Origin of the sequence: Enterobacter dykesii (assembly GCF_008364625.2) — a bacterium.
GTDB classification, from domain to species: domain Bacteria; phylum Pseudomonadota; class Gammaproteobacteria; order Enterobacterales; family Enterobacteriaceae; genus Enterobacter; species Enterobacter dykesii.
In genome coordinates, this window is sequence record NZ_CP126604.1 from 3,034,648 (window position 1) to 3,149,990 (window position 115,343).

General features: G+C 56.8%; 94 protein-coding genes, 1 tRNA gene and 1 pseudogene (2 of these 96 only partly in view). 40 read left to right on the forward strand and 56 right to left on the reverse strand.

Features of this window, described 5'->3' with window-relative positions; translation table 11 throughout:
* Positions 1 to 446: the 5' end (the start) of a glycine betaine ABC transporter substrate-binding protein OsmF gene (gene osmF, locus F0320_RS14505; RefSeq protein ID WP_126330762.1), read on the reverse strand. 472 nt of this gene lie to the left of the window's left edge; 446 of the gene's 918 nt are visible here — the first part of the coding sequence; it begins with the start codon at positions 444 to 446; the stop codon falls past the left edge of the window.
* A 145-nt stretch (positions 447 to 591) separates the two neighbouring features.
* Complete coding sequence (gene bglX, locus F0320_RS14510; protein ID WP_126330764.1) at positions 592 to 2,889, reverse strand: beta-glucosidase BglX; 2,298 nt, start codon at positions 2,887 to 2,889, stop codon at positions 592 to 594.
* A 189-nt stretch (positions 2,890 to 3,078) separates the two neighbouring features.
* On the opposite strand from bglX, the gene dld reads away from it, so the two are divergent.
* Both dld and F0320_RS14520 read left to right on the forward strand, forming a co-directional pair.
* Complete coding sequence (gene dld, locus F0320_RS14515) at positions 3,079 to 4,827, forward strand: D-lactate dehydrogenase (RefSeq protein ID WP_126330766.1); 1,749 nt, start codon at positions 3,079 to 3,081, stop codon at positions 4,825 to 4,827.
* Between the two features lie 112 nt (positions 4,828 to 4,939).
* A complete protein-coding gene (locus tag F0320_RS14520; RefSeq protein WP_126330768.1) occupies positions 4,940 to 5,494 on the forward strand; it encodes a GNAT family N-acetyltransferase in 555 nt (184 codons plus the stop codon).
* 93 nt (positions 5,495 to 5,587) lie between these two features.
* On the opposite strand, the gene pbpG is transcribed toward F0320_RS14520, so the two are convergent.
* The gene (gene pbpG, locus F0320_RS14525; RefSeq protein WP_126330770.1) at positions 5,588 to 6,511 is read right to left on the reverse strand and encodes a D-alanyl-D-alanine endopeptidase; all 924 of its coding nucleotides are present in this window, start codon (positions 6,509 to 6,511) and stop codon (positions 5,588 to 5,590) included.
* A gap of 167 nt (positions 6,512 to 6,678) precedes the next feature.
* Positions 6,679 to 7,266: a Yip1 family protein gene (locus tag F0320_RS14530; protein ID WP_033146018.1), complete on the reverse strand. Its 588-nt coding sequence runs from the start codon at positions 7,264 to 7,266 to the stop codon at positions 6,679 to 6,681.
* Between the two features lie 157 nt (positions 7,267 to 7,423).
* Here F0320_RS14530 and F0320_RS14535 point away from each other — a divergent pair, with 157 nt between their 5' ends.
* The gene (locus F0320_RS14535; protein ID WP_126330772.1) at positions 7,424 to 7,996 is read left to right on the forward strand and encodes a DedA family protein; all 573 of its coding nucleotides are present in this window, start codon (positions 7,424 to 7,426) and stop codon (positions 7,994 to 7,996) included.
* A gap of 60 nt (positions 7,997 to 8,056) precedes the next feature.
* Here the strand turns inward: F0320_RS14535 and F0320_RS14540 are convergent, their stop codons facing one another.
* From F0320_RS14540 to dusC, 7 genes and pseudogenes are all read right to left on the reverse strand, one after another.
* Positions 8,057 to 8,821: an SDR family oxidoreductase gene (locus tag F0320_RS14540; protein ID WP_081957720.1), complete on the reverse strand. Its 765-nt coding sequence runs from the start codon at positions 8,819 to 8,821 to the stop codon at positions 8,057 to 8,059.
* Between the two features lie 50 nt (positions 8,822 to 8,871).
* Positions 8,872 to 10,290 (reverse strand): multidrug resistance outer membrane protein MdtQ, encoded by a 1,419-nt coding sequence (gene mdtQ, locus F0320_RS14545; RefSeq protein ID WP_126330774.1) that lies wholly within the window; start codon positions 10,288 to 10,290, stop codon positions 8,872 to 8,874.
* 326 nt (positions 10,291 to 10,616) lie between these two features.
* On the reverse strand, positions 10,617 to 12,011 hold the full coding sequence (locus F0320_RS14550) for a glycoside hydrolase family 1 protein (RefSeq protein WP_126330776.1): 1,395 nt from the start codon (positions 12,009 to 12,011) through the stop codon (positions 10,617 to 10,619).
* A gap of 12 nt (positions 12,012 to 12,023) precedes the next feature.
* Positions 12,024 to 13,990 (reverse strand): annotated as a pseudogene (gene bglF, locus F0320_RS14555) (PTS beta-glucoside transporter subunit IIABC).
* Between the two features lie 23 nt (positions 13,991 to 14,013).
* Positions 14,014 to 14,847, reverse strand: coding sequence for a BglG family transcription antiterminator LicT (gene licT / locus F0320_RS14560; protein WP_023616723.1), 834 nt, complete (start codon positions 14,845 to 14,847; stop codon positions 14,014 to 14,016).
* A 155-nt stretch (positions 14,848 to 15,002) separates the two neighbouring features.
* Positions 15,003 to 16,292: a carbohydrate porin gene (locus F0320_RS14565; protein ID WP_407043999.1), complete on the reverse strand. Its 1,290-nt coding sequence runs from the start codon at positions 16,290 to 16,292 to the stop codon at positions 15,003 to 15,005.
* 358 nt (positions 16,293 to 16,650) lie between these two features.
* The gene (gene dusC, locus F0320_RS14570) at positions 16,651 to 17,583 is read right to left on the reverse strand and encodes a tRNA dihydrouridine(16) synthase DusC (protein ID WP_126330782.1); all 933 of its coding nucleotides are present in this window, start codon (positions 17,581 to 17,583) and stop codon (positions 16,651 to 16,653) included.
* Positions 17,584 to 17,750: 167 nt separating this feature from the next.
* On the opposite strand from dusC, the gene F0320_RS14575 reads away from it, so the two are divergent.
* The 5 genes from F0320_RS14575 (at position 17,751) to F0320_RS14595 (ending at position 22,208) form a co-directional block, all read left to right on the forward strand.
* On the forward strand, positions 17,751 to 18,146 hold the full coding sequence (locus F0320_RS14575; protein WP_126330784.1) for a CidA/LrgA family protein: 396 nt from the start codon (positions 17,751 to 17,753) through the stop codon (positions 18,144 to 18,146).
* A complete protein-coding gene (locus F0320_RS14580) occupies positions 18,143 to 18,838 on the forward strand; it encodes a CidB/LrgB family autolysis modulator (RefSeq protein WP_126330786.1) in 696 nt (231 codons plus the stop codon). Before F0320_RS14575 ends, F0320_RS14580 begins: the two co-directional genes overlap by 4 nt.
* A gap of 129 nt (positions 18,839 to 18,967) precedes the next feature.
* The gene (cdd, locus tag F0320_RS14585) at positions 18,968 to 19,852 is read left to right on the forward strand and encodes a cytidine deaminase (RefSeq protein ID WP_126330788.1); all 885 of its coding nucleotides are present in this window, start codon (positions 18,968 to 18,970) and stop codon (positions 19,850 to 19,852) included.
* A gap of 126 nt (positions 19,853 to 19,978) precedes the next feature.
* Positions 19,979 to 20,695: an outer membrane permeability protein SanA gene (gene sanA / locus F0320_RS14590; protein WP_008500918.1), complete on the forward strand. Its 717-nt coding sequence runs from the start codon at positions 19,979 to 19,981 to the stop codon at positions 20,693 to 20,695.
* Between the two features lie 124 nt (positions 20,696 to 20,819).
* Positions 20,820 to 22,208 (forward strand): glutamine synthetase family protein, encoded by a 1,389-nt coding sequence (locus tag F0320_RS14595; RefSeq protein WP_126330828.1) that lies wholly within the window; start codon positions 20,820 to 20,822, stop codon positions 22,206 to 22,208.
* A 50-nt stretch (positions 22,209 to 22,258) separates the two neighbouring features.
* Here F0320_RS14595 and mglC read toward each other — a convergent pair whose 3' ends face one another.
* From mglC to F0320_RS14630, 7 genes are all read right to left on the reverse strand, one after another.
* Positions 22,259 to 23,269, reverse strand: coding sequence for a galactose/methyl galactoside ABC transporter permease MglC (mglC, locus tag F0320_RS14600; RefSeq protein ID WP_013097952.1), 1,011 nt, complete (start codon positions 23,267 to 23,269; stop codon positions 22,259 to 22,261).
* 15 nt (positions 23,270 to 23,284) lie between these two features.
* Positions 23,285 to 24,805 carry a galactose/methyl galactoside ABC transporter ATP-binding protein MglA gene (gene mglA / locus F0320_RS14605; protein WP_023312467.1) on the reverse strand — a complete coding sequence of 507 codons (1,521 nt, stop codon included), beginning with the start codon at positions 24,803 to 24,805 and terminating at the stop codon, positions 23,285 to 23,287.
* A gap of 79 nt (positions 24,806 to 24,884) precedes the next feature.
* Positions 24,885 to 25,883, reverse strand: a complete 999-nt coding sequence (mglB, locus tag F0320_RS14610; protein WP_024908164.1) for a galactose/glucose ABC transporter substrate-binding protein MglB — start codon at positions 25,881 to 25,883, stop codon at positions 24,885 to 24,887.
* A gap of 295 nt (positions 25,884 to 26,178) precedes the next feature.
* A complete protein-coding gene (galS, locus tag F0320_RS14615; RefSeq protein ID WP_126330790.1) occupies positions 26,179 to 27,201 on the reverse strand; it encodes an HTH-type transcriptional regulator GalS in 1,023 nt (340 codons plus the stop codon).
* 155 nt (positions 27,202 to 27,356) lie between these two features.
* Positions 27,357 to 28,514, reverse strand: coding sequence for a DUF418 domain-containing protein YeiB (yeiB, locus tag F0320_RS14620; protein ID WP_126330792.1), 1,158 nt, complete (start codon positions 28,512 to 28,514; stop codon positions 27,357 to 27,359).
* A 19-nt stretch (positions 28,515 to 28,533) separates the two neighbouring features.
* Positions 28,534 to 29,202, reverse strand: a complete 669-nt coding sequence (gene folE / locus F0320_RS14625) for a GTP cyclohydrolase I FolE (RefSeq protein ID WP_047652518.1) — start codon at positions 29,200 to 29,202, stop codon at positions 28,534 to 28,536.
* 102 nt (positions 29,203 to 29,304) lie between these two features.
* Entirely contained in the window at positions 29,305 to 30,453 is a 1,149-nt protein-coding gene (locus tag F0320_RS14630; RefSeq protein WP_126330794.1) for a YbfB/YjiJ family MFS transporter, read from the reverse strand.
* A 138-nt stretch (positions 30,454 to 30,591) separates the two neighbouring features.
* Here F0320_RS14630 and fghA point away from each other — a divergent pair, with 138 nt between their 5' ends.
* Complete coding sequence (gene fghA / locus F0320_RS14635) at positions 30,592 to 31,419, forward strand: S-formylglutathione hydrolase (RefSeq protein WP_033146032.1); 828 nt, start codon at positions 30,592 to 30,594, stop codon at positions 31,417 to 31,419.
* Positions 31,420 to 31,528: 109 nt separating this feature from the next.
* Here the strand turns inward: fghA and cirA are convergent, their stop codons facing one another.
* The 3 genes from cirA to yieE form a co-directional block, all read right to left on the reverse strand.
* Positions 31,529 to 33,499 (reverse strand): catecholate siderophore receptor CirA, encoded by a 1,971-nt coding sequence (gene cirA, locus F0320_RS14640; RefSeq protein WP_126330796.1) that lies wholly within the window; start codon positions 33,497 to 33,499, stop codon positions 31,529 to 31,531.
* A 224-nt stretch (positions 33,500 to 33,723) separates the two neighbouring features.
* Complete coding sequence (locus F0320_RS14645) at positions 33,724 to 35,193, reverse strand: amino acid permease (RefSeq protein ID WP_047652522.1); 1,470 nt, start codon at positions 35,191 to 35,193, stop codon at positions 33,724 to 33,726.
* 169 nt (positions 35,194 to 35,362) lie between these two features.
* Positions 35,363 to 36,229 carry a DNA-binding transcriptional regulator YeiE gene (gene yieE / locus F0320_RS14650; RefSeq protein WP_024908171.1) on the reverse strand — a complete coding sequence of 289 codons (867 nt, stop codon included), beginning with the start codon at positions 36,227 to 36,229 and terminating at the stop codon, positions 35,363 to 35,365.
* A gap of 97 nt (positions 36,230 to 36,326) precedes the next feature.
* Between yieE and F0320_RS14655 the strand changes: the two genes are divergently transcribed.
* Together F0320_RS14655 and nfo are read left to right on the forward strand one after the other, a co-directional pair.
* Complete coding sequence (locus tag F0320_RS14655; protein ID WP_033146035.1) at positions 36,327 to 37,373, forward strand: YeiH family protein; 1,047 nt, start codon at positions 36,327 to 36,329, stop codon at positions 37,371 to 37,373.
* Between the two features lie 64 nt (positions 37,374 to 37,437).
* On the forward strand, positions 37,438 to 38,295 hold the full coding sequence (gene nfo, locus F0320_RS14660; protein WP_126330798.1) for a deoxyribonuclease IV: 858 nt from the start codon (positions 37,438 to 37,440) through the stop codon (positions 38,293 to 38,295).
* Positions 38,296 to 38,342: 47 nt separating this feature from the next.
* Here nfo and fruA read toward each other — a convergent pair whose 3' ends face one another.
* Genes fruA through fruB form a run of 3 tightly spaced genes read right to left on the reverse strand, consistent with a single transcriptional unit; the run spans position 38,343 to position 42,113 of the window.
* A complete protein-coding gene (fruA, locus tag F0320_RS14665; protein WP_126330799.1) occupies positions 38,343 to 40,028 on the reverse strand; it encodes a PTS fructose transporter subunit IIBC in 1,686 nt (561 codons plus the stop codon).
* A 16-nt stretch (positions 40,029 to 40,044) separates the two neighbouring features.
* Positions 40,045 to 40,983, reverse strand: a complete 939-nt coding sequence (gene fruK / locus F0320_RS14670) for a 1-phosphofructokinase (protein WP_008500936.1) — start codon at positions 40,981 to 40,983, stop codon at positions 40,045 to 40,047.
* Positions 40,983 to 42,113, reverse strand: coding sequence for a fused PTS fructose transporter subunit IIA/HPr protein (gene fruB, locus F0320_RS14675; protein ID WP_126330801.1), 1,131 nt, complete (start codon positions 42,111 to 42,113; stop codon positions 40,983 to 40,985). Before fruB ends, fruK begins: the two co-directional genes overlap by 1 nt.
* A 360-nt stretch (positions 42,114 to 42,473) precedes the next feature.
* Between fruB and setB the strand changes: the two genes are divergently transcribed.
* Positions 42,474 to 43,655, forward strand: coding sequence for a sugar efflux transporter SetB (setB, locus tag F0320_RS14680; RefSeq protein ID WP_047652528.1), 1,182 nt, complete (start codon positions 42,474 to 42,476; stop codon positions 43,653 to 43,655).
* Here the strand turns inward: setB and F0320_RS14685 are convergent.
* Complete coding sequence (locus F0320_RS14685) at positions 43,652 to 43,906, reverse strand: zinc/iron-chelating domain-containing protein (RefSeq protein ID WP_047652737.1); 255 nt, start codon at positions 43,904 to 43,906, stop codon at positions 43,652 to 43,654. The two genes, setB and F0320_RS14685, sit on opposite strands and share 4 nt — an antisense overlap.
* A gap of 164 nt (positions 43,907 to 44,070) precedes the next feature.
* On the opposite strand from F0320_RS14685, the gene yeiP reads away from it, so the two are divergent.
* Positions 44,071 to 44,643, forward strand: coding sequence for an elongation factor P-like protein YeiP (gene yeiP, locus F0320_RS14690; RefSeq protein ID WP_008500940.1), 573 nt, complete (start codon positions 44,071 to 44,073; stop codon positions 44,641 to 44,643).
* A 34-nt stretch (positions 44,644 to 44,677) separates the two neighbouring features.
* Here the strand turns inward: yeiP and uxuA are convergent, their stop codons facing one another.
* Positions 44,678 to 45,868 (reverse strand): mannonate dehydratase, encoded by a 1,191-nt coding sequence (gene uxuA / locus F0320_RS14695; RefSeq protein ID WP_126330803.1) that lies wholly within the window; start codon positions 45,866 to 45,868, stop codon positions 44,678 to 44,680.
* A 205-nt stretch (positions 45,869 to 46,073) separates the two neighbouring features.
* On the opposite strand from uxuA, the gene F0320_RS14700 reads away from it, so the two are divergent.
* From F0320_RS14700 to yejF, 9 genes are all read left to right on the forward strand, one after another.
* Positions 46,074 to 47,540 carry a mannitol dehydrogenase family protein gene (locus F0320_RS14700; protein ID WP_126330805.1) on the forward strand — a complete coding sequence of 489 codons (1,467 nt, stop codon included), beginning with the start codon at positions 46,074 to 46,076 and terminating at the stop codon, positions 47,538 to 47,540.
* Between the two features lie 124 nt (positions 47,541 to 47,664).
* The gene (locus F0320_RS14705; protein ID WP_126330807.1) at positions 47,665 to 48,651 is read left to right on the forward strand and encodes a CobW family GTP-binding protein; all 987 of its coding nucleotides are present in this window, start codon (positions 47,665 to 47,667) and stop codon (positions 48,649 to 48,651) included.
* Positions 48,652 to 48,684: 33 nt separating this feature from the next.
* Positions 48,685 to 49,398: a phosphatase PAP2 family protein gene (locus tag F0320_RS14710; RefSeq protein WP_185807268.1), complete on the forward strand. Its 714-nt coding sequence runs from the start codon at positions 48,685 to 48,687 to the stop codon at positions 49,396 to 49,398.
* Between the two features lie 415 nt (positions 49,399 to 49,813).
* A complete protein-coding gene (mepS, locus tag F0320_RS14715) occupies positions 49,814 to 50,383 on the forward strand; it encodes a bifunctional murein DD-endopeptidase/murein LD-carboxypeptidase (protein ID WP_008500946.1) in 570 nt (189 codons plus the stop codon).
* A gap of 127 nt (positions 50,384 to 50,510) precedes the next feature.
* Entirely contained in the window at positions 50,511 to 52,067 is a 1,557-nt protein-coding gene (locus F0320_RS14720) for a cyclic di-GMP phosphodiesterase (RefSeq protein ID WP_047652532.1), read from the forward strand.
* Between the two features lie 74 nt (positions 52,068 to 52,141).
* Positions 52,142 to 53,947, forward strand: a complete 1,806-nt coding sequence (locus tag F0320_RS14725; RefSeq protein WP_126330811.1) for an extracellular solute-binding protein — start codon at positions 52,142 to 52,144, stop codon at positions 53,945 to 53,947.
* A gap of 9 nt (positions 53,948 to 53,956) precedes the next feature.
* Positions 53,957 to 55,051, forward strand: a complete 1,095-nt coding sequence (locus F0320_RS14730) for a microcin C ABC transporter permease YejB (RefSeq protein ID WP_045402802.1) — start codon at positions 53,957 to 53,959, stop codon at positions 55,049 to 55,051.
* Positions 55,051 to 56,076, forward strand: coding sequence for an ABC transporter permease (locus F0320_RS14735; RefSeq protein WP_023312492.1), 1,026 nt, complete (start codon positions 55,051 to 55,053; stop codon positions 56,074 to 56,076). Before F0320_RS14730 ends, F0320_RS14735 begins: the two co-directional genes overlap by 1 nt.
* A 1-nt stretch (position 56,077) precedes the next feature.
* Positions 56,078 to 57,667 (forward strand): microcin C ABC transporter ATP-binding protein YejF, encoded by a 1,590-nt coding sequence (gene yejF / locus F0320_RS14740; protein WP_126330813.1) that lies wholly within the window; start codon positions 56,078 to 56,080, stop codon positions 57,665 to 57,667.
* Between the two features lie 3 nt (positions 57,668 to 57,670).
* On the opposite strand, the gene F0320_RS14745 is transcribed toward yejF, so the two are convergent.
* The 3 genes from F0320_RS14745 to rsuA form a co-directional block, all read right to left on the reverse strand.
* Complete coding sequence (locus F0320_RS14745) at positions 57,671 to 58,015, reverse strand: YejG family protein (RefSeq protein WP_045334337.1); 345 nt, start codon at positions 58,013 to 58,015, stop codon at positions 57,671 to 57,673.
* A 279-nt stretch (positions 58,016 to 58,294) separates the two neighbouring features.
* A complete protein-coding gene (locus F0320_RS14750; RefSeq protein WP_126330814.1) occupies positions 58,295 to 59,491 on the reverse strand; it encodes a Bcr/CflA family multidrug efflux MFS transporter in 1,197 nt (398 codons plus the stop codon).
* Positions 59,492 to 59,506: 15 nt separating this feature from the next.
* A complete protein-coding gene (rsuA, locus tag F0320_RS14755; RefSeq protein ID WP_126330816.1) occupies positions 59,507 to 60,214 on the reverse strand; it encodes a 16S rRNA pseudouridine(516) synthase RsuA in 708 nt (235 codons plus the stop codon).
* Positions 60,215 to 60,366: 152 nt separating this feature from the next.
* On the opposite strand from rsuA, the gene F0320_RS14760 reads away from it, so the two are divergent.
* Together F0320_RS14760 and rplY are read left to right on the forward strand one after the other, a co-directional pair.
* Complete coding sequence (locus tag F0320_RS14760) at positions 60,367 to 62,127, forward strand: DEAD/DEAH box helicase (RefSeq protein WP_126330818.1); 1,761 nt, start codon at positions 60,367 to 60,369, stop codon at positions 62,125 to 62,127.
* Positions 62,128 to 62,252: 125 nt separating this feature from the next.
* Positions 62,253 to 62,537 (forward strand): 50S ribosomal protein L25, encoded by a 285-nt coding sequence (rplY, locus tag F0320_RS14765; protein WP_023312497.1) that lies wholly within the window; start codon positions 62,253 to 62,255, stop codon positions 62,535 to 62,537.
* 52 nt (positions 62,538 to 62,589) lie between these two features.
* On the opposite strand, the gene yejK is transcribed toward rplY, so the two are convergent.
* On the reverse strand, positions 62,590 to 63,597 hold the full coding sequence (gene yejK / locus F0320_RS14770; protein WP_008500957.1) for a nucleoid-associated protein YejK: 1,008 nt from the start codon (positions 63,595 to 63,597) through the stop codon (positions 62,590 to 62,592).
* A 134-nt stretch (positions 63,598 to 63,731) separates the two neighbouring features.
* On the opposite strand from yejK, the gene F0320_RS14775 reads away from it, so the two are divergent.
* From F0320_RS14775 to F0320_RS14785, 3 genes are all read left to right on the forward strand, one after another.
* Positions 63,732 to 63,959 carry a YejL family protein gene (locus F0320_RS14775; protein ID WP_008500958.1) on the forward strand — a complete coding sequence of 76 codons (228 nt, stop codon included), beginning with the start codon at positions 63,732 to 63,734 and terminating at the stop codon, positions 63,957 to 63,959.
* Between the two features lie 19 nt (positions 63,960 to 63,978).
* A complete protein-coding gene (yejM, locus tag F0320_RS14780) occupies positions 63,979 to 65,739 on the forward strand; it encodes an LPS biosynthesis-modulating metalloenzyme YejM (RefSeq protein ID WP_126330820.1) in 1,761 nt (586 codons plus the stop codon).
* A gap of 72 nt (positions 65,740 to 65,811) precedes the next feature.
* Positions 65,812 to 65,888: transfer RNA gene (locus F0320_RS14785), tRNA-Pro, on the forward strand.
* Positions 65,889 to 65,923: 35 nt separating this feature from the next.
* Here F0320_RS14785 and F0320_RS14790 read toward each other — a convergent pair.
* Together F0320_RS14790 and F0320_RS14795 are read right to left on the reverse strand one after the other, a co-directional pair.
* Positions 65,924 to 66,154 (reverse strand): hypothetical protein, encoded by a 231-nt coding sequence (locus F0320_RS14790; protein WP_233443250.1) that lies wholly within the window; start codon positions 66,152 to 66,154, stop codon positions 65,924 to 65,926.
* Between the two features lie 52 nt (positions 66,155 to 66,206).
* A complete protein-coding gene (locus F0320_RS14795; RefSeq protein ID WP_063143759.1) occupies positions 66,207 to 66,467 on the reverse strand; it encodes a DUF2534 family protein in 261 nt (86 codons plus the stop codon).
* A gap of 209 nt (positions 66,468 to 66,676) precedes the next feature.
* Between F0320_RS14795 and eco the strand changes: the two genes are divergently transcribed.
* Positions 66,677 to 67,180: a serine protease inhibitor ecotin gene (gene eco, locus F0320_RS14800; protein ID WP_126330822.1), complete on the forward strand. Its 504-nt coding sequence runs from the start codon at positions 66,677 to 66,679 to the stop codon at positions 67,178 to 67,180.
* 135 nt (positions 67,181 to 67,315) lie between these two features.
* Here the strand turns inward: eco and mqo are convergent, their stop codons facing one another.
* Positions 67,316 to 68,965, reverse strand: coding sequence for a malate dehydrogenase (quinone) (mqo, locus tag F0320_RS14805; RefSeq protein WP_023344564.1), 1,650 nt, complete (start codon positions 68,963 to 68,965; stop codon positions 67,316 to 67,318).
* Between the two features lie 187 nt (positions 68,966 to 69,152).
* Here mqo and F0320_RS14810 point away from each other — a divergent pair, with 187 nt between their 5' ends.
* Entirely contained in the window at positions 69,153 to 70,442 is a 1,290-nt protein-coding gene (locus F0320_RS14810) for a SulP family inorganic anion transporter (protein WP_126330824.1), read from the forward strand.
* Here F0320_RS14810 and mgtE read toward each other — a convergent pair.
* From mgtE to F0320_RS14840, 6 genes are all read right to left on the reverse strand, one after another.
* Positions 70,405 to 71,841: a magnesium transporter gene (mgtE, locus tag F0320_RS14815; protein WP_126330826.1), complete on the reverse strand. Its 1,437-nt coding sequence runs from the start codon at positions 71,839 to 71,841 to the stop codon at positions 70,405 to 70,407. The genes F0320_RS14810 and mgtE overlap by 38 nt on opposite strands.
* Positions 71,842 to 71,989: 148 nt before the next feature.
* Positions 71,990 to 73,633 carry a multidrug ABC transporter permease/ATP-binding protein gene (locus tag F0320_RS14820; protein WP_047652739.1) on the reverse strand — a complete coding sequence of 548 codons (1,644 nt, stop codon included), beginning with the start codon at positions 73,631 to 73,633 and terminating at the stop codon, positions 71,990 to 71,992.
* A gap of 69 nt (positions 73,634 to 73,702) precedes the next feature.
* Positions 73,703 to 74,359, reverse strand: coding sequence for a DNA oxidative demethylase AlkB (gene alkB / locus F0320_RS14825; protein ID WP_126329762.1), 657 nt, complete (start codon positions 74,357 to 74,359; stop codon positions 73,703 to 73,705).
* Positions 74,359 to 75,417 (reverse strand): bifunctional DNA-binding transcriptional regulator/O6-methylguanine-DNA methyltransferase Ada, encoded by a 1,059-nt coding sequence (gene ada / locus F0320_RS14830; protein WP_126329764.1) that lies wholly within the window; start codon positions 75,415 to 75,417, stop codon positions 74,359 to 74,361. Before ada ends, alkB begins: the two co-directional genes overlap by 1 nt.
* 72 nt (positions 75,418 to 75,489) lie before the next feature.
* Entirely contained in the window at positions 75,490 to 76,545 is a 1,056-nt protein-coding gene (gene apbE, locus F0320_RS14835; RefSeq protein WP_126329766.1) for an FAD:protein FMN transferase ApbE, read from the reverse strand.
* Between the two features lie 114 nt (positions 76,546 to 76,659).
* A complete protein-coding gene (locus F0320_RS14840; RefSeq protein WP_047652546.1) occupies positions 76,660 to 77,772 on the reverse strand; it encodes a porin OmpC in 1,113 nt (370 codons plus the stop codon).
* A 743-nt stretch (positions 77,773 to 78,515) separates the two neighbouring features.
* Here F0320_RS14840 and rcsD point away from each other — a divergent pair.
* Together rcsD and rcsB are read left to right on the forward strand one after the other, a co-directional pair.
* Positions 78,516 to 81,188, forward strand: a complete 2,673-nt coding sequence (rcsD, locus tag F0320_RS14845; protein ID WP_058841535.1) for a phosphotransferase RcsD — start codon at positions 78,516 to 78,518, stop codon at positions 81,186 to 81,188.
* Between the two features lie 16 nt (positions 81,189 to 81,204).
* Positions 81,205 to 81,855: a response regulator transcription factor RcsB gene (rcsB, locus tag F0320_RS14850; protein WP_006176468.1), complete on the forward strand. Its 651-nt coding sequence runs from the start codon at positions 81,205 to 81,207 to the stop codon at positions 81,853 to 81,855.
* Positions 81,856 to 81,945: 90 nt separating this feature from the next.
* On the opposite strand, the gene rcsC is transcribed toward rcsB, so the two are convergent.
* Together rcsC and gyrA are read right to left on the reverse strand one after the other, a co-directional pair.
* The gene (rcsC, locus tag F0320_RS14855) at positions 81,946 to 84,792 is read right to left on the reverse strand and encodes a two-component system sensor histidine kinase RcsC (RefSeq protein WP_047652548.1); all 2,847 of its coding nucleotides are present in this window, start codon (positions 84,790 to 84,792) and stop codon (positions 81,946 to 81,948) included.
* 135 nt (positions 84,793 to 84,927) lie between these two features.
* Positions 84,928 to 87,564: a DNA topoisomerase (ATP-hydrolyzing) subunit A gene (gyrA, locus tag F0320_RS14860; protein WP_039263204.1), complete on the reverse strand. Its 2,637-nt coding sequence runs from the start codon at positions 87,562 to 87,564 to the stop codon at positions 84,928 to 84,930.
* Positions 87,565 to 87,710: 146 nt separating this feature from the next.
* Between gyrA and ubiG the strand changes: the two genes are divergently transcribed.
* The 4 genes from ubiG (at position 87,711) to yfaE (ending at position 92,506) form a co-directional block, all read left to right on the forward strand.
* Positions 87,711 to 88,439, forward strand: coding sequence for a bifunctional 2-polyprenyl-6-hydroxyphenol methylase/3-demethylubiquinol 3-O-methyltransferase UbiG (gene ubiG, locus F0320_RS14865; RefSeq protein ID WP_126329768.1), 729 nt, complete (start codon positions 87,711 to 87,713; stop codon positions 88,437 to 88,439).
* A 347-nt stretch (positions 88,440 to 88,786) separates the two neighbouring features.
* Positions 88,787 to 91,072, forward strand: a complete 2,286-nt coding sequence (gene nrdA, locus F0320_RS14870) for a class 1a ribonucleoside-diphosphate reductase subunit alpha (RefSeq protein ID WP_045402753.1) — start codon at positions 88,787 to 88,789, stop codon at positions 91,070 to 91,072.
* A gap of 49 nt (positions 91,073 to 91,121) precedes the next feature.
* Entirely contained in the window at positions 91,122 to 92,252 is a 1,131-nt protein-coding gene (gene nrdB, locus F0320_RS14875) for a class Ia ribonucleoside-diphosphate reductase subunit beta (RefSeq protein ID WP_045888629.1), read from the forward strand.
* The gene (gene yfaE / locus F0320_RS14880; RefSeq protein WP_023294104.1) at positions 92,252 to 92,506 is read left to right on the forward strand and encodes a class I ribonucleotide reductase maintenance protein YfaE; all 255 of its coding nucleotides are present in this window, start codon (positions 92,252 to 92,254) and stop codon (positions 92,504 to 92,506) included. Before nrdB ends, yfaE begins: the two co-directional genes overlap by 1 nt.
* A 23-nt stretch (positions 92,507 to 92,529) precedes the next feature.
* Here yfaE and glpQ read toward each other — a convergent pair whose 3' ends face one another.
* A complete protein-coding gene (glpQ, locus tag F0320_RS14885; RefSeq protein WP_126329770.1) occupies positions 92,530 to 93,582 on the reverse strand; it encodes a glycerophosphodiester phosphodiesterase in 1,053 nt (350 codons plus the stop codon).
* Positions 93,583 to 93,593: 11 nt separating this feature from the next.
* Positions 93,594 to 94,946 (reverse strand): glycerol-3-phosphate transporter, encoded by a 1,353-nt coding sequence (glpT, locus tag F0320_RS14890; RefSeq protein ID WP_047652552.1) that lies wholly within the window; start codon positions 94,944 to 94,946, stop codon positions 93,594 to 93,596.
* A 252-nt stretch (positions 94,947 to 95,198) separates the two neighbouring features.
* Here glpT and glpA point away from each other — a divergent pair, with 252 nt between their 5' ends.
* The 3 genes from glpA to glpC are packed head-to-tail and all read left to right on the forward strand — an operon-like array spanning position 95,199 to position 99,221.
* On the forward strand, positions 95,199 to 96,827 hold the full coding sequence (glpA, locus tag F0320_RS14895) for an anaerobic glycerol-3-phosphate dehydrogenase subunit A (protein WP_126329772.1): 1,629 nt from the start codon (positions 95,199 to 95,201) through the stop codon (positions 96,825 to 96,827).
* Positions 96,817 to 98,034 (forward strand): glycerol-3-phosphate dehydrogenase subunit GlpB, encoded by a 1,218-nt coding sequence (glpB, locus tag F0320_RS14900; protein ID WP_149323828.1) that lies wholly within the window; start codon positions 96,817 to 96,819, stop codon positions 98,032 to 98,034. The genes glpA and glpB overlap by 11 nt, the downstream gene beginning before the upstream one ends.
* Positions 98,031 to 99,221, forward strand: coding sequence for an anaerobic glycerol-3-phosphate dehydrogenase subunit GlpC (gene glpC / locus F0320_RS14905; RefSeq protein WP_126329776.1), 1,191 nt, complete (start codon positions 98,031 to 98,033; stop codon positions 99,219 to 99,221). Before glpB ends, glpC begins: the two co-directional genes overlap by 4 nt.
* Positions 99,222 to 99,254: 33 nt before the next feature.
* Here the strand turns inward: glpC and F0320_RS14910 are convergent, their stop codons facing one another.
* From F0320_RS14910 to F0320_RS14955, 10 genes are all read right to left on the reverse strand, one after another.
* Positions 99,255 to 100,454, reverse strand: a complete 1,200-nt coding sequence (locus F0320_RS14910; protein ID WP_126329778.1) for a nicotinamide mononucleotide deamidase-related protein YfaY — start codon at positions 100,452 to 100,454, stop codon at positions 99,255 to 99,257.
* A gap of 93 nt (positions 100,455 to 100,547) precedes the next feature.
* Positions 100,548 to 101,087, reverse strand: coding sequence for a YfaZ family outer membrane protein (locus tag F0320_RS14915; RefSeq protein WP_045354282.1), 540 nt, complete (start codon positions 101,085 to 101,087; stop codon positions 100,548 to 100,550).
* Between the two features lie 124 nt (positions 101,088 to 101,211).
* Positions 101,212 to 102,573: an o-succinylbenzoate--CoA ligase gene (menE, locus tag F0320_RS14920; RefSeq protein WP_126329780.1), complete on the reverse strand. Its 1,362-nt coding sequence runs from the start codon at positions 102,571 to 102,573 to the stop codon at positions 101,212 to 101,214.
* A complete protein-coding gene (gene menC / locus F0320_RS14925; protein WP_126329782.1) occupies positions 102,570 to 103,535 on the reverse strand; it encodes an o-succinylbenzoate synthase in 966 nt (321 codons plus the stop codon). The genes menE and menC overlap by 4 nt, the downstream gene beginning before the upstream one ends.
* A complete protein-coding gene (gene menB, locus F0320_RS14930) occupies positions 103,535 to 104,392 on the reverse strand; it encodes a 1,4-dihydroxy-2-naphthoyl-CoA synthase (RefSeq protein WP_023312524.1) in 858 nt (285 codons plus the stop codon). Before menB ends, menC begins: the two co-directional genes overlap by 1 nt.
* Complete coding sequence (menH, locus tag F0320_RS14935) at positions 104,389 to 105,165, reverse strand: 2-succinyl-6-hydroxy-2,4-cyclohexadiene-1-carboxylate synthase (protein ID WP_126329784.1); 777 nt, start codon at positions 105,163 to 105,165, stop codon at positions 104,389 to 104,391. Before menH ends, menB begins: the two co-directional genes overlap by 4 nt.
* Complete coding sequence (menD, locus tag F0320_RS14940; RefSeq protein WP_126329786.1) at positions 105,162 to 106,832, reverse strand: 2-succinyl-5-enolpyruvyl-6-hydroxy-3-cyclohexene-1-carboxylic-acid synthase; 1,671 nt, start codon at positions 106,830 to 106,832, stop codon at positions 105,162 to 105,164. Before menD ends, menH begins: the two co-directional genes overlap by 4 nt.
* 88 nt (positions 106,833 to 106,920) lie before the next feature.
* Positions 106,921 to 108,216, reverse strand: a complete 1,296-nt coding sequence (gene menF, locus F0320_RS14945) for an isochorismate synthase MenF (RefSeq protein ID WP_126329788.1) — start codon at positions 108,214 to 108,216, stop codon at positions 106,921 to 106,923.
* 86 nt (positions 108,217 to 108,302) lie between these two features.
* On the reverse strand, positions 108,303 to 108,608 hold the full coding sequence (gene elaB, locus F0320_RS14950; protein WP_008500219.1) for a stress response protein ElaB: 306 nt from the start codon (positions 108,606 to 108,608) through the stop codon (positions 108,303 to 108,305).
* A 53-nt stretch (positions 108,609 to 108,661) separates the two neighbouring features.
* The gene (locus F0320_RS14955; RefSeq protein ID WP_126329790.1) at positions 108,662 to 109,123 is read right to left on the reverse strand and encodes a GNAT family N-acetyltransferase; all 462 of its coding nucleotides are present in this window, start codon (positions 109,121 to 109,123) and stop codon (positions 108,662 to 108,664) included.
* A 71-nt stretch (positions 109,124 to 109,194) separates the two neighbouring features.
* On the opposite strand from F0320_RS14955, the gene rbn reads away from it, so the two are divergent.
* Positions 109,195 to 110,112: a ribonuclease BN gene (gene rbn, locus F0320_RS14960; protein ID WP_126329792.1), complete on the forward strand. Its 918-nt coding sequence runs from the start codon at positions 109,195 to 109,197 to the stop codon at positions 110,110 to 110,112.
* 64 nt (positions 110,113 to 110,176) lie between these two features.
* Complete coding sequence (locus F0320_RS14965; RefSeq protein ID WP_033146077.1) at positions 110,177 to 111,181, forward strand: chemotaxis protein; 1,005 nt, start codon at positions 110,177 to 110,179, stop codon at positions 111,179 to 111,181.
* 85 nt (positions 111,182 to 111,266) lie between these two features.
* On the opposite strand, the gene nuoN is transcribed toward F0320_RS14965, so the two are convergent.
* From nuoN to nuoL, 3 genes are all read right to left on the reverse strand, one after another.
* Positions 111,267 to 112,724, reverse strand: coding sequence for an NADH-quinone oxidoreductase subunit NuoN (gene nuoN / locus F0320_RS14970; RefSeq protein ID WP_029740937.1), 1,458 nt, complete (start codon positions 112,722 to 112,724; stop codon positions 111,267 to 111,269).
* A 6-nt stretch (positions 112,725 to 112,730) separates the two neighbouring features.
* Complete coding sequence (nuoM, locus tag F0320_RS14975; protein WP_023312532.1) at positions 112,731 to 114,260, reverse strand: NADH-quinone oxidoreductase subunit M; 1,530 nt, start codon at positions 114,258 to 114,260, stop codon at positions 112,731 to 112,733.
* 76 nt (positions 114,261 to 114,336) lie between these two features.
* A protein-coding gene (nuoL, locus tag F0320_RS14980; protein ID WP_014884634.1) for an NADH-quinone oxidoreductase subunit L crosses the window boundary here: on the reverse strand, positions 114,337 to 115,343 show its 3' portion. 835 nt of this gene lie beyond the right edge of the window; only the last 1,007 of its 1,842 coding nucleotides appear in the window; its start codon lies beyond the right edge, outside the window; the stop codon is at positions 114,337 to 114,339.

Below are 115,343 nucleotides of genomic sequence, written 5' to 3' on the forward strand. Positions count from 1 at the left end.
TCCGCCAGAGACGTCAGCTTACCTTTCTCCGCCACGTCCTTGCGCACGGCGATAGTCCAGGTATTGTTGGCCGGGGCCGGCGTCAGCCAGACAAGCTTGTTCTGTTCCGCGTCGAGTTTTTTGACTTTCTCATACCCGGCTTTGGCGTTTTTCCATGCCGGATCGTTTTCATCTTTGAAGAAGAATGCCCCGTTGCCGGTGTATTCCGGATAGATATCCAGCTCGCCGGAGGTGATCGCCCCGCGCACGACGGGCGTGGTGCCCAGCTGAACTTTATTGACGGTTTTCACGCCGTGGCTTTCAAGCACCTGCAAAATAATATTGCCGAGCAGGGCGCCTTCGGTATCGATCTTTGAGCCCACTTTTACCGGCTCCGCCGCCTGTAGCGGCAGGCTTAGCGCTGCGAGTAGCGCCGCAGAAGCTACCATCCCCGTTTTAATCGTCATTCCGCTGTCCTCATTTTTTTATCGCCTTTTTCAGAGGCTTGAGAGAAAAGCGTAGCTTAAAACGGCGGATTTACCCGGCAAAATGCCTTTTTAGCATAAGGTAAGACGCATCCCCCGGAAACCGGGGGATGCAAAGGAAGGAAGGTTACAGCAGCTCGAACTCGCCTTTATTCACGCGGGCGGAGTCCACGCCGATAAAGACGTTAAACTTGCCTGGCTCCGCATCGTATTTCATCTGCTGGTTCCAGAACTTCAGCGCGTCCACGTCAATCGGGAAGCTGATGGTTTGGGTTTCGCCAGGCTTCAGATTGACCTTCTCGAAGCCGCGCAGCTGCTTAACAGGACGGCTCATCGAGGCGGTGACATCCTGCACGTACATCTGAATCACCGTTGCCCCTTCGCGCTTGCCGGTGTTGGTCACCTCGACGCTGGCGGTAACTTTGCCGTCACGCTTCAGGGTCGGCGCCGACATTTTCACGTCAGAAACCTTGAAGGTGGTGTAGCTCAGACCGTAACCAAACGGATACAGCGGGCCATTAGCTTCGTCGAAGTAACGGGATGTGTACTTGTTCGGCTTGTCGGCGTTGTACGGGCGACCGGTGTTCAGGTGGCTGTAGTACACCGGGATCTGCCCGACGGAGCGCGGGAAGGACATCGGCAGCTTGCCCGACGGGTTGTAATCACCAAACAGCACGTCGGCGATGGCGTTACCGCCTTCGGTACCGGCAAACCAGGTTTCCAGAATGGCGTCAGCCTGCTGGTCCTCTTTCACCAGCGCCAGCGGACGCCCGTTCATCAGCACCAGCACAAGCGGCTTGCCGGTGGCTTTCAGGGCAGCGATCAGATCGCGCTGGCTCTGTGGGATGGTGATGTCGGTACGGCTGGAGGCCTCGTGCGCCATACCCTGCGCTTCGCCCACGACCGCGACAACCACATCAGACTGTTTCGCGGTATTCACCGCCTCGTCGATCATCTCCTTCGGCGTGCGCGGATCGACCTTCACCGCCTCCTCGTACTGGTTGAGGAAGGTGACGATGTCTTTATCGTTGGTGACGTTCGCCCCTTTGGCGTACACCACTTTCGCGTTATCACCCACGGCACTCTTAATCCCGGTCAGCACGGTCACGGACTGATCGGCCACGCCTGCGGCAGACCAGCTGCCCATCACGTCGCGCTTGCTGTCGGCCAGCGGGCCCACTACGGCAATGGTGCCGGATTTTTTCAGCGGCAGCGTGTCGAGGCGGTTTTTCAGCAGCACCAGGCTTTCGCGCGCCACGTCACGCGCTTCTTTGCGGTGCAGGCGGCTTTCGGCGTTGGTGTCTGCCGGGTCAGAGTCTTTCGGACCCAGGTGGCTGTACGGATCGTTAAACAGACCCATGTCATATTTCACGTTCAGCACGTGGCGCGCGGCATCGTCCAGCTCCGCCATCGTGACCTTGCCGCTCTTCACCAGACCCGGCAGGTATTTGCTGTAGTACTCGTCGCTCATGCTCATGTTGATGCCAGACTTGAGCGCCACGCGCACGGCGTCTTCCGGGTCGGACGCCGTGCCGTGTTTGATCAGCTCTTTAATCGCACCGTGGTCGGAAACGGTGATGCCCTTAAAGCCCCACTGGTCGCGCAGGACGTCTTTCAGCAGCCAGGAGTCGGACGTTGCAGGCGTGCCGTTCAGCGAGTTCAGCGCCACCATCACCGCGCCGCTGCCCGCGTCCAGACCAGCCTTGTACGGCGGCATGTAGTCGTTGAACAGGCGCTGCGGGCTCATGTCCACGGTGTTGTACTCTTTCCCGCCTTCAACCGCGCCGTAGGCCGCGAAGTGTTTGACGCTGGTCATCACCGAGTAGCGGTCCGCCGGGCTTTTGCCCTGCATCGCTTCCACCATGGTTTTACCCATCGTGGAGGTTAAATACGTATCCTCACCAAAGCCTTCCGAACCGCGGCCCCAGCGCGGGTCGCGCGAGACGTCCACCATTGGCGCCCAGGTCATGTTCAGGCCGTCGTCCGCCGCTTCATAAGCCGACACGCGCCCGACGGTTTTCACCGCGTCGAGGTTAAAGGAAGAGGCTAAGCCGAGGCTAATCGGGAAGACGGTACGCTGCCCGTGCACTACGTCATAGGCGAAGAACAGCGGAATTTTCAGGCGGCTGAGATCCATCACCTGATCCTGCATCTTGCGGATATCCTGGCGGGTGACGGTATTAAAGATGGCCCCTACCTGCCCGTCTTTGATCATCTCGCGGATGGCCTCTTTCGGGTTATCCGGGCCGACGCTGATAAGGCGCAGCTGGCCGATTTTCTCATCGACCGTCATTTTCTTGAGCAATTCCGTGACAAACGCGTCCCGCGCTTCAGGCGTGAGCGGGTGATTACCAAACAAATCCTCTGCCAGCGCAGGTTGCAGCGCCAGGCTGACGGCGACACCTACAGAACATAGCCATTTCATGTCGTTTTACTCTCTCATCAATAACCGCCGGACGATCTCGGCCATACCGTGCGAAAAGCGCAGTGTGCCACAAACCCTCTGAACGTTGCAGGGTTATTCTCTGATTTTTCTCGTGAATACTCGACCGCTTAACAGTTAATCGCGCTATGCTTTACAGCGAGAAATTTGCCCCACCACAAGGAGTGGAAGATGTCTTCTGTTCGAACAAACGATAACACGGCTTTTATTAACGAACTGTCGCGCCTGGTTGGCTCCTCTCACCTGCTTACCGACCCGGCCAAAACCGCCCGCTACCGCAAAGGTTTCCGCTCCGGTCAGGGCGAGGCGCTGGCGGTGGTCTTCCCCGGCACGCTGCTTGAGCTGTGGCGCGTGCTGAGCGCCTGCGTCGCCGCCGACAAGATTATTTTAATGCAGGCGGCCAACACCGGCCTGACCGAAGGCTCCACGCCAAACGGCAACGATTACGATCGCGACATCGTGATTATCAGCACCCTGCGCCTCGACAAGCTGCACCTGCTGGACAAAGGCGAGCAGGTGCTCGCGTTCCCCGGCACGACGCTCTATTCCCTCGAAAAAGCGCTTAAGCCGCTGGGCCGTGAGCCGCACTCGGTGATTGGCTCCTCCTGCATTGGCGCCTCGGTGGTTGGCGGAATTTGCAACAACTCCGGCGGCTCGCTGGTGCAGCGCGGCCCGGCCTACACCGAGATGTCGCTGTTTGCCCGTATTGACGAAAACGGCAAGCTGACGCTGGTGAACCACCTGGGTATCGATCTCGGCGTAACGCCGGAACAGATCCTCAGCAAGCTCGACGACGATCGCGTGAAGGACGAAGACGTGCAGCACGACGGTCGTCATGCGCACGATCACGACTACGTGACCCGCGTGCGGGATATCGACGCCGACACCCCGGCGCGCTACAACGCCGACCCGGACCGCCTGTTTGAATCCTCGGGCTGCGCCGGGAAGCTGGCCGTTTTTGCCGTGCGTCTGGATACCTTCCCGGCAGAGAAAAAGCAGCAGGTGTTTTACATTGGTACCAATCAGCCTGAGGTTCTGACCGAAATTCGTCGTCATATTCTGGGCGAATTTACCCATCTGCCGGTGGCGGGCGAGTACATGCACCGGGACATTTACGACATCGCCGAGCGCTACGGCAAAGATACGTTCCTGATGATCGACAAGCTCGGCACCGACAAAATGCCGTTCTTCTTCACCATGAAGGGACGCACCGACGCGATGCTGGAGAAAGTGTCGCTGTTCAAACCCCACTTCACCGACCGCTTTATGCAGAAGCTGGGCAACGTTTTCCCGTCGCATCTGCCGGAGCGAATGAAAACCTGGCGCGATAAGTACGAACATCACCTGCTGCTGAAAATGGCCGGGGACGGAATTGCCGAAGCGCAGACCTGGCTGACCGAGTTCTTCAAAACCGCCGAAGGGGATTTCTTTGCCTGTACGCCTGAAGAGGGCAGCAAAGCGTTCCTGCACCGTTTTGCCGCTGCGGGCGCCGCCATTCGTTACCAGGCGGTGCATTCCGAAGAGGTGGAAGATATTCTGGCGCTCGATATCGCCCTGCGCCGTAACGACACCGAGTGGTTTGAGCACCTCCCGCCGGAAATCGACGGCAAGCTGGTGCATAAGCTCTATTACGGCCACTTTATGTGTTATGTCTTCCATCAGGATTACATCGTCAAAAAAGGGGTCGATGCACACGAACTGAAGGAGCAGATGCTCGCCCTTCTGCGTGAACGCGGCGCACAATATCCTGCGGAACATAACGTTGGACATCTTTATAAAGCCCCTGACGCACTTAAGCAGTTTTATCGCGAGAATGACCCTACAAACAGCATGAATCCCGGCATTGGTAAAACAACGCGGAAGAAATACTGGAAAGAAGAGGCAGACGCGGAGCAGCGCATAACGCAAGCGTCTGATTAATTCCTACAGCCAAATTTGAGAGATTGTTTAGCGCGCCTTAATCGTAATAGAGTATCTTTCTGATGCCGGAGAAACGTTTCTCCGGCTTTCTATAACGAGGAGCGGGCACATCATGTCGGCTATTGATGTTTTATCCGAGACCGAACTGGAAGTGCGCGATGCCCTTCCCGATGATGTGCATGCCATCGCCGCGATCTATGCCTGGCATGTGCTGCACGGGCGCGCGTCATTTGAAGAAGTCCCCCCCACCATCGACGAAATGCGTCAGCGTATGAAAAGCGTGGCTGAGAGCGGTTTACCGTGGCTTATCGCGCTGTATCGCGGCATCGTGGTGGGCTACTGCTACGCCACGCCTTACCGCCCGCGACACGCCTACCGCTATACCCTGGAAGAGTCGATTTACGTGGATGCCAGCATCACCGGGCGCGGTTTTGGTTCGGCACTGATGGATGCGCTAATTGAACGATGCGAGCAAGGGCCGTGGCGGCAGATGATTGCCGTGGTGGGAGATGGCAACAATAATGCAGGCTCATTGCGGCTGCATAAAAAGCATGGCTTCGTGATTGTCGGTCAGCTGCGTAGCGTGGGCTATAAGAAAGGCGACTGGCGGGATACGGTGATTATGCAGCGCTCGCTCAACGACGGGGACTGGACGCTGCCGGAATAAACGCAAAACGGTAACTGGGTTACCGTTTTTTGTGTTTTCTCCCTCTCCCTGTGGGAGAGGGTCGGGGTGAGGGCATCAGCGCGCACAAACGACTCAATCGTTCTGCGCCGTCGCCATCTGTTCCGCTTTCTGCTTTTTATACGTCAATGCTGCGGCCGGAACGGGCTGGACTTTCCCGGTTTCAATCCAGGTACGCAGGCGGCTCGCGTCCGCGAAGTGGGTATATTTGCCGAAGGCATCCATCACCACCAGCGCCACTGGCTTACCGTTAAACACGGTGCGCATCACCAGACAGTGTCCTGCCGCGTTGGTAAAGCCGGTTTTCGTTAGCTGAATGTTCCAGTTATCGCGGTATACCAGATGGTTAGTGTTGCGGAACGGCAGCGTATAGGACGGGTTAGAGAACGTCGCCATATCCTCACGCGTGGTGCTGAGCTGACCAATCAGCGGATACTGTTTGCTGGCAATCAGCAGTTTCGTCAGATCGCGGGCCGTGGAGACGTTGTTGATCGACAGACCCGTCGGTTCAACGTAGTGCGTATTGGTCATCCCCAGCGCTTTGGCTTTCGCGTTCATCGCGCGGATAAAGGCGTCATAGCCGCCCGGATAGTGGTGCGCCAGGCTCGCCGCCGCGCGGTTTTCAGACGACATCAGCGCCAGCAGCAGCATATTCTTACGGCTGATCTCACTGTTCAGGCGCACGCGGGAGTAGATACCCTTCATCTCCGGCGTGTGGCTGATATCCACTTTCAATTTTTCGTCCAGCGGCAGATGGGCATCAAGCACCACCATCGCGGTCATTAATTTGGTAATTGAGGCGATCGGGCGCACCAGGTCCGGATGGCTGGCGTAGATCACCTTATTGGTGTTGAGATCGACAATCATCGCGCTGCCGGACGCAATTTGCGGCTGAGCAGCAGCGGCGGTCACCGCGGGCGTTTTAGCGACGGCCGGCACGGCAGCGGACGCGCCCAGCAACAGCGCCAGGCTAAGTAAAGAGACTCGGAATTTCAGCATGGTGAGACTTCTGATAATTATTCACGCACGTCATGACGTACACCGCCTGTATCAACGGATAAACACAGGCTGGCTTCGGCATCATAGCGGTCACCGGGCGTTGTCGCCAGCGGATAATCGTGAACAGATGCTGCATTGCTGGCATTTACGCCAGCAATGCAGTGAACTCAGAAGAGACGGTATCCGTAACCCCAAAGAATAACCGTCAGCGCCAGTAGCGCCTCCAGCACCAGCACCCCAATGGCGAGCGTTGAACTGGAAAAACTCAGGCCTTCTTCTTTATTGATATTCAGGAAGGTTGGAACCCCCAGATACAGCAGATACCCGGTGTAAAAGAGGGCAATAGTACCGATCAGCGCGCAGAGCCAGACCAGTGGATAGAGCGCAACAATACCGCTTAAGAACAGCGGGGTCGCGACATATCCGGCAAAGACCATACAGTGCGCCAGCGATGGACGTTGCGGGTAGTTACGCGCCATCCAGTGAATGACACGCCCCATTATCGCCACACCCGCCAGCATCAGGCCATAAAAAACGATGGCCAGATAGAGCCCGGTAAACCAGGAAAGCTGAACCACGGTGCCATCACCGAAGTTCCAGCCGATTTGTGTTGTTCCGATAAAAGCGCATATTACCGGCACCGCCGCCATCAGCAGCACGTGGTGCGTGTAATGATGCGAGACCGTTTCGTTCTCACTTTTAATGACATGCATCTCACGATCGGGATGGGAGAAAAGTCCCCAGACATGGTTCATAGCGCCCCCTTGTTGTCGGCCCGTCAGCGATACCTTAAGTATAATGCAGGCTTTAGATTATTTTATGTACAGTGGGAAATTTCCGTTGATTTCCCCGCTGTTGATTCATGGGGTATATGATTAAACGAGGTACGCTGAGGGAGATAACATTTACGTAATGGATATTAACGCACTCATTGAACAATATGGATATGCCGCGCTGGTCGTCGGTAGCGTGGCGGAAGGTGAAACCATCACGCTGTTAGGCGGCGTCGCCGCGCATCAGGGCTTACTGAAATTCCCGCTGGTCGTCGCCGCGGTCGCGCTCGGCGGAATGATTGGCGATCAGCTGCTCTACTTTCTCGGGCTGCGCTTCGGGCCCACGCTGCTTAAGCGTTTCGCAAAGCATCAGAAGAAAATCCGCCGCGCTCAACGGCTCATTCAACGTCATCCCTATCTGTTCGTCATCGGCACGCGCTTTATGTATGGCTTTCGCATTATCGGGCCGATACTGATTGGCGCCAGCCATCTGCCGCCAAAAATTTTCCTGCCGCTCAATGTTCTTGGTGCGATAGCCTGGGCGCTGATCTTTACGACGCTCGGCTACGTCGGGGGCGAAGTGATTGGCCCGTGGCTGCATAATCTCGACCAGCACCTGAAACACTGGGCGTGGTTGATTCTGGTGGTGGTGGCGGTGATTGGGGTCAGGCTGTGGCTGAAGCACCGGGATAAGACGCGGGATGAGGAGTAGCCGGGCGCGGCCTGATGCCCGCACCCTAACCCTCTCCCACAGGGAGAGGGAGAAAGTAACCTACCCCTCCGGCTTAAACTGCGGGTTCGCCAGCATAAAGCCCCCGTCGACAATAAACGATTGCCCCGTCGTGTAGCTGGCGTCGCTGTCGCACAGCCACGCCACCAGGCTGGCAATCTCTTTGGTGTGGCCCGGCCGCGCCAGCGGGATCTCAGGCATTGAGCCTTCCTTCACTTCGCTGTCGTCCATGTCGTTCATCGGTGTGGCAATGGCGCCCGGCGCGACGGCGTTCACCAGAATGTTGTGCTTAACCAGTTCCATCGCCATGGATTTGGTTAACCCGCCGAGCGCGTGTTTTGCCGCCGTGTAGGCGCTGGCCTCCGGCAGCGGCGTGTGCTCATGCACCGAGGTAATGTTCACAATCCGCCCACCTTTCCCCTGCTTCACCATCTGCCGGGCGGCAATTTGTGAGCAGAGAAACGCGCCGTCCACGTCGACGGTGAAAATGTTCCGCCAGTCGTCAAACGGCATCTCAAGGAACGGCGCTTTGGTCATCGCTCCGGCATTGTTAACCAGCACGTCCAGCCGACCAAAACGCGCAATCAGCGTTTCAATAGCCTTTGCGCCTTCCGGCAGCGTGCTTAAATCAAGATGGATAGCCTCTGCGCGCTGCCCCTGCGCCTCAACTTCGCGGCAGGTTTCCAGCGCCCCTTTTTCATCCGAGTGCCAGGTGACGCCAATATCAAAACCGCGCTCTGCGAGCATCAGCGCCGTGGTTTTACCAATCCCGGAATCCGATGCGGTCACTATCGCTACTCTGGTCATACTCACCTCCTGAAAAACTGCAAAGAGGTAAGTATAGATAATGACCATTTTTAGCCATGATGATAGCCGCCGCCCAGCGCCGACGTGAGCTGCAGCGTGGCGTCGATATACTGGCCTTTCAGCAACAGTCCGGCGAGGTCTTCCCTGAGGGCCGGTATTCTGGCTTCACTGACCCGCGAGCCCGCAACGATCCCCGCGCTGAAACGCGCCTGCGCCAGCGCCACAACTCGCGCCGCATCTTTCTCGACCTGCTGCTGATGGCGGTTCTTCGCCGTCAGGGTTTCGACTTCACTGGCCGTGCGCGCCACCTGATTGACCGCTTCGACCACCGCTTTGTTGTAGTTCGCGACCGAGAGATTGTTCTGCGCCTGGGCGATATCCAGGCTGGCGTTCAGCCTGCCGCTGTCGAAAATCGGCAGCGTAAGCCCGGCTGTCACGCCCATCTGCTGCGCTGAAGCGCGAAACAGATCGCTCAGATGGAGGGCATCCTGCTGTAAGAACGCCATCAGGTTCACGTCAGGATAGAAAGCCGCTCTGGCGGCCTCCACCTCGCTCATGGAGGCTTCGATATACCAGTGCGCCTCCTGAAGATCCGGACGGCGTGCCAACAGTTCATAACCGAGCGTCGGCGGTAACGAGGCCTCTACCGTCGGCAGCGCATGCCGCGTAAGCGTCACGGAGGAAGAATTCGTCAGCGCGACCAGACGCGCCTCAACGGCTTTCATCTTCCCGTTGACTTCTGCCAGCTGTTCTTCGGTTTTGTTGGCGTTGATATCGGTTTCCACCCCTTCCACGGAGGAGGTGATCCCGTGCTGATACAGCTCGCGGTCGGCGCCGATAATATTGTCCTGCTCATGTTTGATCTGCGCGAGAACCTCCCCCACGGCGGCCTGAGTTTGCCACTCCCAGTAGAGCCGCGCCACGCTGCTGGCCAGTAGCTGGCGGGTTTGCTCCAGTTCCGCTTTTTGCGCATTCACTTTGCCAATCCGGGCCTCGACCCGGGCGCGATTTTTTCCCCACAGATCGAGCTCCCAGCCAGCGGTCAGGCCGAAGGTGCCGTTGGTGTACCACGGCCCGGTGGTGCCTGCAGCCGGGTCGGTAAGGGCAAAAGGCCCCATCAGCCCTTCGGCGGACATTTTCTGGCGTTCCGCATCGGCGGAAAAATCAATCTGCGGACCGTCAGCGGCCATTGCGGCTTTGGCCTGGGCTTCGGCAAGCGTTATGCGCTGGCGGGCAATCTGCATATCCGGCGCATCGCTCAACGATTTTGCAATCAGCCCGTTAAGCTGGGGATCGTTATACGCTTTCCACCACTCATTCTTCGGCCAGTCCTGATGATTCAGAACCGTATTCACCGACGCCGCAGCGGTTTGCGTTTTAAGGGGAGATACCGTGGCATGTTCAGGCGCACAGGCTGCCAGAATAAAAGCGAAGGGAGCACTCAGAGATAAAATAAGAGAACGTTTCATGACGCCATACACTCAAAAAATAAAGGCGCACGTTACGCTCGATGTCGCTCATTTTTTTAGTAACGCGTGGCAATCCGCAAATTGTCATACATTTTAATACCCGGAAATTTATTCCCGAAGAGAATGATTAAATTCAATGCATTCACGCCAAATATAAATACGCTGCTACACTTATTCAGGACATACATGAGCGGGAGAAAGGAATGAAAATATTACTGTGGGTTATTTTAATTATATTTCTGATAGGGCTCTTAGTGGTTACCGGCGTATTCAAGATGATTTTCTGATTCATTTGCCCGGCTCTGAGCCGGGCAACGGCTTTAATATCAGTCTTTCAGCGAAGCGCCTTTTGTGGCAATAACCTCTTTATACCAGTAGAAACTTTTCTTACGGCTGCGCGCCAGCGTGCCGTTACCGCTGTCATCGCGATCGACGTAAATAAAGCCGTAGCGCTTGGAGAGTTCAGCTTTAGACGCGCTCACCAGGTCGATTGGCCCCCAGCTGGTATACCCCATCACCTCAACGCCGTCGTCAATGGCTTCACGCACCTGCACCAGGTGGTCGTTAAGGTAGCTGATGCGATAGTCATCCTGCACCACGCCGTTCGCATCCGGTTTATCCTTCGCTCCGAGGCCATTTTCCACAATAAACAATGGCTTCTGATAGCGATCCCAGAGGACGTTCAACAGGGTACGCAGGCCGATGGGGTCAATCTGCCAGCCCCATTCGGAACTGGCCAGATGCGGGTTTGGCACCATGCTCAGGATGTTGCCGCGCGCCTGCTGGTTGAGGGCCTCATCCGCGGTGACGCAGCCCGTCATGTAGTAGCTGAAGGAGATAAAATCAACGGTCGATTTCAGCGCCTCGCGGTCGTCATCCGTTACCTCAAGCTGAATACCGCTGTCGCGGAAGAAGCGCTGCATATAGCCCGGATAGGCGCCACGGCACTGCACGTCGCCAAAGAATTGCCACGCGCGGTTTTCCTGCAGCGTCTCCAGAACATCTTCCGGCTTGCAGGTCAGCGGGTACATCAGGCCGCCCAGCAGCATGTTGCCGATTCTGGCACCCGGGATAATCTCGTGGCAGGCCTTCACGGCCAGCGCGCTGGCCACCAGCTGATGATGGATCGCCTGGTACACCTCCCCTTTGCTGCTGGTTTCCGGCAGGCCCACGCCGGTCATCGGCGCGTGCAGGGACATGTTGATCTCGTTGAAGGTCAGCCAGAGCTTCACCTTCTCCTTGTAGCGCGCAAACACGGTACGGGCGTAGCGCTCGAAGAACCCAATGGTCTGGCGGCTGCCCCACCCGCCGTACTGCTTCACCAGCCCCCACGGCATTTCGTAATGCGACAGCGTCACCAGCGGGGTGATATTGTGCGCGGCCAGCTCGTCAAACAGCCGGTCGTAAAACGCCAGCCCCGCTTCGTTAGGCTGCTGCTCGTCGCCGTTCGGAAAAATGCGGGTCCAGGCAATGGAGACGCGCAGGCAGCTAAAGCCCATCTCAGCGAACAGTTTGATGTCTTCCGGGTAGCGGTGATAGAAGTCGATAGCGACGTCCTTGATGCCGCTGTCGCCCGCCACGCGCTCAACCACCGGGCCGAAGACGCCCTGCGGCTGAACGTCTGAGGTGGACAGCCCTTTCCCCTCCTCCAGATACGCGCCTTCTACCTGATTCGCGGCAACCGCGCCGCCCCATAAAAAATCGTCCGGGAAAGTTTTCATCACGTTCTCCTGTTATTGATGACTTACGCTGAGTAACGGCGCACCGGCATTGACGGACGTTGCCGCCACGGTCACCACGTCACGATACTCATCGCTGTTACTGATAATGATCGGCGTCGCCAGGTCATATCCGGCATCGATAATCGCCTGACGATCAAACTCCAGCAGCAGGTCGCCCGGCTGCACCCTGTCGCCCACCTTCACGTGGGCGGTAAACGGTTTTCCGTCGAGCTTCACGGTGTCGATCCCCACGTGAATCAACACTTCAATCCCGCTGTTGCTGAGCAGGCCGATGGCGTGTTTGGTCTGAAACAGCGAGGCCACCACGCCGGCAAACGGGGCCACCACTTTGTTATCGGAGGGAATAATCGCGGCACCGCTGCCCAGCAGGCCGCTGGCAAAGGTGGTATCCGACACCTGGTCGAGCGCCAGAACGGTGCCGGTCATCGGTGCCAGCACATCGTTTTCACCCGCTGGCGCAACCGCCTCGGGCGCTGAGCGTCCCGGCATGCCCGCCACCAGCGTCAGGCTGCAGCTCAGCACCAGCGCTACCCCGGTGCCGATCACGCCGCCCCACAGCGTGGCGTTTACCCCACCCGGCGGAATCATCTGGGCGATGGTAAAGATATTGGCGAAGCCGAAGGAGTAAACGTGGGTGTCGCTGAAGCCGACAATCGCCCCGCCGATTGCCCCCGCCACGCAGCCAAAAATAAACGGGCGGCGCAGCGGCAGGTTTACGCCATAAACGGCCGGTTCGGTAATACCAAATATCCCAGCCGTCACCGATGAACCCGCCAGCATCTTCTGACGGGCATCGCGGGTGCGCAGGAAGATCCCCAGCGCCGCCCCTACCTGACCAAACACCGCAGGCAACAGCATCGGCAGCATGGAGTCATGCCCCAGCACCGCCAGGTTGTTAATCATCAGCGGCACCAGCCCCCAGTGCAGGCCAAAAATAACGCAGACCTGCCACAGCGCACCCATCGCCGCGCCCGCCAGCCACGGTGCCAGAACGTAGATGCTCTGATAGCCGTTCGCCAGCATCTGGCTCAGCCAGGTCGCCAGCGGCCCGATCGCGAGGAAAGTCAGTGGCACGGTTAATCCTAAGCAGATCAGCGGCGCGAAGAAGTTTTTCATCGAGGACGGCAGCAGCCTGGTGCTCTGTTTTTCCAGCCAGCAGCTGACCCACGAGGCGAGAATAATCGGGATCACCGACGAGCTGTAGTTAAACCAGGTGACGGGAACGCCCAAAAAGGCGTCCGATACCGCGCCCGGCTGCTGGCTGGCGTTAAACGCCGCAATCATCATCGGATGGGTGAGCGCCCCGCCGATCACCATGGTAATAAACGGGTTGCCGCCGAATTTTTTCCCGGCGGTATAGCCCAGCACCAGCGGGAAGAAGAAGAACAGCGCGTCGCTGGCGGCGAACCAGATTTTATAGGTACCGCTTTCGGTGGTGAGCCAGCCGCACACAACGGCCAGCGCCAGCAGCCCTTTCAGAATACCGGACGCGGCCAGAATGCCGATAAACGGGGTGAAGATCCCGGAGACGATGTCAATCAGGCGGCCCAGCAGATTCCCTTTTTCGCCCTTCTCTTCCACGACGGGAGCGTCATCGGTAAGGCCTGCCTCATTGCGCACCGCCTGCCAGACGTCGTGGACGTGGTTGCCAATCACTACCTGAAACTGGCCGCCGCTTTCGACCACCATGATGACGCCCGGGTTTTTCTTCAGCCCTTCCGCATCCGCCCGTTGATTCTCTTTCAGTTTGAAGCGAAGCCGGGTCGCGCAGTGTACAAGACTGACGATGTTCTCTTTTCCGCCAACGTGGCCGAGAATATCCTTCGCTAAAGCCTGGTATTCCATCTCGATTTCCTTACATCCGATGCCCGCAGGCACCTGTTGACTGAGTACAAAAAATAAAAAAACCCGAGAACGACCTTCTGACGAAGGCCGCGCTCAGGTTTTGCCTGCGTGATGCAGTAACAATCCTGTTTGAGGCTTAACGCCCCTCTTTTCTCACCCGCTCGATATGAATGGCGAGGAACATAATTTCTTCGGTTGTCAGCTCACGCTGATAGCTTTTGTTCAGGTGCTGGGCGATTTTCTCGGCGCATTTCCACGCTTTCGCATAGTTGTCTTTTACTGCCGTATGCAGCGAGACATCGTCATCTTCCACCACGGTGCGGGTGAGCATCCGCTGGGCAAAAAACTTCAGGTGGGTGACAAAACGCTGATAGCTGAGCGACTCTTCATCGTACTCAAGCTGCAGCTGATACTTCACCAGCTGCAGGATCTCCTGCATCACCCTCGTCACGTGCATCACTTCCGGCATTTCGCTGTTCAGCTGCGCGGTGACCAGATGCAGCGCGATAAACCCGGCCTCATCCTCCTCCAGCTCGACGTTAAGTCGTCTGGCTATAATGGCCCTCGCCTCCTGCCCTAGTTCGAACTCCTTCGGATACAGCCGTTTAATATCCCACAGCAGCACGTTTTTGATGGCCAGCCCGTTCTTCTGCCGCTCAATCGCAAAGTAGCAGTGATCGGTGAGGGTGATATACAAACTCTCCTGCAGCTTGCCCAGCCGCTGCGCCGCCAGCCCGATGATGCGGTCGCAGGTGGTCATCACCTCCAGCGGAATTTGACTCAGCAACTCCCCGAGTCGACGCACCAGTTCATCGCTTTGCAGCGCAAACACCTTTTCAACCAACGCGGTATCCAGCGCTTCGCCGACGCGCTTCTGAAAGGCCAGCCCACGGCCCATCACCACCTGTTCGCGCCCGCGCTCATCCTGAACAACCACCACGTTATTATTGAGTATCTTGGCGATTTTCATCTGAACCCCAGAAACAAAAAAACCTGACCTCCGGCAGATGCCAGAAAATCAGGTTTTGCCTGCCTAAGCAGTAACAATCCAGTTATGGCACTCTATCAGTTTCATTCATAGCCTCAATGCATCACGCATCAGAAACGTGACGCGGATCGACATTGCTAGAACGTCACGACAGTTTTCAGCTCCGTCACCCAGGCATCCTGCGTCCGGGATACCCCGCCGGGATGGTGCCAGTACTGAATGCCCGGCTGCAGTTCAAGCCACGGCACGGGACGAAAACGGTAGTAAAACTCGCCGTTCAGGGAATGGCCCGGCACCGGATGATACGCCGGATTGGTGTAATCGCTAACGCCGCTCAGGCTGTTCAGGTAACGCTGATTGCGGGCGTACTGGCTGCTCATATCAATCCAGGTCAAGCCAAAGCCAATCCAGTCTTCCGGTCGCGCGTCAAACAGCCCGCGGTAGCGCAGCGAGGCGGCGTAAACCTGGTGCATGTAGTTGGTGCGCTGATCCGCAAGGCTCATGCTGAACGAGGTGCTCAACCCGCGATTCGGATCGTCCTGATGCTGCGTAAGCTGCTGGTTCAGCCCGGCGTACATGAACCAGGTCCGGCTGTGCGTATCGAATCCGTCCGGGTCCGTCGCGCCCGCCCCACCGGATTTGCCGCGATAGAGATCGGTTTGCGGCGCGTTGGTAAACACCACGCCCAGGTTGTACGCCCCCGGCAGGCCGTTAATCAGCGGACGCGCTTCGATTTCAACCGGCAGTAAAACCCCTTTGCTGCCCTTCGTCGACCAGCTCCACGCGTGGCTGCGGCTGGAGGCCTCCGGATTTTGCTCCATCACGCCGCCCTTCAGGGTTAGCGTCGGCGTTAATTTATACGCAAGCGTGGTGCCCCAGGTGTGAACGTTCCAGTTGTTCCACGTCAGCGAGTTGGCTGACTTCCCGCCGCACTGCGACAGCAGCTGGAAATCACAGGGGATGATTTGATCGAAGGTCTGCACCTTGTTCATCATCCCGATGCGCCAGGTCAGACGCCGGTCGTCAAAGCTGCGGGCAAAGGTCAGCCAGCCCAGACGGGTAATCGACTGCCCTCCCCAGCTCTCCTGGGTCAGGTCGTTAAAGTTAACGCGAGGGTCCTGCACGCGCTTGGTGGTGAGGTCGTCATTGTGGTTGCGGTTGACGATGTTCCCCTCGATACGCGCATCCGGGATACCGGTCCAGCGCTCCAGGTCCTGGTTGAAGGTCAGCGCGAACTGGTCAATATAGGCCACGTGGGAGTCGTGGTTATATCCGCCACCGCCGTTCCAGCCAATTTCATTCAGGTATCCGAGGTTATAGGTAAAACCGTTATCGTTAAGGATTTTACGTATGCCGAGCATTTCTCCCAGAACAGGCTCCGGGGGAGCTTCAAACCCTAATACCGTTCCGTTCCAGTCTTGCGCCATCGACAGCGGGGATATCGCCAATATGGCGAACGCAAAGAGTTTATTTTTATATGCCATGATAACAACCTGTGCTTGAGTATTTTGTGCGTAACCGGCCGCAGGAAATTTTCTATTCCCTGTCGAGATTTCATTTTTTTAAAATCAGTAAAAAGCGCTAAGCCAAATTTCTCTCCTGCGTAAACGAGAGGCAAAAAAAAACCTAAGCGCTCCACAGCGAAAATGCTGTGAAACGCTTAGGTTTTGCCTGTTAACCAGTAACAATCCTGCGTTGAAAACAGTGGCACCTTAACACCGTCGCGCCACGTTGAAAACCAGAACGGTTTTCTGATTTAAAAAAGTGTGAGCAATTTAACGCTTATTATTTTGACTGAATCACCCGGGCAATATCAGACGAAGTCTGCAATGTACGAATTTCCTGAAATAATCCCAGCGCTTCATCGTACTCTTTACGTAAATAACTCAGCCACTGCTTAATTCGCGCGACGTGATACAAACCGGTATCGCCCTGCTTTTCCAGTCGGCTGTATTTTTGCAGCAACGTGACGACGTCTGCCCACGGCATTCGCGGCTCGTTATATTTCACCACCCGGCTGAGGTTCGGCACATTCAGGGCGCCGCGACCGATCATTACCGCATCGCAGCCGGTGTCCTTCAGACAGGCCTGCGCGCTCTCGTAATCCCAGATTTCGCCGTTGGCGATGACCGGAATGGTGAGGCGCTTGCGGATCTCACCGATCGCCTGCCAGTTTATGCGCTCGGCTTTATAGCCATCCTCTTTGGTGCGGCCATGCACCACCAGCTCGGTGGCCCCGGCCTGCTGCACCGCATCGGCGATCTCGAACTGCCGCGCTTCGCTGTCCCAGCCCAGGCGCACCTTCACCGTCACCGGCAAATGCGAAGGCACGGCCTCACGCATCGCTTTCGCACCGCGGTAAATCAGCTCAGGATCTTTCAGCAAGGTCGCCCCGCCGCCGCTGCCGTTAACCAGCTTCGACGGACAACCGCAGTTGAGATCCACCCCGTAAGAGCCCAGCTCAACCGCGCGGGCGGCGTTTTCCGCCAGCCATTCGGGGTACTGGCCGAGCAGCTGAATACGCACCAGCGTGCCGGAAGAGGTCCGGCTCTGGTTGTGCAGCTCGGGGCACAGGCGGAAGAAGGATTTTACCGGCAACAGCATATCGACCACGCGCAGAAATTCCGTCACGCAGAGATCGTAATCGTTCACCTCGGTCAGAAGCTCGCGCACGAGGGAGTCGAGCACGCCTTCCATTGGGGCCAGTAAAACACGCATAGCAGTACCTGTGAAAAAAGACGCGCTATAGTATCTGCTCTGTATGTATGTGGAAAGCGCGACTTTCCATTCTGGAATGTCTGGTATGCTCAAATTTCATGATGTGATCCGTGGCACATTTTTGAGTTTAATTGTATGATGAATGCGTTTCAGCAAGGACTATCACCATGAGCAAATCATTGAACATTATCTGGCAATATCTGCGCGCATTCGTCCTGATTTACGCCTGCCTGTATGCCGGGATTTTCATCGCGTCGCTGCTGCCCATCGTCATTCCCGGCAGCATTATCGGCATGCTGATCCTCTTCGTTTTGCTGGCGCTGCAAATCCTGCCCGCAAAATGGGTCAATCCCGGCTGCTTCGTCCTTATTCGCTATATGGCGCTGCTTTTCGTGCCTATCGGCGTCGGGGTCATGCAGTATTTTGATTTGCTCAAGGCCCAGTTCGGCCCGATTGTGGTCTCCTGCGCGGTCAGTACGCTGGTGGTTTTCCTGGTGGTGAGCTGGAGTTCGCATATGGTGCATGGCGAACGTAACGTGGTCGGGGAGAAAACAAAAAAATGATGGCCAATATCTGGTGGTCGCTGCCGTTAACCCTGGTGGTATTCTTCGCCGCGCGCAAGCTTGCCGCACGTTTCAAAATGCCGTTGCTGAACCCGCTGCTGGTGGCAATGGTGGTGATTATTCCGTTCCTTCTGCTCACCGGCATTCCCTACGATCGCTACTTTGCCGGCAGCAAAATCTTAAACGACCTGCTGCAGCCTGCCGTTGTGGCGCTCGCCTTTCCTTTATATGAACAGCTGCACCAGATCCGCGCCCGCTGGAAATCCATCATTACCATCTGTTTTGTGGGCAGCCTCGTGGCGATGATCACCGGAACGTCGGTGGCGCTGTTGATGGGGGCCTCGCCGCAGATTGCCGCCTCTATCCTGCCTAAATCGGTGACCACGCCTATCGCGATGGCGGTTGGCGGCAGCCTCGGCGGTATTCCGGCCATCAGCGCGATGTGCGTCATTTTCGTCGGTATTCTCGGTGCGGTGTTTGGCCACACCCTGCTAAACGGGATGCGTATTCACACTAAAGCTGCCCGGGGACTGTCGATGGGGACAGCTTCCCACGCCCTGGGCACCGCCCGCTGCGCGGAGCTGGATTATCAGGAAGGGGCGTTTAGCTCGCTGGCGCTAGTGATCTGCGGGATTATCACCTCCCTGCTGGCCCCGTTCATTTTCCCGCTGATTCTGGCGGTGATGGGCTAAAATTTGCGATGCGTCGCGCAAATTTCATTTTGATTTCATAAGTTGCATACATAATGAGAAGTGGATCACATATAAAGCCCTAACGGCTCCGTAAACTACCGATCCATTAACCTTTATGAGGCAAACGCCATGCACCCACGTTTTCAAGCTGCTTTCGCCCAGCTTGCAGAGAATTTGCAGTCAGCCCTGGCTCCCGTTCTGGCAGATGCACACTTCCCCGCCCTGCTGACCGTGGAGCAGGTCACGATGCTGAAACAGGCAACGGGACTGGACGAAGACGCGCTGGCTTTCGCACTGCTTCCTCTGGCTGCCGCCTGCGCGCGGGCCGATCTCTCCCACTTTAACGTCGGGGCCATTGCGCGCGGCGTCAGCGGCACCTGGTACTTCGGCGGCAATATGGAGTTCCTGGGCGCAACCATGCAGCAAACCGTGCACGCCGAGCAGAGCGCCATCAGCCACGCCTGGCTGCGCGGTGAAAAAGCCCTGAGCGCGATTACCGTGAACTACACCCCCTGCGGGCACTGCCGTCAGTTTATGAACGAGCTGAACAGCGGGCTGCAGCTGCGCATCAATCTGCCAGGCCGCGCGCCGCACACGCTGGGCGATTACCTGCCTGACGCGTTTGGCCCGAAAGATCTGGAGATCAAAACGCTGCTGATGGACGATCAGGACCACGGTTACGCCCTGTCCGGCGATGACCTGAGCCAGGCAGCGATTCGCGCGACGAATAAAAGCCACACGCCATACAGCAAGTCCCCTAGCGGCGTGGCGCTGCAGTGCCGTGATGGCCGAATCTTCACCGGCAGCTATGCGGAAAACGCCGCGTTTAACCCAACGCTGCCGCCGCTGCAGGGCGCGCTTAACCTGCTGAGCCTGAACGGCTATGACTATCCGGACATTCAGCGCGCCATTCTGGCAGAAAAAGCCGATGCGCCGCTGATCCAGTGGGATGCCACCGCCGCGACGCTCAAAGCGTTAGGCTGCACGACGATTGACCGCGTACTGCTGGCGTAATCCTTCCGGCGGGCAGAAATGCCCGCCAGTTTGCTGAAAAACCCCTCAGTTGAGTCGCTGTTTCTTGCGCTAACCAGGCGGGTAAAGTAGCCTGAGTTAAATTTCATCCACGAACGAGCCATCTCCATGTTAAAGCGCGTTTTTTACAGCCTGTCTGTCCTGGTCGGCATACTGCTGTTGATCGTGCTCGGTCTCGACCGCTGGATGAGCTGGAAAACCGCCCCCTACATCTTTGATGACCTGCAGGACCTGCCCTATCGTCAGGTTGGCGTGGTGCTCGGCACCGCCAAGTATTACCGCACCGGGGTGATCAACCAATATTACCGTTACCGCATTCAGGGCGCGCTGAACGCCTACAACAGCGGCAAGGTGAACTACCTGCTGCTGAGCGGCGATAACGCGCTGCAAAGCTACAATGAACCGGTGACGATGCGGAAGGACCTGATTGCTGCGGGCGTGGATCCTGCCGATATCGTGCTCGATTACGCCGGGTTCCGCACCCTGGACTCGATCGTGCGCACGCGCAAAGTCTTCGACACCAACGACTTCATCATCATCACCCAGCGCTTCCACTGCGAGCGCGCGCTGTTTATCGCCCTGCATATGGGCATCCAGGCGCAGTGCTACGCGGTGCCGTCGCCGAAAGATATGCTGAGCGTGCGCGTCCGCGAGTTCGGCGCCCGCTTTGGTGCCCTGGCCGATCTGTATATCTTCAAACGCGAACCGCGCTTTTTAGGCCCGCTGGTGCCGATCCCGGCGATGCACGAAGTGCCGGAAGACGCGCAGGGTTACCCGGCCGTCACGCCCGAGCAGCTGCTGGATATGCAGAAAAAAGAGAAATAACAGGGCCGCCTTTATACTTTCTTTACGCCGGGCCTGACGCTTTTTACCTCCCCTTTACGTCGGCTCTTTTAAGCTGAGTTCACTGCCGCTACGGCTTCATTGAAGAATGACTATGAACTCAATAATGAATGCGTTTTTCCTCAAAAGTCTCCGTCCGTATTTTAACTTTCCCGGTTTATCACTTCCTGGCGCACTCAATTCCGGTCTCTGGCTTGATGAAAAAATTGACGCCCTGCAGCACAACATTGCAGTGGAAGTGGCAGATTATCTGGAACGTTACCCGCAGACGAAACATGTAGACGTTTACCTGAACGATATCAACGGCACGATGCGCGGCAAGCGTCTGTCGGTGGAGAGCATGCTGAGCCTGGAAAAAGGCTGTTATTTTCCCCTTTCGGTCTACTCGATGGATCAGAAAGGAAAAATCGCCGCCCCGCTTCACGATGAACCGGACCGACTCTGCGTTCCTGTCGCCGGCTCCCTGCGCCCCTGCCCGCAAGATCCGCAGCATAACGCGCAGATCCTGCTGACGATGAAAGACAGCGACGACACCCCCTGCCCGCTTGAGCCGCGCGTGATACTGCAGAGCGTGCTGGCCCGCTTCCACCAGCACGGCCTCTTCCCGGTGATTGCCCCGGAAATCGAGTTCTATCTGACGGGGCATGACGATCGGGATCCGCAAAATCAGGGCTGTTTTCACATGGATACCTCAACTGCCCATGCGGCCCTGTTTGACGAGCTGGAAAAGCTGGCGCACCTGCAGCGCATCCCGCTGTCCGGGATCGTGGCGGAAGCCGAGTCCGGTCAGTACGAATTAAACCTGAAGCACAGCCATCGCGTGGTTGAGGTCTGCGATAACGTGCTGGCGCTTCGTCGCCTGACCCGTTACGTTGCCGAAAAGCACGGCCTGCAGGCCAACTTTATGGCTAAACCTTTCAGCCAGCTGGCCGGCAGCGGTTTGCACTTCCATTTCAGCCTGAACAATCGTCACGGCGAAAACGTCTTTGCTTCCCCGGTGAATGCGCTTAACAGCATGATGCGTTTGTGCATTGCGGGGCAGCTGGCGCTGATGCCCGCCTCAGTCGCCATTCTTGCGCCGGGCGTCAACGCGTTTCGTCGCCTGCGTAAAAACCTGACGGAGCCCGTCTTTAACTCCTGGGGCTATAACACCCGCTCCGCCGCCCTGCGTATTCCCTGCTCGGATGATCACAACCGTCGTATCGAGTACCGGCTGGCCGGGGCGGACGCCAATCCGTATCTGGTGGCAGCCACGATCCTGACCGGCATGCTGTACGGGCTGGAAAACACCGACGAGCAGGATTTACCCGAACCGCAGCACGATCAACCCGAGCTGCCGCTGTTTCAGCAGGAGGCGATTGAGACCTTTGCCCGCTGTCAGTATCTCACCGACAGCCTGGGCGACGCCTTTTCCGAACAGTGGGTCGCCTGCAAGCTCTCTGAACTCGACTGGTTTGAGCGCATTGTGACCCGAGAGGAGTCGCATCTGGCGTAGGGCATAAAAAAAGCCCGCTCGATGAGCGGGCTGGGTATAGCGAGAGACGATTATTTCTTACGCGCGTACTTAAGTGAATCCAGCGCGACCGCGAAGATAATGATGGCGCCTTTGATGATGTACTGCCAGTACGGGTTCACGCCGATATAGGTCAAGCCGTAGTTGATGACGGTGAAGATGATCACACCGGTCACCACGCCCAGTACCGTACCCACGCCGCCGCTGAAGGAGACGCCGCCCACCACGCAGGCTGCGATCGCATCCAGCTCGTACATGAAGCCAAGGTTGTTGGTGGCAGAGCCGATACGGCCCGCTTCCAGCATCCCGCCGAAGGCGTAGAACACACCGGACAGCGCATAAATCATCAGCAGGTTCAGAGCAACGTTTACGCCGGAGACTTTCGCCGCTTCCGGGTTACCGCCGATGGCGAAGATGTTTTTACCAAAGCGCGTTTTGTTCCACAGGATCCAGACGAAGGCCACCGCAATCAGCGCATAGAAGGTGATATACGACAGGCGGAAGCTGCCCAGCGCGATGAACCCTTGCGTAAAGGTAGAGAAGCCACTGTCAAAACCCGAGATTGGGGAAGCACCGACAAAGTCGTAGTACAGGGAGTTGATACCGTAAACGATGATCATCGTACCCAGGGTGGTGATAAACGGCGTCACGTTCAGGTAGGCGATAATGATACCGTTGATCAGACCAATCACCGCACCGATGGCGCAGACAATCAGGATCACCACGAAAATCGGCATGGTGGCCATTTCCGGGAAGACCTTGTTGGCGTTTTCCATCGACTGCAGCAGGGTTGCCGCGATAACCGCCGCCAGCCCCACCTGACGACCGGCAGAAAGGTCCGTCCCCTGAGTCACGATCAGGCCCGCCACGCCCAGCGCAATGATAATACGCACGGAGGACTGGGTCAGAATGTTACTCAGGTTCAGCAGGCTTAAGAACGTAGGGTCCTGGAAAATGATGATAGCCAGCAGTACTAAAAGAACAACGTAAATACCGCCTTCTTTCAGGTAAGTGAGAAAACTTTTTTTATTTAACGCACTCATGAGGAGCCCCTGATCTTAAAGGTGCAAAGACGCAAGACGCAAAATTTCGTTTTGCGTTGTCGTTTTGGTGTCAACAATACCGGCAACGAGACCATTGCTCATAACCAGAATACGATCCGTGATCCCTAACAATTCCGGCATTTCGGAAGAAATAATAATGATCCCTTTATTCTTTTTCGCCAGCTCGGCAATCAGCTGATAAATTTCAAACTTCGCGCCGACGTCAATACCGCGGGTCGGTTCATCCAGCATCAGAATTTCTGGCTGGGTTAATAACCAGCGTCCGATAATGACTTTCTGCTGGTTACCGCCTGACAGCGAACCAATTTGGGTGCGGTGTCCTGGCGTTTTCACGCGCATGGAGTCAATAACCCATTGGGTATCGCTCTTCATGCGGGAGTTATCCAGCAGTCCGACTTTGTTTTTGTAATTGCGAATGTTAGAAATTAACGAGTTAAAGTTAATATCCAGATAGGCATAAATACCGGTCGAACGACGCTCTTCCGTCACCAGCGCAAAACCATTATTAATGGCTTCGTTGGCGTTGTGGTTGTTAATTTTCTTACCGTGCAGCGTAATAGTGCCTTCGGCTTTCTCACGGATACCGAACAGGGTTTCCACGATATCGGTACGTTTTGCGCCGACCAGACCGGCAATCCCCAGGATTTCGCCCTTATGCAGGTCGAAGGAGACATCGCGAATAGACGGCTGACGTAACGAGGTCAGATTGCGCACTTCCAGGATCACTTCGCCCGGCTTGTTTTCTTTGTCCGGGAAGCGCTGGTTCAGGGAACGACCCACCATCATGGCGATGATCTTGTCCATGTCCAGCCCTTCCAGCGGCTGCGTGGCAATCCACTGACCGTCGCGCAGAATGGTAATCTCATCGCACAGCTGGAAGATCTCTTCCATTTTGTGGGAAATATATACGATACCGCAGCCGCGATCTTTCAGCTTACGAATAATGGTAAAAAGGTGATTAACCTCTTTTTCCGTTAATGACGATGTCGGTTCGTCCATGATGACAATTTTCGCATCGTAGGAGAACGCTTTGGCGATTTCGATCATCTGCATCTGGGAGACGGATAATGTTCCCACGCGGGCGCGCGGATCGATATCAATATCCAGCTCGTCAAAAATCGCTTTGGTGTCGCGATACATTTTGTCCTGATCGACAAAGACACCCTTGGTTGGATAACGCCCCAACCACATGTTATCCATGACTGAACGCTGCAGCACCAGGTTTAATTCCTGGTGAACCATCGAGATACCGTTTTCCAGTGCTTCTTTCGCTGAATGGAAATCGATCTCTTTCCCCTGAAAAAGAATGCTGCCAGAATCTTTTTGATAGATCCCAAAAAGACATTTTAATAATGTTGATTTACCCGCACCGTTCTCCCCCATCAGGGCATGAATAGAGTGAGGACGAACTTTTAAATTAACATTATCGAGTGCCTTAACGCCGGGAAATGACTTGTTGATACCGCTCATTTCCAACAGGTATTCACCGGATGACTGAGTATTTGTGCTGACCATAATTATACCTTGTTGGCCTCGCATATCGCGTTATAAAAGGGCGCAACGAATTGCGCCCAGTGGAGACAGTACCGCTAACTTATTTGCCGATAAACTCAGCCAGGTTGGACTGGTCTACGCCCACGTAAGGTACGCGAACGATTTTGTTTTCAATTTTCCAGTTGGTGCCATCAGCCGCGCCTTTGCCATCGGCCAGGTTTTTCGCCAGATCGAAGGTCGCTTTCGCCTGGTTGTTGGCATCGTTCAGAACGGTACCGGCCATCGCACCGGATTTAACCAGCGCCAGCGCTTCTGGCAGTGCATCTACGCCGAACACAGGAATGGAGGATTTGTTGTGTGCTTTCAGCGCTTCTACCGCACCCATTGCCATCGCATCGTTGTTCGCGATAACCACTTCGATTTTGTTGGCGTTAGGGCCGGACAGCCACGCGTCCATCTTATCTTTCGCCTGAGCGGTATCCCACATCGCGGTATCTAACGCCAGCTGTTGGGTTTTCAGACCCTTATCGTTCAGCTCTTTGATAACGTAGGTGGTACGGGCTTCAGCATCCGGATGGCCTGGTTCGCCTTTCAGCAGCACGAACTGAATCTGACCGTCTTTGTTCAGATCCCAGTTCGGGTTCGCCGCCCAGTGTTTGGCGATCAGATCGCCCTGAATAATACCGGACTCTTTGGAGTCGGTACCGACGTAATACGCTTTGTCATAGCTATCCAGCGCCTTACGGGAAGGTTCTTTGTTGAAGAAGACGATTGGCACGTTCTGGCCGCGCGCTTTTTCAATAACCGTGCCTGCTGCAGCCGGGTCAACCAGGTTGATGGCCAGGGCTTTCACGCCTTTCGCCAGCAGAACGTCGATCTGGTCGTTCTGTTTGGACTGGTCGTTCTGGGAGTCGTTCATCAGCAGCTGAACGTCTGGCGCTGCTTTCGCATCTTTCTCAATCGCTTTACGCACAACAGACATGAAGTTGTCGTCGTATTTATAGATGGTCACACCAATACGGGTATCCGCAGCGTGCGCTGCTGCACCAAAAAGCATGCTTGCCATTACGGCAGACAGGGTCAACACCTTCTTATTCATGGTATCTCCGGTTTTTTTTATGCAGGGTAGTTCTTGTGAATAACGATCGGCGGGCAGGTGTTAATAAAACGTTACTGACAGCCGAAGTTCACTTATAAAATTTCTATCTTCCGTGTTCGGTAACGCTCCAGAAATGCGTTTTATTCGTTGTTTGCAGCACGTTGGCTATAGTGAAAGTGAATAATCACCGTTACATAGCGTTTCAGCTCCTAAAACGCTGACATCATAGTCAGCGCCTTGTTAAGATACTGTGAATTTACTCACAGATTGAAAACGGTTACATCAGCTCATGTAATCAGTTAGTGATCGGAACCACAATTTGCCGGGCCGCTACGGAGTGCCGACGCACTAAAGTCGGCATGAAACAGTGCGTTGCGCCCGGATCCAGTAGCCCTGCCGCCCCCTGTAACGCCAGCTCAGTCGCCAGTTTTGCCATAGAGGCAATGGGGTAGCGCACCGTTGTCAGCTGCGGGTCGGTGTAACGGGCAATCGGGATATCATCAAAACCAATGAGTGATAAATGCTGTGGCACCGCAATGCCGTTATCTTTCAGCGCCGTCAGGGCCCCTGCCGCCATGCTGTCGTTATAGGCAAACACCGCAGTAAGCTGCAGGTTGCGCCCCAGCAGCTCCACCATTGCCGCCTCGCCGCCCTGCATGTCCGGCGTGCCGGTGCCTGTCCAGCTTTCTGAGGGCGTAATGCCGTGATCTTTCAGGGCGTTTTGCCACCCCTCGCGCCGCAGGTCATCATCTTCAATATGATGGCTGGAGGCCAGATAACCGATCCGCTGATGCCCGTTGTTGATGAGCATTTTCGTCGCCATCATGGCGCCGCTGACGTTATCCAGGCCGACGCAGCGATGGGCATAGCCGGGGACAATGCGGTTGATCAGCACCATGCCCGGGATCTGATCCATAAAGCCGGTTAGCTCTTCATCGCTCAAGGCTTTTGAATGGACAATCAAGGCGTTACAGCGCTGGCGGATCAGCACTTCAATGGCATGGCGCTCCTTTTCCGCCTCATGATAGCTGTTGCCGATCAGGACATATTTCTGATGCTGCTGGGCGACCACGTCGACCGCTTTCACCAGCGCGCCGAAAAAGGCATCCGATACATCCATCACCACCACCCCGATGGTGTCGCTGACCTGCGTCGCAAGCGCCTGGGCATTGGCATTTGGCCGGTACCCGAGCTGGGTCACGGCTTTCATTACGGTTTCACGGGTTTCAGGGCTGACCAGCGCGCTATTGTTCAGCACGCGTGAGACTGTAGCCACAGAAACGCCCGCCTGACGGGCGACGTCACGAATGGTGATCATATTCACCATCCTTCAAAGGATTGCAGCAACTCACAGACACCCCCTGTGTTTAGCAAGGTGGCTATTTTGGCAGCGAGAGAAAGGGGACTACGTGAAGAAGCTCACACTCATGAAAACGCTTACATCCGTTTTGTTAATGATTGTGATCCAGATCGTTATCTGGATGTGTTTTTCAATGATACCCCTGAAGCACGTGCGGTTAACTGACGCCACACCCACTCCAGCGGTCCCTGGCGGAAATAGCGTAGCCAGAGCACAGAAAACGCCAGGTTTACTACCCAGACCGGAATAACAAACGCCAGCAGCGTGAGGCGGTCGAATTTCATAAACAGGCCAAAACGGTAGAAAAGCGTGGTGCAGAGAAGCGTTTGCAGGAGGTAATTGCTCAACGCCATGCGGCCCACGCAGGCGATAGCGCTGACGATCCACAGGCGGGAAAGCGTTGGCCAGAAGCCATAGATCAGCGCCGCGTAGCCGATGGTCTGGAACGGCGCGCTCAGTTCGCGCGGCACCTGGAGCAGGAACGCGCACCAGCGGTAATCCCAGTGGATGTGCCACTGCGTGATTATCGCCGGGAGGTTAATCAGCACGCCGATCAGCACCAGCCCGACACCCGTTCGTCGATAGTGATGCAGGCTGAACTCCCCTTTCAGCCAGCCGGTGCGCATCAGTGACGCGCCCATCAGCATCATACCCGCCAGCTGCCAGCCGTATTGCGCCCCCAGCGCAAGGAGGTTATCCCCCAGCATATCCGCGCGGTTGCTTATCGCTTCCGTACCGCCCTTCAGCTTCCAGTACTGTTCGTACTGCAGGTTAGCGGCATCCGGGATCCAGGAACGGTTCGTCGTCTCGCCGGAGATCATCCCCAGCAGCAGCAGGACCCCAAGCCCCATGACATAGAGCATCACGCCGGTGTTAAACAGGCTTTTTACGCTGTGCGCATCGCGAATCAGGCGCCAGCAGATGAGCCCGACTAACCCATACGCGAGAAGAATATCGCCGTCCCAGAAGAACAGGCCGTGGATAAAGCCGAGGAGAACCAGCAGCGTCAGGCGCGACTGGATCCAGCGCGTACCGCGTTTGAGAAGGAGTTGCAGACCTGCGCCAAACAGCAGGGCAAAGAGCGTGAGGAATTTAACCTGCGCGAAGAGATCGAGGACAGCCCAGGTCCAGGCATCGCTGAGGGTGATGTCGCCATACCAGGCAGGATTGAGATAAGCCGCCTTCGGCAAGCCGAAGGCGCTGATATTAAGCAGCAGGATACCGAGAATGGCGACGCCGCGAACAAAATCGAGCGTGACGTTTCGCTCCATGGTTCCTGCCCTGTAAGACTTAGTTGTGGTGACGTACGGCGCGCAGGAACTCCTGGCGGGTATTCTGGCTCGATTTAAACAGGCCGCCCAGCGACGTGGTGGTCGTTGCACTGGTTGCATCACGCACGCCGCGCGCCTTCACGCAGTAGTGAACCGCGTCGATAGAGACGGCCACGTTACTGGTACCCAGCAGCGTTTGCAGCGCGGTCAGGATCTGCTGCGTCAGACGCTCCTGCACCTGCGGACGCTGAGCAAAGAACTGCACGATGCGGTTGATTTTCGACAGGCCAATCACCGTATCTTTTGGAATATACGCCACGGTCGCTTTACCGTCGATGGTCACGAAGTGGTGTTCGCAGGTGCTGGTCAGCGTGATATCGCGTACCGTCACCATCTCGTCCACTTTCATCTTGTTTTCAATGACGGTAATTTTCGGGAAGTTGGCGTAATCCAGCCCGGAGAAAATTTCGTCGACGTACATTTTCGCGATGCGGTGCGGCGTCTCCATCAGACTGTCGTCACTCAGATCGAGATTCAGCAGCTCCATGATCTCGGTCATATGACCGGCAATCAGACGCTTGCGGGTTTCATTGTCCAAATCCTGTACGGGCGGACGCAGTGGCGTTTCAAGACCGCGCGCAACCAGGGCTTCGTGGACCAGGGCAGCTTCTTTACTGAGTGATGACATTTTGTTCTCCTGCAGGTGTGGCGTCTTTTGCCCTCGTTGTGGCAAAAGTATGCGCTCATTGTGCGTGAGGCGGCGCACATAATCCAGTATTCACGACGATAATTATTGCAATTGCTGTTGCCTTTCAGCGTGACGATTCCAGACCAGCGCTCCGCCGACGCACAGCGCAACGCCCGCCAGCCCCAGCGCGGGCTCCAGCCGGTGGGTAAGCCAGGTTGATAACGCCGAGGTGACCGGGCCAATCAATTGACCAATTGCATACCCCGTGGTGAGCAGGCCTGCCATATAGCGCGTGTGGTTTGGCGCCAGCTCGCGGCCGTATAAAAGAGAGAGCTGCACGGCACACAAAAAGCCGCCGCCCACCAGCAGCCCGCCCGTCAGCAAACCGCCAATCCCCGGCAGCAGCCAGGCCGCCAGCACGCCCGCCCCCTGTAACCACAGGACTATAGCCAGCCTGCGGTTAGCCGTTGAGGTGTGGCGTAAAAGAATACTGAGCGCAATCCCCACCACGGCGGCGAGACCAAAAATCGGCCAGACAAACTGGGCAAACAGGCTGCCGGGAAAACGCACCGCCGCCATTTGCGACAGGAATGTCGCCGGGAGGATATAGCCAAACCCGGCCAGGCTGTAGCTCCAGACCAGGCGCTTTAAATCCGCCGTCAGCACCAGCGGCTCCGGCGCGGTGCCGGGGCGATGGAGCTGCCCGGATCGCGGCAGGTAGCGCGCCACCAGCGCAATCAGCACCAGCGCCAGCACGCCGTAGATTTGCCATGCCGCACCGGCCGAAAGGGATTTCGCATGGATATAGACGGCGAGAAGCCCGCTCAGGGCAATGCCCGCCCCCGGTCCGGCAAACACGGCGGCGCTCAGGCCCGGTTTACCCAGCTGCCCCAGCCGTTCGTTGGTCCAGGCGGCAATGAGTACCATCGACCAGCCGCTCATGCAGCCAATCACGAAGCGCAGCAGGCCGTGCGCAACGGCGTTATCCGCCGCCGCGGAGAGCAGCGTCAGAGCAACCGCGCCGGTGATGCCAAGCCAGAGGCGCGTTTCAACAAAGCGGTGCGCGCGCATCGCATCCCATGCGCCCACCAGATAGCCCAGATAATTCATCGCCGCCACCAGACCCGCGCTGGTCAGCGTAAGCTGTCCGGCAGCAATCATCAGCGGCACCTGGGGCGTAAAGGCAAAGCGCCCTATCCCCATCGCCACCACCAGAACGACAAACCCACTGAGCGCAATACGCAGCGCCATGACCGCTCCAATTGTTAAAGAAAAGTAAATTTATGATGCAGCATCTCACCGTCTGGCGAAAGTGAAAGTTACTCACAGGTCAATGAAAAGGCTGTATTATGGTTTTTATGAATATGCATTATCATTAAGGAGCCCTGCATGGAACTGCTCGAAGAGCACCGTTGTTTTGAAGGTCGACAGCAGCGCTGGCGGCATGACTCCACCGTTCTGAACTGTGCGATGACGTTCAGCATTTTCCTGCCGCCGACGGAAAATCCACCGGTTCTGTTCTGGCTTTCAGGCCTGACCTGCAACGACGAAAACTTCACCACCAAAGCGGGCGCGCAGCGACTTGCCGCCGAGCTGGGTATTGCGCTGGTGATGCCTGATACCAGCCCGCGTGGCGATGATGTGGCCGACGATGCTGGATACGACCTCGGTAAAGGCGCCGGGTTTTATCTCAATGCGACCGAGCAGCCCTGGGCTGGCCACTACCGCATGTATGACTACATTCGCGACGAGCTACCCGCGCTGATTCAGTCCGGGTTTGCGGTAAGCGACCGCTGCGCCATCAGCGGACACTCCATGGGCGGACACGGGGCGCTGATCATGGCGCTAAAAAATCCGGGAAAATACGTCAGCGTGTCGGCATTTGCGCCAATTGTGAACCCAACGCAGGTGCCGTGGGGGCAGAAAGCCTTCACGAACTATCTGGGTGAAGATGAAGCGAAATGGCAGGAATGGGACAGCTGTGCGCTGATGCTGGCCAGCAGCTCGGCAAATGCGATCCCGATGCTTGTCGATCAGGGCGATGCGGATCAGTTCCTCGCCGGTCAGCTACAGCCTGCGGTGCTCGCCGAAGCGGCACGTCAGAAGGACTGGCCGCTGACGCTGCGCATCCAGCCGGGGTATGACCACAGCTATTACTTCATCGCGTCCTTTATTGAGGATCATCTCCGCTTCCATGCGGAGCATTTGTTTGGGTAAGTGCGGGTGCGTGCGCTCTGATGCCCTCACCCTGGCCCTCTCCCACTGAGAGAGGGAACAAACTAAAAACGGCAACTTACGTTGCCGTTTTGCTTTTACCCTGTCCGCATCAGAACTTGTAATCCACGCCCACAAAGTAGCGACGGCCGTCTTCCGTATAGCTGTAATCGTCGCGGCTCAGATCTTTGTCCAGCAAGTTCTGCACGCCCGCGCGCAGCTTCACGCTTTTCGTCGCCTGCCACGCGGCGCCGGTATTCCAGATGACATAGCCACCCGGCGTTGCTGCACTGCTGGTAAGCGCGCGTTTCTCGCCGGTGTAGTTGCCCTGAACGTAGAACGACCAGTCCTGCGTCGCCTTCCAGTCAACGGTTCCGTTTGCGGTGTGGAACGGCAGATCGGACAACGGCTTGTTGCCGCCGTTGCTGATATCGCGACCGTCGTTGTAGGTGTAGTTCAGGGTCAGCTTCCAGTCGTCCGCCAGCGGGAGCTTCAGCTCGGTCTCCACCCCGCGGATACGCGCCTTGTTAACGTTGTAGTAGCGGAAAATCGGTTCACCGTCCGCATTCAGTCCAACGTAGTTAGGGTAACCCTGGGCCTGTTTCGCATTGGCCGTACGGCTGATGCTGATGCGGTCATCCACGTTATTCTGGAAGGTGGTAACGCTGGCCTGCACGCCCTCTAACCAGCCCTCTTCCCCGCTGTAGTACAGACCGAATTCGAAGCTCTCGCTGGTTTCCGGTTTCAGATCCGGGTTACCGACAATCTCACAGGCACCGCGACACGAGCCGGTAACCCAGTCCGGGCTAAGCTGCAGCAGCGACGGCGCTTTAAACGCGGTAGCCCAGCCCCCTTTCACCGTTACGGTATCGGTCGCGTTGTAGACCAGATAGGCTCGCGGACTCCAGTGATCGCCGTAGGTATCATGGTCGTCCATACGGATGCCGGTGGTCAGCGCCAGAGGTTCAAAGAGACGCCACTCATCTTCAAGGAACAGGGCATACTGGCTTGTCGAGGTACTGCTGCTGGAACCGCCCGTCAGGTTGACCGGATCTTTCAGCTTATCGTGACGCCATTCGCCGCCGAAGGTCAGCAGCTGGTTGATTTCACCCAGCGGCAGCACGTATTTTCCGTCCACCGCGTTGCTCTCGGAGGTGATCGGATTGCTGTTTCCCGGGTTTTTGTTATCCACCTTTTCGCCGTAAACCTTCAGCTCGCTGTTGCCGACGCCCCAACGGCCGTTGTGGCTGAGTGAGTAGTTCTGACGCTCAAGGCGGTTTTTGTCGAGGGAATCCGAGTCACGATCCTGACGGTCGAAACCGTAGCCCGCCGTAAAGTCGTGGTTTTCAGACGGTGTCCAGGCGAACTCCACATTCGCATCGCGGCTGGTGAAGCCCTCAATGCGCGGCGTTTCACCGCTCGCCGTGGTGGAGGATTTCTGCTGACCGTCTTTCTCACGCTTCGCGAGGCTACCGTAGGCTTTCAGCCCCAGCAGGCCGTCCACCAGCGGACCGCTGGTATAGAACTGACCGTTGTAGGTGTCTCCACGATCGCGGTGCTCCTGAATCGTCGAATCGGCGCTCAGGGTGCCCGTCCATTTCTGGCCGATTTTTTTGGTGATAATGTTCACCACGCCGCCCAGCGCATCGGATCCGTAAAGAGAAGACATCGGTCCGCGTACCACTTCGATGCGTTCGATGGCGTCAACCGGCACCCAGTTGAGGTCGAAATCATTATGGCGGAATACCGCGTTACGCGAGTTAACGCGCTTGCCGTCGATCAGGATCAGCGTATAACTGCTGTCCAGTCCACGAATACTTACCCCTTTACGGTTGTCCCCTTCGCTCGTGAGCTGAACGCCCGGCACCTCCCGTAACACATCTTTCAGATTCTGAACGGGTTTGCGCTGCAAATCTTCCTGGGTAATCACGCTGATGCTTGCCGGCGCGTCTTTCAGGTTTTGCTCGGTCGCGGAGGCCGTGACGACCATTGTGTCGCCGGTTTCCGCTGCGATAACAGGCAGGGCCAGGGACATTGCGGACGCACAAAGTCCTCCCCTGACGAAGGGATTCAACCTAAACATTCCATATCTCCATGAGGTAAATACAACTAAATCAAATCATCATTGCTCACAGCGTCTTCCTTGCCGCCCACGTCTGCGGTGGGTCGGTGACACGCTTACTTTTGATAACGATAAAGCAAACGATAATTATTATCAATTAAATTGTTAAGAAATATATCTTTGTTTCAGGAGGCGGGCATAAAAAAACCCGCTCGAATGAGCGGGTTAAAAGAGAGGAAGTGCGGTTATTGTTTAAATCGTTCCGGGAATTCCATTTCACTGTAGCGAACGAAGTGTGTTCCTTTCGTCAGCTTGTAGCCAAACCAGATGACGAGGAACAGCGGAATACCAATGTAGGTCGCCGTCACGGCGCCCCAGTCAATGGTGTCCGCCAGGAACGCTTCATAGTTCTGTCCCAGCGTAATGATCAGGCACAGAATGAAGGCGAAAATAGGACCCAGTGGGAAGAAGCCGGAGCGATACGGCAGCGAGTTAATATCGTGTCCCTGTTTGACGAAACCGCGGCGGAAACGGTAGTGGCTAATGGCAATGCCCAGCCAGGCAATAAAGCCCGTCATCCCGGAGGTGTTAAGCAGCCACAGGTACACCGTCTGGTTGCCAAACATGGAGGTCAGGAAGCACAGGCCGGCAATGACCGTTGTGGCGTACAGCGCGTTACGCGGTACGCCGCCGCGGGACAGCTTCGCGAAGATACGCGGTGCTTTACCGTCGCATGCCAGCGTGTAGAGCATACGGGTGGACGCGTACATCCCGGAGTTACCGGCTGAAAGCACTGCGGTCAGGATAACGGCGTTCATCACTGCCGCGGCTGAAAGCAGACCAGCGTGCTGGAAGACCAGCGTGAACGGGCTGACGCTAATGTCTTTTACGTCATTACGCAGCAGGCTTGGATCGGTGTACGGGATGATCAGACTGATAATCAGGATCGCGAACACATAGAACAGCAGGATACGCCAGAATACCTGACGGACCGCACGCGGAATATTTTTCTCCGGGTTCTCTGACTCACCGGCGGCGATACCAATCAGCTCGGTCCCCTGGAAGGAGAAACCGACAATCATCGCCACGCCAATCATCGCCGAAAGGCCACCGGCAAACGGCGCATCGCCTATCGCCCAGTTACTCCAGCCCGCAGGTTCTGCGCCTTTGAAAATACCAACGATCATCGCCACACCGACGACGATAAAGATGATGACGGTTGCCACTTTGATCAAAGAGAACCAGTATTCCGCTTCGCCGAAACCGCGCACGGAGATGTAGTTCAGCAGGAAGATGACGGCGAGGAACAGGGCGCTCCAGATCCAGCCCGGCGTATCCGGGAACCACCAGTTCATCACCAGCTGTGCGGCGACAAGGTCAACGGCGATAGTGACCGCCCAGTTGTACCAGTAGTTCCAGCCCAGCGCGAAGCCGAAGCCTTCTTCAACGTATTTTTGACCGTAGGTCGAGAACGAACCGGATACCGGCATGTACGCGGCCAGTTCGCCGAGACTGGTCATCAGGAAGTACACCATCAGGCCAATCAGGATATAAGAGAAAAGTGCCCCACCCGGGCCTGCTGCCGAAATCGTTGCGCCAGAGGCAACGAAAAGACCTGTACCGATTGAGCCGCCAATGGCGATCATCGTCAGGTGACGCGCCTTGAGTTCACGACGTAGCGTGGGCGCTTCTGTGGTTTTAATTTCTGAAACCATATGAAAATGCTGTCCATTTAATAAATGAGGCGCGATTGTAGCAGACGATCCGCGTTCCTTCCGGCAGAAATACTCAGTTATAAGAGAGCTTCATGACTGGGCCAGGATTATAAGTAAAGCATAATTTTTCCCTCTCCCCTGTGGGGAGAGAGCCAGCATGAGGGGAAGATTACATCTCGCAATAGCGCAGAAAACGCTGCAGCGAGCTGGAAAGGTGTTTCTGACGATGATGGATACACCACAGCGTGCGCACCAGTTTCGGGAGCGGAACGGGAATTTCCACCAGCGACCCCGTCTCAAGCTGTTCGGCAATAACGCGCCGGGAAAGACAGCTGATCCCCAGGCCATGACGCACCGCGTGCTTGATAGCCTCAGAGTTCCCAAGCTCCATCCCTAACTGGAAATGCGGCAGATGGGAAAGCAGCAGATAATCGACAATTTCACGCGTGCCGGAGCCCTGCTCGCGCAGGATCCACTGCGCCTGCGCCAGCCGCTCCAGCGTCACCTCGCCCTGCAATAACGACGAGGCCGGGGACGCAAACACTACCAGCTCATCTTCCAGCCAGGGCTCGGCAATGATATCGACGTTATGACAGGGCCCTTCGATGAGGCCGATATCCACGCGGAAATCGATCACCGCGTTGATAACGTCCTGACTGTTACCCACGCTCATCTCCAGCGGCAGGGTCGGGAAATCACGGCGGTAGCGGGCAATCACTTCCGGCAGGATGTAGTTCCCAATGGTGCTGCTGGCGTAGACGCGGATTGCGCCGTTGTCTTCGCGGAACAGCTGTTCGATTTCGATAGCCTGCTCCAGCAGCGCCAGCGCGCGTGGATAAAGAAGACGACCGTGCTCGTTGACCACCAGACGCTTCCCTACCCTGTCAAAAAGCTGAACGCCCAGCTGTCCTTCAAGATCGGTCAACGCCGCGCTGACCGCAGACTGTGAGAGCGCCAGCATTTGTGACGCCTGGGTCGTCGAGCCGCTTTTCAGCACCTCGGCAAACACTTCCAGCTGACGCAATGTAATGTGCATGGTTGCTTACCACTTATATAGATTAATTATAAGTATATAATCAATTTTATTTTTAAGCCAGAGCACCGTAACCTTTAGCCAGACAAAGGAGAAGGTTATGTCAGAAATCACCTTACAACATCATCGTACAGTGTGGCACTTCGTGCCGGGTCTTGCGCTCAGCGCAGCAGTGACCGCCGTCGCGCTATGGGGCGGCAGCATCCCGGCTATCGCGGGCGCCGGTTTTAGCGCGTTGACGCTGGCCATTTTGCTGGGCATGGTCGTGGGGAATACCGTTTACCCGCATATCTGGAAATCCTGCGACGGGGGCGTCATTTTCGCCAAACAACATTTATTGCGTCTCGGCATTATCCTTTACGGCTTCCGTCTCACCTTTTCGCAGATTGCGGATGTGGGTGTCAGCGGAATCGCTATCGACGTCCTGACCCTGACCAGCACCTTTTTGCTGGCCTGCTTTATCGGCCAGAAAGTCTTTGGCCTGGATAAGCAAACCAGCTGGCTGATCGGTGCCGGGAGCAGTATCTGTGGGGCCGCGGCGGTACTGGCAACGGAACCCGTTGTTAAAGCCGAAGCCAGCAAGGTGACCGTGGCGGTGGCGACGGTGGTGATCTTCGGTACGCTGGCGATCTTCCTCTACCCGGCGATGTATCCGCTGGTTGCCCACTGGTTCAGCCCGGAAACCTACGGCATCTATATCGGTTCGACCATGCACGAAGTGGCCCAGGTGGTGGCGGCAGGACATGCCATTAACCCGGAAGCTGAAAACGCGGCGGTGATTGCCAAAATGCTGCGCGTGATGATGCTGGCACCGTTCCTGATTTTCCTCGCGGCGCGGGTTAAGCAGCTGGCACCGGCAGGCGGCAGCGAGAAAAGCAAAATCACCATTCCGTGGTTTGCGATCCTGTTCATCGTGGTCGCTATCTTTAACTCCTTCCACCTGCTGCCGAAAGCGGTGGTGGATATGCTGGTGACGCTGGATACCGTGCTGCTGGCGATGGCCATGGCGGCGCTGGGGGTGACCACACACGTCAGCGCGCTGAAAAAAGCCGGGGCGAAACCGCTGCTGATGGCGCTGGTGCTCTTTATCTGGCTGATTGTCGGCGGCGGTGCCATTAACCTCGCGGTGCACAGCCTGATGGCATAAACCATCTCGTCCTTCTCCTGCTAACCCGCTATCATAAGCGTTTCGGGTTAGCAGGAGTTTTTTTATGAAATATGTTGGAGCGCACGTCAGCGCTGCAGGTGGCCTTGCGAATGCCGCCATTCGCGCCGCCGAAATCGAGGCGACCGCTTTCGCCCTGTTCACCAAAAACCAGCGCCAGTGGCGCGCCGCACCGCTCACCGCTGACGTGATTGATGATTTCAAAGCCGCCTGTGAGAAGTACCACTACGGGCCAGGCCAAATCCTTCCCCACGACAGTTACCTCATCAACCTCGGGCATCCTGTTGAAGAGGCGCTGGAAAAATCCCGCGAGGCGTTTCTTGATGAAGTACAGCGCTGCGAACAGCTGGGACTGACGCTGCTGAACTTCCATCCGGGCAGCCATCTGCTGCAAATCGATGAAGATGCCTGCCTGGCGCGCATTGCCGAGTCCATCAACATCACGCTGGACAAGACCAAAGGTGTCACCGCGGTAATAGAGAATACCGCCGGTCAGGGCAGTAACCTCGGCTTTAAGTTTGAACATCTGGCGGCGATTATCGACGGCGTGGAGGATAAATCCCGCGTCGGCGTGTGCATTGATACCTGCCACGCGTTTGCGGCCGGGTATGACCTGCGCACCACCGAGGCAACGAAAAACACGTTTGATGAGTTCGAGCGCATCGTGGGCTTTCAGTACCTGCGCGGCATGCACTTAAACGATGCGAAAAGCGCCTTTGGCAGCCGCGTTGACCGCCACCACAGCCTGGGCGAAGGCAATATTGGCCATGATGCGTTCCGCTTCATTATGCAGGACGCCCGCTTCGACGGTATCCCGATGGTGCTGGAAACCATCAATCCGGACATCTGGGCAGAAGAGATTGCCTGGCTGAAGGCACAGCAAACCGCTGAACAGGCGGCATAAAAAAAGCCGGGCGCATAATGCACCCGGCTTTTTTGTCACGTTAACCCTTAGGCTACTTTCGCAACCGCTTCTGCTTCAGGGCGCTTCAACACCGCATAAGACAGACCAGCCACCAGCGTACCCGCGATAATCGCCAGCAGGTAGCCCAGTACCGGCGTGATAGCGCCAGGGATCAGCAGCACGAACAGACCGCCGTGTGGTGCCATCAGTTTTGCGCCAATCGCCATGGAGATCGCCCCGGTCACTGCACCACCCGCGATACAGCACGGCAGCACACGCATTGGGTCACGCGCCGCGAACGGAATCGCCCCTTCGGTGATGAAGCACAGACCCAGCACCAGCGCGGCTTTACCGCCTTCCTGCTGCGCTTTATCGAACTTACGACGGGCAATAATCGTCGCCAGGCCGAGCGCCAGAGGAGGCACCATACCTGCCGCCATGATCGCTGCCATCGGTGCGTAGGTTTGAGTACTCAGCAGGCCAACACCAAAGGCGTACGCCGCTTTGTTCACCGGACCACCCATGTCGGTACACATCATGCCGCCGAGGATTGCGCCCAGCAGAACCGCGTTCGCGGTACCCATGGTTTGCAGCCAGTGGGTCAGACCCGCCAGGATGCCCGCAACTGGCTTACCAATCAGGTAAATCATCGCCAGACCGACCACCAGGCTGGAAATCAGCGGGATGATCAGAATCGGCTTCAGCGCTTCCATACTCTGAGGCAGCTTGAGCTTCGAGCTGATGAGCTTCGCGACGTAACCGGCCAGGAAGCCCGCGATAATACCGCCGATAAAGCCAGAACCGGTGCTCACGGCCAGCATACCGCCGATAAGACCCGGCGTCAGGCCTGGACGGTCAGCGATGGAGAAGGCAATAAAGCCTGCCAGTACCGGCACCATCAGGGCGAACGCGGAACCGCCGCCGATCTGCATCAGCGCAGCGGCCAGCGTGCCTTGCTCTTTAAACGCGGTAATACCAAATGCGAACGAGAGGGCAATACACAGACCGCCCGCAACCACCATCGGCAGCATGTAAGACACGCCGGTCAACAGATGGCGATATGCGCCTGCAGACTCTTTCTTACCTTCCGTCGCAGTTTGACGCGCGCCGGTTGCCTGATACGGCTTCGCTTCCACTAGCGCTTTATCAAACTCCTGCGCGGTCTTTTTCAGCGCCAGGCCGGTAGACGTGCGGTACATTGGCTTACCGGCAAATTTCGCCAGGTCCACTTCGATATCCGCCGCCACGATCACCAGATCGGCCTCAACCACTTCTTCAGGGGTGATAGCGTTGCCGGCACCGACGGAGCCGCGCGTTTCAACTTTAACCCACCAGCCGCGTTTTTTCGCTTCGGTTTCGATGGCTTCAGCTGCCATAAAGGTGTGAGCCACGCCCGTCGGGCAGGCCGTCACCGCGACAACGCGTTTCGGACCGGTGGCCGCAGCCGGTGCCGTCGCGACAGGCGCGCTGTAGACAGACGCGTGCCCTTTCGCTTCGCTCAGGAACAGTTCCGGATGTGCCACCGCGCGATTAATATCGCCCAGCCACACTTTTTTGCCGTTCAGCGCACTGTCAGCCGGGATCTTATCGCCCAGGACAATGGCCAGTTCTGCATCGCCTGGATTATCGATAATCTCCAGATGTGCTTTTTGTGCCGCCGCGCCCAGCAAGGTCTTCGCCATATAGGCGCGAGCCTGTCCGAGACCGGAGTCAATGATCAGCAGCGTTTTCATTATTCCTCTCCTGCTGTTAGTTAAAAGGTTTTAAGTCAACGCGCGCCATCATCGCGGCTAACTGGGTACGATCGGTAATACCGACATTGCTCTGGCTGACGGCCAGGGCAGCAACGGCAGTGGCAAGACGTAAGGTATGTTCACTGGATTCCCGCATCAGCAGACCATAAATCAGGCCGCCAACCATGGAATCCCCTGCGCCAACGGTACTCACAACTTCCATTGACGGCGGTTTGGCGATCCATTCGCCAGACGCGTTAACCCACAGCGCGCCTTCTGCACCAAGCGAGATCACCACGTGAGCGATACCCTGCTCGCGCAGCGCATGGGCAGCGTCAATAACATCTTTTAATTCCGGCAGCTTACGACCCGCCCAGATCTCCAGCTCGCGGCGATTCGGCTTAACCAGCCACGGCGAGGCTTTCAGACCGGCAACCAGCGCGTCGCGGCTGCTGTCAAAAATAATGCACGGGCACTGGCTGCGCAGGCGCGTCATCCAGTCGGTAAACGCTTCCGGGCTCACGCCGGACGGCAGGCTGCCGCTTACGCAGACCATGTCAAACTGACCAAGCCAGGTCAGAGAGTCGTTAACAAAACGCTCCCAGTCTGACGGCGTTACTTCGAAGCCAGAGAAGTTCAGATCGGTCACTTCACCGTCTTTCTCCGTCAGCTTAACGTTGATGCGGGTGCGGCCCTGAACAACCTGAAAACGGTTGGCAATGCCCAGCTCGCTGAACAGCTGCTGGAAACCATCCTGGTTATCTTTACCGAGGAATCCACCCACGGTGACATCGATACCGAGATCCTTGAGCACTTTCGCGACGTTAATCCCTTTGCCCGCAGCATGCAGGCCAGTGGTACGCACGAGGTTGACTTCGCCGCGCTCAATTTCCGGGCAAAATCCTACCAGGTCATAAGCCGGGTTCAGCGTAATAGTCGCAACACGTCTGCTCATTATGCGCCCTCCCCCAGACCAGCCGCGATGGCATCGCCAATCGCTTTCAGCGCCTGTTCAGCATCGGCACCCTGCGCGGTGAAGCGCAGACGGTGGCCTTTCTTCACGCCCAGCGCGACAACTTTCATCAGACTACGGCCGTTGGCCGGTTTGCCCGTGCCGTCAAGATTCGCCACGGTGATCTCACTTTCGAATTGTTTAATGGTATTCACCAGCATGGTGCCCGGACGGGCATGCAGGCCGTGCTCGTTACGTACCACGAACTCCGCGGTCTGCACGTCTTCAGTCGGCGCATCATCACTGGTAAGCAGTGCCAGCACGGTGGAGGCATCAGCGTTCAGCAGTTTTTCAGCTTTGTTGTTCAGCAGTAGATCGCCCAGACGCTTCAGCACGGAAACCGGCTGCTCATCGTTCATTGCCACGGTCACCAGCATGGCCGCACGCTCGCCTTCCACGTCAAACGCATTGGCCGCGCGGCTCACGGCGATAGCGCTGCGCAGGTTGCCTTCAGCACTGTCGTTCAGCCAGATACCCTGACCCAGATTCAATGGCTTATCGTTAATCACGCGCGTCACAAAGGTGGCATCCGCCGCGCCGGCTTCTTTCAGACGACCCGCGTTCAGCGCCTGCAGCGTTACCAGATCGGAGGCAATCACGTCCAGCGTCAGCGTTTCATTGTCCAGCTTCAGCGCTTCGCTCTGTTTTTCTCCCATCAGCAGGGCGCGCAGCTCTTCAGCTGTGGTCGCGGACTTCAACTGTTCAGCCACATCGTCATCGCTCAGGACATGCGTCAGCTGACGCAGCAGGCCTAAGTGTTCATCGCTGCTGGCCGCGATACCGATAGCCACATACGCCACCTGACCGTCGCCCCAGAGCACGCCCTGCGGGAACTGATAAACCTGAACGCCGGTTTTCAGCACCTGATCGCGGGTGTCGGTTGTGCCGTGCGGAATGGCAATGCCATTACCGAGGAAGGTTGAGGTCTGCTGCTCGCGAGCCAGCATTCCGTTTACATAGCCGTCCGCGACGTTACCCGCCTGCACAAGCGCAGCGGCAACCTGGCGAATAGCCTCTTCTTTATCCCCGGCCTGAGCGCCCGGGTGGATATCCTGAACAGATAACTGGAACATGGTTCTCCACTCCTGCTGAACTTGAATCGTTTCAGCTTTAATGAGAAAAAATGCGCTAGCCTGCTCCGTTTGTTAAAACAAGATAGCGCTGAAACGTTTCAAAAAGTCTTGCGCTTTCTGCAATGTCTTGCAAGTAAACTCGTATTTCCGATATCAGAATTTAGAGATGCAGCACATTTCTTCTTCGTTCAGCTGAATTTTGCTGAAGTTCAGCAAGACAGTTTCAGCTAAGTTCAGCCGGGTGGGACGTAGTTGAAATGCCATTTTGATTTTTCGTGGCATCATTGACCGTACCCACTGTTTATTTTTTAGCTGACGGCGTAAACTCCGCCCCTCTCTGCTACTCGCTAATTATAAAACATGCATAACACCCCTGCGGCCGTCTCGCCGAAGCCCTTTGATTTGACCTCAGCGGCATTCCTGATTGTTGCCTTCTTCACGGGCATTGCCGGTGCGTTACAGACGCCGACATTGAGCCTGTTTCTGACCAACGAGGTTCACGTCCGTCCAGCGATGGTGGGCTTCTTCTTTACCGGAAGCGCTATCATCGGCATCCTGGTCAGCCAGTTTCTGGCGGGGCGATCCGACAGAAAAGGCGATCGTAAAAGCCTGATCGTTTTCTGCTGTCTGCTCGGGGTCATGGCCTGCGTTTTATTTGCCTGGAACCGCAACTATTTCATTCTGCTCTTCGTCGGGGTTTTCCTGAGCAGCTTTGGCTCGACGGCGAACCCACAGCTGTTCGCCCTTGCCCGCGAACACGCCGACCATACCGGACGTGAAGCGGTGATGTTCAGCTCTGTCCTGCGTGCTCAGGTGTCGCTGGCATGGGTGATTGGCCCGCCGCTGGCTTACGCGCTGGCGATGGGTTTTGGTTTTACGGTGATGTACCTGAGCGCGGCCGTCGCGTTTGTGGTGTGCGGCGCGCTGGTGTGGTTCTTCCTGCCGTCCATGCGCAAAGAGGCGAAAGTGGCAACGGGCGTGCTGGAAGCGCCGCGCCGTAATCGCCGCGATGCCCTGCTCCTGTTCGCGATCTGCACGCTGATGTGGGGCACCAACAGCCTGTATATCATCAATATGCCGCTGTTTATTATTGATGAACTCCACCTGTCGGAGAAGCTGGCGGGCATCATGATGGGCACCGCGGCCGGGCTTGAGATCCCGACGATGCTCATCGCGGGCTATTACGCAAAGCGCTTCGGAAAGCGTTTTTTAATGCGCATCGCCGCTGTCGCCGGTCTGCTGTTCTATATCGGTATGCTGACGGTACATACGCCAGCGCTGCTGCTGGCTTTACAGCTGCTGAACGCCATCTACATTGGCATTCTCGCCGGGATAGGCATGCTCTATTTCCAGGATTTGATGCCGGGCCAGGCAGGCTCAGCCACCACCCTTTATACTAATACCACCCGCGTGGGCTGGATTATCGCGGGCTCAATGGCCGGTGTCGTTGCCGAAATCTGGAACTATCACACGGTTTTCTGGATTGCACTGGTGATGTGTACGTTGACGATCGGCTGTCTGGCGAGGATTAAAGACGTTTAGGGTGCGGTGAGTGCTTCCAGCTCAAGAAGGTACGTCATCGCCTGCCCTCGCGTGCTGCCGCACATTTCGGCAGTGGGCTGAAGCCCGGAGCAGACCTTCGGGCGCAGCGGCGATCCAAAGATCATGCACAGATTCGTTTCCGAGAGCTGAACGCAGCGGGTATTGGCAGGCTTGCCCCCCGGCATTCCTGGAATGGGGCTTGAAATGGACGGTGCAGTACAGCACGCGCCACAATCGGGACGACAATCCATAAATGCTCTCTTTAGCTGACGATGGCCCGCGCAGTCGGGCATCGCGCGCACAGTAACACCTTTTGCGTATTGATAGCAAAAGCCACGAATTCCTCTTGCCTGAAAGGCCGCGCGCGAGTAATTTGGCGCGATATTTTTTACCTCCCGTAAACAGGATTACTGCAATGCCAAGAGCGAACGAAATTAAGAAAGGTATGGTGCTGAATTACAACGGCAAACTGCTGATTGTGAAAGATATCGACATTCAGGCACCAAGCGCCCGTGGTGCAGCAACGCTGTACAAAATGCGTTTCGCCGATGTGCGTACTGGCCTGAAGGTGGAAGAGCGCTTTAAAGGTGACGACATCGTCGATACCGTGACCCTGACCCGTCGCTACGTTGATTTCTCCTACATCGACGGCAACGAATACGTGTTCATGGACAAAGAAGATTACACCCCGTACATCTTCACCAAAGACCAGATTGAAGAAGAGCTGCTGTTCATCCCTGAAGGCGGCATGCCTGACATGCAGGTCCTCACCTGGGACGGCGTGCTGCTGGCGCTGGAGCTGCCGCAGACCGTCGATCTGGAAATCGTGGAAACCGCACCCGGCATCAAAGGCGCATCCGCAAGTGCGCGCAACAAACCGGCTACCCTAACCACCGGCCTGGTTGTGCAGGTGCCTGAATACCTCTCCGCTGGCGAGAAGATCCGCATCCATATTGAAGAAAAACGCTATATGGGTCGCGCTGACTAACACAAAAAACCCGGCTTTACGCCGGGTTTTTCTTTTACAGCAATTCAGGATACTTCGTCATCTTCAGCGCCAGCTCAACGCCGCGCACTTCCGCCATCCCTTTAAGACGGCCAATCGCCGAATAGCCCGGGTTGGTTTTCTTACGCAGATCGTCCAGCATCTGGTGGCCGTGATCCGGACGGAACGGAATAGGACGCACGTCGCCCGCCTGCTTGCGACGCGCCTCTTCCGCCAGAATGGCGTCTACCACCGCTACCATATTCACATCGCCGCCCAGGTGCGCCGCCTCGTGGAAGGTTTTTGGATTATCCTCACGGCAGGTCGCACGCAAGTGCGTAAAGTGAATGCGATCGCCAAAGGTTTCAATCATCCGCACCAGGTCGTTATCCGCACGCACGCCGTAGGAGCCGGTACACATGGTGAAGCCGTTATAGATGCTGTTTACCGTCTCTTTCAGCCACTGCATATCTTCAATAGTGGAAACAATACGCGGCAGACCGAGTATAGGACGCGGTGGATCGTCCGGGTGTACCGCGAGGCGTACACCTGCCTCTTCAGCAACCGGCACGATAGCGCGCAGGAAGTACGCCATGTTTTCACGCAGCTGCTGCTTATCAATATCGCCGTATTCCGCCAGGCGCGCGCGGAACTGATCCAGCGTATAACCCTCTTCAGCCCCCGGCAGGCCCGCAATAATATTACGGGTCAGCTTTTCGATGTCTGCGTCACTGGCGGCGTTAAACCACGCGTGCGCCTGCTGCTGCTCTTCCGCGGTGTAATCCGCGTCGGCGTCAGGACGTTTCAGAATGTGCAGCTCAAACGCCGCGAAGGCGATCTGGTCGAAACGCAGCGCTTTCGAGCCGTCCGGCATCTGGTATTCAAGGTCGGTACGCGTCCAGTCCAGAATAGGCATGAAGTTATAGCAAACCGTATCAATGCCGCAGGCTGCCAGGTTACGAATGCTCTGCTGATAGTTAGCAATCCAGGTCTGATACTCCCCGGAATGGGTTTTGATGTCTTCGTGAACCGGGATGCTCTCCACCACAGACCAGGTTAACCCCTTCTCCGCCAGCAGCGCCTGACGCTGTTGAATTTCTTCAACCGGCCATACCTGACCGTTAGGAATATAATGCAGCGCCGTGACGACACCCGTTGCGCCAGCCTGGCGCACATCATCAAGAGAAACCGGATCGTTCGGCCCGTACCAACGCCAGGTTTGTTCCATTGCCTCACCCTCTTAAGTTGTTATACCAATATGTGTTACTGCAATGACGACTACCATACATGTTTGCCGCTAAGGGTCAACATACCGCCACACATTGATTGATCAAACTCACAGAACGTGGATATTTACGGCTCACCAATTTTATTTGCTGTCATATAACTTTACACTGGCATTGTTAATTAATGGTTAATCAGGTGTATATCACATGAAGACAATTGCCTCCACAGCCCTTCCTGCTCAGGTTCAGCAGCCGCGCTACGATCGTCAGCAACTGCGCTCTCGCATCGTCCATTTTGGCTTTGGCGCGTTTCACCGTGCGCACCAGGCATTGTTAACAAATCGGGTACTGAATGAAAAAGGCGGCGACTGGGGTATTTGTGAGATTAGCCTTTTCAGCGGCGATGTGCTGATGAGCCAGCTGCGCGCACAGGATCATCTGTTCACCGTGCTGGAGAAAGGGGCAGAAGGAAATGAGGCGATTATCGTCGGTGCCGTCCATGAATGCCTGAACGCAAAACTGGACTCCCTGCCCGCCATTATTGAGAAATTTTGCGAGCCTCAGGTCGCGATCGTGTCGCTCACCATCACGGAGAAAGGCTATTGCATCGATCCCGCGACCGGGAAACTCGATCTGCACAACGCCCGGATTATCCATGACCTTGAAAATCCATCAGAGCCACATTCCGCACCCGGGATCCTTGTCGAAGCGCTTCACCGCCGCCGCGAGCGCGGTTTGCCTGCGTTTACCGTGCTCTCCTGCGACAATATCCCCGATAATGGGCACGTGGTGAAAAACGCAGTGCTGGGCATGGCGCAAAAGCGTTCTGCAGCGCTGTCTGAATGGATTGACAGCCACGTGAGCTTCCCGGGAACGATGGTCGACAGAATTGTTCCCGCCGCGACGGAAGCCTCGCTGGCGGAAATCACCGACGCGCTCGGCGTGGAAGATCCGTGCGCCATCAGCTGTGAACCGTTTATTCAGTGGGTGGTGGAAGATAATTTTGTCGCCGGCCGTCCGGAGTGGGAAGTCGCGGGCGTTCAGATGGTGCAGGATGTTCTGCCGTGGGAGCAGATGAAATTGCGCATGCTCAACGGCAGCCACTCTTTCCTGGCGTATCTGGGGTATCTCGCGGGCTACACCCATATTAATGAATGCATGGAGGACGCTGCGTTCCGCGAAGCCGCCCGTCGGCTGATGCTGAACGAGCAGGCCCCCACATTACGCATTAAGGATGTCGACCTCACCGCCTACGCCGATAGCCTGCTCGAGCGCTTTGCCAACCCGGCGCTCCAGCATCGAACCTGGCAAATCGCGATGGACGGTAGCCAGAAGCTTCCGCAAAGAATGCTGGACGGGATCCGCGTTCATCTCGAGCGAAAAACACCGTGGTCGCTGCTGGCTCTGGGCGTGGCCGGCTGGATACGCTACGTCAGCGGTACCGACGACCGTGGCAACGCGATTGATGTTCGCGATCCCCTCAGCGATAAAATCCGCGCCATCGTCGACGCCAGCAGCGATGCCGACCGCGTTAACGCGCTGCTGGGGCTCAGCGAGGTCTTTGGTCACGATCTCGCACAAAACAGCGTCTTTGTGGAGGCTGTCAGCCAGGCATACCAGCGCATTATCCTCAACGGCGCACGTCAGGCTGTTATCGAAACGTTAAATATTTAACGATTATTGCGCTTAACGCGAACGGATGAAGCCTCCGTTCGCCCTCCCTCTTCTCACAGGTCACGTTTTTCGCCAGGATAAAGAGAATAGTGTTATAGCATCACCATTCTCATCTGGAGCGCACGTGACCAAAACCAACCTCATCACCGGTTTTCTCGGTAGCGGTAAAACCACCTCAATTCTCCACCTGCTGGCGAACAAAGATCCTGCCGAGAAATGGGCGGTGCTGGTCAATGAATTTGGCGAGGTGGGCATTGACGGCGCGTTACTGTCATCCAGCGGCGCGATGATTAAAGAGATCCCCGGCGGATGCATGTGCTGCGTCAATGGCCTGCCAATGCAGGTCGGGCTTAATACCCTGCTGCGTCAGGGCAAACCTGACCGCCTGCTGATTGAACCCACCGGGCTGGGTCACCCTAAGCAGATCCTCGATTTACTGACCGCCCCGGTTTACGAGCCGTGGATCGATCTGCGCGCCACCCTGTGCCTGCTCGATCCGCGTCAGCTTCTGGATGACAAAGCGGTGGCCAATGAGAACTTCCGCGATCAGCTCGCCTCGGCTGACGTTATTGTCGCAAATAAAGCAGATCGCGCCACGGCTGAAAGCCAGGCCGCACTGGACGCGTGGTGGCAACATTTCGGCGGCAACCGCACGCGGGTACAGGCCACCCAGGGGAATATTGATAGCGCCCTGCTTGACCTTCCTCGTCTGAACATGGTTGAACTTCCGGCCAGTGCGGAACATCAACATCGTCATTCGGTGAAACAGGGTTTAGCCGCTCTCAGCCTGCCGGAACATCAGCGCTGGCGTCGTAACCTGAACAGCGGCCAGGGATATCAGGCCTGCGGATGGATTTTTGATGCTGAAACCGTTTTCGACACTATTGGGATCCTGGAGTGGGCCCGACTTGCTCCCGTCGATCGCGTGAAAGGGATCATGCGCACCCCAGACGGGCTGGTGAGGATCAACCGTCAGGGTGACGATTTCTTTATTGAAACGCAGAATGTGGCGCCGCCTGACAGCCGAATAGAGTTAATTAGTGCGGTTAACGCCGACTGGAATGCCCTCCAGTCCAGCCTGTTGAGGATTCGTTTAAGTTCGGGGGGCTAACGTTGCCCCAGTTTTCACTCTATGCAGAACGTTATGACAACTCGATTTCCCCTGATATTACTGCTTAATGTCGCCGGTCTGGCGCTTTTCTTCTCCTGGTATATCCCGGCGGATCATGGTTTCTGGTTCCCGCTGGATTCTGCCATTTTTCACTTCTTCAACCAGGAACTGGTGAAGAGCAACGCGTTTCTTTGGCTGGTGGCAATTACCAACAACCGTGCCTTCGACGGCTTCTCGCTGCTGGCCATGGGTTGCCTGATGCTCTCTTTCTGGCTGAAAGAGGATAAAGCCGGGCGTCGGCGTATTCTCATTATCGGTCTGGTAATGCTGCTGTTTGCTGTCGTCATTAACCAACTGGCAACCGCGATTATTCCGGTTAAGCGTTCAAGCCCAACGCTATTCTTCACCGATATTTATCGCGTCAGCGAACTGCTGCATATTCCAACAAAAGATGCGTCGAAGGACAGTTTCCCCGGCGATCACGGTATGATGCTGCTTATTTTTTCCGCAATTATGCTTCGCTATTTCGGCAGAAAAGCCTTTTCCATAGCCCTGATTATTTTTGTGGTTTTTGCCTTCCCGCGCGTAATGATTGGCGCTCACTGGTTCACCGATATTGCCGTCGGTTCGCTCTCCGTGGCGCTGATTGCGCTGCCGTGGTGTTTGATGACCCCACTGAGCGACAGGATAATAGCGCTGTTCGATCGCTATCTTCCCGGCAGAGCGCAACAACAATTAAACAAATAACTAACCTAAATTAACGTGAGCTATCAGGGATCGACATGATCCCTGATAGCTCTCCCGCCAAGATCGTTTCTCACTGTCATATTCCTGTCATCACATTCATGATAAAAATGAATCAATTACGCGATTACGCGGCGGATCTGCCGGTATTTTGAGCATTTCCATGTTTTTACTTTCTGTATCACATTTTCTTATAAAAAAAAGGCTTTTTTTACTCGCATTACCCCAGGCAATCGGTTAATCTCGAACTCGTTTTGCCCCATAGAGATAATTATTTCAATGGCAAATAATTTTGTGCGCTGAGCCACAAATGTGACCAGAAAGAATTGTCTCAATGTGAACAGATAATTAGTCTCGTCACGTTTGGCATTTTTATAACGATATTTGTCGTTAAGGACTTCAAGGGAAAATAAACAAAATGGTCAAATCTCAACCGTTTCTGAGATATATCTTACGGGGGATCCCGGCGATAGCAGTCGCGGTACTGTTGTCTGCATGTAGTACATCGAACACCGCAAAGAATATGCATCCTGAGACGCGTGTTGTGGGAATGGAAGATTCCTCGTCACTGCAAGCCTCTCAGGATGAATTTGAAAATATGGTACGTAATCTGGACGTGAAGTCCCGCATTATGGACCAGTATGCTGACTGGAAAGGCGTGCGCTATCGTCTTGGCGGCAGCACAAAAACAGGTATTGATTGTTCCGGGTTTGTACAGCGTACGTTCCGCGAGCAATTTGGGTTAGATCTTCCGCGTTCAACCTATGAACAGCAGGAGATGGGCAAGTCGATTTCACGTACCAAACTGCGCACCGGTGATTTAGTCCTGTTCCGTGCCGGTTCTACAGGTCGACATGTTGGCATCTACATTGGTAATGACCAGTTTGTACATGCCTCCACCAGCAGCGGTGTGACCATTTCCAGCATGAACGAACCGTACTGGAAGAAGCGTTACAACGAAGCACGCCGCGTACTGACCCGCAGTTAATATGACTATCGTATCGTTGGTTATCCCTTGGCTGACGATATGATGAAAAAAAGCACTGCTTCGGCAGTGTTTTTTTTTGCCCGTTACACTGAATACATCCAGCGGCATTTCAGGAATCACGACGTCTATGCTCACCCGCTATTTCTCCAGCAATCGCAAAATACTGATCCTTAGCATCATCACAGGCCTGATCGCCGCCCTGCTCCTGGGTTCGTTGCAATTTTTCTGGAGCTACCACAAGCGGGAAGTCAAATTCGACACCCTGATCCACGATGTGAGCATCTATATGGAGAGCTATTTCGATGAGTTAAAAAATTCTATCGATGTGCTCCAGCCGCTCACGTTAAGCAATTGCCACGATGTCAATCAGGAACTCACCTCGCGCGCTGCCTTTAGCCTTAACGTTCGCGCATTTCTGCTGGTCAGAGACAAAATGGCGTTCTGCTCTTCTGCCACGGGGCCGATGAATTCCCCGATGGAGGAGCTGATACCTGAGCTGCACATCGATAAACAAATTGATATGGCATTGCTTCCAGGCACCCCGATGCTGCCCAACAAGCCCGCGGTTGCCATCTGGTACCGTAACCCGCTAGTGAAGGACGGCGGCGTGTTCACCTCGGTGAATCTTAATCTGACGCCTTATCTGCTCTACACCGCGCGCCAGGACGAATTTGCCGGCATTGCCATCATTATTGGCGATCATGCGCTGTCAACGCGGTCCAGCACACTGGTCCTTGCGCATGACCTGCATGAAACTCCGGCCCGTACCGCGACGCTGAAAGACGTCCCCCTGACCATAAACCTGTATGCCGACGCCTGGACCAGCGATGAAATTCTCTACGCCCTCTTCTTCGGGCTGGTATGCGGTATTTGTGCCGGATCGCTCAACTACTATATCCTCAGCATTCGCCTCAGCCCGGGTAAAGAGATTTTAAGCGCGATTAAGCGCGGTCAGTTTTACGTGGTTTATCAGCCTGTCGTCGATGCTAAATCGCTCCAGATGACCGGGCTTGAAGTGCTGATGCGCTGGAAACACCCGACAATGGGGGAAATTCCGCCGGACGCGTTTATCAACTTTGCCGAAGCGCAGAAGCTGATTGTCCCGCTGACGCTGCATCTCTTTGACCTTATCATTCACGATGCCCCCGTGTTACAAACCCTGTTACCTCCGGGAGCAAAGGTGGGTATCAACATTGCGCCGGGGCATCTGCATGCAGAAAGCTTCAAAGACGATATGCGCACCTTCAAAGCGCTACTGCCGCAGGATTACTTCCAGATCGTGCTGGAAATTACCGAGCGCGATATGCTCAATCACCGGGAAGCCAACAGCCTCTTCGAATGGCTGCATAATGAAGGGTTTGAGATAGCCATTGATGATTTTGGCACCGGCCACAGCGCGCTGATTTATCTTGAGCATTTCACCATGGACTACCTCAAGATAGACCGTGGATTTGTTAATGCGATAGGGACTGAGACGGTGACGTCACCGGTGCTGGATGCCGTCCTGACGCTGGCAAGACGGTTGAATATGTCGACCGTCGCCGAAGGGGTAGAAACGCCGGAACAGGCCGCCTGGCTGCGCGAGCACGGCGTTAATTTCCTGCAGGGATACTGGATTAGCCGCCCGATGCCGCTGGCGCAATTCCGCGAATGGCGGCCTGATATTTCGCCCGAGGGTGATTAATTTCACATTGCCCGTGACGTCACTTATTATTCAGCTTAACCGAGCCGGTCTGTAAAAGAGGGAGCTGCCGCGAGATGCTTATGCGCTTTATGTTGCTGATGTTGGCACTAACGAGCCTGTCCAGCCAGGCGCAAGCCATCAAAGAAAATATCGCCTTCGCGGTGATTGGCGAGCCGAAATATGCGGTCAATTTTACACACTTCGATTACGTTAACCCTGCCGCGCCAAAGGGCGGAAAGGTCACGCTTTCCGCCACGGGAACCTTCGACAACTTCAACCGCTTCGCCCTGCGCGGCGTGGCGGCCGCGCGAACGGAATCGCTTTACGATACGCTCTTCGTCACGTCGGATGATGAACCCGGCAGCTACTATCCGCTGATTGCCGAGAACGTGCGTTATGCCGATAACTTCGCCTGGGCGGAAATCTCGCTGAATCCGCGAGCGCGTTTTCACGACGGTACGCCGGTTAAGGCGAGCGACGTCGCGTTCACCTTCCATAAATTCATGACCGAAGGCGTCCCCCAGTTCCGCATCGTGTATAAAGGCGCATCCGTCAGAGCCATCGCGCCGCTCACCGTGCGCATCGAGCTGAGCGAACCGAACAAAGAGAATATGCTCAGCCTTTTCTCGCTGCCGGTAATGCCTGAATCGTTCTGGAAAAATCATAAGCTAAGCGACCCGCTTTCCACGCCGCCGCTGGCAGGCGGCCCATACCGCATCACCGACTGGCGCATGGGGCAATATGTTGTTTACTCTCGCGTGAAAGACTACTGGGCGGCAGACCTGCCGGTAAACCGCGGGCGCTGGAATTTCGACACCCTTCGCTATGATTACTACCTCGACGATAACGTGGCGTTTGAAGCGTTCAAAGCCGGCGCCTTCGATTTGCGCGTCGAGAGCAGCGCCAAAAACTGGGCGACCCGCTATATCGGCAAAAATTTTGCCAAAGGCTATATCGTCAAAGACGAGCACAAAAATGAGTCTGCCCAGGACACCCGCTGGCTGGCGTTTAATATTCAGCGTCCGGTATTTAATGATCGCCGGGTGCGCGAAGCCATTTCCCTGGCCTTTGATTTTGAATGGATGAACAAAGCGCTGTTTTACGGGGCTTACAGCCGTGCGAATAGCTATTTCCAGAACACCGAATATGCCGCGCGCGATTACCCGAAAGCCGACGAGCTGGCTCTGCTGGCGCCGCTGAAAGCGGAGCTGCCGCCACAGGTGTTCACCACCGTGTTTCAGCCACCCGCGTCGAACGGTGACGGTTACGACCGCGAAAACCTGCTGAAAGCCAGCAAGCTGCTGGATGACGCGGGCTGGCACCTGAAAAATCAAAAGCGTGTGGATGCCAGAACGGGTAAGCCTCTCAGCTTTGAACTGCTGCTCTCCTCCGGGGGCAACGATCAGTGGGTACTGCCGTTTAAGCACAACCTTGCGCGGCTGGGCGTGACCATGAACATTCGCCAGGTCGATAACGCGCAGATCACCAGCCGCATGCGCAGCCGTGATTACGACATGATGCAGCGCCTGTGGCCCGCGCAGCCGTGGCCCAGCTCCGACCTGCAAATCTCCTGGGCCTCCAGCTACATCGACTCTTCATACAATGCGCCCGGGGTAAAAAGCCCGGCGATTGACGCGCTGATTGCGAAAATAGTGGCAGCTCAGGGAGATAAAGATAAGCTCGTGCCGCTCGGGCGCGCCCTCGACAGGGTCCTGACCTGGAACTACTACATGCTGCCGATGTGGTATATGGGCGAAGATCGCCTTGCGCGCTGGGACAAGTTCTCCGTGCCTGCCGTGCGCCCTGTCTATTCTCTGGGCTTTGATACCTGGTGGTATGACGTTAACAAAGCCGCCAGACTTCCCGCCGAGCGGCGATAAGGAATCATCATGGGTGCCTATCTTCTCCGTCGTCTCCTGCTGATTATCCCCACCCTGTGGGCCATCATCACGATTAACTTTTTTATCGTGCAAATCGCCCCCGGCGGCCCGGTCGATCAGGCGATTGCCGCCATTGAATTCGGCAACAGCGGCGGCATGCCCGGCGGCGGCGGTGAAGGGATGGGCGCGAGCCATGCGCGAACCGGCGTAGGGAATATCAGCGAAAGCCATTATCGCGGCGGACGCGGGCTGGATCCGGAGGTGATCGCCGAGATCACCCACCGCTACGGCTTTGACAAACCGATTCACGAGCGCTATTTCAAGATGCTCTGGGATTACATCCGCTTTGATTTTGGCGACAGCCTGTTTCGCAGTGCATCAGTGTTAACGTTGATCAAGCAAAGCCTGCCGGTTTCGATAACGCTGGGGTTATGGGGAACGCTGATTATCTACCTGGTCTCTATCCCGCTCGGGATCCGCAAAGCGGTGTATAACGGCAGCCGGTTTGATATCTGGAGCAGCACGTTCATCATCATCGGCTACGCCATCCCGGCGTTTCTGTTTGCCGTCCTGCTGATCGTCTTTTTTGCCGGGGGAAGCTATTTCGACCTCTTCCCGCTGCGGGGGCTGGTCTCCGCCGATTTCAGCTCCCTGCCGTGGTATCAGAAAATCACCGACTATCTCTGGCATATCACGCTGCCGGTGCTGGCCACGGTCATCGGCGGGTTCGCGGCCCTGACCATGTTGACCAAAAACGCCTTTCTCGATGAAATTCGTAAGCAGTACGTTGTCACGGCCCGCGCTAAGGGCGTGAGCGAGAAGCAGATCATGTGGAAACACGTGTTCCGTAACGCCATGCTGCTGGTGATCGCCGGGTTTCCGGCCACGTTCATCGGCATGTTTTTTACCGGCTCGCTGCTGATAGAGGTCATGTTCTCACTCAACGGCCTGGGGCTGCTGGGCTATGAGGCTACCGTGTCGCGCGACTATCCGGTGATGTTTGGCACACTCTATATTTTCACCCTGATTGGCCTGCTACTGAATATCATCAGTGATATCAGCTATACGCTGGTCGATCCCCGAATCGATTTTGAGGGCCGCTGATGCCGCGTTTAAGCCCCGTCAACCAAGCCCGCTGGGCCCGTTTTCGCCACAACCGCCGCGGCTACTGGTCGCTGTGGATTTTTGCCGTGCTGTTTGCCTTAAGCATGTGTTCGGAGCTGATCGCCAACGACAAGCCGTTGCTGGTGCATTTTAACGACCGCTGGTACGTGCCGGTTATCGCCAACTACAGCGAAAGCGACTTCGGCGGCCCGTTTGCGACACCGGCGGAGTATCAGGATCCGTGGCTTCGCCAGCAGATCGAACAGCACGGATGGGCGCTCTGGGCGCCGGTGCGCTTTGGCGCCAACAGCATTAACTTCGCCACCACGACTCCGTTCCCTTCCCCGCCCTCCGCGCAAAACTGGCTTGGAACGGATGCAAACGGCGGCGACGTGCTGGCGCGCATCCTGTATGGCACGCGAATTTCTCTTCTCTTTGGGCTGATGCTGACGATCTTCTCAAGCGTAATGGGCGTTGTGGCGGGTGCCGTTCAGGGCTACTACGGCGGGAAAATTGACCTGTGGGGCCAGCGGGTTATTGAAGTCTGGTCAGGCATGCCAACGCTGTTTCTGATCATCCTGCTTTCCAGCGTGGTGCAGCCCGGCTTCTGGTGGCTGTTAGGCATCACCGTCCTCTTCGGCTGGATGGCGCTGGTGGGCGTGGTGCGCGCGGAGTTCCTGCGCACCCGCAATTTCGACTACATTCGCGCCGCGCAGGCGCTTGGCGTGAGCGACCGGGGGATCATCTTCCGCCACATGCTGCCCAACGCGGTCGTGGCAACGCTCACCTTCCTGCCGTTTATTCTGTGCAGCTCCATCACCACCCTCACCTCGCTGGATTTTCTTGGTTTCGGGCTACCGCTGGGTTCCCCGTCGCTCGGCGAACTGCTGCTGCAGGGCAAAAACAACCTGCAGGCGCCGTGGTTAGGCATCGCCGCCTTTCTTTCCGTGGCCGTGCTGCTGTCGCTGCTGATTTTTATTGGCGAAGCCGTGCGCGATGCCTTTGACCCGAACAAGGCGGTATAAAATGAGCCAGCCTCTTCTCAGTATTGATAACCTGTCGATTGCTTTTTCTAAGCAGGACGAGACGCGCACCGTGGTCACCGACCTGTCGCTGCAGATCCAGACCGGGGAAACGCTGGCCCTGGTGGGCGAGTCGGGTTCAGGCAAGAGCGTTTCGGCGCTCTCTATCCTGCGCCTGTTGCCGTCTCCACCGGTGAGCTACCCGCAAGGGGATATTCTGTTTCACGGCCGTTCGCTGCTGCACGCCGATGAACAGACCCTTCGCGGCATTCGCGGCAACAAAATCGCCATGATCTTCCAGGAGCCGATGGTTTCCCTCAACCCGCTGCACAGCCTGGAAAAACAGCTCTATGAAGTGCTCTCCCTGCACCGGGGGATGCGCAAAGAGGCCGCGCGGGGAGAAATTCTGGACTGTCTGGAACGAACGGGCATACGCAATGCGGCCAAACGGCTGAATGATTTTCCGCACCAGCTCTCCGGCGGCGAACGCCAGCGCGTGATGATCGCCATGGCCCTGCTCACGCGGCCCGAGCTGTTGATTGCCGACGAGCCCACAACGGCGCTGGACGTGACGGTACAGGCGCAAATACTGACGCTGCTGCGGGAACTGCGTGACGAGCTGAACATGAGCCTGCTGTTTATCACGCACAACCTGAGCATTGTGAGAAAGCTGGCCGACAGCGTCGCGGTGATGCAAAACGGACGATGCGTTGAACAGAATACCGCGTCCACGCTGCTGAGCGCGCCGCAGCACCCCTATACGCAGCGTTTGCTCGACAGCGAACCCTCCGGCGACCCGGTTCCTCTCGATGCGGACAGCACGCCGCTGCTGCGCGTTGAGGATCTGTCCGTCTCGTTCCCGATCCGCAAAGGTATTCTGCGGCGCATCGTCGACCAGAATCCGGTGCTGAAAAACATCCGCTTCTCGCTGCGCCCGGGAGAATCCCTGGGGCTGGTGGGCGAATCCGGTTCGGGCAAAAGCACCACCGGTCTGGCGCTGCTGCGCTTAATTGCCTCCCAGGGCGAGATCCTCTTTGACGATATGCCGCTGCACCGCTGGAACCGCCGTCAGATGCTGCCGGTGCGGCCCCGCATGCAGGTGGTGTTTCAGGATCCCAACTCCTCGCTTAACCCCCGGCTCAGCGTGTTACAGATTATCGAGGAGGGTCTGCGCGTGCATCAGCCCGGCCTGAGCGCTCAGCAACGGGAACAGGAGGTTATTCGGGTGATGGCCGAAGTGGGCCTGAATGCCGGGACGCGCCACCGCTATCCGGCTGAATTCTCCGGCGGTCAGCGCCAGCGTATCGCCATTGCCCGCGCGCTGATCCTGAAGCCGGAGCTGATTATTCTGGATGAACCAACATCGTCGCTGGACAGAACCGTTCAGGCGCAGATCCTGGCGCTGCTGAAAGGGCTACAGGAAAAGCACCGGCTGGCCTATATCTTTATCAGCCACGATCTTCAGGTGGTGCGGGCGCTATGCCATCAGGTGATTGTGTTGCGACAGGGAGAAGTGGTCGAGCAGGGAGAGTGCCAGCGCGTATTTAGCGCGCCAACGCAGCGCTACACGCGCCAGCTGTTGTCGGCAGACTAGCGGTCAGAACGGGTACTGGCCGGAGAAAGGCTCCGCGATGGCAACGCCAAAATTTTTCAGACGGCAGGTGGCGGCAAACTCGTCCTGGCTTTTCACAAACAGGCACGGCTCACCTTCGCACTCCAGCACGGAGCTGTCCACTTCGATATCCGTCAGGGCCTGGCTGAGACGCTCCATCACCCGCCATGCATTTTCGTCGCTCGGGCTCAGCAGCTTGAGCGCCACCAGGCAGTTTTCACAGCCCGCGACGTTTTGCGGAATCGGTTCAACTTTCGAACCTGCAAAACCCGTCGACCAGCGATAGCTCTGGGGCAAGCGATGGACAATAGAAAGTTGTAATGTATTCACGTTCGTTCCCCGGAAGCAAAATTTACTTCACAATTTATTTACATTTATAGTAACACATCATCGCCAGCCTGCACTCTTCAGCGCTTTTTTATCGGTATTCAGGCTCGCGTCGGCGCTATATGTACCCGTTTCTGCGATCTAACTCAACCTTTTTGAATACAATGATGTGACTTTTTACACAAATAGATTTTACATAAAATAAACAAACACGGAATAAACGAACGGGGGTTTGGTTGATATGCATCAACAAAAAAGGCCCTGCCGGGCCTTCTCTGTGTTTTAGTGGGCCACTTTTCGCGGTCGACTGGCGTAAAGATAGAAGAATATCGAGCTGGTTGCGCAAAAAGCCATCGCCCACAGCATGGGCCATGCCGTCGTAAAGGTAGCCATTGAAAGCAACGCCCCGACGATAGCGCCGATGCCGAAGCGGAACGTCCCCGCCAGGGAAGAGGCGGTGCCCGCCATATGCGGAAACTCATCCAGGATCACCGCCATCGCATTAGATGACACCATCGACACGCAGCCGACAAAGGCCGCCACGCCAACCACCAGCGCCCAGAAGCCCACGCCCAGAAACGCGCTCACCACCAGCCAGATCGCCATCACAAACTGGATCCACAGCCCGGCGCGGAACATGTTCAGCGCCCCTACCCGCCGGACAAAACGGCTGTTGATGATGGTCATGATGAACAGGAAGACGATGTTAAGCGCGAAATAGTAGCCGAAGTGCTGCGGCGAAACGTGGTTCAGCTCGATGTAGACAAACGGCCCGGCGCTCAGGAAGGAGAACATCCCGGCGAAGCTGAACCCGCTTGCCAGCATATAGCTGAGCACGCGCTTGTGGCGAAACAGCGAGGCAAAGTTGCCGATGGTGGTTCGGATGTGGAATTTCTGACGGCGCTCGACGGGAAGCGTTTCATCAATAAAGAAGAAGATCATCGCCGAGGCCAGCAGCGCGGCCAGGGCCAGGATCCAGAAAATCACATGCCAGCTAAACCACACCAGCACCGCACCACCGGCCATCGGGGCCACCAGCGGCGCAATCGTCGTCACCAGCATCACGAACGACATCATGCGGGAGAACTCTTCTTTCGGGTAGATATCGCGCATCAGGGCGTTAATCACCACGCTTGCCGCTGCCGCCGCCAGACCGTGGAAGAAGCGCATGATAATCAGATGATCGATGGTCTGCGCCAGCGCACAGGCAACCGCTGCGGCCGCAAAGACCAGCGTCCCGCCCAGAATGACGGGCTTGCGTCCAAGACTGTCCGCCATCGGGCCATAAAACAGCTGGCCGAGGGCAAAGCCGAGAATATAGGTGCTGAGCGTCATCTGCGCACTGCCCGCCGGAACGCCAAACTGCGCGGAAATGACCGGCAGTGCGGGCAGGTACATATCAATAGACAGCGGCATCAGCATGGCCAGCAGGCCAAGAATGAAGACGATTTTGAACGACGAGTGTGGCCTGGTGGTCACAGAGCTCTCCTGAAATTAGTGCGAAGGAAGACCGACGCTGGCGATCTCTTCTTCCGTTAACGGGCGATATTCGCCAGGCGCCAGGTCGGGATCGAGCTCAATCGCACCAATCCGTTCGCGATGCAGGCCAACAACGTGGTTCCCCACCGCGGCAAACATACGTTTCACCTGATGGTAACGCCCCTCGCTGATGGTCAGACGGACTTCCGTCGGCGTAATCACCTCAAGCACGGCGGGTTTGGTCAGATCTTTTTCATTATGCAGCTGAACGCCTTTCGTGAATTGCTCTGCCGTGTCATCCGACACCGGCGACTCCAGCGTGACCAGATAGGTTTTCTCGCAGTGGTGACGCGGGGAAGTAATGCGATGCGACCACTGCCCGTCGTCGGTCATCAGCACCAGACCCGTGGTGTCGATGTCGAGGCGGCCTGCGGCGTGCAGCTTGTGCGCCACCGGTTCGTCGAGGAAATAGAGCACCGTCGGGTGATCGGGATCGTCCGTTGAGCAGACGTAGCCTTCCGGCTTGTTGAGCATGAAGTAGCGCGGACCGTGCTGCTGGGTCAGCGGATTGCCGTCATACTCCACCTGATGGTCAGGTTGCAGTTTGAACGCGCTGTCTCTCACAGTGTCGCCATCCACGGTAACGCGGCTGGCGCGAATTTCGCGCCCGGCAATAGCGCGGCTTACGCCGAGTTGCTGAGCGATAAACTTATCAAGTCGCATGAAATCTTTTTAGCCTTAATGGTGCTGGAAGTCGGACAACAGGTCCGAAAAAAGAAGCAGTCTGGAACGGTTCAGTATAATGGTCTGGTTGCGCCACTCAAGGGAAAAAGTTTCGTGGCATACTATGTGCGGAATAACGAAACCGAGACCCCATGACTTTTACACTTCGTCCCTATCAGCAGGAAGCCGTTAACGCCACCCTCGCCTGGTTCCGTAAACATCGCGAGCCGGCGGCGATTGTGCTCCCGACCGGCGCAGGCAAAAGCCTGGTCATCGCCGAACTGGCGCGTCTGGCCCGCGGTCGCGTGCTTGTGCTGGCGCACGTCAAAGAGCTCGTCGCGCAAAACCATGCCAAGTATTGTGCGCTTGGGCTGGAGGCCGATATTTTCGCCGCCGGGTTAAAGCGTAAAGAGAGCCACGGCAAAGTGGTCTTTGGCAGCGTGCAGTCGGTGGCGCGCAATCTGGACCTGTTTCGCAGCGAATTTTCGCTGCTGATTGTCGACGAATGTCACCGCATCAGCGATGACGACGACAGCCAATATCAGCAAATCCTGTCCCACCTGAAAGAGGTGAACCCTCATCTGCGCCTGCTGGGCCTGACGGCGACCCCGTTTCGCCTGGGGAAAGGCTGGATCTATCGCTACCATTATCACGGCATGGTGCGCGGCGATGACAAAGCCCTGTTCAGCGACTGCATCTACGAACTTCCGCTGCGCTACATGATTAAACATGGCTACCTGACGCCGCCTGAACGGCTGGATATGCCGGTGGTACAGTACGATTTCAGCCGCCTGCAGGCGCAGAGCAACGGCTTATTCAGCGAAGCGGATCTCAACCAGGAGCTGAAAAAGCAGAAGCGCATTACGCCGCATATTATCAGCCAGATTGAGGAGTTCGCCGCGACGCGCAAGGGGGTAATGATCTTTGCCGCCACCGTTGAGCACGCGCGTGAAATCACTGGATTACTGCCCGCTGGCGACGCGGCGTTAATCACCGGCGAGACGCCCGGCCCGGAGCGCGACCGCCTGATTGAGGCCTTTAAAGCCCAGCAGTTCCGCTATCTGGTTAACGTGTCGGTGTTGACCACCGGCTTTGACGCCCCGCACGTCGACCTGATCGCCATTTTGCGCCCGACCGAATCGGTCAGTCTGTATCAGCAAATTGTTGGCCGCGGCCTGCGTCTGGCCCCGGGGAAAACCGACTGCCTGATTCTGGATTATGCCGGCAACCCGCACGATCTCTATACGCCTGAGGTCGGCGCGCCAAAAGGGAAAAGCGACAACGTGCCCGTGCAGGTCTTTTGCCCTGCCTGCGGGTTTGCCAACACCTTCTGGGGAAAAACCACCGCCGACGGTACGCTGATCGAACATTTTGGCCGCCGCTGTCAGGGCTGGTTTGAAGATGATGACGGGCACCGCGAGCAGTGCGATTTTCGCTTCCGCTTTAAAAACTGCCCACAGTGCAATGCCGAAAACGACATTGCCGCTCGCCGCTGCCGGGAATGCGACACGGTGCTGGTTGACCCGGACGACATGCTGAAAGCGGCGCTAAAGCTGAAAGATGCCCTGGTGCTGCGCTGTTCCGGCATGGCGCTGCAGCCCGGCGCCGATGAAAAAGGCGAGTGGCTGAAAATCACCTATTACGACGAAGACGGGGCGGACGTCAGCGAGCGCTTTCGGGTTCAGACGCCTGCCCAGCGAATGGCCTTCGAACAGCTGTTTATCCGCCCGCATACCCGAACGCCGGGCGTTCCCCTGCGCTGGATAACCGTAGCCGATATCGTGCGCCAGCAGGTGTTATTGCGCCATCCGGATTTTGTCGTCGCCCGTAAGAAAGGCCAGTTCTGGCAGGTGCGCGAGAAGCTCTTTGACTACGAAGGTCGCTTCCGTCGCGCCAACGAATTGCGCGGTTAGCGGGACTTTTCATTGATGTGAGGGGCATTTGAGTATAAAATGCCGCCCGCTTCACATCCGTGAGGCAGAACACTCACCTGCTGCTGGGTCGCCTGTAGTAGGGTTTTAAATACAGAGAGAAATCAATGTTCACTATCGAAGCAGAAGTACGTAACGTGCAGGGTAAGGGTGCGAGCCGCCGCCTGCGTAACGCTAACAAGTTCCCGGCTATCGTTTACGGTGGCGAAGCTGCTCCAGTTGCAATCGAACTGGATCACGACAAACTGTGGAACCTGCAGACCAAAGCTGAATTCTACAGCGAAGTTCTGACCATCGTTGTTGGCGGTAAAGAAGAAAAAGTGAAAGTTCAGGCTGTTCAGCGTCACGCGTTCAAGCCAAAACTGACTCACATCGACTTCGTTCGCGCGTAATCGCAAACTCGTCGAAAAAAAACCCCGCTTCTGCGGGGTTTTTTTATGGCTGTTATTTCCCACCCGAGGTGCGGCGCTGAAGCTGATCGCGCAGGTTCGGCGGCGTACCTTTAATGGTCAGCGTATCGGTGGCCGGATCCCAGAAGATGCGTTCCCCCAGCAACATCGCATCAAAGTTAATGGTTAACCCACCGCCGCTACCGGCAAACTTGGTCAACTGACGCAGCGTACTGCGATCGGCCGGGAAGCTCTCTTCAAGCTCATAGCCTTTCTCCGCGGTGAATTCCTGGAAGCTGACTTCGCTGACGCCCGCCAGCTCTTTTGACAGGGACTCCAGCTCGATCTCCTCCCCTGCCTGCAGCTGTTCGTTGCAGTAGCTGTATACCTGCTGACGCACGGTCTGGCGCTCAGATTTATCGAGCTGCGCTTCAGCCGTAAAGTCGTCAACCGCCTGGAGCAGCCCTTTATTCTGCGCTTTAGCGTTGAGCCCTTCGCTGGCACCGAGGAAATCCATAAAGAAATCCGCCACTTTGCGGCCCACGCGTCCCTTCAGGAAAGTCAGGTAGCGGGTTGACTCCGGGTTGGTTTCCCATTCGGTCAAATCAATACGCGCCACGATATCCGCATGGTTGATATCCAGATAATGCGTTGAGCTGATATCCAGCTGCTCGTTCACGCGCATGCTGCTTAAGTTATTCAGCACGGTAACCAGCAGATACTCTACCGCCAGGTAGCGATAGTGGCAGAACAGCACGATCCCACCGTCGGCGAACGGATATTTCGCCAGCTCGTCGCGCAGACGCCCGGTTGCGGCGCGGCTAAACGCGAGGAAATCCTCTTCGCCCTGACGCTGCAGGCGCAGGCTATCGGCCAGTTCACTCTCTTCGCTGAACAGACCATAGGCTTTATTTTTGGCGCTGTAGACGCGATGCAGCTCTGCCATCATCTCCACCACGGTCGCCGTGGGTTCCAGTAACGAATCGCGCAGCACCACTTCAAGGGTTTGCTCATCACGCTTGATAAGCTGGTGCAAGGCAATCTGGTTGATTTCCAGACTCATGATAAACTCTCCTTTTAGACCGGGCGGTATTCAACCACCACCAGGACATGTGTGCAACAACAGATAAAAAAGGGGAAAAAAAGCTGTTGCTACGGTAATATGTTGCCCTTTCATCAACAAACTGATTTTGATTTATGCCACAACATTCCCGCTACAGTGATGAACACGTTGAACAACTGCTCAGTGAGCTGGTCAACGTACTGGAAAAACATAAAACGCCGACCGATCTCTCCCTGATGGTTTTGGGAAATATGGTCACCAACCTGATTAACACCAGCGTTGCTCCGGCTCAGCGTCAGGCGATCGCAAAATCTTTCGCCCAGGCTTTACAGTCGTCCGTCAGCAACGACCCGGCCCATTAAGGGATACGAACAACAGTTTATGGTGACGAATCGTCAGCGCTACCGTGAAAAAGTCTCCCAGATGGTCAGCTGGGGGCACTGGTTTGCCCTGTTCAACATTCTGCTGGCGACGGCCATTGGCTGTCGTTATCTGTTTGTCGCAGACTGGCCAACAACGCTAACCGGGCGTATTTACTCCTGGATAAGCGTTGTCGGTCACTTTAGCTTTTTGGTTTTCGCCACCTATCTGCTGATCCTGTTCCCCCTGACGTTTATCGTCATGTCGCAGCGTCTGATGCGATTCTTGTCCGCCATCCTTGCGACGGTGGGGATGACGCTGCTGCTTATCGACAGTGAAGTGTTCACCCGCTTCCACCTGCATCTCAACCCCATCGTCTGGGAACTGGTGATTAACCCCGACCAGAACGAAACGGCCCGCGACTGGCAGCTGATGTTTATCAGCGTCCCGGTGATCCTGTTGATTGAGATGCTGTTCGCCACCTGGAGCTGGCAAAAGCTCCGCAGCCTGACCCGGCGACGCCATTATGCGAAGCCCGTCGCCGCGCTCTTCTTCGTCTCCTTTATCAGTTCGCACATCATGTATATCTGGGCGGATGCGAACTTCTATCGCCCGATTACCATGCAGCGTGCGAACCTGCCGCTCTCATACCCGATGACGGCCCGTCGCTTCCTCGAGAAACACGGCCTGCTTGATGCGCAGGAGTACCAGCGCCGTCTCATCGAGCAGGGTAACCCGGAAGCCGTCAGCGTTCAGTATCCTTTGAGCGACCTGAACTACCGCGATATGGGACGCGGGCAAAACGTCCTGCTGATCACCGTCGATGGCCTGAACTATTCCCGCTTCGAGAAGCAGATGCCTGCGCTGGCCGCTTTCGCGAGTCAGAACGTCTCGTTTACTCAGCATATGAGCTCCGGTAACACAACCGATGCTGGCATCTTTGGCCTGTTCTATGGCATTTCAGCCGGCTACATGGACGGCGTACTGTCTACCCGCACGCCTGCGGCGCTGATCACCGGGCTGAATCAGCAAGGCTATCAGCTAGGGTTGTTCTCCTCCGATGGCTTTAACAGCCCGCTCTACCGTCAGGCGCTGCTGTCCGATTTCTCACTACCGACGGCGCAAAATCAGTCCGACGCGCAGACCGCCAGCCAATGGATAAACTGGCTGCAGCGCTACGCCCAGGAAGATAACCGCTGGTTCTCATGGGTTGCCTTTAACGGCACAACGCTTGCCAACAGCAATAAAAGTGACTTTGCGCGCCGCTACGGCCGTGCGGCTGGCGATGTTGATGCGCAGATAGGCCGCGTGCTTGACGCGCTTCGCGAGTCGGGCAAGCTGGACAATACCGTGGTGATCGTGACCGCGGGCCATGGCATCCCGCTAGGTGACGAGACGAAGAGTATGAGCTGGTCTCGCCCGAATCTGCAGGTTCCACTGGTGATCCACTGGCCAGGCACCCCGGCGCAGCGCATCAATATGCTCACCGAGCATAAAGATGTGATGACCACCCTGATGCAACGCCTGCTGCACGTCAGCACGCCAGCAAACGAGTATTCGCAGGGGCAGGATCTCTTCAGCGCCGCGCGCCGCCACAGCTGGGTGACGGCGGCGGGGAATAATACGCTGGTGGTGACCACGCCGAAGCTGACGCTGGTGCTGAACAGCAACGGGAATTATCAGACGTATAATCTGCAGGGTGAACGGTTAAAAGACCAGAAGCCGCAGCTGAGCCTGCTGCTGCAGGTCCTGACGGATGAGAAGCGTTTCATCGCTAACTGATTAATAATAAACCAGTTAGCGACGGATTCCCTTGCATTCAAAACGGAATCGAGTAGTATTCTTTTTATGCGTCGGCACGTAGCGCAGCCTGGTAGCGCACCGTCATGGGGTGTCGGGGGTCGGAGGTTCAAATCCTCTCGTGCCGACCAAAAACACATTGAAAACCAGCCTGATGGCTGGTTTTTTATTTCGCTTCGTCCGGCGTTTTGCGCAGATACACCAGCGTAACCAGACAAATCACCGCTCCGGCATAAAACGTATATTCCGCGCCAAACGTATCCCATATTGCCCCTGCCCCCAGGCCAATGACCCACCAGCAGCCTTTCCCGAGACGCTTTAGGTACTCTTTTTTGATGGGGTTCGTGCGTTTATGTTCGACGGGCGTTTTCGGCTCATGAAGGCCGAAGAAAATCATCTGATGTAAAAAAACCAGCCCGCAGGCTGGCTTTTTTATCTGAAGTGAATGCTTAGCGCTTCTCACGTCCACCCAGGAAGAAGATGCCCAGCGGGATGGCCAGCAGAACGGTGAACACCAGGCTGTAGACAAAGATCATCGCCGACTGCAGGACATACATGCTTGTTGTCCAGGCAGAGAGAGGAATGTTGTACTGTTCGATGACGCCAACAATAGTGGCCCGTCCCACGCACGCGGCGGCAATCATAAATACGACCAGCAGCGCCAGGAGGAATTTGCGGCCTTCAGGCGTTTTCAGTTTTGCACGAACCATCTCTCTTCCCTTTCACAGATGAATAACAATATATAGGGTCTAAAATAACACGAACTGGCACCCGACTCCACATCAGCATAAAAAACCACTAAACAGGCAAATAAAAAGCGCATAACACTATCATTAGTGAAAAAGTAAGTAAATAACACCGGTCATTCATCGTTGTTATGTTACCCTGCGCAGGATCGTTTTGACATAAAGGAATGACAATGAAAAACGCACCTAAATTTGCCATCGCCCTCATCGCCGCCGCGTGCGTCAGCAGCAGCGCTTTCGCCAGCGGAACCCCAAAAGAGCAGCCGCTGGAAAAAGTTGCCCCGTATCCGAAAGCGGAAAAAGGGATGAAGCGTCAGGTGATTCAGCTGCCGGTTCAGCAGGATGAAGGGAACTTCAAAGTGGAACTGTTAATTGGCAAGACGCTGGAAGTGGACTGCAACCAGCACCGTCTGGGCGGTCAGCTGGAAAGTAAAACCCTGGAAGGCTGGGGTTACGACTATTACGTTTTTGACAAAGTGACCTCGCCGGTCTCCACCATGATGGCCTGCCCGGACGGCAAGAAAGAGAAGAAATTTGTAACGGCGTATCTGGGCGACAACAGTCTGTTGCGCTACAACAGCAAGCTACCGATCGTGGTGTATACGCCTGAAAACGTAGAGGTGAAGTATCGCGTGTGGAAGGCAGATGAGACTGTCGGACAAGCGGTAGTACGTTAAAAATAAGTAGGGTGGCGGCTTCGCCTTACCCGACCCGGAAAGGGTGCGCTCTGGTGCCCTCACCCCAACCCTCTCCCACCGGGAGAGGGAGAAAACACTAAAAACGGTAACGGATGTTACCGTTTTGCTTTTACCTTACAGCGCGATATCCGCAACCGGTTTGTTTTCCGGCTGAGGCTTTAGCTCCGCTTTTGGCGCAGCGTCCGCAGCCTGCGGTTTGATGTACTGCAGCTGCAGTACGCGGCTGGTGTATTCCAGCTCCTGCTCCGTCGCGCTCACGTTGCCGTTTAGCTTCGTGCCGTAGGATGGAATAATGGTTTTCAGCTTCGCCTGCCATTCCGGGCTGGCGACTTTATCTTTAAACACTTTTTCCATCAGGTGCAGCATGATTGGCGCAGCGGTCGACGCACCCGGCGACGCGCCCAGCAGCGCGGCGATGGTGCCATCCTTATCGCTTACCACTTCAGTACCCAGACGCAGCACGCCACCCTCTTTCGGATCGCGCTTGATGATCTGAACGCGCTGACCCGCCTGCCACAGACGCCAGTCTTCTTTCTTCGCCTGCGGATAGTACTCTTTCAGCGCCTCGAAACGGTCGTCGTCAGAGAGCATCACCTGGCTAATCAGATATTTCACCAGGTCGAAGTTATCCAGACCCACGTCCATCATCGGCTTGACGTTAGAGGTGGTCGTGGCGCTGAGCAGATCCCACAGAGAGCCGTTTTTCAGGAATTTAGTGGAGAAGGTTGCGAACGGCCCAAACAGCACCACGCGTTTGCCGTCAAGCATACGGGTGTCAATGTGCGGAACAGACATCGGCGGTGCGCCAACGGAAGCCTGGCCGTACACTTTTGCCAGATGACGATTCACCACTTCCGGATTATCGGACACCAGGAACTGGCCGCCCACCGGGAAGCCCGCGTAGTCGTCAGCTTCCGGAATACCGGACTCCTGCAGCAGCTTAAGCGCCGCGCCGCCGGCACCGATAAAGACAAACTTCGCCTTGATGACGTGCTCGGCTTCGTTGTTTTTCAGATCGGCAACGGTCACGCTCCAGCTATTATCCGCGTTGCGCTTGAAACCGCGCACTTCGGTGCTGAGCTGCAGGTTGAAGTTCTCTTTTTTCTTCAGAGACGTCACCAGCTGACGGGTAATTTCACCGTAGTTAACGTCGGTACCAATTTCGGTACGGGTCGCCGCCACTTTCTGGTTCGGGTCACGACCTTCCATGACCAGCGGAGCCCACTCTTTAATCTGCGCGTGGTCTTCAGAGTATTTCATCCCGCGGAACAGCGTGCTCTGCTGCAATGCGGCGTAGCGCGCGCGCAGGAAGTTAACGTTCTGCTCACCCCACACAAAGCTCATGTGCGGCACGGTGTTGATAAACGAGTGCGGATCGTGCAGCACGCCGCTGTTGACCTGGTGAGACCAGAACTGGCGAGAAACCTGGAATGCTTCGTTGATCTCGACCGCCTTCTCGATACTAATGGAACCGTCCTTTTTCTGCGGCGTATAGTTCAGTTCCATGAGTGCCGAATGGCCGGTACCGGCGTTATTCCAGCCGTTCGAACTCTCCTGCGCGACGCCATCAAGGCGCTCGACCATGGTCATAGACCAGTCCGGCTGCAGTTCTTGCAGATAGGTTCCCAGCGTGGCGCTCATGATACCGCCACCAATTAAAAGGACGTCCGTTTCCTGCTCTTTTGGTGCGTCAGCTTTCGCCGCCATGGAGACGGTATTAAGCCCCACGGCCAGAGAAAAGAGCATGGCAGTCATTTTTTTCATAATTTATGCCTTAGTGTAAAAGTGCTTGATGCGTGGAAATTGCAGGTGAAAAAAGCTGCGGGGGCACGGTAACAACTTTTAAATATTGTTTAAAGGTTACGAAATTATTGTAATTGTGAAATTTAATGATGGATTGTTTGTGAGGAATTAGCGATGCGTCTGGTAAAGCGCGGTTTTACTGGCTAGTATGTGGCGTTTTGTGATCGCGCGCACGGAAGCCTGCCCTAACCAGCGAACTGTTATGTCCCTACCCCATTCTGCTGTATCCCCCGAAGACCGCGTAGCCAACGTGCTGCGTTCCCCTAAGCTGCTGACGCGTGAAACGCTGGCAGGGGTGATCACCGCCCTGGCGCTGATCCCCGAAGTCATCTCATTTTCGGTGGTGGCGGGCGTTGACCCGAAGGTCAGCCTGATCGCCTCCGTGGTGCTGTGTCTTGCCCTTTCTGTACTCGGTGGTCGCCCCGCGATGGTCACGGCAGCGGCCGGCTCCGTGGCGCTGGTCATTGGCCCGATGGTGCATCAGCACGGCGTACAGTACATTCTTCCCGCCGTGCTGATGGCGGGCGTAATTCAGATTCTGTTTGGCGTACTGGGCATGGCAAAGCTGATGCGCTTTATTCCCCAGTCGGTCATGACCGGGTTTGTTAACGCCCTGGGCATTTTGATCTTCTTCGCTCAGGTGCCGCATTTCTGGAGCCGAAGCCCGCTGATTGTGGGCCTGTTCGTGCTGACGCTGCTGATCGTGCTGTGGGTGCCGCGCTATATCAAAAGCATCCCTTCCCCGCTGATTGCGATTGTGCTGTTAACCTTGTTCACCGTTTCAACCGGCCAAATCCTGCCGACCGTGGGCGATGAAGGCTCCATGAGCGGCGGTTTGCCGGGGCTTACCGAGCTGTTGGTCCCGCTCAATGTGCAGACGCTGAGCATTATCTGGCCGTGCGCGCTGAGCATCGCGTTTGTCGGCCTGCTGGAATCCCTGCTGACGGCAAAGCTGGTGGATGAGCTGACCTCGACACCGTCAGGTAAACGCCGCGAAAGCATTGGATTAGGCGTCGGCAATATTCTGGCCGGATTTTATGGCGGGATTGCAGGCTGCGCGATGATCGGACAAACCATCGTCAACGTGGAGATGGGGAAAGGTCGAAGCCGCATTTCAACGATTGCGGCGGGCATTGTGCTACTGATCCTGGTGACGGCGCTCAGCGACGTGATGGCCAAAATCCCGATGGCGGTGCTGGCGGGTATTATGGCGATTGTCGCCGTCAAAACCTTCAGCTGGCACAGCCTTCAGCCGGCCACGGTGAAAACGGCCCCGATAGCAGAAACGGTCGTCATGCTGGTCACGGTTGCCGCCACGGTATCCACCGGCAATCTGGCGATTGGCGTGCTGGGCGGGATTATCGTTATGGCACTCCTCCCCGCCCGCATTAAGCGTCGGCTTAAAGAAGAAAAACCGTCGCCAGCCCAAGAAAAATAAAGAAACCGCCGGTATCGGTGATGGCGGTGATCATCACGCTCGACCCCACCGCGGGGTCGCGCCCCAGTTTGGTCATGGTCAGCGGGATAATCACGCCCATTATCGACGCTACCAGCAGGTTCAGCACCATCGCCAGCATCATCACGCCGCCCAGGGCCATATCGTCGTACAGCCACCAGGTGATGCCGCCCATAATCCCGCCCCACACCAGGCCGTTGATGAGCGCGACGCCCATCTCTCTGAAAATCAGCCACGAAAAGTTACCGGGCTGAATATTTTCCAGCGCAAGGGCGCGAACGATCATGGTTATAGTCTGGTTTCCGGTGTTACCACCAATCCCTGCGACAATCGGCATCAGCGAGGCCAGCGCCACCAGCTGTGAAATGGTGTGTTCAAAACCGTCAATCACCCGGGAGGCGATAAACGCGGTACAGAGGTTAATGGCCAGCCACGCCCAGCGCGTTTTCACCGCCTTGCCCACGGAGGCATGGACATCATCTTCCGCGCTGATCCCCCCGAGCGCACGCAGGTCGTTGTCGGTTTCTTCGTAGACCACATCAACGATCTCATCGATGGTCAGACGCCCCATCAGTTTGCCGACGGAATCCACGACGGCGGCACTGACGAGGTCGTCACGCTCGAAGGTACGCGCCGCTTTCTCCGCGTCGTCTTCAGGGGAGAAGACCATCGGCTCGTTTTCCATCACCTCGCTCACCTTTCGCTGGGTGCTGTTGAGCAGGATAGTTTTCAGCTCCAGTTCGCCAAGCAGGGTTTTATCCCGGGAGGTGACAAACAGTTTATCGGTGTTGTCCGGCATCTTGCCCAGGCGACGCAGGTAGCGCTGCACGGTACCGAGCGTCACGTCCGGGCGCACCGTGATAACGCCGAACTCCATGATCGCGCCGACGCTGTTTTTCTCGTAGTGCATCACCTGACGCACGCGCGCCCGCTCCTCCGCAGGCAGTGACGCCAGCAGGCGACCGGTCAGGTTTCGCGGCAGGTGCTGAACGAGGTAAATCTGCTCGTCGATATCCAGGGTTTGCAGAGCGTCGAGAATATCCCGGTCGCTCATCTCGTCGATCAGGTCGTCCCAGACGTTCTCAGAGGCCTCAAGCAGCACCTGCCCGCGCTCATGATCCTGCACCAGACGCCACAGGGCGTGACGTTCTTCCGAGGGAAGCGCTTCAAGGGTATCCGCCAGATCCGGCGGGGGTAAATGAGCAACCAGCGCACCTACCTCAGCAATATCGTCGGCCAGGGTGCCGACATCATATTGCTCAGCCAGGGTGAGTTTGCCTAATAGCGTAGAAGTGACCGCTTTATCGGTCGTGAGAAGCCAGATGAGTCGCGCGCGCTCCTGGTCACGCTGCCTGGCGCTGTTTTTCTTTAATACCGACATCAATCATAAATCCATTAAATGAGTTGGGGTTAAGCATAGCGCGGGGATATGTAAATAAGAATAAACAACGGGGCGGGATGGAGAAAAAAGCGTCATTACGGCCACGATCTATCCCCTCTCCCTGTGGGAGAGGGTCAGGGTGAGGGCATCAGGCCGTGCGCGCTACCGCGTCACGCGAGGCCGCATCGCGCTCTTCACCGGTCAGCTCGCTCAGCTTGCCGTCGCGCATCTCCAGCAGGCGGTCAGCATGAATGAAGTAGTGATCGTCGTGGCTGATGGCGAAAATGGTTTTGCCCATCTCCTGCATCAGCGGCAGCAGCACCTGATAAAACTCGCGGCGGAAATGCGGATCCTGATCCGCAGCCCACTCGTCCAGCAGGATGATGTCACGCTCTTCCGCCAGCGCCAGCAGCAGCGCCACGCGCTTTTTCTGCCCTTTGGAAAGCTTCAGATTGAGGATCTTCCCGTCCTGTAACTCCAGCTTGTGCGACATCTGCAGCTGCGCCAGCCATTTTTCCACCAGCGCAGGATTGGCCTGTTGCCCTTCCGGCCCCAGCAGCCGATCGAACAGCCAGACGTCGGTGAACACCGCCGAGAAAAGCTTGCGGTAATCCTCGGGTTTCTCCGCGCTCAGCGCCGTGCCATCCAGCAAAATCTCGCCCGACTGCGGCTGATAGAGCCCGGTCAGCAACATCGCCAGCGTAGATTTACCGCTGCCGTTGCCGCCGATGAGGAACAGCAGTTCACCGCGGCGGATCGTCAGGTTGACCGGCCCCACGGAGAAGGCGCTGTCCTGATAGCGGAACGTGACGTTACGCAGCTCCAGCGTCTGCCAGTTCGGGAAGGCCTGCGGGCGCGGGAATTCAGCTTTAAACGGCGCGAGATCGAATTTTTTGAGCTTATTAAATGCCACCTGCGCACTCAGCAGGGTGGGCAGCGCACCGACCGCCGAGAGCAGCGGCGTACGCAAAAACAGCAGCGTCAGCGAGTAGGTTGCCGCTACGTTGGTGTCCGCCCAGCCCAGGCTGTTCGCCATCCAGAATACCAGGCCAATCGCCCCCAGCATCATAATGTTTGACCAGTTAACCGCGCTCAGGTGGAAGGTATCGGCGCGAATGATGTGATGACGGTATTCGCGCGCGTCCGGGATATAGAGATGATTAAAGATATGCTCGGCGCGCTCGCGATTCAGGGTGAGCTCTTTGCGCCCTTCCAGCACCGTCTGGTAATCGTTATAAAGCTTATCTTCGGTCTCGCGCAGCACCGCCATGTGTTTATAGACGCGCGACACCAGCATAAAGCCGCCCCAGATGGTGATCGCAATCCACAGGGCGGTCACCGCCAGCATTTTGCTGGAGAGCCAGGCGAGATAGGCCGCCGAGCCAAAGGTCAGAATGATCCCCTGCACAAGTTCCGGCAGACGCACGAAAGCGATGGTAATGGCGCGCACGTCGCTGGTCAGCCCCGCCAGCAGGGATGCACTGCCGAGCTGCTCAACGCGCTCAACCTGGGTATCGAGGATCCGCTTGATAAACTCACTGCGCAAACGGAAAACGAAATGGTGTCCGAGCGCGGTCAGCGCAAGCTGGGAACCGAGCGTCACCGCCATCAAAAGGAGCAGCAGGCCGAGAAACTCCGGCAGAACGGAGAGCGAAGTGTCGGTCATTTCAATCAACCGCACGTTAATAAACGCGATCAGGCCAATACCCAGCGCGGCGCTGGCAAGGCTTAACGCCATTACTGCGATGAAGGGCCAGCGATACTGACGCCAGACGAGGAGAAGTAGTTGCATGCAGGCAATCCGGACAATAAAAATCAGCCAGCAGTGTAAACTGCCCTGCGTGTACATCAAGAATAATTCTTATTTTAGTTTACTGTGCCCCGCCTGACGGAAGGTCAGGTTGAAACGGTACTCGCCCGTGAGCGGGTGAACCCCGGGCTTCAGCGGCTGAATGCCGTGATAGTAAAGCCGCGACTCCCTGCCCCACACCACCACATCGCCATGTTCCAGCATGATGCGCTTGAGCGGGTCGTTGCGACGTAATCCCCCAAACTGGAAGACGGCGGGCAGACCTAACGATACCGAGACGATAGGCGCGCGCAGATCGGGTTCATCCTTGTCCTGATGCAGCGAGAGCTTCGCACCGACGGCGTAGCGGTTGATCAGGCAGGCATCCGGCCGGAAATCAGGATACTTCGCTGCCACGGCGGCCTCGTGACATAGAGCCTGAAAGACCGCGGGCATCGGTGGCCACGGCTGGCCGGTCGCGGGATCGTTCGGGGCATACAGATAGCCCCGCTCGTTCGTCGCCCAGCCCAGCTCCCCGCAGTTGGCCATGGCCACCGACATGGTGTAGCCGCCCGGCGTCACCATATGGCGAAACGGCGAAACCGCCGTCACCTCGTCAATACCGGCCAGCAGCGCCGCCGCACGGGAGAGCGCAAAGCGGCGCAGGATCACCGCCCCCGGCGCAAGCGGCTCCTGCCAGGGTTCAGCATCCGCAAAAAGATCGAGCATTATCCCTCCTGGCGTTTCGCCTCACGTTTCAGTAATAGCGCTTTTCGCGCCGTCCCCCAACGGTAACCCGACAGCGCGCCGTCGTTACGAACCACGCGATGACAGGGGATCACAATCGCCAGCGTGTTTGCCGCACAGGCTCCGGCAACGGCGCGTACCGCACTGGGCTGGCCAATCGCCTGCGCCACCTGCCGGTAACTTGCCGTTTCGCCGCAGGGAATGTTGCGAAGAGCCTGCCAGACGCGCTGCTGGAACGCGGTTCCGCGAATATCCAGCGGCAGCGCAAGCGGTACGTCGCGGTTATCAATACTGACAATCACCTGCTGGACCCGACGCGCGAAACCCTCTTCCAGCGGCGCAAGCTCTGCTTTTGGAAATTGCGCGGCAAGCTCTTCGGCTAATTTTTCATCGCTGTCACCCAACAGGATCGCGCAGATCCCCCGCTCGCTTTCTGCCACCAGACAGCGTCCTAACGAAGAGTCGCTAATGGCATATCGCACGGCCACATCCCCTTTGCGGTACTGCTTCGCCGTCATGCCCAACGCGTCGTTGGCTTTACGATAATAGCTGCTGCTGTCGGGAAACCCCGCCGCCAACACGGCGTCGGTAATTTTGTCTCCCTGCGCAAGCGCGTTGCGCAGGCGCTGGCCTCGCGCCGCCTGCTGCCAGGCTTTTGGCGTCATGCCGGTCACGGACTTAAACAGACGGTGAAAATGGAAAGGACTCATGGCGACCTGCTGCGCCAGCCTCTCCAGGGTTAACGCAGGATCCTGCTCCAGAAGCCGGCAGGCGTGTTCCACTTTTGCCAGCTTCTGCGCCTGCGGATCGCGTTTGTCCGGCATGCAGCGCTTGCACGGGCGAAATCCTGCCTGAACGGCGTGGTGGGCATCGGGATAAAAGCGGACGTTTTTACGCAGCGCGTGGCGGGCGCGGCATGACGGGCGGCAGAAAATCCCCGTGGTCTGCACGGCGAAGACAAACCGCTCGTCAGCGCGCGGATCGCGGGCCAGCACGGCCTGCCAGCGATCCTCATCGGTAGTAAAGGTCGGGTTTCTCATTATCGGCTCCTCATGTAAGCATACATAGAGCGTGCCTGAGCGCCAGTGATAAAAAACCCGCAACCTTGCTTTTTAATTTTTGTCGCTGACCAGGAAACTGTTGAACTGCGGCGAGCTCCAGGTTTTAAACCCGTCGCCCTCTTTAACGATCATATAAACCGCCAGCCCTTCCTGACGGACCACCTCTTTGGCTTTTTCCGGGCCAAGAACCATTAATCCGGTATCCCAGGCATCCGCTTCCAGCGCGGTGGGGGCGATGACCGTCACCGAGACCAGGTTATGCGTGATAGGACGCCCGGTCTGCGGATCAATCACGTGCGAAATACGCTTCCCGTCAAGCTCGTAATAGTTACGGTAGCTTCCGGAAGTACTGATGCCATGTCCGTTGATATCCACTATCGCCTGCACGGCATTTTGCCGATCGGTCGGCTTTTGAATCGCTACGCGCCACGGCTTATCGCTGGCGTTCATGCCCCGGCTGACCAACGCGCCGCCCACCGAGACCAGATAACGTGAAATGCCTTCCTGCGCCATCAGTGCAGCAAGATGATCCGCCGCATAGCCTTCCCCTACCGTCGACAGATCGACAAACAGATCGGGGATATCTTTTTGCAGGTACTGTTGCCCGTACTGATTGATCACCGTCAGATGCTGCAGCCCCGTCCGGGCGCGGGCGTCATCAATGGCAGCCTGTTCGGGCGTCTTCACCGGCTGTTTATTCGGGCCAAATCCCCAGAGGTTCACCAGAGGGCCGACGGTCACATCCATCGCCCCGTTGGTTTTGTAACCCACGCGTATGGATTCGGTCACGATATCGGCCATCGCCTCGCTCACCGGCCACAGGGAGGTGCTGGTGGAGAGGTTAAAGCGCATCAGCGCCGAGTCATTTTTATAGGTTGAGAGCAGCTGATCGTCGGCGTCCAGCTGTGCCTGGATTTTGCCGCGAAGCTCATCTGTACGTGTTTTATCGAGGTTCATCACGCTGACGCGCCAGAAGGTGCCCATCGTTTTGCCTTCGAGCACCGTCGCGGCGGGTGCGTCGGTTTTCGCCACGGGTGTGAGATCGTTACACGCGGTCAGGAAAAAAAGCATAGCCAGAAAGCTGGCGCGTAAAAAAGTCATGTCCATTCATTATTATCCTCATGCCAGGGCGGCAAGAGTACACCAAAACGGGTGAGTTGTGAGAATCCGGGAGGCACAAAAAAGGGGCCATCAGGCCCCTTACGTCACACGGTGAAGCGATTAGAACTGGTAAACCAGGCCCAGCGCGACGATATCGTCAGTACCGATACCCGCCTGACGGGTGAATTCATTTTCATCAACCAGGTTGATTTTGTAATCCACGTAGGTGGACATGTTTTTGTTGAAGTAGTAAGTCGCACCCACATCAACATATTTCAGCAGATCCTGATCGCCGTAACCTTCGATGTCTTTCCCTTTAGACTGCAGGTAAGCCACGGATGGACGCAGGCCGAAGTCGAACTGGTACTGAGCAACCACTTCGAAGTTCTGCGCTTTGTTAGCGAAGCCGTAAGCGGTAGTCGGGCTGCTGCCGTTAGAGGTACCGAAACGGGTTGCGTTGTAGGTCTGAGAGTACTGCGCTGCCAGATAGATGTTGTTGGCATCGTATTTCAGGCCACCAGAGTAGACTTCTGCGTTGTCGCCATGACCGTAAACGCTTGCGCCGTTCTGATCGGCGGTACGTTTGGAGGAGGACATCGCACCACCTACGCTGAAACCTTCACCCAGGTTATAGGTCACGGATGCACCGTAGCCGTCGCCGTTCTGTTTCAGCAGGCTACGGCCACCGACGTTTTCACCGCTTACGCTGCCGTTTTTACCCTGATACTGCAGGGCAAAGTTCAGACCATCCACCAGACCGAAGAAGTCCTGGTTACGGTAGGTCGCCACGCCGTTAGCACGGGACTGCAGGAAGTTGTCTGCGCCGTAGGTATCGCCGCCAAATTCTGGCAGAACGTCGGTCCAGGAGGTTACGTCGTAGATTACGCCGTAGTTACGACCGTAATCGAAAGAACCCGCGTCAGCGAATTTCAGACCCGCGAACGCCACACGCGTCCAGGCATCGTTTTCGCTTTCTGAGGTGTTGCCCTGGATCTGGTATTCCCACTGGCCGTAACCGGTCAGCTGATCGTTAACCTGAGTTTCGCCTTTGAAGCCAAGACGCATGTAGGTCTGGTCGCCGTCGGCACCCTTGTCGTCAGAGAAATAGTGCAGACCATCGACTTTGCCGTACAGATCTAATTTGTTGCCATCTTTGTTATAAATTTCGGCCGCATTTGCTGCGCCTGCCACCAGGAGTGCTGGTACCAGGAGGGACAGTACTTTAACTTTCATTTTATTAACCCTCTGTTATATGCCTTATAATTGCCACTGCTTACTGGTTAACCCTCATTAACCAGTCGGCAATTTCATTCTCCTCAAAATTACAGAATAATCCAATGCGAATATGATACGAAAACTTTGAAGATGTTTCATTTATCTATCAACATGTTTCAAAATGTAAATATCAAGGAACTTTTACAAAGCACAAATAGCTTAGAAAATTAGCACTTATAATCAAACAGAAAAATCACCCTATAAATATCAGAAAGTTACAATAAAATTCGTTACAGCACTGAATGACAAAACAAGATCGCAGCTAATCTCTAAAATAATACTCGCTATCATCATTAACTTTATTTATTACCGTCATTCAGTTTTGAATGTCTGTTTATCCCTAATTGAACCGGATGCTCCGCATTCGGTTTTTTTTTACCTTTCTTTACGTAACTTCTCTTTTTTTGTGCTACCGCACCGTAATTGTAACGACTATTAACTAAATTCTCGTCGGATATCCTTCGAAGTGCATAAATTGGGGCAAAACTTAATTTCTTGTTAATTCGTGCTATTTATTGACGGCGTGGGTTGATTATTTGTACGCGCATGGCGAGTTTGTACATGTTTTCTGCACTCCCCGCCGCCGATATTGTCCGGAGAAAAAGTCGCCTCTTCCCGGACAGTCGCGCTGGAAATTCAATTATTACCCTTTATACTGCCCTATCGCCACAGAGCACGACCATAACGGGTTAAAGATATCAATGAGTCAGACTGAAACTACCGCCCCGAGCAAATTCTCCCTTCTCCCCGGGAGCATCACTCGTTTCTTTCTTCTTTTGATCGTTGTGCTGTTAGTCACCATGGGGGTGATGGTACAAAGCGCGGTTAACGCCTGGCTGAAGGATAAGAGCTATCAGGTCGTTGATATCACCCATGCCGTGCACAAGCGCATAGACACCTGGCGCTACGCCACCTGGCAGATTTACGACAATATCGCGGCTGCCCCGACCTCATCGTCCGGAGATGGACTTCAGGAGACGCGGCTGAAGCAGGACGTCTACTACCTCGAAAAACCGCAGCGTAAGACCGAAGCTCTTATCTTTGGCTCTCACGACAGCGCGACGCTTGAGATGACGCAGCGTATTTCTACCTATCTGGATACCCTCTGGGGTGCCGAAACGGTACCGTGGTCGATGTATTATCTGAACGGTCAGGATAACAGCATGATCCTGATCTCAACGCTGCCGTTAAAAGATCTCTCGTCCGGCTTTAAAGAGACAACCGTGGGCAGCATCGTCGATTCCCGCCGGGCAGAGATGCTGCAGCAGGCGAACGCCCTTGATGAACGTGAGAGTTTCTCTTCCCTGCGTCGTCTGGCCTGGCAAAACGGCCATTATTTTACCCTGCGTACCACGTTCAACCAGCCAGGACATCTGGCGACGGTAGTGGCCTTCGATTTACCGATTAATGATTTAATCCCGCCGGATATGCCGCTCGACAGCTTCCGCCTGGAGCCAGACAGCAGCACCCAGAACATGCGTGCGGCGTCTGACAAAGAGGCCGCAGAGAGCGTATCGATCTCCTTTAACGGCTCGAAAATCGAAATTGCCTCATCGCTGAATTCGACCGGTATGCGCCTGGTGTGGCAGGTGCCCTTTGGCACGCTGTTGCTCGACACCCTGCAAAATATCCTGCTGCCTCTGCTGCTGAATATCGGTCTGCTGGCGCTGGCGCTGTTTGGCTATAGCACCTTCCGTTTCCAGACGGGGCGTCAGAGCGACGCCTCTGCGGTTCCGGCCGGCACCAGCAATGAGCTGCGCGTATTACGCGCGCTGAATGAAGAGATTGTTTCCGTGCTACCGCTTGGGGTCTTGGTTCACGACCAGGAGGCGAATCGTACGGTAATGAGCAACAAAATTGCCGACCATCTGCTGCCGCATCTTAACCTGCAGAACATCACCACCATGGCGGATCAGCACCAGGGGGTGATTCAGGCCACCATCAACAATGAACTGTACGAGATCCGTCAGTTCCGCAGCCAGGTGGCTCCCCGCACGCAAATCTTCATTATTCGCGATCAGGATCGCGAAGTGCTGGTCAATAAGAAGCTCAAGCAGGCGCAAAGGCTGTACGAGAAAAACCAGCAGGGGCGCGCCGCATTTATGCAGAACATTGGCGATGCCTTCAAGCAGCCGTTAAAAACGCTGGCGACCCAGGCGGCCGCGCTAAACACCTCTGAAAGCCACCAGCTTGCCTGCCAGGCCGATTCGCTGGTCAGAATGGTTGATGAGATCCAGCTGGCGAACATGCTGGAGAATGATTTCTGGAAGGGAACGCCTGCCCTCTTCTCCATTCAGGATCTGATCGATGAAGTGGTGCCGGAAGTGCTGCCCGTCATCAAACGCAAAGGGCTGCAGCTGCTGATCAATAACAATCTCCCTGCGAATGACGAACGCCACGGCGATCGCGAAGCGCTGCGCCGCATTCTGCTGATGATTATTCAGTACGCCGTAACCACCACGCAGATCGGCAAGATCACCCTTGAAGTCAGCACCGAGGAGTCGGCAGAAGACCGTCTGACGTTCCGCATTCTGGACACCGGGGAAGGCGTCACAACGAGCGAAATTGATAATCTGCACTTCCCGTTCCTGAATGACACGCAGAGCGATCGCTACGGCAAGGCCAATGCTCTGACCTTCTGGCTGTGCGATCAGCTGGCGCGTAAGCTCGGCGGCCACCTGAATATCAAAGCCCGTGAATCACTCGGCACCCGCTATTCTCTGCACGTGAAAATGGCGGCCAATCCGCAGGAAGAAGATGAGGAACGTCTGCTGGATGATGTGGTGGTGATGGTCGATGTGACCTCGAACGAGATCCGCAATATTGTCGTTCGTCAGTTAGAAAACTGGGGAGCGGCCTGCATCACGCCGGATGAAAGACTTGCAAGTCAAGAATTTGATCTGTTTTTAACTGATAATCCGTCTAATCTTACTGCCTCCGGCTTGCTTTTAAGCGATGATGAGTCAGGCGTGCGGAAAATCGGCCCTGGCCAGCTGCGCGTCAACTTTAATATAAGCAATGCGATGCAGGAAGCTGTACTACAACTAATAGAAGAGCAGCTGGCGCAGGAAGAGATAACGGAGTCACCGTTAGGCGGCAATGAAAATGCCGAGCTTCACGCCAGCGGATACTATTCACTCTTTGTTGATACAGTACCAGATGATGTTAAGCGGTTGTATACTGAGTCCGCTGCGAACGATTTTGCAGCGCTGGCACAGACAGCACACCGGCTTAAAGGGGTGTTTGCCATGCTTAATCTGGTTCCCGGCAAGCAGTTATGTGAAACGCTGGAACATCTAATTCGTGAGAAAGATGCCTCTGGCATTGAAAAATACATCAGCGACATTGACGCCTACGTCAAAAGCTTGCTGTAGCAAGGTAGCCTTATACATGAACAATATGAACGTAATTATTGCCGATGACCATCCGATTGTACTGTTCGGTATTCGCAAATCACTTGAACAGATCGAGTGGGTGAATGTAGTCGGTGAATTTGAAGACTCTACAGCACTGATCAATAACCTCCCAAAGCTTGATGCGCACGTGCTCATTACCGATCTCTCTATGCCTGGGGACAAGTACGGTGATGGGATCACGCTCATCAAATACATTAAACGTCACTTCCCGGATATTTCGATCATTGTTCTGACCATGAACAACAACCCGGCGATCCTGAGCGCGGTGTTGGATCTGGACATTGAAGGGATTGTGCTGAAACAGGGCGCCCCGACCGATCTGCCAAAAGCGCTCGCTGCGCTGCAGAAAGGCAAGAAGTTCACGCCTGAGAGCGTCTCTCGTCTGCTGGAAAAAATCAGCGCGGGTGGCTACGGTGACAAACGCCTGTCCCCGAAAGAGAGTGAAGTTCTGCGCCTGTTTGCAGAAGGTTTCCTGGTAACCGAGATTGCCAAGAAGCTGAACCGCAGCATTAAAACCATCAGCAGCCAGAAGAAATCAGCGATGATGAAGCTGGGCGTGGACAATGATATTGCCCTGCTGAACTATCTCTCCTCCGTTACGCTGAGCGCATCGGACAAGGATTGATCCCGGACGGGTGTGCGGCCTGAGGCCCTCACCCCGTCCCTCTCCCACGGTGAGAGGGTTGAAAAGCGAAAAGGCCCTTGTGGGCCTTTTTTATATTCTGGTTTTTCTCACGCGATCCGCGTAAATCGACAACGTCTGCTTCAGCACGTCCAGCGTCACCGGTTTCGACAGACAGCTGTCCATGCCTGACTCCAGACAACGCTGTTTCTCTTCCGCCAGCGCGTTCGCCGTTACGCCCACTACCGGCAGCGTCAGGCCAAGCTGACGGATGCGCTGCGTCAGACGGTAGCCGTCCATGTTTGGCATGTTGACGTCGCTAAGCACGATATCAATATGATTTTTACTCAGCACATTCAGCGCATCCACGCCGTCATTGGCGGTTTTGCACTGGTAGCCCAGCGATCCAAGCTGGTCTGCCAGCAGGCGACGGTTAATCGGATGGTCATCCACCACCAGAATCATCATATCGTCATTCACCGACGCCAGAGACTCCGGTGACGGCAATCCGCCCGCGCCGTCGCGCTCTTCCAGCTCCACTTTGTAGATGCGCGCCAGCAGGCTCAACAGCTCGTGCGGCGTTGCGACGCTGTGTACCCATTCACCAGGCGCGCGCTCGACAGGAATGCCGATGTGGCGACGGCAGAAGAGCACCGACCCTCTCCCCTGCCACGGCTGCTCCGGCATCTCGTCGGCGATCAGCACATCGTCCACGTCCGGCGTTTGGCCTTCATAGCGGCACACCCTCACGCCGCTGTGGGCAAGCAGCGCCGTCAGGTAATCATTCAGCGAGGCGTTATGCACCGCCAGCCAGCAGCGCTTGTCGCTCAGCCCGTCCACCGTCGCTTTTGCCGGATACTGCGCCGAATAGAGCGGAATACGGATGGTGAACTGGCTGCCCATGCCGGGCTCGGTATCCACGGAAATATCACCGTCCATCATGCTGACGAGCTTCTCACAAATCGCCAGCCCCAGTCCGGTGCCCTGGAAGTTACGCTGCACGCCGGTCCCGACCTGGAAGAACGGATCGAACAGGCGGACCACTTCCTTCGCCGGGATGCCGACACCCGTGTCGCGCACGCGAATGCTCAGGTAATCCCCCGCCCGGCAGACGTGCAACACGATACAGCCGGTATCGGTGAATTTAATGGCGTTGCTGAGCAGGTTAGAAATGACCTGCTGCAGGCGCATCGGATCGCCGTGCAGCGTCAGCGGCACGTCCGGTTCAATAAAGCAGTAGAGCCCCAGCTGTTTACGCACCACCAGCGGCAGATAGTTGGCGCTGATGTGGTTCATCACCTCGCGAGGCGAGAACTCCCGCGGTTCGATTTTCAGCTGCTCAGACTCGATTTTAGAGAAGTCGAGAATATCGCTGATGATCTTCAGCAACAGGCTGGAAGAGTTGTTCATCGCCGTCACCAGCCTGTCGACCCCTTTCGGCAACTCTTTGGTCTGCAGCAGGTCGAGGTTACCGATAATCCCGTACAGCGGCGTACGCAGCTCGTGGCTGACGGTGGCAAGGAACATGGATTTCGACTGGCTGGCCTGCTCCGCGGCCTGCGCCATCTCCTGCAACGACTCTTCCATCTTCACACGCGCGGAGACATCCACCAGCACGCAAATCGCCACGTTTTCATTGCGATAGCGGGAATGCACAAAGCTGATCTGCAGGTTGGTGTGCGTGCTGGTGAGCACGTCGACAAAGTTAACCTGCTGACCGCAGATAATTTGCGTCAGCCTCTGTCGGTCTTCGTGCGTCAGCATGTTCAGGTAGTTATGCGCCAGCTCGTTACTCAGGATGTTGGTTCCGTCCTGGGTACGCAGAATGCAGATCCCCACCGGCGCCGAGGCAACAATCTTCCGGTTAAACTGCTCGTGTTCCTCCAGCCGCTGGGCGTCGCTTTCGGCCGGAATAAAGATTTTCCGCTCATACATGCGCGCCAGGGTAAACAGCGCCCCGCCCGCGATCAGGTTCAGCAGAATCGCATTCATGATGAGAATGCGTATCCGCTCAAGCACCATATCCACCGGCAGCGAATAGACAATACTCAGCGACGAAGGCGGCAGACTCTTCTTCAGCACCAGCTCGCGGAAGCCCGAGGTATAGCCAAACCACGACCGCTCCTGCATCCAGTGCGGTTCGACGTTTAACCGGTTATCCGGCCCGGCGAGTGAGATCAGCTGATGACCGTTCTCATCCAGAATGGTCACCCCCATAGGCAGACTGCCCGGGGTGAAGAAGTTTTCCATGCGAATGGTCTGCTCAATCCCCAGCAGCGCCTGCAGGCGATTGCCCAGATATACCGGCGTCAGGGCGTAGAAATAACCCACGCCCGGACGCGGGCCCTGGCTCACCCAGAAAATGTTATTTCCGCGCTCGTCCTGCGGCGCATTGCGGTATTTCACAATTCGTTCATGCAGGCTTTTCAGCGCATCGTCACGCTCAACGGGCACGTCGCGCAGGCCAAAATCAGCCATGCAGAGATTTTCACTGCCAATCAGGAAGACGCGGTTCAGGTCATAGGCGGCGGAGAAATTGTCGCGCCAGTAGCGCATAAACCAGGCAAGGGATTCCAGCGACCCGCGCCAGGTATTGCTCATGGTGGAGCAATCGGAGTCCGGGAACAGCGGCTGGAAGTCCGGGACTTCGGTTTTGTCGTTGCGCCCGCGAAGCGCAAGGATGCCGTTTTCCGCCGTCAGACGATTTTCGGCAATATACTTCAGCTCCTTCATCACGTCAGACGTTCGCTGAATATAGCGCTGGGCCTGGTCGGAGCTTAAGTTAAACTCCTGGCGAATCTCCGCTTCTTTCTGGTGTAGCGCGTTAACGATGTAAAACACCGAGAACAAGGCCACCAGCAGCCAAAGCAAGAGCGCCAGCGCCCGAAACAGGTAGCGAGAAACTTTCAGCGTAGTACGAAAGGAGACGAGGTATTTCAAGGGGGCGAGGCTCCGCCGTCGGGGTCAAAAGAATGTGGTTAAGGTAGCGGTAAACGCGCCAGGTCGCAACGTTGACTTATCTGCTTGTGCAAAAGAAAAGGGCCGGAATCCGGCCCTTTTTTGCATCAGGAGACATTACTCGTCAGCGTCATCCGCTACGTCATCGTCGGTGTCGGCTTCCGGCGCGATATCATCATCGCCTTCCGCAACGCTACCGTCGATGGAATCGAGCTCTTCGTCATCCACCGGCTCAGCAACGCGCTGCAGACCCACCACGTTTTCATCTTCCGCTGTACGGATGAGGATCACGCCCTGGGTGTTACGCCCCACCACGCTGATCTCAGAGACGCGGGTACGCACCAGCGTACCGGCATCGGTGATCATCATGATCTGGTCGGCATCGTCTACCTGCACCGCGCCCACAACGGAACCGTTGCGCTCGGTCACTTTGATAGAGATAACGCCCTGCGTGCCGCGAGACTTGGTTGGGTATTCCCCTTCCGCCGTACGTTTACCGTAACCATTCTGCGTCACGGTCAGGATTGCCCCTTCACCGCGCGGAATAATCAGAGAAACAACGCTGTCTTCGCCAGCCAGTTTGATACCACGAACGCCCGTCGCGGTACGGCCCATTGCACGAACGGCGTTCTCTTTAAAGCGCACCACTTTACCGGCCGCAGAGAACAGCATGACTTCATCAGAACCCGAGGTCAGATCCACACCGATCAGCTCGTCGCCTTCGTTCAGGTTCACGGCGATAATACCGGCAGAACGCGGACGGCTGAATTCGGTCAGCGCGGTTTTCTTCACGGTACCGCTGGCGGTCGCCATAAAGACGTTCACGCCCTCTTCGTACTCGCGTACCGGCAGGATGGCGGTGATACGTTCGTTCGCTTCCAGCGGCAGCAGGTTAACGATTGGACGGCCACGCGCGCCGCGGCTTGCTTCCGGCAGCTGATAGACTTTCATCCAGTACAGACGACCGCGGCTGGAGAAGCAGAGGATCGTGTCATGGGTGTTCGCCACCAGCAGGCGGTCAATAAAGTCTTCTTCTTTAATACGTGCCGCAGATTTGCCTTTACCGCCACGACGCTGTGCTTCGTAGTCGGTCAGCGGCTGATACTTCACATAGCCCTGGTGAGACAGGGTGACCACCACGTCTTCGCGGTTGATCAGATCTTCAATGTTAATATCAGAACTGTTCGCGGTGATTTCGGTGCGGCGCGCATCGCCGAACTGGTCGCGGACCAGCTCCAGCTCTTCACGGATCACTTCCATCAGACGCTCTGCGCTGCCCAGGATATGCAGCAGTTCAGCAATCTGTTCCAGCAGCTCTTTGTATTCGTCGAGCAGTTTTTCGTGCTCAAGGCCGGTCAGTTTCTGCAGACGCAGATCCAGAATCGCCTGGGCCTGCTGTTCAGTCAGGTAGTACTGGCCGTCGCGCACGCCGAACTCAGGTTCCAGCCACTCAGGACGCGCTGCGTCATCCCCCGCACGTTCCAGCATCGCGGCGACGTTACCCAGATCCCACGGACGGGAAATCAGGGCGGCTTTCGCTTCCGCCGGGGTTGGCGCACGACGGATCAGTTCGATGATCGGGTCGATGTTGGCCAGCGCAACCGCCAGCGCTTCAAGGATGTGCGCACGGTCGCGCGCTTTGCGCAGTTCGAAGATGGTACGGCGGGTCACCACTTCACGGCGGTGACGCACGAACGCGCTCAGGATCTCTTTCAGGTTCATGATCTTCGGCTGACCATGGTGCAGCGCAACCATGTTGATACCGAAGGAGACCTGAAGCTGAGTCTGGGAGTACAGGTTGTTCAGCACAACCTCACCCACCGCGTCGCGTTTGATCTCAATCACGATGCGCATACCGTCTTTGTCAGACTCGTCACGCAGCGCGCTGATGCCCTCAACACGTTTTTCTTTTACCAGCTCGGCGATTTTTTCAATCAGACGCGCTTTGTTCACCTGATACGGGATCTCGTGAACAATGATGGTTTCACGGCCGGTTTTAGCGTCCGCTTCCACTTCGGCGCGGGCACGGATGTAAATCTTGCCGCGGCCGGTGCGGTACGCTTCTTCAATACCGCGACGACCGTTGATGATCGCCGCCGTTGGGAAGTCCGGGCCCGGGATGTGTTCCATCAGCCCTTCAATGCTGATGTCTTCATCGTCGATATAGGCCAGGCAGCCGTTGATCACTTCGGTGATATTGTGCGGCGGAATGTTGGTTGCCATACCGACCGCGATACCGGACGAACCGTTAACCAGCAGGTTCGGGATCTTGGTTGGCATCACATCTGGGATGCGCTCGGTGCCGTCGTAGTTATCGACGAAATCAACGGTCTCTTTTTCCAGGTCGGCCATCAGCTCATGAGCGATTTTCGACATACGGATTTCCGTATAACGCATCGCCGCAGCGGAGTCGCCGTCGACTGAACCAAAGTTACCCTGACCATCTACCAGCATGTAGCGCAAGGAGAATGGCTGCGCCATACGAACGATGGTGTCATAAACGGCGGTATCACCATGCGGGTGATATTTACCGATGACGTCACCGACGACGCGGGCAGATTTTTTATAGGCTTTATTCCAGTCATTGCCCAATACGTTCATGGCGTATAGTACGCGACGGTGTACCGGCTTAAGGCCATCGCGGACGTCCGGCAGCGCACGGCCAACAATGACCGACATCGCATAGTCCAGATAGGAGCTCTTCAGCTCTTCCTCGATGTTAACCGGTGTAATTTCTCTCGCAAGGTCGCTCATCTAACCGCTATCCCTCTACTGTATCCCGGATTCAAAGGTCGCAAATTATAACACAGCCGAGGTGATGGAGGTAAACCTATACGCTTTATTCACGGGGATTGCCTGATATACTCCTTTGTCTTGCTAAATAAGGAGTAAAAGCGCCCATGAATGCCGAAAAATCCCCGGTGGCTCACAACGTTGACCACGAAGAGATTGCCAAATTTGAAGCGGTGGCGTCCCGCTGGTGGGATCTCGAAGGTGAGTTCAAACCGCTGCATCGCATCAACCCGCTGCGTCTGGGCTATATCGCGGAGCGTTCCGGCGGTCTGTTCGGTAAGAAAGTGCTCGACGTCGGCTGCGGCGGCGGCATCCTGGCTGAGAGCATGGCGCGCGAAGGGGCGAATGTTACTGGCCTGGATATGGGCTTTGAACCTCTTCAGGTGGCCCGCCTTCACGCGCTGGAGTCCGGCATACAGGTGGAATACGTGCAGGAAACCGTGGAAGAGCACGCGGCAAAACACGCCCATCAGTACGATGTGGTGACCTGCATGGAGATGCTGGAGCACGTTCCCGATCCGCAGTCGGTGGTGCACGCCTGTGCAAAACTGGTGAAACCGGGCGGCCAGGTCTTCTTCTCAACCATCAACCGTAACGGTAAAGCCTGGCTGATGGCCGTCGTCGGCGCGGAGTATGTGCTGCACATGGTGCCGAAAGGGACGCACGACGTGAAGAAATTCATCAAGCCTGCGGAGCTGTTAGGCTGGGTTGACCAGACGTGGCTCAAAGAGCAGCACATCACCGGCCTGCACTACAATCCGCTGACCAATAAATTCAAACTCGCACCGGGCGTTGATGTTAACTATATGTTGCATACAACTGCCAAAAACGACTAACGTCATTCGTTATTCTTATAAAGATTGCGCGACATCATGTTGCGCAATTCTGACCTCCCGTTGAAGAAATCAGCACTCGATCAAATTTTGAATTTTTTTTCTTAATTATTGACATGTCTTCCAGGCCTTACGGTACGAGGACTTAGCCTTTTTTACCCTTTCACAACCTCAAATTAACGCCAAAATCAACCCTTGTGCTGAAAAGATTCGATACTAGAATACTCACCATATAGCGTTTTTCTTATCGCAAACCCCCTACATGTAGTATTTATCCACAGAGTTAGTCACAAGGCGGATCTGTGGATAAACGGGGGATATTTTTTATTTCACGGACAGGTAAAACCCACATGAATCAGAGTCTGCTGGTGACAAAGCGCGACGGTACTACCGAGCGTATCAATCTGGACAAAATCCATCGAGTTCTCGACTGGGCAGCAGAAGGACTGAACAACGTATCTATCTCCCAGGTCGAACTGCGTTCCCACATTCAGTTCTACGACGGCATCAAAACGTCTGATATCCACGAAACAATCATTAAAGCAGCGGCAGACCTCATCTCCCGCGAAGCACCGGATTATCAGTACCTCGCTGCACGTCTGGCGATTTTCCACCTGCGTAAAAAAGCCTACGGCCAGTTTGAGCCGCCGAAGCTTTACGATCACGTGGTGAAAATGGTTGAGCTGGGTAAATACGACACGCATCTGCTGGAAGACTATACGGAAGAAGAGTTCGAGCAGATGAACGGGTTTATCGATCACTGGCGCGACATGAACTTCTCCTACGCGGCGGTGAAGCAGCTCGAAGGCAAATACCTGGTTCAGAACCGTGTAACCGGTGAGATCTACGAAAGCGCCCAGTTCCTCTATATTCTGGTGGCCGCCTGCCTGTTCTCTAACTACCCGCGTGACACCCGTCTGGAATACGTGAAGCGTTTCTACGATGCGGTATCCACGTTCAAGATTTCTCTGCCGACGCCAATCATGTCTGGCGTGCGTACCCCAACCCGTCAGTTCAGCTCCTGCGTACTGATCGAGTGTGGTGACAGCCTGGATTCCATCAACGCCACCTCCAGCGCCATCGTGAAATACGTTTCCCAGCGTGCCGGTATCGGCATCAACGCCGGTCGCATCCGTGCGCTGGGCAGCCCGATTCGCGGCGGTGAAGCGTTCCACACCGGCTGTATCCCGTTCTATAAACACTTCCAGACGGCAGTAAAATCCTGCTCTCAGGGCGGCGTGCGCGGCGGTGCTGCGACCCTGTTCTACCCGATGTGGCATCTGGAAGTGGAAAGCCTGCTGGTTCTGAAAAACAACCGCGGCGTGGAAGGCAACCGCGTGCGTCACATGGACTACGGCGTGCAGATCAACAAGCTGATGTACACCCGTTTGCTGAAGGGCGAAGACATCACCCTGTTCAGCCCGTCCGACGTTCCGGGCCTGTATGACGCGTTCTTTGCCGATCAGGACGAGTTCGAGCGTCTGTACACCAAATACGAAAAAGACGACAGCATCCGCAAGCAGCGCGTGAAGGCGGTAGACCTGTTCTCCCTGATGATGCAGGAACGTGCCTCTACCGGTCGTATTTACATCCAGAACGTGGACCACTGCAACACCCACAGCCCGTTTGATCCGGTGGTTGCGCCAGTGCGCCAGTCTAACCTGTGCCTGGAGATCGCCCTGCCAACCAAACCGCTGGAAGACGTGAACGACGAAAACGGCGAAATCGCGCTGTGTACGCTGTCCGCGTTCAACCTGGGCGCAATTAAGAGCCTGGATGAGCTGGAAGAGCTGGCCGTGCTCGCGGTTCGCGCGCTCGACGCTCTGCTGGACTACCAGGATTACCCAATCCCGGCCGCTAAACGCGGTGCGATGGGCCGCCGTACCCTGGGTATCGGCGTGATCAACTTCGCCTACTGGCTGGCGAAAAACGGCAAGCGTTACTCCGACGGCAGCGCTAATAACCTGACGCACCAGACGTTCGAAGCGATTCAGTACTACCTGATGAAGGCCTCTAACGAGCTGGCGAAAGAGCAAGGCGCGTGCCCGTGGTTCAACGAAACCACCTACGCGAAAGGCATTCTGCCGATCGACACCTACAAGAAAGACCTGGATGCGATCGTCAGCGAACCGCTGCACCTCGACTGGGAAGGTCTGCGCGAGTCCATTAAGACCCATGGCCTGCGCAACTCTACGCTCTCTGCCCTGATGCCGTCCGAGACCTCTTCGCAGATCTCTAACGCCACCAACGGTATTGAACCACCGCGCGGCCACGTCAGCATCAAAGCGTCGAAAGACGGCGTCCTGCGTCAGGTGGTACCGGATTACGAAACGCTGGGTAATAACTACGAGCTGCTGTGGGAAATGCCAAACAACGACGGCTACCTGCAGCTGGTGGGTATCATGCAGAAGTTTATCGACCAGTCGATCTCTGCCAATACCAACTATGACCCGACGCGCTTCCCGTCCGGCAAGGTACCGATGCAGCAGCTGTTGAAAGACCTGCTCACCGCCTACAAATTTGGCGTGAAAACGCTGTACTATCACAACACCCGTGATGGTGCGGAAGACGCGCAGGACGACCTGGTACCGTCAATTCAGGACGATGGCTGCGAAAGCGGCGCATGTAAGATCTAATGAAGGGCGGGGATATCCCCGCCTTTATTTCGTAAGACAGGACACACTCATGGCATATACCACCTTTTCACAGACGAAAAACGACCAGCTCAAAGAGCCGATGTTCTTCGGCCAGCCGGTCAACGTGGCACGCTACGATCAGCAAAAATATGACATCTTCGAAAAGCTGATTGAAAAGCAACTCTCCTTCTTCTGGCGCCCGGAAGAAGTGGACGTCTCCCGCGACCGTATTGATTACCAGTCGCTGCCGGATCACGAAAAACATATCTTCATCAGCAACCTGAAGTACCAGACGCTGCTGGACTCCATTCAGGGCCGTAGCCCGAACGTGGCGCTGCTGCCGCTGATCTCCATTCCTGAGCTGGAAACCTGGGTGGAAACCTGGGCGTTCTCCGAGACAATCCACTCCCGCTCTTACACCCATATCATCCGCAACATTGTGAACGATCCGGCGGTGGTGTTTGACGATATCGTCACCAACGAGCAGATCCAAAAGCGCGCGGAAGGCATTGCCCATTACTACGACGAGCTGATCGAGATGACCAGCTACTGGCATCTGCTGGGCGAAGGTACGCACAACGTGAACGGTAAAACCGTTACCGTGAACCTGCGCGCGCTGAAAAAGCAGCTGTACCTGTGCCTGATGAGCGTTAACGCGCTGGAAGCGATCCGCTTCTACGTGAGCTTTGCCTGCTCCTTCGCCTTTGCCGAGCGCAAGCTGATGGAAGGCAACGCCAAAATCATCCGTCTCATCGCTCGTGATGAAGCCCTGCACCTGACCGGTACCCAGCACATGCTGAACCTGCTGCGCAGCGGTACGGACGATCCGGAGATGGCGGAAATCGCTGAAGAGTGCAAGCAGGAGTGCTACGACCTGTTCGTGCTGGCGGCTCAGCAGGAGAAAGAGTGGGCAGACTACCTGTTCCGCGACGGCTCCATGATTGGCCTGAACAAAGACATCCTGTGCCAGTACGTTGAGTACATCACCAACATCCGCATGCAGGCTGTTGGCCTCGACCTGCCGTTCCAGACGCGCTCTAACCCTATCCCGTGGATCAACACCTGGCTGGTGTCCGATAACGTGCAGGTTGCGCCGCAGGAAGTGGAAGTCAGCTCTTATCTGGTCGGTCAGATTGATTCTGAAGTCAACACCGACGACCTGAGTAACTTCCAGCTCTGATGTCACGCGTCACGCTACGTCTTTCCGGCACTGAGGTGCTGTGTCGGGAGGAGCACCCTTCTCTGCTGGTGGCGCTTGAGGCACATCAGGTAGAAGTAGAGTACCAGTGTCGTTCCGGCTACTGCGGCTCCTGCCGCTGCCGTCTGGTCGCAGGCCAGGTGGACTGGCTGACCGAGCCGCTGGCCTTTATCAACGAAGGGGAAATTTTGCCCTGCTGCTGCCGGGCAAAAGGCGATATTGAGATCGAGATGTAAAAAAGGGCCTTCCGGCCCTTTTTCTATTTTAAGAACGTCACCGCTTTATCCGGGAAATCGGTAAACAGCCCCTCCACGCCCGCCTGGTTATACAACACCTCATAAAGCTGATTCACATCCGTGGCATATGGCGGCAGCTGGTCTGCACGCACCGTATACGGGTGGACCTGCATCTTGCTGGCGTGCGCCTCTTTCACCATCGCCGTCAGCTTCACGTGACCCGGGGTGGATCCTTCCGCCACCAGCATGTGGTAATCCGGCCCGATGCCGTCGGCGTACTGCGCAATCTGCTTCATCGCGCCCGGCTTAAACATCCAGTCGTAGTTATAGTTCACCCACTTGCCGTCCGGCTGTTTCTCCTGGGTTTCATTCCAGTCGGTATAGGCAATCAGCTGCACCAGATTGAGGTTCACCCCCATTTTCGGCTCCAGCTCGGTTTTGATGCGCTTCAGCTCGGCGGCATCAAAGCACTGCAGGTAAACTTTGTCCTTCTTGGTGGTGTAGCCATACTGCTTCAGCACCTCCAGCGTTTTCGCGGCGATGTCTTTCCCTTCCTGATGGTGGAACCACGGCGCTTTGATTTCCGGGTAGATACCGATATTTTTACCGGTTGAGTGGTTCAACCCCTGAACAAACTCAATCTCTTCCTGGAAGGTATGGATCCGGAAGTCAGATTTGCCCATCGGGAAGCGTCCCGGATAGACCTGCACCTTCTTGCCGTTTTCAATCTCAAAGCCTTCGGTAAACTTCAGAGAGCGGATCTCCGCCAGCGTGAAGTCGATGGCGTAGAAACGACCATCTTTGCGCGCGCGGTCCGGGAAACGCTCCGCCACATCCGTCACGCGGTCCAGATAGTGATCGTGCAGGACCACCAGCTGGTCGTCCTTCGTCATCACCAGATCCTGCTCCAGATAATCCGCGCCCTGGGCATAGGCCATCGCCTTCGCCGGGAGCGTATGCTCCGGCAGATAGCCGCTCGCGCCGCGGTGGGCGATCACGATTTTATCCGCCGCCAGCGCAGAGCCTGTCATCAGGCCCGCCAGCAGCAGGCCGGTTGTTACGTAAGATAATTTCATCGCAATACTCCTTATTGACGACGCGCCAGCACTTCCGCATGGTGACGTTTCTCACCGATCATGACCACAATGAGCAGCAGTACCGCCAGCACGCTGCCGCCGATCATCACCATAAAGCCGCCGTCCCAGCCGAAGAAGTCAACGGTGTAGCCCACGATGGCGCTCGCCGCGACCGAACCGCCCAGATAGCCGAACAGACCGGTAAAGCCTGCCGCCGTGCCCGCCGCTTTTTTCGGCGCCAGTTCCAGCGCGTGCAGGCCAATCAGCATCACCGGACCGTAGATCAGGAAGCCAATAACAATCATGCAGGCCATATCTACTGATGGGTTGCCCGGCGGGTTGAGCCAGTACACCACGGTCGCGATGGTCACCAGGGTCATAAAGAACACGCCCGTCGCGCCGCGGTTGCCTTTAAACACCTTATCTGACATCCAGCCGCAAAGCAGCGTGCCCGGGATCCCGGCGTATTCATACAGGAAATAGGCCCAGGAGGACTTATCCAGCGCGAAGTGCTTCACCTCTTTCAGGTAGGTTGGCGACCAGTCGAGGATGCCGTAGCGCAGCAGGTAAACGAACACGTTCGCCACCGCGATGTACCACAGCAGCTTGTTCGGCAGGACGTACTTCATGAAGATCTGTTTTGCGGTCAGCTCTTCTTCGTGCTCCTTGCTGTAATCATCCGGATAGTCGTTTTTGTACTCTTCAATCGGCGGCAGGCCGCAGGACTGCGGCGTATCGCGCATCAGCGCGAAGGCAATAATCGCCACCAGAATGGCGCCAAAGGCAGGCATATAGAGCGCCGCATGCCAGTCGTTGAACCAGGCCATCCCCAGCAGGAACAGCAGAGGCGGAATACCGCCGCCCACGTTATGGGCGCAGTTCCACACCGACACGATGCCGCCGCGCTCTTTTTGCGACCACCAGTGCACCATGGTACGCCCGCACGGCGGCCACCCCATCCCCTGGAACCAGCCGCAGAGGAACAGCAGGACGAACATGACGGCGATGCTGGAGGTTGCCCACGGCACAAAGCCCATGAACAGCATGACCGCGGCCGCCAGGATCAGGCCGGCGGGCAGGAATACCCGCGGATTCGAGCGATCCGATACCGACCCCATGATGAATTTGGAAAAACCGTAGGCGATTGAGATCCCCGACAGCGCGAACCCCAGATCGCCGCGGGAGAAGCCCTGCTCCACCAGATACGGCATCGCGAGCGCGAAGTTTTTACGTACAAGGTAGTACGCCGCGTACCCGAAGAAGATCCCCAGGAAAATTTGCCAGCGCAGACGGCGGTATAGCGGATCAATTTCTGCCTCTGGCAGACGCGCCCTGTGCGGCGCAGGTTTGAAGATACTGAGCATAACAGCCTCCGTGGCCTTGAATTGAATGGGCAGGTGGCTCGCACCTGAATTCCAGAGGCGGGGATGTTAAGAAATCACGGTGATTGTTACTGTGAATCAACGCACAGATTGTTACAGAAATATGACAGAATGCGCAAAAAAGCGCATGAAATCACGTTTCACTTTCGAATTTCGCGCGTTTATGTTCGAAATCAAACAAACCACACTATTGATATGGCTAAATGATAAAAAAACGAACATAGAGGGTAAACAATGACCATTCACGATCCTCGCTACAGCGATGTGATAATCATTGGCGGTGGCGCAACCGGCGCCGGGATCGCACGCGACTGCGCCCTTCGCGGCTTAAGCGTCACGCTGCTGGAGCGCCACGATATCGCCACGGGCGCAACCGGGCGTAACCACGGCCTGCTGCACAGCGGCGCGCGGTACGCGGTTACCGACGGTGAATCCGCACGCGAATGTATTGCTGAAAACCAGATCCTCAAGCGTATCGCCCGCCACTGCATTGAGCCGACCGACGGCCTCTTTATTACTCTTCCCGAAGATGACCTCGCCTTTCAGGACACCTTTATTACCGCCTGCACTGCAGCAGGCATTCAGGCTGAGGCCATGGACCCGACGCTGGCACGACGGCTGGAACCGTCTGTTAACCCGGCGATTATCGGCGCGGTGAAAGTGCCTGACGGCACCGTTGATCCCTTCCGCCTGACCGCCGCCAATATGCTGGACGCCCGCGAGCATGGCGCACGCATTCTGACCGGGCACGAAGTGACCGGGCTTATCCGCGAAGGTCATCGTATCTGCGGCGTGCGGATCCTTGATACGCAATATAACGAACACAGCGAGCTGTATGCCGCCGTGGTGGTCAACGCGGCGGGGATCTGGGGGCAGCGCATCGCGGAATACGCGGACCTGTCGGTGCGCATGTTCCCGGCGAAAGGCTCGCTGCTGATCCTCGACCACCGCATCAATAACCACGTGATTAACCGCTGCCGCAAGCCGTCTGATGCCGATATCCTGGTACCGGGCGACACCATTTCGTTAATCGGTACCACCTCAACCCACATCGACTACAGCGAGATTGACTACAACCGCGTGACCGCCGAAGAGGTCGACGTCCTGCTGCGCGAAGGGGAAAAACTGGCCCCGGTGATGGCCCAGACGCGTATTCTGCGCGCCTACGCGGGCGTGCGTCCGCTGGTTGCCAGCAACAACGACCCGAGCGGGCGTAACGTCAGCCGGGGCATCGTGCTGCTCGATCACGCCGAGCGCGACGGCATGGACGGGTTTATCACCATCACCGGCGGCAAGCTGATGACCTACCGCCTGATGGCCGAGTGGGCGACCGACGCCGTCTGCCGCAAGCTGGGCAATACCGAACGGTGCGTGACGGCAGAACAAGCTCTGCCCGGCTCGCGTCAGTCCACCGAAAAAACGCTGCAAAAAATCATCTCCCTGCCCGCGCCGCTGCGCGGATCCGCGGTATACCGCCACGGCGACAGAACGCCACCGTGGCTTGGTGAAGGAAGATTGAGCCGCAGCCTGGTGTGCGAGTGCGAAGCCGTGACGGCCGGTGAGGTGCAGTACGCGGTGGAGAACCTGACGGTCAACAGCCTGCTCGATCTCCGCCGCCGCACCCGCGTCGGAATGGGGACCTGTCAGGGCGAGCTGTGCGCCTGTCGTGCCGCCGGGCTGCTGCAGCGTTTTCATACCACCACCGCCACCCAGTCGCTCGATCAGCTCAGCGCGTTTTTAAACGAGCGCTGGAAAGGCATTCAGCCTGTCGCCTGGGGCGATGCCCTGCGCGAAAGCGAGTTTACCCGCTGGGTCTACCAGGGGCTTTGCGGACTGGAGAAGGAGCAACACGATGAAATTTGATACCGTGATTGTCGGCGGCGGGCTGGCAGGCTTGCTCTGCGGCATCAGGCTCACGAAGCAGGGACTGCGCTGCGCCATTATCACCCGGGGGCAGAGCGCCCTGCACTTCTCGTCGGGCTCTCTGGATCTGGTGGACGAAGCGTACCGCGATAAGCTGCCGCCGGAGCACCCGTATCACCTGATTGGCGCCCAGCATATTGACCGCTTTGCGCTGGAAACCGAAGCGCTGCTGGCGGAGTGCGGCGCGCGTCTGCAGGGCAGCGCCAGGTTCAATCACCAGCGCGTTACGCCGCTCGGCACCCTGCGCTCTGCCTGGCTCAGCCCGGAAGAAGTGCCCGTTGCTCCCTTCAACGCCGCACGCGTGCGGGTCGTGGGTATTAGCGGCTTTCTGGATTTTCAGCCCCATCTCGCGGCGGCGTCGCTTTGTCGCCAGGGCGTCAATGCCGAAACGGCAGAGATAGAGCTGCCTGAGCTGGATATCCTGCGCGATAACCCGAGCGAGTTTCGCGCGGTGAATATCGCCCGTTTTCTGGATGACGAGGACAAATGGCCGCTGCTGTATGACGCGCTCAGGCCCCTCAGCGACAGCTGTGACGCCCTGCTGATGCCCGCCTGCTTTGGTTTACGCGACAACCGTCTCTGGCGCTGGCTCTCGGATCGTCTGCCCTGCACGCTCGGCCTCCTGCCAACCCTGCCCCCTTCCGTCCCCGGCATTCGCCTGCACACCCAGCTCCAGCGCCAGTTTGTTGCCCAGGGCGGCGTGTGGATGGCGGGGGATGAGGTGAAGAAAATTACGCTGGTGGACGGCGCGGTAAGCGAAATCTGGACGCGAAACCACGAGGATATTCCGCTTCGCGCCCGCTTTACGGTGCTGGCAAGCGGCAGTTTCTTCAGCAACGGGCTGCTGAGCAGCCGGGAGGGCATCCGGGAAGCCATTATGGGGCTGGATGTTCGCCAGCGTGCCTCCCGCGCGGACTGGTATCAGAGTGATTTCTTCTCGCCGCAGCCCTGGCAGCAGTTCGGCGTGATCGTCGATAACCAGCTGCATCCGCAACTTTCCGGTAAGCCCGTCAGTAATCTTTTTGCCATCGGCTCGCTGCTGGGCGGGTACGATCCCATTGCCCAGGGATGCGGTGGCGGGGTCTGCGCCGTCACGGCGCTGTATGTGGCAGAGCAGATTAGCCAGCGCGCGGAGGCTGAACAATGAACGATACCCGTTTTGAAAGCTGCATTAAATGCACGGTGTGTACCACCGTCTGCCCTGTGAGCGGGGTGAACCCACGCTATCCCGGGCCAAAGCAGGCCGGGCCGGACGGCGAGCGTCTGCGCCTGAAGGACGGCAAGCTTTACGACGAGGCGCTGAAATACTGCATCAACTGCAAACGCTGCGAAGTCGCCTGCCCGTCGGATGTGAAAATCGGCGATATCATCCAGCGCGCCCGGGCGCGCTACAGCACGCAAAAGCCGACGCTGCGTGACGCTATTCTGAGCCACACAGATCTGATGGGCAGCGTCTCGACGCCCTTTGCCCCGCTGGTGAATGCCGCGACCTCTCTCAAACCGGTGCGCCAGCTGCTGGATGCGACGCTGAAGATAGACCATCACCGCAGCCTGCCGAAATATTCTCACGGCACCTTCCGCCGCTGGTACAAATCCGTCGCGGCGGAACAAGCGAAGTATGCCGACCAGGTGGCCTTTTTCCACGGCTGCTATGTGAATTACAACCACCCGCAGCTGGGTAAAGATCTGCTGAAGGTGCTAAACGCCATGGGAACAGGCGTTCAGTTACTGAACAAAGAGAAGTGCTGCGGCGTACCGCTGATCGCCAACGGGTTTACCGATAAAGCGCGCAGGCAGGCTCAGAGCAATGTCACGTCACTGCGCGAAGCGATTGTCGATAAAGGTATTCCGGTGCTGGCGACCTCGTCCACCTGTACCTTCACCCTGCGCGATGAGTACCCGCATCTGCTGGACGTGGATAATACCGGCCTGCGCGAGCACATCGAGCTGGCGACACGCTTCCTGTGGCGCAAACTGGATAGCGGGCAGACGTTGCCGCTGGGGACATTACCGTTGAAAGTGGTGTATCACACGCCGTGTCATATGGAGAAAATGGGCTGGTCGCTCTATACGCTTGAGCTGCTGCGGTTAATTCCGGGCCTGGAGCTGACGGTGCTGGATTCGCGCTGCTGCGGGATTGCGGGAACCTATGGCTTTAAGCGTGAAAACTACAAAACGTCGCAGGCGATCGGCGCCCCGCTGTTCCGTCAGATTGAAGAGAGCGGCGCGGATATCGTGGTAACGGACTGCGAAACCTGCAAGTGGCAGATTGAGATGTCCACCGGCAAGCGCTGCGAACATCCGATTACCCTGCTGGCGAAGGCGCTGGGCTGAACAGTGCCGGGGCGAAACGCCCCGGCAAAGGCATTACTCCACGAACAGCGACTCGACAACGTTAATCCAGCCGTGCTCGCTGGCGACTTCTTTACCGTTCAGCCAGCGGCGCAGCATGTTCAGCGCCATCATCGCGCAAACCTCCTGACGCACCGCCAGGCTGTGGCGGGTGATACTCATTTTTACCCGCAGGGCCCAGGTGCCTTCCGGCGTCGCCAGCGCGAAGTTAAGGTATTCCTCGTCCAGCCCGCCGACAAACAGCGCCAGACCGGCAAAATGCTTCACCCTTCTCTCGGACGCCCAGCGGGCGGTCTGCGCCAGAGTCTCCTGCTGGAACGGCACCACTTCGCTGGCCAGCAGCGGCGCGTTGACGCGCGACAGCTGCAGCGCGAGCAGGCCACCGGTGAACTGCTCGCTTAAGGTCACGCTCAGCTGACGCGACTGCAGATGCGTCGCAATCTGCGCCGGAAGCCCTTCCGTGCCTTCAAAGATCAGGCTTTCGCCCGCCACGCGCTGCACCTCGGGCCACAGGGCCAGCATCGCCTCTTTCTGCTCGGCCGGGCCTGTCAGCTTAAGTTCAATGATCGGCATGGAGGAGCGGTAGCCCATGGAGACGCCCGGCGGCAGCGGGAGAGGGTCAAGGCTCTGGGCCAGATCGCTTTCCGAGCGGCCAAAAGTGGTCAGACGCAGGCACAGCGGCGGTTCAGGCAGAGTAAAACGATCGCGAAGGCGCGGCAGGATCTGCTGCTCGACCATCACTTTAAATTCTGAGGGCACGCCCGGCGTGAAGAACATCAGGCAGCGGTTCAGCTGCATGGCAAACCCGCACGCGGTACCGACCGGGTTATCGACCAGCTCGGCGCTGGCGGGAATTTCAGCCTGTTTGCGGTTACTGGGGGCCATGACGCGGCCACGTTCGGAGAAAAAGCGCTCCATCTGCGAAAGCCACGCCTCGTGCAGCACCAGCCCTTCGCCTTTTGCGGTCGCGGCGGCCAGCGCGCTGAGATCGTCGCTGGTGGGGCCGAGTCCGCCATTCACAATCAGCACGTCGCAGCGTTCGCTGCGCTCGCGCAGAATAGCGACCAGCGACTCAAGATTGTCGCCCACGGTATTGCGGCGCGTTAACGGTAATCCTTGCTCAAAGAAAAGATCGGCAAGCCAGGCAGCATTGGTATCAATAATTTGTCCATGCAGCACTTCGTCGCCGGTGGATAACATCTCCACGTTAATCATTATGTTCTCCCGCTTATTTGGTCAAAACACTATAGCGCAAACGCGGGGTGGAGAAGAGAGAAACTGGCGCGACAGAACGCCGCGCCGGAGTGATTAGAAGCCTGCGCTGACGCCCACGTACGGGCCGTCGGCCAGCGCGTTGTCGCGGTTTCCGTCTTTACCGGCCAGGTTCAGATAGCGATAGCCCGCTTCGATGGTAATTGGACGCATGATGGTCCAGCGCGCGCCGGCGTTGGCCTCTTCATAGCTTTCGATACCGCTTGAGAGGGAATCCGGCGAATAGTAGTACTCACCAAACAGGCCGAAGCTGTCGCCAATTTTCCACTGCAGGCCGCCGCCCACTGCCGCCGCGTATCCTTCGTCACCGTCATTTGGGTTGGTGTAGATACCTTTACCGCCGACGGTGGCCAGGAACGGGCCAAGAGGAACGTTCAGACCCAGGCCGAGGCTTGCCGCGTCACCGTCGTCATCGTTATGCGTCCAGCCGCCAGTCATCGCCAGACCGGATGTCTCGGTACCCATGCCAAAACCCAGATGGGTATAATCCTGACCCGCCGAGCCGTTAATGCTGATGGCGTTAGCCGCCGCAGATACAACCATCAGGCCGAAGCCCACGAATGCCACTTTTTTCATTGTCGTGATCCCACACAATTATTATAAAGAAGTCCCAAAACCGCGAGATTTTAACCGGAGTCTCCCGGGGATCAAGCACTCTGCGTGCGGCAGGTCAGTAGATTGTAATTATTTGAAACGGCGATTATCCCTTCAGCGAGGCGTTCACCCACTGCTGCAACGCGCGGCGCGAGACTTTAATGCCGCCATTTTTGAGTTCGGTCGGCAACAGCAGCCAGCGGACGGGTTGCTCAAAACGCGCCACCTTATCCCTGACCCAGTCAGGTAAACAGGTGATATCCGTTCCCGGCTCGCACTCCACCACCGCCACCGGACGCTGACCAAACTCGGCGTCGTCCAGCGGGACGATAAACACCTGGTTAATCTGCGGATGGCGGGCGATAACGCGCTCAAGGCTCTCCGGCTGGATCCCTTCTCCGCCGCTAAAAAAGAGGTTATCCATGCGGCCCAGGATCGTCAGGCGACCGTCATGCCATTCACCGCGATCGCGGGTGGCGAACCATCCCTGCGCGTTGGTCAGCGGAACCAGTTCGCCGTCCCGCCAGTAGCCTGAGGCCATGCTCTGCGCCCGGATCCAGACCTCGCCGTTAACCACCTGCACCTCTCTGCCCGGCAGCGCATAGCCTACATCCGGCTCGCCGTCTGCCGCTTTCGCGCAGACGGTAGAGGCAAACTCGGTCAGGCCGTAGCCGCAGAAGGTATGAATACCCTGCTCTCGCGCCTGCTGCGTTAATTCCACAGGAATGGCGGCCCCGCCCAGCAGCACCGCTTTCAGTGCGACAGGCTGGTGGGTGTTAAGCAGACGCCAGAGCTGGGTCGGCACCAGCGAGGCATGAGTGCAACCACGCAAAGCCTGCGCCAGCGGCTGTTTCTCGCGCACGGTTAACCGCGCGCCGGCCTGCAGCCAGCGCCATAAAATCCCCTGCCCGGAAACGTGAAACAGCGGCAGCGAAAGCAACCAGTCGTCGTCTTCGCCGTAGGGCATCAGCGCCAGCACGCCGCGCGCGCTGGCAAGATGGGCCTCGCAGGTATGCACCGCCGCTTTCGGCAGCCCGGTGGAGCCGGAGGTTAGCGTCATGGACGCCAGCCGCGCCGGTTGCCACGCAGCGCAATACGCATCGGCTGTCTCGCGCATGCTCAGGGCAGGAAGACCGTCGCAGGTACCGTCCAGCACCAGCGCAAAGCGCAGCGTCATCTGCGGGAGCAGCACGTCCAGCAGCGGGCGCGGCAGCTGCGGATTCACGGGAAGAATACGCGCCCCGCACTGGAGCAGCGCCAGCCACGCCAGCAGGGTATGCGGGTGATTATGGGCCAGCAGCAGCACGCCGTCGCCCTCCTCCACGCCCTGACGGTGAAAGCCCGCCGCAAGGCTGTCGATGCGCGCGCACAGCTGTTGCCAGCTGAGCACCTCGTCGTTCAGCCTCAGGGCCGGTTTATTGGCAAACTGCGCACACCAGTGCCGCCACGGCCAGTCGGAAAAACTCATCGCAGCGGCTCCAGCGACGCGACATCAAGGCACGGCAGCGCGCTGTCCGGCCACGGGCGAAGAAGCTGAGCCTGCATCAGGTTCAGCGTGTCGAGGCCGGGGATGGTATCCGGCGTTAACCAGGCGGCAATGCGCGCCAGCTGGGTCAGCCCCAGGCTGGACTCAATCGACGAGCTGATGACCGCCGTCAGCCCTAAGGCGTGCGCCGCCGCGACCTGCTCGCGCACATTCGCCAGGCTACCGGTCAGCGTCGGTTTAATCACCACCGCACTGACGCCGGGCTCGGCGACAAATTCAAAATCGGCCTCGCGCAGGCTTTCATCCCAGGCGATGGCAATCCCCGTTTCGCGGGCAAACGCGCGCGAATCGTCGCGGGTTTTGCACGGTTCTTCGAGGAAGGCAATGCGGCTGCGGTACGCCGGATTGACGTACTTTGCGAACTGCTGCGCCTTGAGCGGCGTCCAGGCGCGGTTAGCGTCCAGACGCAGATGAAGGTCGGGGATCGCTTCCAGCAGCAGGTTAGCGACCATGCCGTCGCGCACCGCCTCGTAGAGACCGACTTTAATTTTCGCCACTTTCTTGCCCGGCATGGCGGAGAGCAGCGCGAACAGTTCGTCCGGATCGCCCGTGCAAAGCGGTGCCGCACGGTAGTTAGCCTCTTCAGGCAGGCTACCGTCCAGCTCCGCCAGCGCGCAGCTGATGCCAAAAGCCGCGGAAGGCACGTCCGGCAACGCCGGATCCGCCCCCTCACGCCACGCGTCTGCCCACGCCAGCAATACAGACTGCGCGTCATCCAGCGACTCCAGGCTAAATCCCGGCAGAGGAGAAATCTCGCCCCAGCCTTCCCGCTCGCCCTGCTGCAGATGCACGAAGAAGCCGTCACGGGTTTTTAACCGCCGTTCACGCAGCACCACGCCCGCGTCCATCGGTATCTGCCAGCGGTAAACCTGCGCGCGACGCATTACGGGTTCCGTTTGTATTTGCTAAAGTCCGGCTGACGTTTTTCGTTAAACGCGTTGCGCCCTTCCTGACCCTCTTCGGTCATGTAGAACAGCATGGTGGCGTTGCCCGCCAGCTCCTGCAGACCCGCCTGACCGTCACAGTCGGCATTGAGCGCGGCCTTCAGGCAGCGCAGCGCCATCGGGCTGTTTTGCAGCATTTCACGGCACCAGCGAACGGTCTCTTTTTCGAGATCGGCAATCGGCACCACGGTATTCACCAGGCCCATATCCAGCGCTTCCTGGGCGTTGTACTGACGGCACAGGAACCAGATTTCGCGGGCTTTTTTCTGTCCGACGATGCGCGCCATGTACGAGGCGCCCCAGCCGCCGTCGAAGGAGCCCACTTTCGGACCGGTCTGGCCGAAGATGGCGTTCTCGGCCGCAATGGTCAGGTCACACATCATGTGCAGCACGTGACCGCCGCCGATGGAGTAGCCCGCTACCATCGCCACCACCGGTTTTGGACAGGTGCGGATCTGACGCTGGAAATCGAGGACGTTCAGGTGGTGGGTACCCGCATCGTCCTGGTATCCGCCGTAGTCGCCGCGCACTTTCTGATCGCCACCGGAGCAGAACGCTTTGTCGCCTTCGCCGGTCAGGACAATCACGCCGATGTTGTCGTCGTAGCGCGCATCCGCCAGGGCCTGAATCATCTCTTTCACGGTCAACGGACGGAAGGCGTTACGCACCTGCGGACGGTTGATGGTGATTTTGGCAATGCCGTCGGTGGATTTGTGGTAACGAATGTCGGTGTAGCCTTCGGAGCAGTCCTGCCATTCAACCGGGGCGTAAAGCATGTTTTCATCAGGGTAGATCATAGAGTGTCCTTTATTCGATAACGCAGTATCTGAGCCAGACTCGCGATAACCGCATCGGGGTTTTCCCGGTGGGCATTGTGTCCGGCGTCTGGAATGGCATGGCGAACGGCGTTCACTTCCGCGGCAAGGGCCGCGAACTTCTCATCCCGTTCGCCATAGAGATAATCAAAAGAAAAATCGCGTGCGCTAAGCGCGGCACGCAAATCCGGCTGCACGGCCAGCGAGGTCGCCTCGAGCATCATCGCCAGCGTCGCGCCGTTGTTTTGGCTGCGCAGGGTAATAAGCGCCTCGCGCTGGGCTTTCGTAAGGGAGGCGAACAAGGGCTGTTGGTACCAGTCAGCGAACACCTTATCCAGCGGTTCGGTGCGAAAACGCCCTGCCCAGCGGCGGTCGGACGCCAGCCGCGCATTTCGCGCATCGGCATCCTGCAGGCCCGGATGTCCACCTTCAACAATCACCCCGAGCAGCCCCTTCGGCTGCTGGCAGGCATGAAACATCGCAATGCGGCCGCCGAGGGAGTACCCTATGAGCCAGAACTTAAGTATGTTGTAACTAAGAAGGGTTCGGGTGAGCAACGTGCTCATCTCGTCAAACCCCGTCACGCCCAGATTCCGGGATCCGCCGTGACCCGGCAGATCCAGATACAGCCGGGGATAATCGCTGAGTCCTTCACCGACCCTCTGCCACTCGCGGCAGTCGCCCGAAAATCCATGCAAAAAGACCAGCCAGGGGTAGCCCGGTTTTCCGGCCTGCTGCCCGCCCGAGAGAATCACAGCTGGCTCACCTGCGCCAGCAGGCTTTGCAGGGCCTGCGCACCGTCAGCCTCGTTCACCACCAGCTCAATCAGCGTCGAGCCCGGCTGTTTCCAGGCGCTGCTTAACGCCGCGTCCAGCTGCTCCCAGCTTTCCGGGCGATGGTATTTCAGGCTAAACATCGCCGCGGCGTGTTCGAACTGCACGTTCTGCGGCATCAGATAGAAACGCTCGCGCTCGCTCTGAGGCGTTGGCAACAGGGAAAAAATCTGCCCGCCGTTGTTGTTGACCACAATCAGCACAAACGGGGCTGACGCCTGACGCAGTAGCGCCAGCGCGTTAAGATCGTAGAGCGCGGAGAGATCGCCCACGATCGCCAGGGTCGATTTCGCGCTAGCGCGCTGCACGCCCGCCGCCGTAGAGATCAGCCCGTCGATGCCGCTGGCGCCACGATTGCTGTACACCGGGTAGCCCGCGGGCAGCTTCGAGAAAGCGTCAATCAGCCGCACGACGAGGCTGTTGCCGACAAACAGCTGCCCCTGTTCAGGCAGGTACTGGCGAATGCGGTGCGCCAGCCCGGCTTCGCTAAACGCTTCACAGTGCGCTTTGGTCAGTTCCCACGCCTGGCGCGAAAGGTCCGGGATGGCCACCGCCCAGGGCTTGCGTTTCTCAGCCGGATGAAGCGTCAGCCAGGCGTCAATACTGCTGACCAGACGACGACCGCGGTGGTGCGCCGGGTCAAGCCGTCCTTCCAGCGAATCCACCAGCCAGTACTCTTCCGGCGTGCAGGTGGCCTGCCACTGCAGTAACCGTTTGCCGGTCAAACTCGATCCAAGCTGGACCACAATCTGCGCCTGCGCAAGCTCGGTGACCGCTTTCGCGTTACCCAGCCAGAGGTCGGCGCACGGCAGCGGCTGCCCGGTCTGGGAAAGCACGTCGCCAATCAGCGGCCAGCCGAGAGTTTGCGCCCATTCAGCGACCAGCTTGCCTTCCGCGGCGCTCATGCGCCCGGCAATCACCACGCCGCGCTTCTGCCGCCAGAAGAACCAGTCGCGCTGCTTCGCGCTCTCAAGATGCGTCTGCTCGCGCAGCCACGGTTTTTCACTCTGCCACCAGTCGCCGAGAGACTGCTGCCAGTCAAGACCCGTGTCGTCCAGCTCGCCGTACAGCGGCTCGGCAAACGGGCAGTTGATATGCAGCGCCCCGCTGCGCAACGTCTCCATGGCGTGATCGACGGTGGAGACCAGCCAGCTTGCCGGAATATCCTGGGTGGGACGCGGTAACGAAATCGTCTGCGAAGGATGCGAAGAAAAGAGCCCCGGCTGGCGAATGGCCTGATTGGCGCCGCAGTCGATAAGCTCAGGGGGACGATCGGCCGTCAGTAAGATCAGTCTTTCACCCGTTAACCCGGCTTCAATCAGGGCCGGATAGAGGTTCGCCACGGCGGTACCGGAGGTGACGATCACCGCCACAGGTTCTTTGCTGACTTTCGCCAGACCCAGCGCAAGATGGCCGAGACCGCGTTCATCAAAGTGGGTGTGGTGAATCAACGCCCGGTTTTCTGCGGCCGCCAGCGTCAGCGGCGTGGAGCGAGAACCCGGCGCAATACACACGTGCCTGATGCCATGGCGCGTCAGGGCTTCAAGGATCACCGCCGCCCAGCGTCGGTTAAAAGAACTTACTGACATGAGATTGTCCGGTATCAAGAATGCGACACAGTATAAATAATAGAAAAAATTGGAATTTTGATATGAATCGGGATTGCGCGAATATGTATTAATCCCTTAGGAGCAGAGAGCGCAATCCGGCGGCTTTGTTTTCAATCTCCTGCCACTCCTGCTCCGGGTCAGACCCGCTGACAATACCGGCGCCGGCGTAGAGCCGCAGGGAGTCCTCCTGAACGCGCGCGGAGCGCAGCGCCACGCAGAACTCACTCTGTTCGGGGGATAAGTACCCGGCCGAACCGGCGTACCACTCGCGGTTAAAGGGTTCAACCTTCTGGATAAACTCGCGCGCGGGCTGTCGGGGTAATCCGGCAACGGCCGCGGTCGGCTGCAACATGAGCAGGCACTGCTCGTCGTCGGCCTGTTTCAGCTCGGTCCAGATACAGCGGCGCAAATGCTGCACCTTACGCAGGCGTACCACCTGGGGGGGCAGTACCTCAAGCGTCTGCGTAGAGTGCTGAAGACGCTGGCAGATATCTTCCACCACCAGCATATTTTCGCGCTGGTTTTTATCATCATTCAGCAGCCACTCGCCGAGACGCTGCGCCTGGCTATCATCGCTATGGCTGGCGACGGTGCCAGCGAGCGCTTCCGTGCGCAGCAGCTTGCCGCGCCGCCGCCAGAGACGCTCGGGCGTAGAGCCGAGAAACGCGTTGCTGGCGTCAAATACCATGCAGAAATGATAGCAATGTAAATTCAGGGCGCGGCTGGCGGCCATTAGCGCGACAGGGTTTACGCGCTGCGAGAACTGCAGATCGGTTGCCCGGGCGAGAACCACTTTTTCAAACTCACCGCGCGCGATGGTCTCCGTCGCCCTGCGGATAAGCTTCAGCCATTCGGCCTGCTGCGGCTGATGGGTTTCGTGCTCAACCTGAACGGAGAGCGGACGGATAGATCTCGCAGGACGGAGCTGCTGTAAAAAATCCTGCGCGACGCGGGCATCCTCCACAAGCGAGCGGTCGCTCCAGAGCTGAAGGCGCAGCGTGGCGTTGCCGGCGGTACGTCGCCAGAGCAGTCGCGGTAAAAATAGGCTGCCCTGCTCGGGATTAAAGGCGTTCAGGCCGCATATACGGGTATCACTTGCCGCATTTTGCTCGCGCAAAAACTGCGAGGCTAATGCCAGGGAGGAAAATTGGTTAACCGCCCCCAGCGCGGCCAGCTCTTCATCGCCGTTACGCTGCTGCCAGTAAAACTGCGGATAGCACCGCTGCTCGCCCAGCCAGGCGAGGGGATCGAAGGCGTCGTTTAACGGGAAAGAGACGTCGAAATGACGTATGCCGGGTGCTGCGGGTAACGCTTGCGACAGCTGGGAACGCAGTTGCTCCAGCGCGAGGAAAATCGAATTCACGCGAACCTCTCCCTGTTAAAACCTCATATTATACGGGGTACTGGCCATAAATAGCAGTACCCACGTATAGGGAGTGGTTAAGCGGCTTAACGACGGGCTAACAGCAGCCCCAGAACCAGCCCCACGGCAGCACCCACGCCAATACCCTGCCACGGTTTTTCATGAACGTAATCATCGGCACGGTACACCGCTTTTTTGGCACGATAGTAGTAGGTATCAGACGCATGGCTGACGCGGTTTTTCACTTCATGCAGCGCCTGCTCGGCACGGGCTTTTAGCTCAATATATTTCTGATCGGCAGGGTCGCCCGAGGAACGTAACACCTCTTCCAGCGTTTCGCTCAGCAAGGCCAGATCGTCGTCGATACGGGTATCCCAGGATTGAAATGACATAGTTTTCTCCATGTTAGTGCACCAGTCCGCTAACTATAGCCAACGACATGCCATTACGCCTGTTTCACTTCCCGCGCCATGCCGACGTGCGGAATGCCATCTTCATCGTAGACCTGCGTCACCGGCACAAAACCAAAGTGGCCGTAGAAGGACTGCAGGTGTGCCTGCGCGCCCAGGTATAGCGCCTTGTCCGGCCACTGTTTCCGGCACGCCTCCAGCGTTTTTTCCATCAGCTGATAGCCCAGTTTTTCACCCCGCGCGTTGCCGCTGATGATGACCCGACCAATCACCACGGGCTCAAAATCGTCTTCGCTTTTCAGAATCCTCGCATACGCCACCAGCTCGTTATCCCGCCAGCCGAGGATATGGCGGTTCTCGCCAACGAGGTCATCACCATCGATGTCCTGATACGGGCAGGTCTGTTCCACAACAAACACTTCACAGCGCAGTTTAAGCAGCGCGTAAAGTTCATTTACGGTGAGGTCACTATGATGTAAATCTTGCCACTGGATCATGTCAGTCTCCTTCCTGGGGTTCATCACGTTATACTAAACCCCTCCCCGTTCGGCAAAGGGCTGATTGCGTTATGGAACTGATTTTTCTGGGTACGTCCGCTGGCGTGCCAACCCGCTCACGGAACGTGACGGCGATCCTGCTGGATCTTAAGCACCCCACCCGCGGCGGGCTGTGGCTGTTTGACTGCGGTGAAGGGACGCAGCATCAGCTGTTACGCACCGCTTATCACCCCGGCAAGCTGGATAAAATTTTTATCACCCATCTGCATGGCGACCACCTGTTTGGCCTTCCCGGCCTTCTGTGCAGCCGCTCGATGGCCGGTAACGCCAACCCGCTGACGATTTACGGGCCAGCGGGTATTCGTGAATTTGTAGAAACTACGCTGCGTCTGAGCGGGTCGTGGACGGATTATCCGCTGGAGGTCATTGAGATTAGCGAAGGCCCGATTTTCGATGACGGCGATTATAAGGTGAGCACTCAGCCGCTCAATCACCCTGTCGAGTGCTATGGCTACCGTATTGATGCGCATGACAAACCCGGCGCGCTGGATGCCGCCGCGCTGATGGCAGACGGCGTAAAACCCGGGCCGCTGTTCCAGCGTCTGAAGCACGGAGAGACCGTCACGCTGGAGGACGGACGCGTCATTAACGGCCAGGATTATCTCTCCGCACCGCAGCCCGGCAAAAAGCTGGCGATTTTTGGCGATACGGCCCCGTGCCCGGCGGCGCTCACGCTGGCTCAGGGCGTGGACGTAATGGTGCATGAAGCGACGCTTGAAACGGCGATGGAAGAGAAAGCCAACAGCCGGGGCCACAGCTCCACGCGTCAGGCGGCGCAGCTTGCCCGTGACGCGGGCGTAGGGAGGCTCATCGTCACCCACGTCAGCTCGCGCTACGACGCGCGGGGCTGCGAAAAGCTGCTGGCAGAGTGCCGCACGCTGTTCCCGGAATGTGAGCTGGCCGAAGATTTCGCTCAGGTTAGCGTTTAGTCCTTCATTTTTCCCTCAGTATGCCGATAACGATTAAAAGGTCAGCATTTCTCTTGAGGGTAGAATGGATAATTTCCAGAAAGATATTGATGACAGGGCGAATCTGACCCTGTCGAACCGTTTTGAACTGTTGCTGTTCCGTCTTGGCACCTCTCTTAACGAAAATAAATCCGAGCTGTTTGGCATTAACGTTTTTAAGCTGCGTGAAATTGTGCCGATGCCGGAGTTCACGAAACCCGCCGGGATGAAGTCACCGCTGATGGGAATGGTGAATATTCGCGATCAGGTGATCCCGGTTATTGACCTGGCCGCCGTGGCGGGCTGCAAGCCCACCACCGGGCTGAACATCCTGCTGATCACCGAATACGCGCGCAGCGTGCAGGCGTTTGCCGTGGAATCGGTTGAGAACATCATGCGTCTGGACTGGAAGCAGGTGCATGCGGCGGAAACCGCCGTCAGCGGTCGCTACATCACCAGCATTGCGTGTCTTGACGAGAAGACCGATACCAACGATCTGGCGATGGTGCTGGACGTTGAGCAGATCCTGTATGACATCACTCCGGCCAATCACGATCTGCACGCCACGAATCTAAAGACAACCAAATTCCATATCAAACCGGGCGCTGTCGCCATCGTCGCGGAAGATTCCAAGGTGGCGCGCTCGATGCTGGAAAAAGGTCTGCAGGCGATGGAGATCCCCGCGCAGCTGCATATCACCGGCAAAGACGCGTGGGAGAAAATTGGGGTTCTGGCCGCGCAGGCGCAGGCTGAGGGGGTTCCCATCACCGATAAGATCGCCCTGGTGCTGACCGACCTTGAAATGCCGGAGATGGACGGTTTTACGCTGACGCGCAAAATCAAAACCGACCCGATATTGAAGGACATTCCGGTGGTGATCCACTCTTCCCTTTCCGGTAACGCCAACGAAGACCATATTCGCAAGGTGAAGGCGGACGGGTATGTCGCGAAGTTTGAGCTGAACGAGCTGTCGTCAGTGATTGAGGAAGTGTTGGACCGCTCGATGAAGAAGATTGACGGGCCGTTGATTAGCCGCAAGCAGCTGGCTTAAGTCTGGTGCGGGCTGGTGCCCGTCCCTCTCCCACGGGGAGAGGGAGAAAACCATAAAAAAACCCGCCGAGGCGGGTTTTTTGTTTTTACATCAGCGGCATCGCTCGCTGCACGATATCAATCAGCGGCTGCGGATAGATACCGAAGATCAGCACCAGCAGCGCGGAGATGAGAACCACAATACCGCCAGCGCTGTACTGCCAGTTGGTTGGGGCATCACGGTTGAGCTGCTGAGGCGCGCTCAGGTACAGGCTCACGGCCACGCGCAGGTAGTAGTAGAGACCAATCGCGGAGCCAATAACCACGCCCGCAGTCAGCCACCACAGGTGTGCCTGCACACCGACGGCCAGCACGTAGAACTTACCGATAAAGCCAAGCGTCATCGGGATACCCGCCAGAGAGAGCATCATCACGGTCATCACCGCGGACAGAATTGGACGGTGCCAGAACAGACCACGGTAGGAGAACAGTGAATCGGCATCCGGGCCGCGGTACGGGCTGGACATCAGGCTCACCACGCCGAAGGCGCCGAGGCTGCTGAACAGGTAACCGGCCAGATAGACGCCCACGGCTTCCATCGACATCTCACCGCTCTGCAGCGCAATCAGCGCCACCATCAGATAGCCCAGATGAGAGATAGACGAGTAGCCCAGCAGACGCTTGATGTTGGTCTGGCTCAGCGCCATCAGGTTACCGAAGATGATGGAGACGAACGCGATAATGCCCAGCACCACGCGAACCGCTTCGCTGTCACCAACCGGCGCGTACAGGAACAGACGCATGACCACACCGAAGATAGCGATTTTGCTCGCCGTCGCCAGGAAGGTCGACACCGGAGCCGGAGCGCCCTGGTATACGTCTGGCGTCCACAGGTGGAACGGCACCAGAGAGAGTTTGAAGCCGAGGCCAACAATCATCATGCCCAGACCTGCCAGCAGCAGCGGCTCATGCAGCATGCCGTCACCGAGGCTCTTGCCGAGCGCCATGAAGGAGAGGTTACCGGACTGTGCGTACAGCAGCGCAATACCAAACAGCAGGAATGAGGACGCAGCAGCAGACAGAATGGTGTACTTGATGCTTGCTTCCAGGGAGCGCTTCTGACGGAACGCGTAACCAATCAGGCCGAACAGCGGCAGAGAGATCAGCTCAATACCGAGGAACAGCGCGGCCAGGTGGTTCGCATTCGCCAGCAGAATGCCGCCCAACGCGGCAATCAGAACCAGCAGGTAAAACTCTTCTTTGTTGTCGTTGTAGCCTTCGAGCCACGGGTACGCAAAGGTACAGGTTGCCAGGCTCGCCAGCAGCACCAGACCGGTATACAGCATGGCGTAACCGTCAACGCGCATCAGCGGGGTGACGTCCATCGCCCCACCCTGGCCAACAAACCAGAGAGAGACTAACGCGGCGTTCAGGCCGATGACCGACAGCGTGGCATTCAGGAAGTGATTGCGTCGCCACGCAATGGAGAGCATCACAACCACCACCGTCAATCCGACGATCAGCAGCGGTAGCAGCGCGATCAGTTGTTGTGGAGTTATTGTCATGGCGAATTACGGCCTTGTAGTAGAAGCAGAATTAACAAACCACTGCTGGATGTTACCCATCGCGCTGTGCGAGGTATCCAGAATCGGCTGCGGGAAGAAGCCCAGCAGCACCAGCAGTACGACCAGCAGCAGGATGATGAACAGCTCACGCAGCGACATCCCCGGCAGTTCTTGTGCAGCAATTTCGCTCTTCGCTTTACCGAAGTATGCGCGGTGCAGCATCGCCAGCGAGTACACGGAAGCGAACACCAGACCAAAGGTGGAGATCACGGTAATCACCGGTACCACTTTGAAGCTGCCGAACAGAATCATAAATTCGCCGACGAAGTTACCGGTACCCGGCATCCCCAGGGTGGCAACCGCGAAGAACATGGAGAGCGCTGGCAGCCATTTAATTTTGCTCCACAGGCCGCCCATCATACGCATGTCGCGGGTATGCAGACGTTCGTACAGTTGGCCGCACAGGATGAAGAGGCCGGCTGCGGACAGACCGTGCGCAATCATCTGGATCACCGCTCCCTGGTACGCCAGCTGGCTGCCGGTGTAGATAGCAATCAGAACGAAGCCCATGTGGGAAACGGAGGTATAGGCAATCAGACGCTTGATGTCGTACTGCGTGAAGGCCATCCAGGCACCGTAGAAGATACCGATCACACCCAGCCACATGGCAATCGGTGCGAACTCTGCGGAGGCATTCGGGAACAGCGGCAGTGCGAAACGCAGCAGACCGTAGGCCGCCGTTTTCAGCAAGATGCCCGCCAGGTCAACGGAACCCGCCGTTGGTGCCTGAGAGTGCGCGTCTGGCAGCCAGCCGTGCAGCGGAACGACCGGCATTTTCACCGCGAAGGCGATGAAGAAGCCCAGCATCAGCAGGTATTCAACGCCGTGGGACATTGGCGTCTTCAGCAAATCTTCGTAGTTGAAGGTCCAGGTTCCGGTCGCGTTGTGGTGAACAAACACCAGCGCCAGAATGGCAATCAACATCACCAGACCACTCGCCTGGGTATAGATGAAGAACTTGGTTGCCGCCGTGATACGCGTTTTACCGTCGGACGCCTTGTGGCCCCACAGCGCGATCAGGAAGTACATCGGCACCAGCATCATCTCCCAGAAGAAGAAGAACAGGAACATGTCGATGGCAAGGAACACGCCGATCACGCCGCCCAGGATCCACATCAGGTTCAGGTGGAAGAAGCCCTGGTATTTTTCGATTTCTCGCCAGGAGCAAAGTACCGCCAGAACGCCGAGCAGACCGGTCAGCACCACCATCAGCAGCGACAGACCGTCAATCGCCAGGTGGATCGTAATGCCGAAACGCGGGATCCACGGCAGGATGAACTCAGACTGCCACTGCGGAATGCCCGCAGACTGGGTCAGTGAGTAACCGCCCTGCAACCACAGTTGCAGACCAAGCGCGAGCGTCAATCCCATGGTGATCAGCGCGATCCAGCGCGGCATCTTCACGCCAAAGCGTTCAGTCTGCCAGCACAGGAAGCCGCCGATGAAGGGAATTAATATTAGCCAGGGTAGTAACATGGCGATTTACATTCCTTTTTAAGGCCCCCAGCAGGGGCCTGATTTTCAACGAATTCGAATAAAATTCACTTAACGATCAACGCAACACCATCAGCAGCGCCAGCACGACAACCGCACCGATGCTCATTGACGCTACATACCAGCGCAGGTAACCGTTCTCGCTATACAGCAGGCCTTTACCTGCAAAGCGGGAAAGGATCGCCGGGATATTCATCAGGCTGTTCAGTGGGTCGCGCTTCAGCAGCCACGCAATGCCCAGGAACGGCTTAACGAAGATCATGTCGTACAGCCAGTCGAAGCCCCACGCGTTGTACCACCAGGTGCCCAGCAGACGGCCCGGCGCACTGTTGGCAACGGCAGTCACCAGCGTACGTTTGCCCAGCCACAGCCATGCAGCGATCAGGATGCCCGCGATAGCGACCACACCGGAGGTGATTTCAAGCGTCAGAACGCGACCGTGCTCAAGCTCGGTGGTGTCTGGCAGTACGCCCTGCAGCGGCGGCACAATCATCGCGCCAACGAAGGTGGACAGTACCAGCAGCACAATCAGCGGCAGGTGGTGGGTAATCCCCTTCCCTGCGTGAGCATGAATTTGTTCTTTACCGTGGAATACGATGAAAATCATACGGAAGGTATACAGGGAGGTCATGAACGCACCGACCAGACCCGCAACCATCAGATTGATATGACCATTCGCCATGGCACCCGCAAGGATTTCGTCCTTACTGAAGAAGCCCGCGGTGATCAGCGGCAGTGCCGCCAGCGCCGCGCCGCCCACCAGGAAGCAGACATAGACCAGCGGAATGGACTTACGCAGTCCGCCCATCTTGAAGATGTTCTGCTCGTGATGGCAGGCCAGAATCACGGAACCAGACGAGAGGAACAGCAGCGCTTTAAAGAACGCGTGCGTCATCAGGTGGAAAATGGCTGCGTCCCACGCCTGAACGCCCAGCGCCAGGAACATGTAGCCAATCTGGCTCATGGTGGAATACGCGAGAACGCGTTTGATGTCGGTCTGCACCAGCGCGGCAAAGCCTGCCAGCACCAGCGTGACCGCACCGACGATACCCACCAGATGCAGAA

What these genes read in the sequence shown, in the direction of transcription:
- rcsB (WP_006176468.1), top strand. Translation starts at nt 81,205, where the DNA reads ATGAACAATATGAACGTAATTATTGCCGATGACCATCCGATTGTACTG.
- rbn (WP_126329792.1), top strand. Translation starts at nt 109,195, where the DNA reads ATGGAACTGATTTTTCTGGGTACGTCCGCTGGCGTGCCAACCCGCTCA.
- menE (WP_126329780.1), bottom strand. Translation starts at nt 102,573, where the DNA reads ATGAGTTTTTCCGACTGGCCGTGGCGGCACTGGTGTGCGCAGTTTGCC.
- yeiP (WP_008500940.1), top strand. Translation starts at nt 44,071, where the DNA reads ATGCCAAGAGCGAACGAAATTAAGAAAGGTATGGTGCTGAATTACAAC.
- nfo (WP_126330798.1), top strand. Translation starts at nt 37,438, where the DNA reads ATGAAATATGTTGGAGCGCACGTCAGCGCTGCAGGTGGCCTTGCGAAT.
- rsuA (WP_126330816.1), bottom strand. Translation starts at nt 60,214, where the DNA reads ATGCGACTTGATAAGTTTATCGCTCAGCAACTCGGCGTAAGCCGCGCT.
- glpQ (WP_126329770.1), bottom strand. Translation starts at nt 93,582, where the DNA reads ATGAAATTATCTTACGTAACAACCGGCCTGCTGCTGGCGGGCCTGATG.
- F0320_RS14530 (WP_033146018.1), bottom strand. Translation starts at nt 7,266, where the DNA reads ATGAACCATGTCTGGGGACTTTTCTCCCATCCCGATCGTGAGATGCAT.
- fruB (WP_126330801.1), bottom strand. Translation starts at nt 42,113, where the DNA reads ATGTTCCAGTTATCTGTTCAGGATATCCACCCGGGCGCTCAGGCCGGG.
- elaB (WP_008500219.1), bottom strand. Translation starts at nt 108,608, where the DNA reads ATGTCATTTCAATCCTGGGATACCCGTATCGACGACGATCTGGCCTTG.
- F0320_RS14955 (WP_126329790.1), bottom strand. Translation starts at nt 109,123, where the DNA reads ATGATCCAGTGGCAAGATTTACATCATAGTGACCTCACCGTAAATGAA.
- menC (WP_126329782.1), bottom strand. Translation starts at nt 103,535, where the DNA reads ATGCGTCGCGCGCAGGTTTACCGCTGGCAGATACCGATGGACGCGGGC.
- bglX (WP_126330764.1), bottom strand. Translation starts at nt 2,889, where the DNA reads ATGAAATGGCTATGTTCTGTAGGTGTCGCCGTCAGCCTGGCGCTGCAA.
- yejK (WP_008500957.1), bottom strand. Translation starts at nt 63,597, where the DNA reads ATGAGTCTGGAAATCAACCAGATTGCCTTGCACCAGCTTATCAAGCGT.
- mglB (WP_024908164.1), bottom strand. Translation starts at nt 25,883, where the DNA reads ATGAATAAGAAGGTGTTGACCCTGTCTGCCGTAATGGCAAGCATGCTT.
- folE (WP_047652518.1), bottom strand. Translation starts at nt 29,202, where the DNA reads ATGTCATCACTCAGTAAAGAAGCTGCCCTGGTCCACGAAGCCCTGGTT.
- setB (WP_047652528.1), top strand. Translation starts at nt 42,474, where the DNA reads ATGCATAACACCCCTGCGGCCGTCTCGCCGAAGCCCTTTGATTTGACC.
- pbpG (WP_126330770.1), bottom strand. Translation starts at nt 6,511, where the DNA reads ATGCTGAAATTCCGAGTCTCTTTACTTAGCCTGGCGCTGTTGCTGGGC.
- dld (WP_126330766.1), top strand. Translation starts at nt 3,079, where the DNA reads ATGTCTTCTGTTCGAACAAACGATAACACGGCTTTTATTAACGAACTG.
- F0320_RS14720 (WP_047652532.1), top strand. Translation starts at nt 50,511, where the DNA reads ATGCTCACCCGCTATTTCTCCAGCAATCGCAAAATACTGATCCTTAGC.
- fruA (WP_126330799.1), bottom strand. Translation starts at nt 40,028, where the DNA reads ATGAAAACGCTGCTGATCATTGACTCCGGTCTCGGACAGGCTCGCGCC.
- nrdB (WP_045888629.1), top strand. Translation starts at nt 91,122, where the DNA reads ATGGCATATACCACCTTTTCACAGACGAAAAACGACCAGCTCAAAGAG.
- fruK (WP_008500936.1), bottom strand. Translation starts at nt 40,983, where the DNA reads ATGAGCAGACGTGTTGCGACTATTACGCTGAACCCGGCTTATGACCTG.
- galS (WP_126330790.1), bottom strand. Translation starts at nt 27,201, where the DNA reads ATGATCACCATTCGTGACGTCGCCCGTCAGGCGGGCGTTTCTGTGGCT.
- F0320_RS14735 (WP_023312492.1), top strand. Translation starts at nt 55,051, where the DNA reads ATGCCGCGTTTAAGCCCCGTCAACCAAGCCCGCTGGGCCCGTTTTCGC.
- yejM (WP_126330820.1), top strand. Translation starts at nt 63,979, where the DNA reads ATGGTGACGAATCGTCAGCGCTACCGTGAAAAAGTCTCCCAGATGGTC.
- rplY (WP_023312497.1), top strand. Translation starts at nt 62,253, where the DNA reads ATGTTCACTATCGAAGCAGAAGTACGTAACGTGCAGGGTAAGGGTGCG.
- licT (WP_023616723.1), bottom strand. Translation starts at nt 14,847, where the DNA reads ATGAAAATCGCCAAGATACTCAATAATAACGTGGTGGTTGTTCAGGAT.
- F0320_RS14795 (WP_063143759.1), bottom strand. Translation starts at nt 66,467, where the DNA reads ATGGTTCGTGCAAAACTGAAAACGCCTGAAGGCCGCAAATTCCTCCTG.
- F0320_RS14575 (WP_126330784.1), top strand. Translation starts at nt 17,751, where the DNA reads ATGAGCAAATCATTGAACATTATCTGGCAATATCTGCGCGCATTCGTC.
- F0320_RS14725 (WP_126330811.1), top strand. Translation starts at nt 52,142, where the DNA reads ATGCTTATGCGCTTTATGTTGCTGATGTTGGCACTAACGAGCCTGTCC.
- glpB (WP_149323828.1), top strand. Translation starts at nt 96,817, where the DNA reads ATGAAATTTGATACCGTGATTGTCGGCGGCGGGCTGGCAGGCTTGCTC.
- F0320_RS14810 (WP_126330824.1), top strand. Translation starts at nt 69,153, where the DNA reads ATGTGGCGTTTTGTGATCGCGCGCACGGAAGCCTGCCCTAACCAGCGA.
- fghA (WP_033146032.1), top strand. Translation starts at nt 30,592, where the DNA reads ATGGAACTGCTCGAAGAGCACCGTTGTTTTGAAGGTCGACAGCAGCGC.
- mdtQ (WP_126330774.1), bottom strand. Translation starts at nt 10,290, where the DNA reads ATGAAACGTTCTCTTATTTTATCTCTGAGTGCTCCCTTCGCTTTTATT.
- menB (WP_023312524.1), bottom strand. Translation starts at nt 104,392, where the DNA reads ATGATCTACCCTGATGAAAACATGCTTTACGCCCCGGTTGAATGGCAG.
- glpC (WP_126329776.1), top strand. Translation starts at nt 98,031, where the DNA reads ATGAACGATACCCGTTTTGAAAGCTGCATTAAATGCACGGTGTGTACC.
- F0320_RS14595 (WP_126330828.1), top strand. Translation starts at nt 20,820, where the DNA reads ATGAATGCGTTTTTCCTCAAAAGTCTCCGTCCGTATTTTAACTTTCCC.
- cirA (WP_126330796.1), bottom strand. Translation starts at nt 33,499, where the DNA reads ATGTTTAGGTTGAATCCCTTCGTCAGGGGAGGACTTTGTGCGTCCGCA.
- F0320_RS14710 (WP_185807268.1), top strand. Translation starts at nt 48,685, where the DNA reads ATGACAACTCGATTTCCCCTGATATTACTGCTTAATGTCGCCGGTCTG.
- F0320_RS14550 (WP_126330776.1), bottom strand. Translation starts at nt 12,011, where the DNA reads ATGAAAACTTTCCCGGACGATTTTTTATGGGGCGGCGCGGTTGCCGCG.
- mglA (WP_023312467.1), bottom strand. Translation starts at nt 24,805, where the DNA reads ATGGTCAGCACAAATACTCAGTCATCCGGTGAATACCTGTTGGAAATG.
- glpT (WP_047652552.1), bottom strand. Translation starts at nt 94,946, where the DNA reads ATGCTCAGTATCTTCAAACCTGCGCCGCACAGGGCGCGTCTGCCAGAG.
- mepS (WP_008500946.1), top strand. Translation starts at nt 49,814, where the DNA reads ATGGTCAAATCTCAACCGTTTCTGAGATATATCTTACGGGGGATCCCG.
- nrdA (WP_045402753.1), top strand. Translation starts at nt 88,787, where the DNA reads ATGAATCAGAGTCTGCTGGTGACAAAGCGCGACGGTACTACCGAGCGT.
- F0320_RS14700 (WP_126330805.1), top strand. Translation starts at nt 46,074, where the DNA reads ATGAAGACAATTGCCTCCACAGCCCTTCCTGCTCAGGTTCAGCAGCCG.
- gyrA (WP_039263204.1), bottom strand. Translation starts at nt 87,564, where the DNA reads ATGAGCGACCTTGCGAGAGAAATTACACCGGTTAACATCGAGGAAGAG.
- F0320_RS14565 (WP_407043999.1), bottom strand. Translation starts at nt 16,292, where the DNA reads ATGGCGCAAGACTGGAACGGAACGGTATTAGGGTTTGAAGCTCCCCCG.
- rcsD (WP_058841535.1), top strand. Translation starts at nt 78,516, where the DNA reads ATGAGTCAGACTGAAACTACCGCCCCGAGCAAATTCTCCCTTCTCCCC.
- mglC (WP_013097952.1), bottom strand. Translation starts at nt 23,269, where the DNA reads ATGAGTGCGTTAAATAAAAAAAGTTTTCTCACTTACCTGAAAGAAGGC.
- F0320_RS14580 (WP_126330786.1), top strand. Translation starts at nt 18,143, where the DNA reads ATGATGGCCAATATCTGGTGGTCGCTGCCGTTAACCCTGGTGGTATTC.
- apbE (WP_126329766.1), bottom strand. Translation starts at nt 76,545, where the DNA reads ATGGACATGACTTTTTTACGCGCCAGCTTTCTGGCTATGCTTTTTTTC.
- nuoM (WP_023312532.1), bottom strand. Translation starts at nt 114,260, where the DNA reads ATGTTACTACCCTGGCTAATATTAATTCCCTTCATCGGCGGCTTCCTG.
- yeiB (WP_126330792.1), bottom strand. Translation starts at nt 28,514, where the DNA reads ATGGAGCGAAACGTCACGCTCGATTTTGTTCGCGGCGTCGCCATTCTC.
- yejF (WP_126330813.1), top strand. Translation starts at nt 56,078, where the DNA reads ATGAGCCAGCCTCTTCTCAGTATTGATAACCTGTCGATTGCTTTTTCT.
- mgtE (WP_126330826.1), bottom strand. Translation starts at nt 71,841, where the DNA reads ATGTCGGTATTAAAGAAAAACAGCGCCAGGCAGCGTGACCAGGAGCGC.
- F0320_RS14790 (WP_233443250.1), bottom strand. Translation starts at nt 66,154, where the DNA reads ATGATTTTCTTCGGCCTTCATGAGCCGAAAACGCCCGTCGAACATAAA.
- F0320_RS14820 (WP_047652739.1), bottom strand. Translation starts at nt 73,633, where the DNA reads ATGCAACTACTTCTCCTCGTCTGGCGTCAGTATCGCTGGCCCTTCATC.
- F0320_RS14840 (WP_047652546.1), bottom strand. Translation starts at nt 77,772, where the DNA reads ATGAAAGTTAAAGTACTGTCCCTCCTGGTACCAGCACTCCTGGTGGCA.
- F0320_RS14655 (WP_033146035.1), top strand. Translation starts at nt 36,327, where the DNA reads ATGTCAGAAATCACCTTACAACATCATCGTACAGTGTGGCACTTCGTG.
- cdd (WP_126330788.1), top strand. Translation starts at nt 18,968, where the DNA reads ATGCACCCACGTTTTCAAGCTGCTTTCGCCCAGCTTGCAGAGAATTTG.
- alkB (WP_126329762.1), bottom strand. Translation starts at nt 74,359, where the DNA reads ATGCTCGATCTTTTTGCGGATGCTGAACCCTGGCAGGAGCCGCTTGCG.
- sanA (WP_008500918.1), top strand. Translation starts at nt 19,979, where the DNA reads ATGTTAAAGCGCGTTTTTTACAGCCTGTCTGTCCTGGTCGGCATACTG.
- dusC (WP_126330782.1), bottom strand. Translation starts at nt 17,583, where the DNA reads ATGCGTGTTTTACTGGCCCCAATGGAAGGCGTGCTCGACTCCCTCGTG.
- F0320_RS14910 (WP_126329778.1), bottom strand. Translation starts at nt 100,454, where the DNA reads ATGATTAACGTGGAGATGTTATCCACCGGCGACGAAGTGCTGCATGGA.
- F0320_RS14535 (WP_126330772.1), top strand. Translation starts at nt 7,424, where the DNA reads ATGGATATTAACGCACTCATTGAACAATATGGATATGCCGCGCTGGTC.
- glpA (WP_126329772.1), top strand. Translation starts at nt 95,199, where the DNA reads ATGACCATTCACGATCCTCGCTACAGCGATGTGATAATCATTGGCGGT.
- uxuA (WP_126330803.1), bottom strand. Translation starts at nt 45,868, where the DNA reads ATGGAACAAACCTGGCGTTGGTACGGGCCGAACGATCCGGTTTCTCTT.
- F0320_RS14630 (WP_126330794.1), bottom strand. Translation starts at nt 30,453, where the DNA reads ATGGCGCTGCGTATTGCGCTCAGTGGGTTTGTCGTTCTGGTGGTGGCG.
- nuoN (WP_029740937.1), bottom strand. Translation starts at nt 112,724, where the DNA reads ATGACAATAACTCCACAACAACTGATCGCGCTGCTACCGCTGCTGATC.
- yfaE (WP_023294104.1), top strand. Translation starts at nt 92,252, where the DNA reads ATGTCACGCGTCACGCTACGTCTTTCCGGCACTGAGGTGCTGTGTCGG.
- F0320_RS14520 (WP_126330768.1), top strand. Translation starts at nt 4,940, where the DNA reads ATGTCGGCTATTGATGTTTTATCCGAGACCGAACTGGAAGTGCGCGAT.
- eco (WP_126330822.1), top strand. Translation starts at nt 66,677, where the DNA reads ATGAAAAACGCACCTAAATTTGCCATCGCCCTCATCGCCGCCGCGTGC.
- mqo (WP_023344564.1), bottom strand. Translation starts at nt 68,965, where the DNA reads ATGAAAAAAATGACTGCCATGCTCTTTTCTCTGGCCGTGGGGCTTAAT.
- F0320_RS14540 (WP_081957720.1), bottom strand. Translation starts at nt 8,821, where the DNA reads ATGACCAGAGTAGCGATAGTGACCGCATCGGATTCCGGGATTGGTAAA.
- F0320_RS14685 (WP_047652737.1), bottom strand. Translation starts at nt 43,906, where the DNA reads ATGGATTGTCGTCCCGATTGTGGCGCGTGCTGTACTGCACCGTCCATT.
- menD (WP_126329786.1), bottom strand. Translation starts at nt 106,832, where the DNA reads ATGTCAGTAAGTTCTTTTAACCGACGCTGGGCGGCGGTGATCCTTGAA.
- ada (WP_126329764.1), bottom strand. Translation starts at nt 75,417, where the DNA reads ATGAGAAACCCGACCTTTACTACCGATGAGGATCGCTGGCAGGCCGTG.
- yieE (WP_024908171.1), bottom strand. Translation starts at nt 36,229, where the DNA reads ATGCACATTACATTGCGTCAGCTGGAAGTGTTTGCCGAGGTGCTGAAA.
- F0320_RS14760 (WP_126330818.1), top strand. Translation starts at nt 60,367, where the DNA reads ATGACTTTTACACTTCGTCCCTATCAGCAGGAAGCCGTTAACGCCACC.
- F0320_RS14965 (WP_033146077.1), top strand. Translation starts at nt 110,177, where the DNA reads ATGGATAATTTCCAGAAAGATATTGATGACAGGGCGAATCTGACCCTG.
- F0320_RS14915 (WP_045354282.1), bottom strand. Translation starts at nt 101,087, where the DNA reads ATGAAAAAAGTGGCATTCGTGGGCTTCGGCCTGATGGTTGTATCTGCG.
- F0320_RS14645 (WP_047652522.1), bottom strand. Translation starts at nt 35,193, where the DNA reads ATGGTTTCAGAAATTAAAACCACAGAAGCGCCCACGCTACGTCGTGAA.
- F0320_RS14730 (WP_045402802.1), top strand. Translation starts at nt 53,957, where the DNA reads ATGGGTGCCTATCTTCTCCGTCGTCTCCTGCTGATTATCCCCACCCTG.
- ubiG (WP_126329768.1), top strand. Translation starts at nt 87,711, where the DNA reads ATGAATGCCGAAAAATCCCCGGTGGCTCACAACGTTGACCACGAAGAG.
- F0320_RS14775 (WP_008500958.1), top strand. Translation starts at nt 63,732, where the DNA reads ATGCCACAACATTCCCGCTACAGTGATGAACACGTTGAACAACTGCTC.